The 86,448-nt window shown below is 35.4% G+C and carries 84 protein-coding genes; 65 read left to right on the top strand and 19 right to left on the bottom strand.

All coding sequences use genetic code 11. The annotated features are described in order from the left end of the window. The first annotated feature begins 128 nt into the window (after nucleotides 1-128). The 20 genes from WFH39_RS19265 to WFH39_RS19170 all read left to right on the top strand — a co-directional run bounded on the left by WFH39_RS19265 (nucleotide 129) and on the right by WFH39_RS19170 (nucleotide 22,565). On the top strand, nucleotides 129-284 hold the full coding sequence (locus tag WFH39_RS19265) for a hypothetical protein (RefSeq protein WP_336691071.1): 156 nt from the start codon (nucleotides 129-131) through the stop codon (nucleotides 282-284). Nucleotides 285-551: 267 nt separating this feature from the next. Then, nucleotides 552-920, top strand: a complete 369-nt coding sequence (locus tag WFH39_RS19260; RefSeq protein ID WP_336691070.1) for a hypothetical protein — start codon at nucleotides 552-554, stop codon at nucleotides 918-920. Nucleotides 921-1,055: 135 nt separating this feature from the next. After that, a complete protein-coding gene (locus WFH39_RS19255) occupies nucleotides 1,056-1,505 on the top strand; it encodes a hypothetical protein (protein WP_336691069.1) in 450 nt (149 codons plus the stop codon). Further along, nucleotides 1,502-1,882 (top strand): hypothetical protein, encoded by a 381-nt coding sequence (locus WFH39_RS19250; RefSeq protein ID WP_336691068.1) that lies wholly within the window; start codon nucleotides 1,502-1,504, stop codon nucleotides 1,880-1,882. The genes WFH39_RS19255 and WFH39_RS19250 overlap by 4 nt, the downstream gene beginning before the upstream one ends. 512 nt (nucleotides 1,883-2,394) lie before the next feature. Further along, the gene (locus WFH39_RS19245; protein WP_336691067.1) at nucleotides 2,395-6,444 is read left to right on the top strand and encodes a phage tail protein; all 4,050 of its coding nucleotides are present in this window, start codon (nucleotides 2,395-2,397) and stop codon (nucleotides 6,442-6,444) included. After that, nucleotides 6,441-7,562: a hypothetical protein gene (locus WFH39_RS19240; RefSeq protein WP_336691066.1), complete on the top strand. Its 1,122-nt coding sequence runs from the start codon at nucleotides 6,441-6,443 to the stop codon at nucleotides 7,560-7,562. The genes WFH39_RS19245 and WFH39_RS19240 overlap by 4 nt, the downstream gene beginning before the upstream one ends. A 411-nt stretch (nucleotides 7,563-7,973) precedes the next feature. Continuing rightward, nucleotides 7,974-10,130, top strand: a complete 2,157-nt coding sequence (locus tag WFH39_RS19235; protein WP_336691065.1) for a phage tail protein — start codon at nucleotides 7,974-7,976, stop codon at nucleotides 10,128-10,130. Nucleotides 10,131-10,136: 6 nt separating this feature from the next. After that, the gene (locus WFH39_RS19230) at nucleotides 10,137-10,676 is read left to right on the top strand and encodes a hypothetical protein (protein WP_336691064.1); all 540 of its coding nucleotides are present in this window, start codon (nucleotides 10,137-10,139) and stop codon (nucleotides 10,674-10,676) included. A gap of 20 nt (nucleotides 10,677-10,696) precedes the next feature. Next, complete coding sequence (locus tag WFH39_RS19225) at nucleotides 10,697-11,008, top strand: hypothetical protein (protein WP_336691063.1); 312 nt, start codon at nucleotides 10,697-10,699, stop codon at nucleotides 11,006-11,008. Nucleotides 11,009-11,013: 5 nt separating this feature from the next. Further along, nucleotides 11,014-11,553 carry a hypothetical protein gene (locus WFH39_RS19220; RefSeq protein ID WP_336691062.1) on the top strand — a complete coding sequence of 180 codons (540 nt, stop codon included), beginning with the start codon at nucleotides 11,014-11,016 and terminating at the stop codon, nucleotides 11,551-11,553. A 345-nt stretch (nucleotides 11,554-11,898) separates the two neighbouring features. Beyond that, the gene (locus WFH39_RS19215; protein WP_336691061.1) at nucleotides 11,899-12,162 is read left to right on the top strand and encodes a hypothetical protein; all 264 of its coding nucleotides are present in this window, start codon (nucleotides 11,899-11,901) and stop codon (nucleotides 12,160-12,162) included. Between the two features lie 96 nt (nucleotides 12,163-12,258). Further along, nucleotides 12,259-12,435, top strand: coding sequence for a hypothetical protein (locus WFH39_RS19210; protein WP_336691060.1), 177 nt, complete (start codon nucleotides 12,259-12,261; stop codon nucleotides 12,433-12,435). A gap of 207 nt (nucleotides 12,436-12,642) precedes the next feature. Further along, complete coding sequence (locus tag WFH39_RS19205; RefSeq protein ID WP_336691059.1) at nucleotides 12,643-13,782, top strand: hypothetical protein; 1,140 nt, start codon at nucleotides 12,643-12,645, stop codon at nucleotides 13,780-13,782. A 317-nt stretch (nucleotides 13,783-14,099) separates the two neighbouring features. Next, nucleotides 14,100-15,959, top strand: coding sequence for a hypothetical protein (locus WFH39_RS19200; protein WP_336691058.1), 1,860 nt, complete (start codon nucleotides 14,100-14,102; stop codon nucleotides 15,957-15,959). 65 nt (nucleotides 15,960-16,024) lie between these two features. Then, nucleotides 16,025-16,930 carry a hypothetical protein gene (locus WFH39_RS19195; protein WP_336691057.1) on the top strand — a complete coding sequence of 302 codons (906 nt, stop codon included), beginning with the start codon at nucleotides 16,025-16,027 and terminating at the stop codon, nucleotides 16,928-16,930. Continuing rightward, nucleotides 16,930-17,526, top strand: a complete 597-nt coding sequence (locus WFH39_RS19190; RefSeq protein WP_336691056.1) for a hypothetical protein — start codon at nucleotides 16,930-16,932, stop codon at nucleotides 17,524-17,526. The genes WFH39_RS19195 and WFH39_RS19190 overlap by 1 nt, the downstream gene beginning before the upstream one ends. Nucleotides 17,527-17,912: 386 nt before the next feature. Beyond that, complete coding sequence (locus tag WFH39_RS19185; RefSeq protein WP_336691055.1) at nucleotides 17,913-20,168, top strand: hypothetical protein; 2,256 nt, start codon at nucleotides 17,913-17,915, stop codon at nucleotides 20,166-20,168. A 51-nt stretch (nucleotides 20,169-20,219) separates the two neighbouring features. Then, complete coding sequence (locus WFH39_RS19180; RefSeq protein WP_336691054.1) at nucleotides 20,220-21,533, top strand: ATP-binding protein; 1,314 nt, start codon at nucleotides 20,220-20,222, stop codon at nucleotides 21,531-21,533. A 25-nt stretch (nucleotides 21,534-21,558) separates the two neighbouring features. Continuing rightward, nucleotides 21,559-22,128, top strand: a complete 570-nt coding sequence (locus tag WFH39_RS19175; protein WP_336691053.1) for a hypothetical protein — start codon at nucleotides 21,559-21,561, stop codon at nucleotides 22,126-22,128. Further along, nucleotides 22,125-22,565 (top strand): lysozyme, encoded by a 441-nt coding sequence (locus WFH39_RS19170; RefSeq protein ID WP_336691052.1) that lies wholly within the window; start codon nucleotides 22,125-22,127, stop codon nucleotides 22,563-22,565. The genes WFH39_RS19175 and WFH39_RS19170 overlap by 4 nt, the downstream gene beginning before the upstream one ends. A gap of 28 nt (nucleotides 22,566-22,593) precedes the next feature. Here the strand turns inward: WFH39_RS19170 and WFH39_RS19165 are convergent, their stop codons facing one another. Continuing rightward, complete coding sequence (locus WFH39_RS19165) at nucleotides 22,594-23,406, bottom strand: TIR domain-containing protein (protein WP_235130156.1); 813 nt, start codon at nucleotides 23,404-23,406, stop codon at nucleotides 22,594-22,596. 438 nt (nucleotides 23,407-23,844) lie between these two features. On the opposite strand from WFH39_RS19165, the gene WFH39_RS19160 reads away from it, so the two are divergent. Beyond that, entirely contained in the window at nucleotides 23,845-24,222 is a 378-nt protein-coding gene (locus tag WFH39_RS19160; protein ID WP_336691051.1) for an RNA polymerase sigma factor, read from the top strand. Nucleotides 24,223-24,365: 143 nt separating this feature from the next. Then, nucleotides 24,366-24,986: a DUF4142 domain-containing protein gene (locus WFH39_RS19155; RefSeq protein WP_336691050.1), complete on the top strand. Its 621-nt coding sequence runs from the start codon at nucleotides 24,366-24,368 to the stop codon at nucleotides 24,984-24,986. A gap of 108 nt (nucleotides 24,987-25,094) precedes the next feature. Here WFH39_RS19155 and WFH39_RS19150 read toward each other — a convergent pair whose 3' ends face one another. The 3 genes from WFH39_RS19150 to WFH39_RS19140 form a co-directional block, all read right to left on the bottom strand. Further along, a complete protein-coding gene (locus tag WFH39_RS19150) occupies nucleotides 25,095-25,283 on the bottom strand; it encodes an SDR family NAD(P)-dependent oxidoreductase (RefSeq protein ID WP_336691049.1) in 189 nt (62 codons plus the stop codon). A 24-nt stretch (nucleotides 25,284-25,307) separates the two neighbouring features. After that, nucleotides 25,308-25,823 (bottom strand): CinA family protein, encoded by a 516-nt coding sequence (locus WFH39_RS19145; RefSeq protein WP_336691048.1) that lies wholly within the window; start codon nucleotides 25,821-25,823, stop codon nucleotides 25,308-25,310. Nucleotides 25,824-25,900: 77 nt separating this feature from the next. Continuing rightward, nucleotides 25,901-26,284 carry a low affinity iron permease family protein gene (locus WFH39_RS19140; protein WP_336691047.1) on the bottom strand — a complete coding sequence of 128 codons (384 nt, stop codon included), beginning with the start codon at nucleotides 26,282-26,284 and terminating at the stop codon, nucleotides 25,901-25,903. A gap of 182 nt (nucleotides 26,285-26,466) precedes the next feature. On the opposite strand from WFH39_RS19140, the gene WFH39_RS19135 reads away from it, so the two are divergent. Further along, nucleotides 26,467-27,072 (top strand): hypothetical protein, encoded by a 606-nt coding sequence (locus tag WFH39_RS19135; protein WP_336691046.1) that lies wholly within the window; start codon nucleotides 26,467-26,469, stop codon nucleotides 27,070-27,072. Nucleotides 27,073-27,305: 233 nt separating this feature from the next. Here the strand turns inward: WFH39_RS19135 and WFH39_RS19130 are convergent, their stop codons facing one another. Then, nucleotides 27,306-27,581, bottom strand: a complete 276-nt coding sequence (locus tag WFH39_RS19130) for a hypothetical protein (RefSeq protein WP_336691045.1) — start codon at nucleotides 27,579-27,581, stop codon at nucleotides 27,306-27,308. Between the two features lie 96 nt (nucleotides 27,582-27,677). Here WFH39_RS19130 and WFH39_RS19125 point away from each other — a divergent pair, with 96 nt between their 5' ends. From WFH39_RS19125 to WFH39_RS19030, 21 genes are all read left to right on the top strand, one after another. Continuing rightward, the gene (locus tag WFH39_RS19125) at nucleotides 27,678-28,349 is read left to right on the top strand and encodes a MarR family winged helix-turn-helix transcriptional regulator (RefSeq protein ID WP_214590290.1); all 672 of its coding nucleotides are present in this window, start codon (nucleotides 27,678-27,680) and stop codon (nucleotides 28,347-28,349) included. Between the two features lie 4 nt (nucleotides 28,350-28,353). Continuing rightward, entirely contained in the window at nucleotides 28,354-29,823 is a 1,470-nt protein-coding gene (locus tag WFH39_RS19120; RefSeq protein WP_336691044.1) for a phytoene desaturase family protein, read from the top strand. A gap of 2 nt (nucleotides 29,824-29,825) precedes the next feature. After that, nucleotides 29,826-30,662 (top strand): phytoene/squalene synthase family protein, encoded by an 837-nt coding sequence (locus tag WFH39_RS19115; protein WP_336691043.1) that lies wholly within the window; start codon nucleotides 29,826-29,828, stop codon nucleotides 30,660-30,662. A 25-nt stretch (nucleotides 30,663-30,687) separates the two neighbouring features. Next, the gene (locus tag WFH39_RS19110) at nucleotides 30,688-31,158 is read left to right on the top strand and encodes an SRPBCC family protein (RefSeq protein WP_235130171.1); all 471 of its coding nucleotides are present in this window, start codon (nucleotides 30,688-30,690) and stop codon (nucleotides 31,156-31,158) included. Continuing rightward, nucleotides 31,158-31,616 (top strand): sterol desaturase family protein, encoded by a 459-nt coding sequence (locus tag WFH39_RS19105; protein ID WP_087711147.1) that lies wholly within the window; start codon nucleotides 31,158-31,160, stop codon nucleotides 31,614-31,616. The genes WFH39_RS19110 and WFH39_RS19105 overlap by 1 nt, the downstream gene beginning before the upstream one ends. A 2-nt stretch (nucleotides 31,617-31,618) precedes the next feature. Beyond that, nucleotides 31,619-32,326 carry a lycopene cyclase domain-containing protein gene (locus WFH39_RS19100; protein ID WP_336691042.1) on the top strand — a complete coding sequence of 236 codons (708 nt, stop codon included), beginning with the start codon at nucleotides 31,619-31,621 and terminating at the stop codon, nucleotides 32,324-32,326. Between the two features lie 181 nt (nucleotides 32,327-32,507). Next, nucleotides 32,508-32,837, top strand: coding sequence for a rhodanese-like domain-containing protein (locus WFH39_RS19095; RefSeq protein WP_336691041.1), 330 nt, complete (start codon nucleotides 32,508-32,510; stop codon nucleotides 32,835-32,837). Nucleotides 32,838-32,881: 44 nt separating this feature from the next. Further along, entirely contained in the window at nucleotides 32,882-33,118 is a 237-nt protein-coding gene (locus tag WFH39_RS19090) for a hypothetical protein (protein WP_336691040.1), read from the top strand. 24 nt (nucleotides 33,119-33,142) lie between these two features. Beyond that, on the top strand, nucleotides 33,143-33,439 hold the full coding sequence (gene trxA / locus WFH39_RS19085) for a thioredoxin (RefSeq protein ID WP_116099601.1): 297 nt from the start codon (nucleotides 33,143-33,145) through the stop codon (nucleotides 33,437-33,439). A gap of 1 nt (nucleotide 33,440) precedes the next feature. Next, nucleotides 33,441-34,142 carry a thioredoxin domain-containing protein gene (locus WFH39_RS19080; RefSeq protein ID WP_336691039.1) on the top strand — a complete coding sequence of 234 codons (702 nt, stop codon included), beginning with the start codon at nucleotides 33,441-33,443 and terminating at the stop codon, nucleotides 34,140-34,142. A 3-nt stretch (nucleotides 34,143-34,145) separates the two neighbouring features. Further along, complete coding sequence (locus WFH39_RS19075) at nucleotides 34,146-34,730, top strand: TlpA family protein disulfide reductase (RefSeq protein WP_336691038.1); 585 nt, start codon at nucleotides 34,146-34,148, stop codon at nucleotides 34,728-34,730. Nucleotides 34,731-34,861: 131 nt separating this feature from the next. Beyond that, on the top strand, nucleotides 34,862-35,245 hold the full coding sequence (locus WFH39_RS19070) for a hypothetical protein (protein ID WP_087711133.1): 384 nt from the start codon (nucleotides 34,862-34,864) through the stop codon (nucleotides 35,243-35,245). Nucleotides 35,246-35,464: 219 nt separating this feature from the next. Then, nucleotides 35,465-38,617, top strand: a complete 3,153-nt coding sequence (locus WFH39_RS19065) for an efflux RND transporter permease subunit (protein ID WP_442891776.1) — start codon at nucleotides 35,465-35,467, stop codon at nucleotides 38,615-38,617. A gap of 48 nt (nucleotides 38,618-38,665) precedes the next feature. Then, nucleotides 38,666-39,892: a TolC family protein gene (locus tag WFH39_RS21270; protein WP_442891775.1), complete on the top strand. Its 1,227-nt coding sequence runs from the start codon at nucleotides 38,666-38,668 to the stop codon at nucleotides 39,890-39,892. 4 nt (nucleotides 39,893-39,896) lie between these two features. Then, complete coding sequence (locus tag WFH39_RS19060; protein WP_336691037.1) at nucleotides 39,897-41,036, top strand: efflux RND transporter periplasmic adaptor subunit; 1,140 nt, start codon at nucleotides 39,897-39,899, stop codon at nucleotides 41,034-41,036. A gap of 638 nt (nucleotides 41,037-41,674) precedes the next feature. Then, the gene (locus WFH39_RS19055) at nucleotides 41,675-42,061 is read left to right on the top strand and encodes a hypothetical protein (protein WP_336691036.1); all 387 of its coding nucleotides are present in this window, start codon (nucleotides 41,675-41,677) and stop codon (nucleotides 42,059-42,061) included. A 75-nt stretch (nucleotides 42,062-42,136) separates the two neighbouring features. Then, complete coding sequence (locus WFH39_RS19050; protein ID WP_271247834.1) at nucleotides 42,137-42,580, top strand: thioredoxin family protein; 444 nt, start codon at nucleotides 42,137-42,139, stop codon at nucleotides 42,578-42,580. A gap of 9 nt (nucleotides 42,581-42,589) precedes the next feature. After that, entirely contained in the window at nucleotides 42,590-43,516 is a 927-nt protein-coding gene (locus WFH39_RS19045) for an FAD:protein FMN transferase (protein WP_336691035.1), read from the top strand. Between the two features lie 84 nt (nucleotides 43,517-43,600). Next, on the top strand, nucleotides 43,601-43,957 hold the full coding sequence (locus WFH39_RS21265) for a DUF4266 domain-containing protein (protein WP_442891774.1): 357 nt from the start codon (nucleotides 43,601-43,603) through the stop codon (nucleotides 43,955-43,957). Nucleotides 43,958-43,992: 35 nt separating this feature from the next. Further along, nucleotides 43,993-45,183: a DUF3570 domain-containing protein gene (locus WFH39_RS19035; RefSeq protein ID WP_336691034.1), complete on the top strand. Its 1,191-nt coding sequence runs from the start codon at nucleotides 43,993-43,995 to the stop codon at nucleotides 45,181-45,183. 69 nt (nucleotides 45,184-45,252) lie between these two features. Beyond that, nucleotides 45,253-45,948 (top strand): VIT1/CCC1 transporter family protein, encoded by a 696-nt coding sequence (locus WFH39_RS19030; protein ID WP_288459037.1) that lies wholly within the window; start codon nucleotides 45,253-45,255, stop codon nucleotides 45,946-45,948. A gap of 68 nt (nucleotides 45,949-46,016) precedes the next feature. Here the strand turns inward: WFH39_RS19030 and WFH39_RS19025 are convergent, their stop codons facing one another. Both WFH39_RS19025 and WFH39_RS19020 read right to left on the bottom strand, forming a co-directional pair. Next, complete coding sequence (locus WFH39_RS19025) at nucleotides 46,017-46,784, bottom strand: methyltransferase domain-containing protein (RefSeq protein ID WP_336691033.1); 768 nt, start codon at nucleotides 46,782-46,784, stop codon at nucleotides 46,017-46,019. 272 nt (nucleotides 46,785-47,056) lie between these two features. Beyond that, entirely contained in the window at nucleotides 47,057-47,527 is a 471-nt protein-coding gene (locus WFH39_RS19020) for an Lrp/AsnC family transcriptional regulator (RefSeq protein WP_214590273.1), read from the bottom strand. Between the two features lie 143 nt (nucleotides 47,528-47,670). Between WFH39_RS19020 and WFH39_RS19015 the strand changes: the two genes are divergently transcribed. The 4 genes from WFH39_RS19015 (at nucleotide 47,671) to WFH39_RS19000 (ending at nucleotide 53,403) form a co-directional block, all read left to right on the top strand. After that, nucleotides 47,671-49,053, top strand: coding sequence for an MFS transporter (locus WFH39_RS19015; RefSeq protein ID WP_336691032.1), 1,383 nt, complete (start codon nucleotides 47,671-47,673; stop codon nucleotides 49,051-49,053). A gap of 127 nt (nucleotides 49,054-49,180) precedes the next feature. Continuing rightward, entirely contained in the window at nucleotides 49,181-49,927 is a 747-nt protein-coding gene (locus WFH39_RS19010; protein ID WP_336691031.1) for a metallophosphoesterase, read from the top strand. Nucleotides 49,928-50,052: 125 nt separating this feature from the next. After that, a complete protein-coding gene (locus WFH39_RS19005; RefSeq protein WP_336691030.1) occupies nucleotides 50,053-51,399 on the top strand; it encodes a DUF262 domain-containing protein in 1,347 nt (448 codons plus the stop codon). Further along, entirely contained in the window at nucleotides 51,400-53,403 is a 2,004-nt protein-coding gene (locus WFH39_RS19000; protein ID WP_336691029.1) for a DUF262 domain-containing protein, read from the top strand. Nucleotides 53,404-53,453: 50 nt separating this feature from the next. Here WFH39_RS19000 and WFH39_RS18995 read toward each other — a convergent pair whose 3' ends face one another. The 5 genes from WFH39_RS18995 to WFH39_RS18975 all read right to left on the bottom strand — a co-directional run bounded on the left by WFH39_RS18995 (nucleotide 53,454) and on the right by WFH39_RS18975 (nucleotide 59,716). Further along, nucleotides 53,454-55,715: a glycoside hydrolase family 3 C-terminal domain-containing protein gene (locus tag WFH39_RS18995; protein ID WP_336691028.1), complete on the bottom strand. Its 2,262-nt coding sequence runs from the start codon at nucleotides 55,713-55,715 to the stop codon at nucleotides 53,454-53,456. 251 nt (nucleotides 55,716-55,966) lie between these two features. Next, a complete protein-coding gene (gene metQ / locus WFH39_RS18990; RefSeq protein ID WP_336691027.1) occupies nucleotides 55,967-56,779 on the bottom strand; it encodes a methionine ABC transporter substrate-binding lipoprotein MetQ in 813 nt (270 codons plus the stop codon). Between the two features lie 243 nt (nucleotides 56,780-57,022). Beyond that, on the bottom strand, nucleotides 57,023-57,679 hold the full coding sequence (metI, locus tag WFH39_RS18985) for a methionine ABC transporter permease MetI (RefSeq protein ID WP_214590266.1): 657 nt from the start codon (nucleotides 57,677-57,679) through the stop codon (nucleotides 57,023-57,025). Next, complete coding sequence (locus tag WFH39_RS18980; RefSeq protein WP_336691026.1) at nucleotides 57,672-58,700, bottom strand: methionine ABC transporter ATP-binding protein; 1,029 nt, start codon at nucleotides 58,698-58,700, stop codon at nucleotides 57,672-57,674. Before WFH39_RS18980 ends, metI begins: the two co-directional genes overlap by 8 nt. A gap of 14 nt (nucleotides 58,701-58,714) precedes the next feature. Then, nucleotides 58,715-59,716 carry an EamA family transporter gene (locus WFH39_RS18975; RefSeq protein ID WP_336691025.1) on the bottom strand — a complete coding sequence of 334 codons (1,002 nt, stop codon included), beginning with the start codon at nucleotides 59,714-59,716 and terminating at the stop codon, nucleotides 58,715-58,717. 593 nt (nucleotides 59,717-60,309) lie between these two features. On the opposite strand from WFH39_RS18975, the gene WFH39_RS18970 reads away from it, so the two are divergent. The 8 genes from WFH39_RS18970 to WFH39_RS18935 all read left to right on the top strand — a co-directional run bounded on the left by WFH39_RS18970 (nucleotide 60,310) and on the right by WFH39_RS18935 (nucleotide 69,372). Next, a complete protein-coding gene (locus WFH39_RS18970) occupies nucleotides 60,310-60,606 on the top strand; it encodes a GNAT family N-acetyltransferase (protein ID WP_076394942.1) in 297 nt (98 codons plus the stop codon). A 41-nt stretch (nucleotides 60,607-60,647) separates the two neighbouring features. Continuing rightward, nucleotides 60,648-61,676 (top strand): pirin family protein, encoded by a 1,029-nt coding sequence (locus tag WFH39_RS18965; RefSeq protein WP_336691024.1) that lies wholly within the window; start codon nucleotides 60,648-60,650, stop codon nucleotides 61,674-61,676. Nucleotides 61,677-61,752: 76 nt separating this feature from the next. Continuing rightward, nucleotides 61,753-61,887: a hypothetical protein gene (locus WFH39_RS18960; RefSeq protein WP_336691023.1), complete on the top strand. Its 135-nt coding sequence runs from the start codon at nucleotides 61,753-61,755 to the stop codon at nucleotides 61,885-61,887. A gap of 955 nt (nucleotides 61,888-62,842) precedes the next feature. After that, nucleotides 62,843-64,969 carry a type IA DNA topoisomerase gene (locus WFH39_RS18955; protein WP_336691022.1) on the top strand — a complete coding sequence of 709 codons (2,127 nt, stop codon included), beginning with the start codon at nucleotides 62,843-62,845 and terminating at the stop codon, nucleotides 64,967-64,969. 754 nt (nucleotides 64,970-65,723) lie between these two features. Continuing rightward, nucleotides 65,724-66,146, top strand: a complete 423-nt coding sequence (locus tag WFH39_RS18950) for a PaaI family thioesterase (protein WP_336691021.1) — start codon at nucleotides 65,724-65,726, stop codon at nucleotides 66,144-66,146. A gap of 66 nt (nucleotides 66,147-66,212) precedes the next feature. Further along, entirely contained in the window at nucleotides 66,213-66,557 is a 345-nt protein-coding gene (locus WFH39_RS18945; RefSeq protein ID WP_076394950.1) for a phage holin family protein, read from the top strand. Between the two features lie 156 nt (nucleotides 66,558-66,713). Beyond that, on the top strand, nucleotides 66,714-68,708 hold the full coding sequence (locus tag WFH39_RS18940) for a S9 family peptidase (RefSeq protein ID WP_336691020.1): 1,995 nt from the start codon (nucleotides 66,714-66,716) through the stop codon (nucleotides 68,706-68,708). Nucleotides 68,709-68,880: 172 nt separating this feature from the next. Next, nucleotides 68,881-69,372, top strand: coding sequence for a DNA-deoxyinosine glycosylase (locus WFH39_RS18935; protein ID WP_336691019.1), 492 nt, complete (start codon nucleotides 68,881-68,883; stop codon nucleotides 69,370-69,372). A gap of 48 nt (nucleotides 69,373-69,420) precedes the next feature. Here WFH39_RS18935 and WFH39_RS18930 read toward each other — a convergent pair whose 3' ends face one another. After that, entirely contained in the window at nucleotides 69,421-70,113 is a 693-nt protein-coding gene (locus tag WFH39_RS18930) for an AIM24 family protein (protein WP_076394991.1), read from the bottom strand. Nucleotides 70,114-70,520: 407 nt separating this feature from the next. On the opposite strand from WFH39_RS18930, the gene queA reads away from it, so the two are divergent. The 6 genes from queA to WFH39_RS18900 all read left to right on the top strand — a co-directional run bounded on the left by queA (nucleotide 70,521) and on the right by WFH39_RS18900 (nucleotide 76,316). Next, nucleotides 70,521-71,570, top strand: coding sequence for a tRNA preQ1(34) S-adenosylmethionine ribosyltransferase-isomerase QueA (queA, locus tag WFH39_RS18925; RefSeq protein WP_214590255.1), 1,050 nt, complete (start codon nucleotides 70,521-70,523; stop codon nucleotides 71,568-71,570). Nucleotides 71,571-71,617: 47 nt separating this feature from the next. After that, the gene (locus WFH39_RS18920; RefSeq protein ID WP_336691018.1) at nucleotides 71,618-71,965 is read left to right on the top strand and encodes a four helix bundle protein; all 348 of its coding nucleotides are present in this window, start codon (nucleotides 71,618-71,620) and stop codon (nucleotides 71,963-71,965) included. Nucleotides 71,966-72,009: 44 nt separating this feature from the next. Further along, entirely contained in the window at nucleotides 72,010-73,044 is a 1,035-nt protein-coding gene (rlmN, locus tag WFH39_RS18915) for a 23S rRNA (adenine(2503)-C(2))-methyltransferase RlmN (protein ID WP_336691017.1), read from the top strand. 76 nt (nucleotides 73,045-73,120) lie between these two features. Further along, nucleotides 73,121-74,059 (top strand): sterol desaturase family protein, encoded by a 939-nt coding sequence (locus WFH39_RS18910; protein WP_336691016.1) that lies wholly within the window; start codon nucleotides 73,121-73,123, stop codon nucleotides 74,057-74,059. A 331-nt stretch (nucleotides 74,060-74,390) separates the two neighbouring features. Beyond that, nucleotides 74,391-75,269, top strand: a complete 879-nt coding sequence (locus WFH39_RS18905; protein WP_336691015.1) for a hypothetical protein — start codon at nucleotides 74,391-74,393, stop codon at nucleotides 75,267-75,269. A 69-nt stretch (nucleotides 75,270-75,338) separates the two neighbouring features. Further along, entirely contained in the window at nucleotides 75,339-76,316 is a 978-nt protein-coding gene (locus WFH39_RS18900; RefSeq protein WP_185205311.1) for a polyprenyl synthetase family protein, read from the top strand. Nucleotides 76,317-76,368: 52 nt separating this feature from the next. Here WFH39_RS18900 and WFH39_RS18895 read toward each other — a convergent pair whose 3' ends face one another. Together WFH39_RS18895 and WFH39_RS18890 are read right to left on the bottom strand one after the other, a co-directional pair. Then, nucleotides 76,369-77,166, bottom strand: a complete 798-nt coding sequence (locus WFH39_RS18895) for a hypothetical protein (RefSeq protein WP_336691014.1) — start codon at nucleotides 77,164-77,166, stop codon at nucleotides 76,369-76,371. Nucleotides 77,167-77,351: 185 nt separating this feature from the next. Continuing rightward, nucleotides 77,352-77,648: a hypothetical protein gene (locus tag WFH39_RS18890; RefSeq protein WP_228427557.1), complete on the bottom strand. Its 297-nt coding sequence runs from the start codon at nucleotides 77,646-77,648 to the stop codon at nucleotides 77,352-77,354. A 134-nt stretch (nucleotides 77,649-77,782) separates the two neighbouring features. Here WFH39_RS18890 and WFH39_RS18885 point away from each other — a divergent pair, with 134 nt between their 5' ends. Together WFH39_RS18885 and WFH39_RS18880 are read left to right on the top strand one after the other, a co-directional pair. Beyond that, a complete protein-coding gene (locus tag WFH39_RS18885; RefSeq protein ID WP_336691013.1) occupies nucleotides 77,783-80,215 on the top strand; it encodes an alpha-ketoacid dehydrogenase subunit alpha/beta in 2,433 nt (810 codons plus the stop codon). 89 nt (nucleotides 80,216-80,304) lie between these two features. Beyond that, on the top strand, nucleotides 80,305-81,039 hold the full coding sequence (locus tag WFH39_RS18880) for a class I SAM-dependent methyltransferase (RefSeq protein WP_336691012.1): 735 nt from the start codon (nucleotides 80,305-80,307) through the stop codon (nucleotides 81,037-81,039). A gap of 47 nt (nucleotides 81,040-81,086) precedes the next feature. On the opposite strand, the gene WFH39_RS18875 is transcribed toward WFH39_RS18880, so the two are convergent. Further along, the gene (locus tag WFH39_RS18875) at nucleotides 81,087-81,953 is read right to left on the bottom strand and encodes a hypothetical protein (protein WP_336691011.1); all 867 of its coding nucleotides are present in this window, start codon (nucleotides 81,951-81,953) and stop codon (nucleotides 81,087-81,089) included. A 409-nt stretch (nucleotides 81,954-82,362) separates the two neighbouring features. Further along, nucleotides 82,363-82,758, bottom strand: a complete 396-nt coding sequence (locus tag WFH39_RS18870) for a winged helix-turn-helix transcriptional regulator (protein ID WP_336691010.1) — start codon at nucleotides 82,756-82,758, stop codon at nucleotides 82,363-82,365. Between the two features lie 369 nt (nucleotides 82,759-83,127). Here WFH39_RS18870 and WFH39_RS18865 point away from each other — a divergent pair, with 369 nt between their 5' ends. After that, complete coding sequence (locus WFH39_RS18865; protein ID WP_336691009.1) at nucleotides 83,128-84,189, top strand: NADH:flavin oxidoreductase; 1,062 nt, start codon at nucleotides 83,128-83,130, stop codon at nucleotides 84,187-84,189. A gap of 205 nt (nucleotides 84,190-84,394) precedes the next feature. Here WFH39_RS18865 and WFH39_RS18860 read toward each other — a convergent pair whose 3' ends face one another. Together WFH39_RS18860 and WFH39_RS18855 are read right to left on the bottom strand one after the other, a co-directional pair. Next, nucleotides 84,395-84,556: a bacteriocin-like protein gene (locus tag WFH39_RS18860; protein WP_271247804.1), complete on the bottom strand. Its 162-nt coding sequence runs from the start codon at nucleotides 84,554-84,556 to the stop codon at nucleotides 84,395-84,397. Nucleotides 84,557-84,981: 425 nt separating this feature from the next. After that, on the bottom strand, nucleotides 84,982-86,184 hold the full coding sequence (locus tag WFH39_RS18855) for an aminopeptidase C (RefSeq protein WP_336691008.1): 1,203 nt from the start codon (nucleotides 86,182-86,184) through the stop codon (nucleotides 84,982-84,984). Nucleotides 86,185-86,448: the final 264 nt, after the last annotated feature.

Below are 86,448 nucleotides of genomic sequence, written 5' to 3'. Positions count from 1 at the left end.
ATTGATTTAAAGTTTATATTTATCATTACTTCTTACATTTTCTTCTACAAATGTAAGAAGTTAATTACACAAAACAAAATTATTATAGTGTAAAATTATATATAGTTGCCTAAAAAATTATTTACCAAATGAAAAATAAAATATTAGAAGAGTTTGATTCTATCGTTTTAGACAGTTCTCAAATTAAGTATAGTGATGATGCCATTGATGAAGCAGAATTACTAAATCAATTTCATATAAGAGCATTTATAAACGGCTTAGAAAGGGAATATCTTTTTTTATGAAGTTTTAGAAGCAACACGAAATATCATACCCAAAACAAAACCTACAAGCAACCAGTTGGTTTTAGTAGAGAATAATGATTGGATTGATTCATACATACAAAACAGAAAGGGAAAGTATTCAATAGAAATTAAAGATTTTTCAGTATTTAAACATTATATTTTCTACGTAGAAGATTATGAGTTTAATATATTAGCTGAAGGATATAATATGATAAATAGGTTTTTCGAAATATTTAGAAAATACGAATCCATGAAAAATTTAATACTATGAAAGCACAAGCAGTATTTCCATTTCTTACAGAAGGATACGAAATGTATAGAAACAAAACTATAGAATATTATCATAGCTCAAAAAAAGCATTTACAGTATTAAATGTGTATGATAAAGATCAGGAAAAATCAGTAGTTGTGGGGATTCTTTTTTATGAAGTAAAAGAATTAAGCCAAAAAGTTAAGACTGGTTTTTTGTATGATGAATTTGGAATAAGATCTGATGATGGAATGCTTGAATGTCTATATTCTATTGATAATGAGGAAGGAACTCAAACATTTTTACTGAACCTTGGAGACAATGTCGCTATAATAAAGGCAAAATCAGTAGAGTTGGTAACAGAAGATGTTTATGCGGTAGGATAAAATAATATTACAAATTTTCAAATATGTAATAAGTTTTAAAAAGCACTTTTATTTTGAATTAAAGTGCTTTCTTGCTTGTGGAAAATATTTGAACTGAAACCATAAGGAAAGCAATATCCATAGAAAAAATAAAAAATGATACCTAAGAAATATAAAATAATAGAAGAATTTAAGGGATTTGTATCACTAGACAGTATTCGAACACAGTTTATACAGATTGAGCTAGATGAAGATTTATTTAATTATGTAACATTTCGCATATTAAAAAATAATGAAGAAAGGAATTATAGTTTTAAACATGTATTAGAATATAATCAGCAAAAAACAAATATTCCTAATGGGCTGTATCTAAATACAACTAATGACTGGTATAATGAATACAAAAAAAACAATACAGAAGGAAGACAGATAACAACGATACCGAATGGAATGAGAACTAGACATCAACTTGATGCAAAACACTTTGTGTTTGTTATTGATGGTTATTGTTTCAATATATTAGCTGAGAAATATATAATAAGTGAAAACCGTTTTTTTGAAACCTACAGAGAAGATAGTGAAAAAATAAAAAAAATAGTCTCATGACAGTAACGCCATTATTTATACAACATACCCAAAAAATGCACCGAGGCAAGAATATTGAATATTATGCAAATTCTAAAACAGCTTTTTTTGATGCTGCATTATATACCCGTCAAAAAGAAGAGGGTAAATGGGAATCTGTTCAGGGAGGTTTCTTATTTAATAATGTAGAAGAAGTTGGTCAAAAAGCTATTAATGAGTTAACAGCAAAAGAGTTAGGTGTTGATTTTAATGATTACAGCAACTTGTATTACATACATGCAATTTCCGCAACATTAAACAATGATCTTGTTACTTATTTAATAGATCTAGGAGATAATGTTTTTATCATAAAAGCTAAAGAGGTAATTCTTATCGATGAGGATATATATGTTTTATGATTTCAGGCACTATCCTTCTCTCCGGCTAATTAAAATTTAGCTCCTGCCTTTATAGCAATATAGAAAATCGATTCGTAACAAATTTGAATCGGTTTTCTATTTGTACATTTTTTATTTAATTTCCGTTATCGAACTTCTTTTTTTGGTTAAACTGAAAATTATTCAAAGTAAAGTTTAAAAGTAATTTCGCTAAATTTTTCACACGATTCATCATTTTTAAATCCTTCCTGTCTTCGTTTACTGCAACTACAGAATCCTCCGCTCTAAAAAAGGCTTATTCTCCTTAAAAATTCTGAATTTTGAATCTGGAATTTCAGCCGGATCAAAAGAAAAAAAGCACAGCACTTCCGATTTCTCATCATAACGCTGTGTACACCTTACAGGCAGTAAAATCTTAAAAAATTACGTTACCGGATCTGATTTTTCAGTTCCATCAGGTACGGTAAAGCGCAGCTACATTGTTGTGCTTTACGTGCCTTTTAAACAAAATATAATTAAAAAACACCAAGTCAATGAAAGCAGCAAAACCTGTAGAAAAAGACAACAAAAACCATCATAGCCAGAGCAAAAAGCAGAAGGCTAAAAAGCCGGTGGTGGTACCTCTGCCCGTGGCGGAAGTGGCTCCTTTACAAACCCAAAAGCCTGAAGAATCTGCAGCTCTTGCAGGATTCGCAACCCCGAATATCAATAAGACAAATGCAAGCGGAATTATCGCTCCGGTTCACGGTTCACAGACCATTTACGATCAGGGTTCCGGGATCATGTTTAAAAAGCATCAGGAAAGTATGGCAGAAACCGGGGATATCAATCATCCGGATACCCAAAAAGCGGAAAAAGATTATATTTCCACGCTGAACATCAGTCAGGTTAAAGATTATCATGATCTGAAATCCGGAACTTCTGTGCCGAAGACGTTGGAGGAACAGGCAGCAGTTCATCAGCAAAATAAAAAAACTCCGGAAACAAATGCCGAAACTAAATCTCAGGAGAAAAAGCAGATATCAGATAAAGGTGATATTGTTTCGACTGAGCAGCTTCAACCTGTTAATCCAGATAAAGCACCTGTTGAAGAGATAGATCCGGCTCCTTCTGCAAATGCCCACAGTAATTCTGCGTTTACAGAGCTTAGCGGAAAAATAAGCAGTACTGCTAAATTACAGAAGCAGCATGAACCATCCCATAAAGCCACAAATGATGCACAGGCTGCAGCGCCATCTCCTGCCAACGAACGTCAGAGTATGGCACAGGCAAGCCAGATAAACGAAATGAGTGGGCAGGCAGCCGGAATGTTCAAGAAAGAAGATTTCAAAGTTTTGCTGAGTAAGAAAATACATAATATTGAGCTTCCAGCCAATGAAAAGGAAGCAGATGAGTTCGAAAAACACAACAATATAAATGAAGTCAATCAAAAAGCGGTGGGCGATGTTAAAAGAGAAAAGAATGCAGCAGCAAATGATATTGCTTCTGCAACCGCAGCAAAACCGGATATTGCAGCACAGCCTCATCGTCCGGTTGCAAAAATGCCGACACCGAATATCGGTAAAGTTCCTTCTACGCCGAATGTCGCTAAGGCAATGCCTGTGAAAAGAACTGCAGCCAGCGTAGAACAACCTATAAAGCAACAAACGGCAAGTATCGACAATGAAATGAAAGCGAATGGAGTAACCGACAAGATGTTGGCAAACTCCAATGAACCATCATTTACGGATGCTTTAGATCAGAAGAATAAAGCGAAAACCCAAAGTATTGAAGCAACTCATCAGTTTAGAGACAATGAAGCTAAGGAGTTGTCAAAAACCCGTAGTGATGCACAGGCACAGGCGGTAAATCATATAAGCGGTATGCATGGCGCAAGAAAAGGCGGGTTAGGCAATGTACACGGCGATCAACAGCAAACTTCAGCGAAAGACAGCCAGAAACGAAAAGAAATTGCCGATCATATTAATGGCATTTACGTCAGCTCCAAAGCAGATGTAGATAGTATATTAAACAATCTGGATACAACGGTAGCGAAGAAATTTGATGAGGGCAGTCAAAAAGCTAAAAAAGCATTTGAAGACCACGTTGAGAAAGAAATGAGTGCTTACAAACGCAGACGCTATGGAGAAGTATATGCAAAACATGGTGCTTTGGTTACAGCTGCAACATGGTTGGTGGATAAACTCACCAAATTACCAGATGAAGTCAACCAATATTTTGAAAGTGGTAAGAAACTATACATTAGAATCATGGACTATCACATTGACGGGATCGCATCTCATGTTACCACCCAGCTAAATGCAGCCAAAACCAGAATTGCCAAAGGTAAAAAAGATGTACAGACTTATGTCGACAGTTTATCGCCAAGCTTAAGGAAAATCGGGAAAGAAGCTATTGCAGAGATCCAAAGCAAATTCAATGCACTGGAAGAAAGTGTAAACAGTAAAAAAGATGCATTAATTGATGTATTGGCTAAAAAATACGCCGATAATATCGCAAGTATCGATACCCGGATTGCAGATCTTAAAGCGCAAAACAGCGGATTGATCAACAAAGCTCTTGATGTGCTTAAAACCAGCGTATTTGCTATTATTATTGAAATTAAAAATACACTGACCAATTTATTATCCGGTGTAATCAGTTCCATTCAGGCGATTATTATGGATCCGATAGGATTCTTTAAAAACCTTATTGCCGGTGTTTCCCAAGGATTTACCAATTTCGGAACCAATATCTGGACTCACCTTAAGACCGGTTTCTTCGGATGGTTAACCGGAGCGATGAAAGGTATTTCTTTCACCATGCCGGAAGATGTATTCTCTTTGAAAGGTATTTTCTCCATTACCACGCAGGTGCTAGGTTTAACGTGGGACGGTATCAGAAGCATTGGTGCAAGAGTGATAGGCGAACCTGTAATGAAAGTTCTGGAAACTGCTTCTGAAAAAGGTCTTGAAATAATTCCAATTGTCCGTAAAGACGGTGCTGCCGGATTATGGGGATACCTGAAAGACCAGTTTGCCGATCTTAAAGCCACCGTAATGGATGCTATGATGGACATTATTCAGACACAGGTGATCCAGGCGGGGATTAAGTGGGTGATGGGATTATTGACTCCGGTAGGAGCCTTTATAAAAGCCGCAATGGCGATTATCGATGTGGTGAAATTCTTCATCCAGCGAGCTGCCCAGATTATGGAACTTGTAAAAGCATTTACAGACAGCATCAAAGCTATTGCGAGCGGAAACGTAAGTGCCGTAGCCAAATCCATAGAAAATGCTTTGGGAAGAGCAGTTCCTGTACTCATTGGTTTCTTAGCTTCCTTATTAGGAATTGGCGGATTGGCAGATAAAATACTTGGCGTTATCAGAAAAATACGTCAGCGTATTGAGAATGCGATTGTGAAGTTCTGGAATTTTATTAAAGGGAAAGCTAAAGGATTGCTTGGGAAATTTATGGGTAAAAGTAAAAAAGATAATATTCATGAGCCTGAAAAGCAGAAGAAAATTGATGCCGGATTTATGTATTTGAAAGAAGAAGAGAAAAAAGCAGATGAAAATCATAATAATAAGCTGACTCTTGAACAAGCCAATAAAGCTGCTAAAAAAACTAAGGCAAAATATCCTGTTTTCAGTTCTTTGAAAGCTGAAAGTAAAGATGATAAAATTATTTACCGATATACAGCGAGTCCAGAGAATACACATGAGACCGGAACTGAACTTGAGAAAATTGAAGAAAAGTCTTTTGGGGAATTAGTTGTAGGGAAACATCCATTACAAGGAGAGGATAGAGAGTCGCATCATGTTCCTGAGAATAAATTTATGGATAGAATAAAAGAGTTTTATGGTCATGTTGGAAGAGAAATAAATAAAAAAGAATCATCTAACAAAATTAAACATTTTAAAGATATAGCCGATAAACTTTTGCAAAGAGAAACTGATATACAAACCAATTTCCCAGGTCATGGAAATAATTTATCTGCGATTCTATTATATATAGAAACTCATAGAAAATCTGATAAGGCTGTCCATAGTCAAGAATTGCAAAAAGATGTTACAACAAATGTAGAGAATTATGCTTTAGAAAATAGAGAACTTGTAATTATGGGCTATGATGGTACTAATAATACTAAGCGAGCTCAGATGTGGAAATTACATTGGGAAAATTTTATTAAAGAGGCTCATTTATTATTAAAACGTGGTAATATTGATATAAATAGTTTTGTAGCAAAAAATGATGGTAGTTTTGTTATAAAATCACCAGATAATAAATCTGGAGCGTTTGATATAATTTCTAATGATATAACTGAGAAAATTCAAGATTTATTTAATAATTTTGATGATGGAACAAGGGATTTTGATGAGAATTTAGAACAAGAAAAAATAAAAATCCTAAAAACAGTAAATGATATTGCTGAAAAAAGCTATGAAAGTGCTTTAACTTTAGGCCTTCAGACTGTAGCTACAGCTCTTAGCAAAAGTGATAAAGATGGAGATAAATCTGAACATCCAAGAGCATTAGATAAATTAAGAGAAATAGCCAATATAATTTGGAAAAATCACATTATTAAAAAGATTAATCTATGATACTAAACAAGATACACCAAAATTTAAAAGAATTATATAAAGGTAAAGAAAAGTTAAATACAATTTTAGGGGTTGAATTTAGCCATCAAGAAGAGGTTGGAATTTATACTAAAATATTACAACTCGGGCAATGGTATGTAGCACCTTTTTCTTTCGAAAAATATGATAGTTATGCTATCAAACTGACCCCGAATAAAATATTATTAGACTCGCCAATATATTTAAGAAGTGGAAATGATCATTTTTTATTTTCAAATAATTTAGGTTTTTTTTTACTATTTAGACAGTTGAAAATGCTAAAATCAGCAAAATTTAAAAAGTATATTTTAGACGATTGGCAATTACTTGAACAACTTTCATTACCGCTTAGACAATATACAGATAGCTTAGATTCGTTAGAATTTTTAAAAGAATACTTAAATAATGGAGATAAATTAAAATATTTGGAAAATCCCTCGGAATTTTATACCAAAATATATTTAGATTTTTGGAATCATTATTATGATACTCCGGAACAGAAAAGATATGTTGAATTAATGAATTTGATGATAAAAGATAATTCTTTTCTTCCTGAATTTGAAATAAATAATTACGGTATATGGAATACAAGAGCTTATAATGCTATCGGACAAAGGGCATATAATTTAATTGATATAGAGACCGAAAAAAAAGAAAATCAATTTTGGCAAAGTTTTATTCAATCACATGGTTTTGACCCGGTAGAATTTGATTTTGGTTTTATTCCTTATGCAACGTCATCCAGTTTTCAATTAGATACAATAATAAGTAAATTTAATCCTGAGTTAGGTTATTTTTCAAAAATGAGGAATCATCCACTGTATGAAGTAGGTCAAATTCTTAGTAAAAATAAAAGCGCCTACGATGGAGACGCTCATATTGAAGCCGCTAAAGCTATAGATGAAGATTTAAACGATCCTCTTATGGCATGGGATGCTTTAGTAAGTGCGGGATACTGGGGTGGCGTAAATTTTGGACAGCCAAATATGAATGCCTGGAAAGCTGCTATTGATTTATCTGAAAAGCATGGCTGGACAGAGGTTAATGAGGTTTTAATAGATCAATTAGAATTTTATAATTATTATAAAGATAAATTCTAACTTACAATAAATTTAGTATAAAGAGGCTGTATCACAACTCGTGAAAACAGCCTTTTTTTATATTTTTTCTCGACCTCCTTGTCTGAGAATGATTTTTGTACAGACGATTCTCAACCCACATCATTGAGTTATGAGACTTCCTCTTTTGTATTCAATAAAAATTTCCCCCACTGCCGAACGAATCCTTTCGTGTGATATTTTTATTAGCATATTCTCACCGGTCATGTTACCACCCAGCTAAATGCGGCCAAAACCAGAATTGCCAAAGGCAAAAAAGATGTACAGACTTATGTCGACAGTTTATCGCCAAGCTTAAGGAAAATCGGGAAGGAAGCCATTGCAGAGATCCAAAGCAAATTCAATGCACTGGAAGAAAGTGTAAACAGTAAAAAAGATGCATTAATTGATGTATTGGCTAAAAAATACGCCGATAATATCGCAAGTATCGATACCCGGATTGCAGATCTTAAAGCGCAAAACAGCGGATTGATCAACAAAGCTCTTGATGTGCTTAAAACCAGCGTATTTGCTATTATTATTGAAATTAAAAATACACTGACCAATTTATTATCCGGTGTAATCAGTGCCATTCAGGCGATTATTATGGATCCGATAGGATTCTTTAAAAACCTTATTGCCGGTGTTTCCCAAGGATTTACCAATTTCGGAACCAATATCTGGACTCACCTTAAGACCGGTTTCTTCGGATGGTTAACCGGAGCGATGAAAGGTATTTCTTTCACCATGCCTGAAGATGTATTCTCTTTGAAAGGTATTTTCTCCATTACCACGCAGGTACTTGGTTTAACATGGGACGGTATCAGAAACATTGGTGCAAGAGTGATAGGCGAACCTGTAATGAAAGTTCTGGAAACTGCTTCTGAAAAAGGTCTTGAAATAATTCCGATTGTCCGCAAAGACGGTGCTGCCGGACTTTGGGAATACCTGAAAGATCAGTTTGCCGATCTTAAAGCCACCGTAATGGATGCTATGATGGACATTATCCAGACGCAGGTGATTCAGGCGGGAATTAAATGGGTGATGGGATTGATGACTCCGGTAGGAGCCTTTATAAAAGCCGCAATGGCGATTATCGATATGGTTAAATTCTTCATCCAGCGAGCTGCCCAGATTATGGAACTGGTAAAAGCATTTACAGACAGTATTAAAGCTATTGCCAGCGGAAACGTAAGTGCCGTCGCAAAATCCATAGAAAATGCATTGGGAAGAGCAGTTCCTGTACTCATTGGTTTCTTAGCTTCCTTATTAGGAATTGGCGGATTGGCAGATAAAATACTTGGCGTTATCCGAAAAATACGTCAGCGTATTGAGAATGCGATTGTGAAGTTCTGGAATTTTATTAAGGGGAAAGCAGCTAAACTATTAAGTAAAGTCGGAATTGGAAAGCTTGGTAAGAAGAAAGATAAGGTTGACGAGAAGCATATCAAAAATATGGATTCTGAAATCGCTCCGGAACCATTTACGATGAATGGAGAAAGCCATACCCTAACTTTTGAAAATGGGGAGATTTATATGGCGAGTGAGAAAGCTCCACTAACATATAAACTTACCAAATTTAAAAACTATGTAAGTAGAAAACCTGATGCTGATGAATTTGGAGGAAATGGACATAAAATTTTGGAAGGTATAGAAAAATTACAGATAAGAAATGAAAGAGTAAAACAGGATTTAACGAATGCTAAAAAACGTGTAGAAAGTCCAGAAAAAAACCAGAAAATGGAAGAAGCAAAAGCTAAATTTGACAAATTAAGTGAAGATATTGAGAAATTTGGAAATGATTTTAAATTAGAAGATTTAATTGAGTCTTCTAAAAAGACAAAATACAAACCAGAAAAAATAGATTTTTATACATCAGGAGACAAGCAAATTACAATAGGATATCATTATGATGTGGAAGTTAATGGCAGAAATGCAAGAAGATTTTTTAAAAGTAGCTTTAAATTAAATAAAAATAATTTGGTAGAACAACAAACAATAGGACGTGGTGTTGTTACAAAAGAATTAGGAAGTAGAAGTTATACGGATTCAGCTAACCAGGTTGCTTCTAATAAAGCTATTGAGCATTTAAAGAAAAACCCAGAAGAGCAGATAGAATTCAATGCTTCTCATATATTAGCAGATTTATTTTTAGGTTCTGGTTATAAAAGTACATTAAATCTAGTAATAGCTTCTGGGCATTACAATAAAGAAACAATGAAAGGTGCTGAAAATAGATTAAAAGATGCTTTAATAGATTTTGAACAAACTTATAAAGATATTAATGATAAAAATTTTGTTACCTTTGACATAAGAGTTACTGCCACTTGGAAAGAATTGGTAGATGATGCAATAACTTCTGAACTAGCAAAGCTAAATCCGGAAACAGATCAAGAATTATTAAAGAGTATGCATAAGATTCTAGCTAAAAATGTTGATCCTAAACTTGTTCAAAATGTAGTGTATGAAGTTGTAAAAGCAAAACTCAATGGAATTAGAAAAGTCACACATAATAGTATTAGACCAATAGAAATTGGTGCAGACGAGACATTACAAAAAGCTCTAAAATAATTAAATATGAAAGAAATAAGAAATTTTATTGATACATTTTTAAAAACAGAAATAGAAGCCTCAGATGCTTCCATTAAACCAGATTTAGAAGATTATAACAAAAAACTAGATTTCATGAACAGTTTTTGTGTAGAAGAATTACACAATAAATTCGGAATGATTCCCCACAATGAGTTAAAAAGTGAAGAATTTTATGAAAGATGGAAAGAAGTGGATTCTGCTAATAAAAGAAATGTTTATAAATTAAGTCATTATAAGAATGATAAATACGAAGATATATATGTGGTCTATCTTTCATTAAGTAATCCAATAAATGGTATTTTTAGATATGGAGACTGTTTATTTATAACAAGGATAGATGGAAATTTAAAGATTGTGAAGCAATATCTTTTTAGCAATGATGTAGGTAAAAAGAGAAAATTTAAATATCCAGTAGGGCTTGAAGACATTTCTTTTGATATTTTAAAAAAGCCAATCCATGTTGAGCGTTATTTAGAACCAGTAAATGATAAAGAAGCGATGGAACATTATTCAAAAGATATTTAATTATATAACTGCTATTAAAAGTGAAGTTTCTATTTTTAGAAGCTTCACTTTTATTTTTTAGATATCAAAATTTTAAAATAATTGCAGTATTTTGGAAGGAATTGGTAGAACTTGGTAAAACTTCTGCACTAACAAAGTTAAATCCCAAGACAGATAAAGAACTATTAGAGAGTATGCATAAGATTTTAGCTAAAAATGTAGATCTTAAACTTGTGCAAGGTGTGATATATGAAGTTATGTTAGTAAAACTTAATGGAAATCAAAAGATTATACACAATATTAGACCAATAGAAATTGGTGCAGACGAGAGGTTGCAAAAAATACTTAAATAATAAATATGGAAGAAGTAAAAAATTTTATTAGTGCATTTTTAAAAACAGAAACAGAAGCATCTGATGCTTCTATTAAACCAAATTTAGAGGACTATAATAAGAAACTAAATTTTATGAATAGTTTTTGTGTAGAAGAATTACACAATAAATTTGGAATGATCCCTAGCAACGAATTAAAAAGTGAAGAATTCTATGAAAGGTGGAAAGATGCAGATGCATCAAACATAAGACACATTTATAAAATAAGCCATTATAAAGATGATAAATATGGCGATATTTATGTAGTTTATCTTTCAACAGGAAATCCAATAGAAGAAATTTTCACTTATGGCGCATGTCTATTTATAACAAAAATTAATAATAATTTAAAGATTGTTAAAAAATATATTTTTGGAGATGAAATGTTAATGAAAGATAAATTTGAAGGTGGGCAAGGTTTGGAAGATATTTCTTTTAAAACGGTGAAAGGACCAATATATATTGAACGTTATTTAGAACCATTAGATGATAAAGATGGTATGGAGCATTATTTAAAAGATATTTAATTCTGTAATTACTATAAAAAGCGAAGTTTTTATTTTTAGAAGCTTCGCTTTTTTTTATTTTTATAAGTGATGAAAATTTAAAGGTAACTGAAACATCTTGAAAAAAGAATTAGTAGATCATATAATAATTTCTGAATTAGGAAAGCTAAATCCTGAGACAGACAAAGAACTATTAGAGAGTATACATAAGATTTTGGCAAAAATACAGATCCTAAGTTAGTACAAGGTGTAACGTATGAAGTTGTAAAAGCCAAGCTTGATGGAACTAAAAAAGTTACACATGATATTGATAAAATGAGAATTGGACCAGATGAAACATTACAAAAAATATTAAAATAATAATACATGGAAGAAATAAAAGATTTTATTATTAATTTCACAAAACAAGAAGCAGAAACAATTTATTTAATGAGACAGCCGAATCTTGAAGCGTATAATAGCTCACTTCGAAAGATGAATGATTACTGTATTGATTCATTGCATAATACGTTTAATATGGTTCCATTACTAGAACTTGATGACCAAGAGTATTATGATGAGTGGAGCAAGAAAGAATATCCAAGTACAAGAGATATATATAAAATAAGCTGTTATGAAAATGAAAAATAAGGAGAAGTTTATATAGCTTATCTTTCATTACGTAATCCAAAGAGAATTTTAACTTATGGTGACTGTTTATTCGTAACAAAAATAGATGGGAATTTAATGATTGTGAAATCTTATCTTTTTACTAGTGATGTAGGTAAAAAGAAAAAATTTGAATTTCCAACAGGTCTTGAAGATATTTCTTTCAAAACTCTAAAAAAGCCAGTAAAAATAGAACGTTATCTTGAACCTATACATGATGAAGATGGTATGGAGCATTATTTAAAAGATATTTAATTCTATGCTTATTATAAAAAGCGAAGCTTCTATTTTTTAGAAGCTTAGTTTTTTTTATGCTTAGTATTTAAAGTTTTATATACTTTATGAAATCCAAAATTTAAATAAATTACTTTTGTATTAACATTTTTAGTCAGCTTCATTAAAACAATAAGTAAACTACTTTCAAAAGATATTATTATTAGACATATCTCAAAATAAATAATTATGGAAATAAATAAAATACATTCCGATTTAAAGATGCTCTATAAAGATAAGAACGTGAAGAAAAAGTTCAGCTTTATCTTTGAACAACAAGATGAGAAGATGTTATTAATGGAGTGTTTAAAACGGGGATTTTGGTCTATAGTACCATTTGCTTTTCAAGCAAAAAATGTTTTGGCACTTCAATTAGTTCCTGATAAAAAAATAATACAAAATCCTGTCGTATCATTGAATAATACATATCAGGAGTGCTTTATACTTGCTCCAGATGCAAAAGCAATTATATCTATGGCAAATCTGATTTATTTTAATGAGCCTTTTTTTATTAAACGATCTAAGGAGGAAATTGAAGAAACGATGGTACTTTCTCAGCCATTTTTTGATTATTTCGGAGGTGGAGATTTAGAGTTTTTAAAACAATTTTTATTATCAGAAAATAATCAGGAACGTTTTGAAAATGCTTCTGAATATAAAGAAGATTTTTATAAAGAATTTTGGAGTCATTACTACAACACACCTGAAAATAGAAAAGCCTTTGAATTATTTGATAAGCTTATTGATAAACGCAGATATTTACCGGAATACGATCAGATGGATTATGGGCTTTGGAATAATTATATAGGAAATGTACTTGCAAATAGGGCTTATTCCTTAATGAATATTGATATTAAAGAGAAATGGGAGCATTATTGGCGTTGTGTACAATTGCCGCATGGCTTTGATTGTGATGATAATAGTTTTGAAGAATATACTGTTAAGTTGGGTAATTCTAGCAGTCTACTTGATTCTATGTCGGATTCATTTGATTCAAAATGGGAAAGCAGATATGCAATTTTTCCTGAGGAAGTCCAAAAGCATCCTCTTTTTGAAGCTACAGAAGCTATTAAAAAAGTAAAAGGTTATGCAGGAGAAGCACACATTAAAGCTGCTGTAATATTAGAGGAAGAGCATAATGATCCCATAGGCTGCTGGAATGCCCTAATAAGTGCAAGTTACTGGGCGGGAAAAAGAGGTGATCTGGATGAAGTGGAAATGTGTTGGGGATTAGCGATTGATCTTTCCAGAACCCATGGCTGGACTGAGATTCATAATATTTTATCTGAACAGATGGAATTTTATTATCATTACAAAGATAAATCATAGACTGTAGTAAATGTCTATATAAAACGAAGTTTTTCTGTAAACAATTTATAATTGGAAGCCATCTCAGTTGTGAGACGGCTTCTTCTTTTTTACATTTGAGTTTCTCATTTTCCTTTTGAAAAAACAGTAAAATTTTCCATCGGTAAATAAAGACTTCTTAAGCTATACAAAATCTATGACTTACTGCAACTACAGAATGCAGGAGGCTAAAAACTTTAATAAGAAGAAAAAAATAAGGAATTTTGAACCCTCAAGTACAGATACTATTGGATCCAAATCAGCTGTATTAAAAACTTAGAAAAGTTAAAAAATTAAGTATGGAAAAAAATGAATCAACAACAAAAGAAATTCTAAAATTCTATTTTGAGACAGGAAAGAAACCTACCGAAGCCCAGTTCTCAGAATTTTTAGATTCTTACTGGCATAAAAAGGAAAGCATTCCTAAAGAAAAAATAGAAGGGTTAGAAAATCTGTCGTTAGACTTTGATCTTCTTTGGTCACCCACCAGCAAAAAACTGTCTTTGGCAGATGCTCAGGGAAACGTATTGTCGGAAATTTCTTTGCAGTCTCTGGACAATGAAGGGACAGACTTAAGGTATAATGCTGCTACAGCATCACTGGAACTTTATAATGCAGACAATGAGCTTTTAGACAGCATTCCGGTTTCTGATTTTGTAAATAATGTAGGTACGCAACTGGCTTTAAATTCCAATATTTTACAGTTAAAAGACAGCAAAGGAAACGTATTGTCTAATGTGATGTTTGCGGTTTCCAACATCTCAGGATTACAGACGGTATTGGATACTAAAGCAGAAAAAACCGTAGCTATTAATACTGTTTCTCCGTTACAGGGTGGAGGTAATTTATCGTCAGACAGAACATTAAGCATATCTCAGTCTAATACGAATACTTCGGGTTATCTGAGTAATACAGACTGGAATACATTTAATAATAAATTCGATAAACCTACCATGGGAGCCAATTATCTAGGAAGATGGAACGGCTCAACATTTATTAACGGTGTGTTGCAGGATAACGGAACCAGTTCAGGAATCGGGAGTAACAATTACAACAATATTATCTGGTCTGTCGACTCTTCTTCTAAAGCGGCACTTATCGCACCAAGAATGACTCAGGCTCAAAGGCTTGCTATTTCTTTAGGAACTATTCAGGCGGGAGCTATTGTTTATCAGACTGATGGCACAGCCGGATATTATCTCTGGAACGGAAGTTCATGGGGTACTTTGGGAAGTAATATTGCTACTGCAGATCTTACCAATACCCAGGCAAGAACATTTACTCAGAATGCAGGTTTCACATGGGATACTTTGGGGAATGCTTATTTTTTGAAGGGACTTACAGATGTAGGAAGTAATTATAAAGACCACCCCAAAGTTTTAAGAATAGACTCAAATACAAAACAGGTTGTAGAAGGTGATGCTCTGGTTGTAACCATACCGGATACTTTACCTAACCCTGTTACACCAACATCACAAACTTTAAATATAGTTCACACTTATACAAACAGTCCTACAGCATTAGATACCAATGTAAAGGATTTAAATGAATTTATTATGAATATAGGGAATTTAAAATTTACACCTTTAACGGTAGACGATTGGAATTTAATTAATGCTAATCCAAATACAGCTGCTGTTATGTCAGCTTCTAATGGAATTGCTTTAAAAACGAATAATCTGGTGGCATTTGCTCAAGGAGAAATTATGGCTTGTGCTTATCCCAATTTGGTTTTACCCGCTAATAAAAACTGGGTGTTTATAATTGGTGGTACGGTGGGAGAATATTATTCAACCAAAAATATAGGGGTTATAGGAATTTGTGAAAGCTCTGCCAAAACAAACGTAGGGGTTTTAAATAGCTATTTATCATCTCTTTCAGCTGGTTGGGGATATTACAGTATAAATCACATTACTATAAGTGCTGATACCACTCCAATTGCTCAAAGAATTGATTTAGGAAATAGCACCTGTATTTTTACCAAGGTAGGAAATATATTAAATACTACTGTGAGGTCAGGAGGTTCGGTAAAAACTTTTAATATAGATGTAACAGGCATCAATGCTTTTAAACCTTTATGTTCATTGATAAGAAGTAGTTGGAATGATAATACAGGTAATTGTATTAGCGATTTTGGGAAATACTGGATCGAATCTTAAGAATACAGAAGTAAATTTTATAAACTAAAAAGACATTTTAAAAATCCAAACAAAAAATAAAAAATATGGAAGAAAATAAAATAACACCACGGGAGGTGTTGAAATCTTATTTTGAAAAAGGGGATTATCCCACGCAAGATCAATTTGCGGAATTAATAGATTCTTTGAAGCATAAAGAGGACATTCCCACTAATAAGGAAACAGTAGTATTTGCAAACAGCTTAGCTTCTATGGATAACGGATATGTTATCTATTATATAAATTTGAATAATGGCGGACAAGAACTGAAATTTCCACTAGTTATAAGTCAGGATGGATTTGAGGATCAGGTCATAGAAATTGGGAATACTTACGGCAATGAAAAAAGACAGTACTTTTTAGACAATGGACCCTATACTATTAAAGCAAAAAAGTTTCCGAAAGAAGGATTAAATAATTACGAATATTATCGATTATATTATCAAATAGAATCTAATTACGGAATTTACAGATTTTTTGGAAATAACCTGCCAACAATTCCTGAAGGATTTGAATTCGGAACGCTTACAGATAAAAGATTTTTAGTTCAAATATATAAAGATAACTTAGGTCAGCAATTAAACATTGTAAACACTAATATTAAATTTATAAATAATACTGATCTGTCCATTCAGTATAGACCAGAATCTGGTTATTGGGGACATAGATTTATTGATAAAGATTTTGTTACCGATCATTATCATCTTTGGGACTATTTATATTTTTATTACAAAGCAGATCTTACTAAAGTAACTCAAAATATAGTATGTCAGGTCTATAACGAAGATATGGGACAGCTTTTAATGACCGGATATCTGTATGCAGGGCAAAATAATGTAAATACATGGGGCGGCGGTTCTGCAAATATGGTGAGAAACATCAGAATCGAATGTAATTATCTAAACAATCAAGTCATTCAAAATAATCAACCTACAAGTACAATTATAGACTAATGAAACTAAAAATATTTGAACAAAATCAGCATCTTAAGGATCTTACACCTTTTGAGCTAATGGCAAAAGATGTCACTATTTTAAATGGAATCGTGAAAGGCGAGCCAATCTATGAAAAAGGAAGAAAAACCAGCACTGGTTACTATTTAGACAAAGAACAGACGAATCTGGCAATTCAGAAAAGTTTTTCAGATGAACTGGATGAAAATGGATTTTTAAAAGGATTGAACATCGTTATTAAATGGTTCGATATTTACGGAAATCCTGTACTTGTTAAGTCTGTGTATGTTTCCCTGTCACTTTCAGAAAGTGCAGAGATGATTATTAAAAGACGCAAACGTATTATTGATTATCTAAAGGAATCGGGTGTAAGATTAGGTGTAAAACATCATATCGATTCCCTTTTCAGTCATTATACAAATTATCAGCAGTCCGGAGTTACGAAAAATCTTTTAAACAGCTTTATTGAAAACGGATCAGATGAATTGAAGCAGGCCGTTGCCAATGAAAATAATCAGGAAATAGCAGATATTTTAAATCATGTATTGCCTAACGGAACCACTATCAAAGACTCATTATTGGATCAGATAGCATAATAAACCTAATCTATATCAGATAAAAGTGTTTTTTTAATTCCAAACAAATAATTTTACCATTACAAATTGAATTTGGCTAAACTATAGTGCTTTAACAACTCTAAAAACTGCCAAATAGCTATAACTTCATGCCGCTCGGGTAAAGTCTTTTTTACGCTTTCAATCAATCACTTTTTTTTTTAAACGTAATCATTGCTGTATAGTAGATGAGGTCCTTTTATACTCAAAATTAAAAAATATTCATCTCAGAATAATTAAGGAATATCTTTTCCGATTTAATCAAATTTTAAATCACCTGTTATAAATAATCACTCGGTAAAGCTTTTCTAAAGTTTTACCGATGATACAATTTCTTGAACTCTAAACACAAAATAAAAATCTTTTCCATGTTAATACCAACACCATTAAACACCATATTAAGTTACTTCCAGACCGGAGATATTCCTACTCAGGAAGAATTTCAGGCATCCTGGTCATCATTTTGGCATAAAAACGATGCTATTCCGACGAGTAAAATTGAAGGACTGGATCAGCAGCTGCAAAATAAAGCAGACAAAGCAGCTTTTGATGCACATACATTAAATCAGGATTCCCATATCAATTATTTAGCCACCAAAGATGCTTCAAATTTAGACAGCAGCCATCTTCAGGCGTGGAAAACAGCACTAGGAGTAGGAAAACAACCTGAAAATACCGCTACTATTGATGACGCAAATAATACGGGAACGGTTTATACAAAAGACCAGAGCGATGCGAAATATATGCTTTTAAACGATTTTGTAGACAGCAATCAAAAGATCCTTGCCGAAAAAATCGAGGCGTTGGGCATAACCAATCTCGTTGAAGCTGCTGAAAAGGATATCTCTTTATTTGCAGAACATTCTGAATCATACGAATTTCAGGATAACGATTTTATTGCAATTCCGGATTCGGCAGGAAGCTTTTCTCTTTATCTTTTTAAAGGCGGTGTAAAAACCAATAAATATAATTATCTGCCTACAGGAATCTCGAATGTCACCATCGGAATGGTGGAAGGACTTCAGGGTGAACTGAATAAAAAAATAGAAAAGCCTCTTACGGATGGGAAGTTTTATATTAAAAGATCATCAGGAGTTACAACAACAGAAACGCTGGCAGATGAAACACTAGCTTCTGTTGTGAGCAGAGATGCATACTCCCCGAAACCGATTACTTTTCTGGATGGTTCCGAACGTACTAATGCCAATATTGGAGTGAATCCAGCAACTTATTCCTTTTTCTGGGGCAATATTAATCCTAATCATACTGGATTTTACAATCATACATTCGGATACAACTGCCTGTCAAAAGTAACCACAGGAAATAATAATGTTGCTTTTGGTGCTGCAGCGGGGCAAGAGCTTACAACAGGATCGTTTAATACGTTTGTGGGAGTTGTTGCAGGGCAGAACGCAGTTTCCGGAAACTCTAACGTAATGGTAGGAGAAGAAACAGGATTTAAAGTAACGTCCGGATTTAAGAACACCTTAGTAGGAACAGCGTCCGGATATAATATGACCACCGGAAATCTGAATACGCTTATCGGTTACAAAGCATCTAATACAGCAGGTTTAGGCGATCGTAATATCATCATCGGAGCATCTTCAGGACAGGGAATTACAGGTCAGAATAATATCCTGATCGGCGTTGGAGCAGGTCATAACGACGGTGCATTATCCAATAAACTTATTATCCACTCCAATAATACCTTAACAGGATATAATAACACTTCCGAAGGTGTGTTTGGAAGCTTTCAGCAGGGGACCCTCGGTATGGCTTTAATTACCGGAGATTTTCTTCAGAGATGGGTAAAGTTTAACGGATCGTTTTCCATCAATCCGTCATACATTCCGGCAGGAGACGCATCTTACAATAAAGTATTTGTAGGGAATTCTTCAGGACAGTTTGGTTGGATCAATAAAACAGATCCTGTTCCTTTATCGGGGACTTTACCCGGAAAACCTGTAACGGGAGAAATAGAATTTTCAACCGAAGGGGGAGGAGCCATTAAAAGTGGGGCTTCAAGTATTTCCGTTGCCGACGGATTTACAACCATATTCTCGGGTGATCTTATGGGCGACAGAACTCAGATATTATCAAGTCCCATGCAGATTTCGTTGTCTCAGGGATTAGATAAATACATCAATCTTACCCAATGGCTGGACAGAATAGATGTGGGTGCTCCAACTGATGGCCCCGGTATCGTAGGGCAGAATTATTATGGAGATAATTATACGGAAAATTCTTTTGTTCAGAAAAGATGGGTAGACGAAAAGATAAAAAGCATTACCGGAAGCAGCTATAAAATTTACAGAGCATTATTAAACAATGTCGGCGGAACTTTTAATCCAAAATTTATCGTACTGGAAAATACACTCGGAGATATTGAATGGGCGCGTACCGATTACGGACAGTTTACAGGAAAAATGGGCGATGCGTTTCCGGAAAATAAAGTATGGATTAATGCAAGAATAAATAAACCGTATAAAAAAGACCGTGCAGAATGTTACTGCTACAGAGCATCGGCAGATCATATAATTCTGAGTGTCTTTAATACTTCAGACCAATCTCCGATAGATTTTGAAGAACAGTACGGTGTTATTGAGATCTATGTTTACGACTAAGGATAACCGGAACTTAAATTTTAAATTAATAAAGAAAAAAGAATAGAATTAATGGATTCAATACAATTACAAAACTTATTCACCCATTTAGAAAGCGTTATTACATGGCGCGTCAGTCATTCTGATGAAGATTTTAATCTGGCACCCCGGTTTAATCCGAACGATTACAAAAGCTCTCATCTGGGAAATTATATTTCAGAAAAAAAACTGACTCATCAGGAAGTTGTTATTTTATTAATGGCTTTACTGCCGAGATTGGATCCATCTTTACTGAAGAGAGTTTATCTTGAATATCCATCCAGTCCGTTCTTTGATTTCTGTTCGGTTAACGATAACGGAAGACTTTTTAATCCTACTGTTCAGGCATTGCAGTACATTCTGGGCGGAGAAAGTATTTCAGAACGATTAAAAGCATTGGATTATTTCGGGCAGAATTCAGTATTGGTAAAAGAAGAACTTCTTGTTTTTTCATGTTCTGCACAGGAAAGCACATCGGTTAATAGTCTGATCAGTGTTCATCAGGATGCTTTTGATGCTTTAATGTTCGGGACAGAACAGCTTCCTAAAATGAGCAACGATTTTCCTGCGGAACAGCTTCACACAGGCAGAACATGGGCAGATTTAATCCTTCCTCAAACTACTCTGGAAGAGCTTAAAGGTATTGAAGACTGGTACAACAGCAGCCGGATTTTAATGGAAGACTGGGGAATGCAGAAGAAACTTAAACCGGGCTTCCGCGTACTTTTTTATGGAGATCCCGGAACCGGAAAAACGCTTGCGGCAAGTCTCTTGGGAAAATATACCCAGCGTCCTGTGTTCAGAGTAGATGTATCTATGCTTGTTTCAAAATATATCGGCGAAACAGAAAAACATCTGGCAAAATTATTCGATAAGGCAGAAAATAAAAACTGGATATTATTTTTTGATGAAGCGGATGCTATTTTCGGGAAAAGAACCAATGTTCGCGATGCGCATGATAAGTATGCCAATCAGGAAGTCTCCTACCTCCTGCAGAGGATAGAAACTTTTTCGGGACTAATTATTCTGGCGTCCAATTTCAAAAACAATATGGATAAAGCCTTTACGAGACGTTTCCACAGCTGTATAAAATTCAATAATCCTAAGTACGAAGAACGTCTGCGCATCTGGGAGCAGAATTTACCGCAGCAGCTGGATTTGGGAGATATTAATCTGGATCAGATTTCCAGAAGATACGAACTTACAGGATCCAATATTATGAACATCATTCAGGATGTATGCTTAAAGGCGATTGCATCGGAAGAACCTGGCTATAAAGTTAATTCGGAGATGCTGTTGGAAAGTATCAGGAAAGAATATTTAAAAGAGGATAAAGTATTCTCATAAAACTCCAATTTCAAACACCAAGATCATGAAAATAAAAACTTTACTGCTCATCACATTAATGAGTATGGCTTTTGGCTGCAGAAGTAAAAATAAAGCAGTCACTCATTATGAAGAAAACAGGAATGAATCAGAAAAAGTAAAAACAGATTCCCTGGGTTCACAAAACCGGCAGTCTGCTCAGAACACTTTCTCGCAAACGCTTTCTGATGATAGAAAAGACGAAAAATCCGGAGAAATATTTATCAAAGGAAAATCCGATGAAGCCAATCCTTTTGTTTACCACAACATTGTGGGGAAAGATACGCTTCAGAGTATTTCAATTGTTGGAAATGCAGAATATATTATCAATAATCATTATGTGAAATCAGACAGCAAAAAATCAGAGATAAAAAAAGAGCAGGCGGTAAGTCTTATCCGGAACACAGATCAGAAAATTATTTCTAAGGAAGTAAAAAAAGAATCTGATCTCAAAATTTCCGCACAGACAAAAAAGATAAAAGTAAACGGATTTCAGGCAGGCGCATGGATTGTTATCACCATCATTGCAGGAATTATAATTCTCGCATTTTTCACCTATAAATATTTTAAAAAATGACAACATCACAAAAAGGTATAAACTTCATTTTATCATTCGAAGGCTTCAGCGCAAAGCCTTATCTGGATTCTGCCGGAATTCCGACAATCGGCTACGGAAATACCTATTATCCCGGAGGCAAAAAAGTGACCATGAAAGATTTGCCGATTACAAAGGAAAAAGGAGCAGAATTGTTTGCATCGGTTTTACCGACCTATGAAAAAATAGTGTCAGCAAAAATTAAAATTCAGCTTACCCAAAACCAGTTCGATGCGCTTGTTTCGCACACGTACAACACAGGAGGATCGGATACCTTGTTCTCACTTATCAATAAAAAAGCAGAAGCAGCATCCATCAGAAGCTGGTTTACTACAAAATACACCACAGCAGGCGGAAAAGTTCTGGCAGGTTTGGTGAGAAGAAGAAAAGCAGAAGCAGATTTGTTTTTTGGGAAGTAAAATATATCTATTGACTAGTTCAAATTAATTATAACAATTTTGTAAGCTGTATGTCATTTCTTACTGCACCGATGTGTCCATTTTCAAAATTTACCCATATTGCTTGGCGATTTTGTTCATCGATTATAACCCTATCAACAATACCATAACCATACAATATGTGTGACACTTTATCACCTATATTATATATTATCTTTTCCGTATTTTGAGGGTAGTTCTTAAGTAAATCTTGTAAAGTTATAGATGATGCAGAAGTTACGTTTGTTGTCCTTATATTTTCGTGTTTTCTAACTAAATCTAAAATTTCTTCTAAAATATCTCTTTCACTTCTTTCGGGTTTTTTTATATCTGATGAATCTTCATTTAATATTTTTTCAATTTTCTTTTGAAACTCAGGAAAAAAAGCATCAAATGTCGATTTTAATACTTCTTTATCAACAGCTCGTTCGTCCATAGAGTTATTAATTGATTTTACCAAATCAAACATTTCAGAGCTATTAAAAGTGGTAAGTTGAAAATTAGATAATGGCGATGTAACTTCAGATTTTTTTAATCCAAATAAAATAGGACAAACTTTTGATTTTTCAAGTCTATTGGATAAAGCTCCAGCTTCAAAAAGTATCCATGGCTTTTCAGTATTATCTTTTGTAAGACAAATTAAACCAATTAAACATTCAGAAAGTTTTGCATTAATATCTGGGAGCCATCTGGTTCCTTTTTCAATATCATCAGGTGTATAATATGGCTTGGAAGACTGAATTATTTTTGGCAGCCAGTTTTTTAATTCCTGGGCAATTTTCATACTAGCTTCACCAGACCAACTAATAAATATATTATTCATATTTTTTTAAATTCAATATACAAAAATCTTTATTGAATTTTACTTTTATTGTTGAATTACTTATGATTTTTGGATAATTTAAAAAGTGACCATGAAAGATGTTCCGACGAGTAAAGAAAGAGGAGCAGAAATTAATGTAAAAATTCGGAATTTCATCAATACTTTATCATATTTTTAGTATGCTTTTGGTTAATGTTATTAAAGGATTTTCCAATTTTAATCTCATCATTTCCGGAAATTAAAATTTCTAGCATAGCATTTGTATAGTAGATTTTATCTGATCGTTTAGATAGAAATCGTAAAATTTTATTTATAGAGTGTAGAGATTTGTCAGTTGCGTTGATGTTCTGTTACTATCATTTTTAAATTTCTGATGACATTGGATGACGTGAAAAATAATATGATTCAGTACCATATCGCAACCACCACATGACAAAATTGAATACCGAAATCAACTCAGCAGAGGTCGCCTTGTGTATTTTGATAAAGAAAAACCGGCAGCAAGGATTTGAAAAACTCTACAAAAGCTACAGCAGTATATTGTATGGTCTTGCTTTAAAATCGGTTTCTTCTAAAGAACTTGCAGAAGAGATTGTTCAGCGTACCTTCGTTAATGTCTGTAAACAGATCGATTCTTTTACAGATCAGAAATACACCTTCCATATTTGGATGATCCGGAATCTTATTGCTACCATTAAAGATTTTCTTTCCGAAAAACAGATTGAATATAATTTTACCTTACATCAATTTCCTGAATTCAGCTTTGAACTGAAACAACAGGTTCCTTCTTCTCAGACAGAAATCAGCGGTTTCTGATAAATTTTTTTTAATATCTAATTTAAATCAATAATTGTGGTATCTGTTCTGCTGCTATCTTAAGCTTTTGGCAGACAAATTGTTACACATTAGAAATCAAACATAAAATATCCTGCAAATTAAACCACAAACATATTAATATTATGAAAAATTCAATTCTAAGTATTCTTGCTATCGCAGCGATGGTAGCCTGTAAAAAAAATGAAACGACCAATGTAGACACTTCTGCGGACAGCACTGCAATGATGGCACCCGCAGATTCGGGAATGATGAAAAATGATTCCGCAAATGCAGCAGCTACACAGCCGGATTCTGCCTCCAAAACATCTCTTAGCGATCAGGATAAATCGTTTGCCGATGCTGCTGCAAAAGGAGGTATGATGGAAGTGATGATGGGCAAACTTGCGGCAACAAATGCAGAAAATGCCACAGTGAAATCGTTGGGTGAAATGATGGTAAAAGACCACAGCAAAGCCAATGATGAGCTTAAAAAATGGGCATCCACATCAGGATATACATTGCCGACAGGTTTAGATGCAGATCACCAGAAAATGTATGATGATCTGAAGGCTAAAAGAGGAAAAGATTTCGACAAAGCCTACACCGATCTTATGGTGAGCGATCATAAAGAAGATATTGCAGCGTTTAAAAAAGAAGCTGCCTCCGGTTCGGAAGCATCGCTGAAATCCTTTGCCAGCAGTACACTTCCTACTTTAGAACACCATTTAATGGAATCTGAGAAAGCAAAATCAGCAGTTAAATAGGAAATACCTTCTTAAGTAAATTACAAAACTATTCTCAGCATTTATTTCTGGGAATAGTTTTTTTATAACCTTTTTTAAACCAATTTCAGAATTATCTCTTTACATTCATCAGGAATTTAATTTTTTTCCGAAATCTGCAATTTTTTTCTGGGTTTTTTCTGCATCTTTCCTGTCTTTATAATGGATGAAAGCAATGTTTGCTCCTTCCCTGGCAAATAGCAGTACTGTTGCTTTTCCGATTCCGCTGTCTGCTCCGGTTATAAAAACGTTTTTTCCTTTTAGCTGTAAACTTTCCATATATAATATTGTGGTGTGGTGGTGTTAATTTTTTTTCTCTTTCATTGTCAGCTGTTTTTCCATTTCAACTTTCAGGCATTCCATAATAAATTCACTGTAACATATTTGGGCATTCATCGCTTCTTTTCTGGAATTAAGATTCATTTTGTGGGAAAAGACTGTTTTATTTTTATAGACAAAACTGAAATAAGCAAAAAGCCTGTGTTCCGATTCTTCCACTGGAGTTGCATAACCTGTAATGGCAATTCCCCAATCGGTATGAAATAAGTCCGTAACATTTAAAGCCATCGTATCCGCAATATTCTGCGAAACACAATCGTTCTCTTCTGCTTCTTTTCGGTCAACTTTTAAAAATCTTACTTTTTCTTCCAGCGTATACGCCGTAATTCCGCCCTTGAAAAAAGTTGAGGCATCTTTAATCTGCGAAAATGAAAACTGTAAAAACCCAGCCGTTACACTCTCTGCGACGGCAATGGTTTCCTTGGTAGTCTGAAAATAATTTCCTGTAAATTCTAATAGATCGTTCCGGAGATTCATCATCATAAATTATTTAATAGATTTAGAATACTGATTAAGCTTAACCAGCAACAAAATATTTAGCTGCATCATCCTCGGTCTCAGGCAGGATCGTCCTCTGTTCTCTTGGGAAGCTTTCCGAATTTTTCATAAAGTTTATGAAGTTCGTCCAGTTCATCTTCTGTAAGATCTTCGATATCTACAATTCTGTTATTAGCCTTATCATGTGCTTTAATCAGTTCATTAAGTTTAATCTGGATGGCTTTTGAATCTTTATTCTGAGCTTTCTGGATAAGAAAAACCATTAAGAAGGTAACAATTGTAGTTCCTGTATTAATAACCATTTGCCAGACCTCCGAAAATTTAAAAAACGGACCCGTTGCAGCCCAGATAATTACTAAAACACTTGCTCCGATAAAGGCTTCGGGACTTCCGGCAAAACATGCAGACCGATCTGCAAACCGGTCGAAAAAATTCTTTTTCATAAAAATAACACTTCGTTTACAATTCTTTTCTGTTGATTCATTAAACCGAATTTCGTTATTCCTGAATAATAAATGTATGATTATAATCAATTGATAAATAAAATACATGATTGTGATTCTGCTCATAATCAGCTGCAGTATTGTATACTAAATTTGTAACAGATCATCACAAAGAAAGAAATATGAAGCCGAAGCAGATTCCGGGAGTTCCGATACAAAAGAAGGGAGGATTCCACGATACCGAAAGTACGAAACAGTTTAAGATTTTAGAAATCAACTCAAAATTTGCTGTTCTCAAAGAACGTTTTTTTTCTATTAACCGATGGAAAGAATACTGTGGTAATGCTTCAGCAGATTTTAAACATTTTGATGCTTCCGGAGAATTGGCAGACCGTTTTCCCAAAAAAGGAGATTTTATAAGAATTGCCATTCCCGGTCCCGGAACGGTGGAAGCTAAAGGATACGACTGGGTAGAGATCATTAATATCTCGCATCGGGATACAGACAAAAGCGAATCTTATCTGATGATGTGCAGACCGTCTAAAGAGCCTAATAAGCTGAAAGGCTATGTTGCGCATTTTTATACGCCTGCAGCCACTTCCAGTATGTTGATCTCCAAAGAAGGAAATATATTGAAAGCCGCAGTATACGGGAGAAACGAAAGACCGAATTTCAATGCATCTTTTTGGGATAAAATAAGAAATTTTTTCATCGCTCTGGGCGGAATTTTCGGGTTCGGAAAAATACAGTGGAAGATTCTCGCCGACGGCTTGCTGGATTTTGAATAAAAAGTTATTTATACACTTGTTTTTTCACACCATTTACTTTTCTATTTAACTCCTCAGGTTTTTGAGGAGTTTTTGGTTATATAAAATTGCTGACACATCTTTTCGAATATTAAACCTTGATTTCGTTTTTCTTTTTGAACGGAGAGACAAACAATAACCGAAAATTCCATCTATAAAAAAGCGCTCTGAAACTTCAGAACGCCCTTCATAAATTTATTTTATCAAATGTTGTTTTAAGAAATATGGGAAGCGAACATCTCTTTATTAAGATGTGCGATGTGTGCTTTCAAAAAAGCATGAAGCTTAGGATTTTCCACAATATAATCGGAGAACTTAGGTACAATCATAGATTTATTGGAAACAATATTCTGCATGATTTCATATTCTTCTCCAAATGAAATGTCCAGCCCGAATTCCTTCTTTACACAGGAATGCAGATAATCATTGATATATTTTTTACAGTCACCGGATGAGGTTTCTTTTATATCAGAATTAGTTTTCATATCCATAGTTAATAATTTTTAAAGATAATGAAAAAATATTTAAGTGTATAAATATTTATTATTTTAAATTAAATAGTATATTTGTATACTAATTTTTACGAAATGGAATATTCTTTGATTAAAGACATAATAGGATTATTAGAAGAATTTGAAGCTGAAAATTCGGGAAATATATATTCTAAAGATGTTGAAGGATTTAAAACCTGGATACATGATAAAGAATCTTCTAAAAATCAGGATAAGCAGAATGATCCCTACTGGGAAGGAAAAGAAAATGGAAGAAGCCCAGAAAGTGCTATTAATACACTTTTGGTACATCTTAACAGATATGCAAAAACTTATTCTAAATCTGCAATTGCGGATTCCGAATTTTCTACGCAGGAAGAATTTATTTACCTTATCAATCTGAGATCTTTCGGAAGAATGACCAAAACAGAGCTGATTAAAAAAAATATTCAGGAAAAACCTGCGGGAATGCTCATTATTGCCAGATTATTAAAACAGGGATGGATCGAACAGACCGAATCTGATGATGATAAAAGAAGTAAATACATCAGCATTTCAGAAAAAGGGCTGCTTGCTCTTGACAAACAGATGGAAAAAATCCGAAACGCAACTAATATTGTTGCCGGAAACCTAAATTATACAGAAAAAATGGAACTTATACGTATTCTTAATAAACTTGACCGTTTTCACCATCCGATATTTTCCAGAAATATCGACAGCAAAGATCTTATCAATACGGTTTATCAGGAATACGCATTTAAAAACTAAAACTATGAGCAGAAAAGTAGCAATTATCGGTTCAGGATTTTCCGGCTTGTCGGCAGCTTCCTATTTATCCAAAGACGGATATGAAGTGCATGTTTTCGAGAAAAACAGCGAAGTGGGAGGAAGAGCAAGACAGTTTACAACGGATAATGGTTACGTATTCGATATGGGGCCAAGCTGGTATTGGATGCCCGATATTATCGAAGCTTTTTTTAATGACTTCGGAAGGAAATCTTCGGATTTCTATGATCTTATTCCTCTGAATCCTCAGTTTGAAATGGTATTTTCAGACGGAGTGATGGGAATTCCTGAAAATTATGAAGAGATGAAAAACCTTTTCGAAAGCATAGAAAAAGGTGCAGGAAAACAGCTTGACGAATTCATGAACGACGCCCAGTATAAATATGAAGTCGGAATGAAAGATTTCGTAAACAAACCCTGCCATTCATGGTTTGAATTTGTCTCTCCGAAAATTGCGAAAAGTGCTTTGAAACTGGATTTGCTTACCAATTTTCAGCGGTTTGTAAGGAAATATTTCAAAAATCCTAAGCTTATCATGCTCATGGAATTTCCGGTAATCTTTTTAGGAGCAGCACCGAAAGATATTCCGGCTCTTTACAGTTTAATGAATTACGGCGGCTACAAATTAGGAACTTGGTATCCGATGGGAGGATTCGCAAAAGTTACGCAGGCAATGATGCAGATTGCTTCTGACGGCGGAGTTCATTTTCATTTAGATTCCAATGTCGAGAAAATTATTCTTGAAAACAACAAAGCGGTCGGTCTGAAAATCAATGGTGAAGAATTAAGATTCGACACGGTGATTGCTTCATCAGATTATCAGCATACGGAAACTTTACTTCCGGAATCTCACAGAAATTATGACGAAAAATATTGGGAAAAGAGAGTTTTTGCACCTTCCTGTCTTATCTATTATTTAGGATTCAACGAAAAAATTCCCAATCTTACCCATCACACTTTATTTTTTGAAAACGATCTTGAGCTTCATACAAACGAAATTTATGAAGATAAAAAGTGGCCAACAAAACCATTATTTTACGCTTGCTGTCCTTCAAAAACAGATAAAGATACCGCACCGGAAAACGGGGAAAACGTATTTCTTTTGATGCCTGTAGCGCCGGGAATAGAAGATTCTGAAGAAATGAGGGAGAAATATTTCCTTGAAATGATCTCAAGACTGGAAAAACATACCGGAACTTCAGATCTTATTTCTAAATTAGAGTACAAAAGAAGCTATTGCGTAGAAGATTTCAAAAAAGATTATAATGCATACAAAGGTAATGCTTACGGTCTTGCCAATACCTTATCACAAACTGCAGTTTTAAAACCATCTGTAAAAAACAGGAAAGTAAAAAACCTTCTTTACACAGGTCAGCTAACGGTTCCGGGACCGGGAGTTCCGCCATCCATTATATCAGGTAAAATAGTCGCCAGAGAAGCAAATAAATTGAATTAACTATGAAAAAACTTTTTGATGACCTGTCTTATAAAATCAGCAGGGAAACAACCAGACAGTACAGCACCAGCTTTTCTTTAGGAATTATGGCGCTTTCTCCGAAAATACGAAACCCGATCTACGCCATTTACGGTTATGTTCGTCTTGCCGACGAAATCGTAGACAGTTTTCACGATCATGATAAACAGAAACTTCTTTCAAAATACAAAGAAGAGACATTCTGTGCTTTGGAAGATAAAATTTCTCTGAATCCGGTGCTTCATTCTTTTCAGGAAACCGTACATCAGTATAAAATTGATTACGCCCTTATTCATCAGTTTCTGAAAAGTATGGAAATGGATCTTCAGAAAATAGATTATAATTCAGATTTATACAAAGAATATATTCTGGGTTCTGCGGAAGTGGTAGGATTAATGTGTCTTCATATTTTTACAGAAGGAAATATTGATGAATTTGAAAGACTGAAGCCTTATGCCATGACATTAGGATCAGCTTTTCAGAAAGTGAATTTTCTTCGTGACATGAAAGATGATTATCAGATTTTAGGCCGTTCTTACTTCCCGAATGTTGATATTTCATACTTTGATAATGCAGTAAAAGCCCAAATTGAAAAAGAAATTGAAGAAGAGTTCAAAATTGCGCTGGAAGGAATCAGAAAACTTCCACCATCCTCAAGATTCGGAGTTTATCTGGCATACAGATATTATATTTCGCTTTTCAGAAAAATTAAAAAAACATCCGCTGCCAAAATTGTCAACCAGAGAATAAGAATATCCAACGGAAGAAAGCTTTCTTTAATGATGAGCAGCTACGTACAATATAAAACTTCTTTTTTATAGATACATTTACTTACACCCTTGAATAATGAGACACAGACTATACAGAGAACAGCAGCTGAATTGTGATATCGAAACCGCATGGAAATTCTTTTCTTCGGCAAATAATCTTTCTAAAATTACCCCGAAAGAAATGAACTTCGTGGTATTAACCAAAATGGAAAACGATGAAATCTACGAAGGAATGAACATCGATTATTACGTTTCACCACTGTTCGGAATAAAAATGAAGTGGAGAACCAAAATTATTCAGGTAGATCATCAGAAGAGTTTCACCGATTTTCAGGAACAGGGTCCTTACAAACTCTGGCATCACCACCACGAGTTTATTCCAAATGAAAATGGTATTTTTATGAAAGATACGGTGGATTACGAACTGCCTTTGGGATTTTTGGGAGAAATTGCACACACTGTTCTGGTAAAGAAAAAAGTGGAAGATATTTTCACGTACAGATATCAGATTTTGGAAGAAATGTTTAATAAAAATACTGCGGAATAATGAATTTTCTAATTGTAGCAGCCACATTCTTCATTATGGAAGGAATGACGTGGATCATCCATAAATATGTGATGCATGGTTTTTTGTGGTCACTTCACAAAGACCATCACGATCACAGCAACGACGGACCGCTGGAAAAAAACGATTATTTCTTCGTTATTTTTGCCGTTCCCACCATTATTCTGATGTATTACGGAACCATGCAGAATTTTAACCATTGGTTTTACATCGGGGTTGGAATTGCACTGTACGGAATGGCGTACTTCTTCGTTCATGATATTTTTATTCATCAGCGCTTTAAAGTTCTCAGAAATACCCAGAATCCTTACCTTTTGGCGATCAGAAGAGCGCACAAACAGCATCATAAACACACAGGAAAAGAAAGAGGAGAATGTTTCGGATTTCTTTGGGTTCCGGTAAAGTACTTCAAAATGTATTTTAAAAAACAAACCACCTGAAAATGCTGCAATACACTTATCTGCTAATCAATTTTTTTACGGTTATCGTCTGTTTTATTTTTTCTTTCCATCATAAGATAAAATTGAACAGGCATTTTAAGGCATTTATTCTTGCTTCGTCTATTGTAGCCCTGTTTTTTATCGTTTGGGATATCTGGTTTACCAAAATAGGAGTGTGGTGGTTTAACGATAAATATCTTCTGGGACTCAGAATTGTAAACCTCCCCATTGAAGAAATTTTATTTTTTATCTGCATTCCGTTCTCTTGTATTTTTACCTATTTCTGTCTGGATAAATTTTTCAGGCTCGACTGGAAACCCGAAATGGAGAAAATATTTGTTATTTTTTCCATCGTCACTTTGGTTATTCTGGCATTGTACTGCAAAAACAGAATTTATCCTTTTGTGACGTTTTTAACGACAGCAATCAGTCTGTTTGTATTGTATTTCATCTTAAACGCAAGATGGATCGGCAAAGGTTCTTTTATTTATCTGATTCTGATGCCCGGATTTCTGGGAGTGAACGGAATTCTTACCGGAACAGGACTCGATTCTCCGATTGTAAATTACAATCCTGAACATTTTCTGGGAATCAGAATTTTGACGATTCCGATTGAAGATACGGTCTACGGTTATGAAATGATTCTATGGAATATTTTCCTGTTTCAGAAGTTTAAAAAGAAAGAACAGGCGATAGAAGAAACTGCATAATTTTATCATCATCAAAATAATTTTCCCGTTAAATCTATTTTTTCTGGTCACAGTTCTTCGGAGTCTGTGGCTTTTTTTTCGTCAATCTTTTATCAGATTAATTTAGAAAAATACTTATGTAACAAAAGTAGCAGTAAAGCCATTTTTAAATCCTGAAATTTGTTCAGAAAATATTTTAAAAATGAACTTATTATCCATATTATTTGGCAAAAAAGATAGCTCCGCACTGGAAAATGCATTGAAAAACAATCCTTTTCTGGTTGATGTGAGAACTCCTTCCGAATTCGCTTCAGGAAGTGTAAAAGGCAAACAGAATATTCCGCTGAGCGAAATTAAAAATCAGATTTCAAAGTTTAAAAACAAAAACCAGATCATTGTATTCTGCAGAAGCGGCAACAGAAGCGCCATGGCAAAAGGTATACTGGAAAAAAATGGTATTTCCAATGTGGTGAATGGCGGAAGTTTAGAAAATGTAGTAAAAACGATGCAGAAAATCAAAAATGCAGGTTGATTTTCAGCGGGAATAAAATCTTCAGTAAAATAAAAAATCAAAAAATGTTTCACAATCTATTTAAAAACTGGAACTTTGTAAGACTTCTGCGATTGGCAATGGGAATATTCCTCACCATTGAAGCCGTAAGATCAGGAATGTGGTTTCTGATCATTACAGGAGTGATTTTTACAGTGATGCCATTGCTGAATATCGGATGCTGTTCAGGAAGAAGCTGTTCGGTTTCCACCAAAAATCATAAGCAGATTAATGATGAAATTAAATATGAAGAAATCAAATAAAACCATTAATAAACAAAATAGAATATGAACAAATTTCAGGAAATCATCAGTCAGGACAAACCCGTTTTGGTAGATTTTTTTGCAGAATGGTGCGGTCCGTGCAAAATGCAGGCTCCCATTCTTCAGGATCTTAAAAAAGCAATCGGAGATTCGGCAAATATCATCAAAATAGATGTCGATAAAAATCAGGCAGTTGCCGCACAGTTCGGAATCAGAAGCGTTCCTACTTTAATGATCTTCAAAAACGGAGAAGTGAAGTGGAAACAGTCCGGAGTCTTTCAGGCAGATGAATTGGAAAGATTAATAAAACAAAACATCTAAAATGTACAGAAACATCATTGTTGCATTCTTCTTAGTAGTCATTACAGGATGCGGAAAAGCACAAAGTATAACAGATAACGTACTTCCCGCAACCGAATTTTCCCAGAAACTCGATAAAACCAAAGACGCACAGTTAGTGGACGTAAGAACATCCGGAGAATTTAAAAACGGACATCTGAAAAACGCAATGAATATCGACTGGAACGGAGGAGATTTCATAGAAAAAGCAGCCGCTTTAGATAAAAACAAACCTGTTTTCGTCTATTGTATGAGCGGACCGAGAAGTACCGCTGCAGCCGCAAAACTCAGAGAATTAGGCTATAAAAACGTCTACGAAATGCAGGGTGGAATGATGAAATGGAGAAACGCAGATCTTCCCGAGATCAAAACTTCAACCGCAAAAGGAATCACTCTTGCACAATACAATGATTTGTTGAAAAGCAAAACGCCCGTTTTGGTAGACTTCTATGCAGAATGGTGCGCTCCGTGCAAAAAAATGGAGCCTTTCCTTAAAAAAATGGCTGCCGAAATGCCGGACAAAGTAAAGATCGTAAGAATCAATGTCGATGAAAACACAGAACTCTGTAAAGAACTCAGTGTTTCTGCACTTCCGGTTCTCAAACTTTACAAAAACGATAAAATTGTTTGGGATAATCTGGGATTGGTAACCGAAGATGAGGTAAGAAAACAGATTGCCCAATAAATCATGGATAAATCTCTTCTGTGGATCAGAAAAAACTGGAGTACAGTGATTATGATTGCTGTACTCATCCTTTTATGGGTAAATCCCGACGCAAAAGCATGGGTGATGAGACAGATGATTTCCACAGGATTATTCAATTCAAAAATAGAAGAAAAAACAGAAGAATCTTCACTTGTAACGCCGAATTTCAGTGTAAAAAATGAACACGGAGAAATAATTGAAACGGCTCAGCTCAGAGGAAAAGTAGTTTTCATCAATTTCTGGGCTTCGTGGTGTCCTCCATGCCGCGCAGAATTTCCCTCCGTTCAGAAACTGTATGACCGGTACAGATCAAATGAAGATATGGTATTTCTTACGGTAAATCTTGATGATGAAATAATTTTGGGTAAAAAGTATCTTCAGAAAGAAAAATTCAGCATTCCTTTTTTAGTTCCAGACAGCAGTATTCCCAAAGAATTATACAGCGGCTCTATTCCGGCAACCACTATTCTGGATAAAACAGGGAAAATAAGAATGCATCATTCCGGAATGGCAGATTACAGCAAAGACTCTTTCTATCAGGAAATTGAACAGCTTTTGAAAGAATGATTTAAATAAAAATAACCTTAGCGATCCTTCGTTAACAATCAATGTGATTAATTTTTGTGCCTAAGGAAAAAAATTCAGGCAGACTATAATTTAAAACCATTCTTAACGAAACATTTTATAATTTTGCAGAAGTGAAAAAACTGATCTCGATACTATTGCTTAGTTTATACTTGGTTTCTACAACCGAGCTCTATCAGTTTTTGAAAATTCCGGTGCTTATAGAGCATTATCTGGAACACAAACAGGAGAATCCGAAACTCACCATTGGTTCATTCTTCAAAATCCATTATGATAATCCGGTAAAAGATTCAGATTATACCAAAGATCAGCAGTTGCCGTTTGTTTCCCACGCAGCTCATCTTATCATCGTATGTACACCTGCGACACCTTTTACTTTTCAGTTGTCTGACAAAGAATCCAACCCGATTATTAAATCCAAACAGACTTTTTACAAAAGCATCTTTTACAATAAAGATATTCTCAATTCCATCTGGCAGCCGCCGAAATCTTGTTGATTTTTTTTGAATTCTTCTCAAAATATCTTTGAGAACGTTTTGATATTAAGTTAATCAACGATAGGTTCATTAATTTTTTATCAGATCAAACTTATTTATTCATAAGCATTTGCTAGAATCGTACATTCAAATAGAGATATTTATCTGTAAACCAGTTATCTATCAGCTGTTATCAATTATCAATTATCTATCATCTGCTAATAAGCTCAACAAAACATTATGCTTACAAAAATCATTGAGTTTTCTGTAAAGAACAAACTCATCATTGCGCTGTTGATTTTGGGATTGATAGGCGTGGGTTCCTATCAGGTCACCAAACTTCCGATCGACGCCGTTCCCGACATCACCAATAATCAGGTTCAGGTCATCACCATTGCTCCTTCATTTGGAGCAACAGACATCGAAAGACTCGTGACATTTCCCATAGAACAGGCGAACAATAATATTTCAGGATTAAAAGAAATCCGCAGTTTTTCCCGTTTCGGGTTATCGCTCGTTACCATCGTCTTTGAGGATGATGTAGATATTTACTGGGCAAGACAGCAGGTAGCAGAAAGGCTGCAACAGGTTCAGAGCCAGATTCCGCAGGGAATAGGAACTCCCGAATTAGGTCCTATTTCCACAGGTTTAGGCGAAATCTTCCAGTATGTGATCCGTCCCGAAAAAGGCTACGAGAAAAAATACGACATTACAGAACTCCGCACCATTCAGGACTGGATCGTGAGAAGACAGCTTCTCGGTGTAAAAGGTGTTGCTGAAGTCAGCAGTTTCGGAGGAAAACTGAAACAGTACGAAATTGCCGTCAATCCCGACAGATTAAACGCTTACGGAATCACCATCAACGATGTTTTCGATGCTTTAAACACCAATAACCAGAACACAGGAGGAGCTTATATCGAAAAAGGTCCTACCGTTTTATACATCCGGAGCGAAGGTCTGATCGGAAACATTGAAGACATCAAAAATATAGCAATTGCTTCCAAAACCAATGAAATCCCGCTGTTTATAAGAGATGTTGCAGAGGTGAAAACCAGCTTTGCAACACGCTATGGCGCAATGACATTCAACGATCAGGGAGAAGTTTCCGGGGCAGTGGTGATGATGCTGAAAGGCGAAAACAGCAATCAGGTTATTAAAAACGTAAAAGAAAAAATCGCCCAGATTCAGAAAACCCTTCCGAAAGGAGTCGTAATAGAACCGTTCCTCGATCGTACCAAAATGGTAAACAACGCCATCGGAACCGTAGAAAAAAACCTTACGGAAGGCGCATTGATTGTTGTTTTTGTACTGGTTCTGTTCCTCGGAAATGTACGCGCAGGATTGCTTGTGGCTTCCGTAATTCCGCTCGCAATGCTTTTTGCCATCTGTATGATGAATCTTTTTGGAGTCAGCGGAAATCTGATGAGTCTCGGTGCATTGGACTTTGGATTGATTATCGACGGTGCGGTCATTATTGTAGAATCCGTCCTGCATCAGTTCAGTCATAATTCAAAATTCAAAAAAATATTCTCTGTTGGAAAAGAGGAAATGGACACCATTGTTACCGATTCTGCCGGAAAAATGATGAACAGTGCAGTCTTCGGACAGATTATCATCCTGATTGTTTATCTTCCGATACTTACCTTACAGGGAATTGAAGGGAAAATGTTCAAACCGATGGCTCAGACTGTGGCTTTCGCTTTATTAGGCGCATTTTTATTGTCGCTAACTTACATTCCGATGATGAGCTCTTTGCTGTTGAGAAAAAGAAACTCAAAGCCAACCTTATCAGACCGGATGATGAAAAAAGTAGAGAAACTCTATCTGAAAACACTGCTTAAAATTTTAAGAGTTCCGAAAATGGTATTCTCCATCGTGGCTGTACTTTTCGTATTGGCAATTTTCATTCTCAGCAGAATGGGAGGAGAATTTATTCCTTCCCTTGAAGAAGGAGATTTTGCGGTAGAAACCAGAGTTTTGCCGGGAAGCAATCTGAATACAACCATTGAAAGTACACAGAAGGCAGCTCATATCCTGAAATCAAGATTTCCGGAAGTACAAAAAGTCGTGACAAAAATAGGAAGCGGGGAAGTTCCTACAGATCCGATGCCGATGGATGCTGCCGATTTGATGGTGATTCTGAAAGATAAAAAAGAATGGACTTCTGCCTCTACATTCCCTGAATTGGCAGATAAAATGAGCAAAGAACTGCAGGATGTTCCCGGAGTAACCGTAAGTTTTCAGTTTCCGGTGCAGATGCGTTTCAATGAACTGATGACAGGAGCAAGACAGGATGTCGTGGTGAAGATTTTCGGAGATGATCTTGACGTTCTTTCCCAAAATGCTCAAAAACTCGGAAAAATTATTGAAACTGTAGACGGAGCGCAAAATCTTTACATTGAGCCGATTGCAGGAATGCCGCAGGTAACCATAGAATACAACCGTCCTGTTATTGCACAATATCATTTATCCATTTCCGATATTAACCGGATTGTGAATGCTGCATTTGCAGGACAGAGTACAGGTCTCGTTTTCGAGGGCGAAAAACGTTTTGATATGGTCGTTCGTCTTGATTCCAAAGTCCGTAAAAATGTAGATGATATTAAAAATCTGCTCGTTCCGACTCCGTTTGGTAACCAGATTCCGCTTTCCCAGCTTGCAAAAGTTGAAGTAAAAAACGGACCCAACCAAATCCAGAGAGAAAATGCACAACGCAGAATTGTCGTTGGATTTAACATCAAAGGAAGAGACGTTCAGAGCATCGTGGAAGAACTTCAGACTAAAGTTAACAAAGAGATAAAACTTCCGACAGGTTATTATATGACTTACGGAGGTTCTTTTGAAAACCTGAACAATGCAAAACAGCGTCTGATGATTGCCGTTCCGGTAGCTTTGGCGCTTATTTTTGTGATGTTATTTTTAGCATTCGGCTCGGTGAAAGAAAGTCTGCTGATTTACACCGCAATTCCACTCTCAATTATTGGCGGCGTATTTCTTCTTGCTTTGAGAGGAATGCCTTTCAGCATCAGTGCAGGAGTAGGGTTCATCGCTCTTTTCGGAGTGGCAGTTCTCAACGGGATCGTTCTCATCTCAGAATTCAACAGATTATACAAAAGCGGAATCCGGAATATCGTAAGAATTGTAATTGATGGCGGAGAATCCAGGCTTCGTCCGGTTCTGATGACGGCTTTCGTGGCATCTTTAGGATTTATTCCGATGGCATTAAGCAACGGAGCCGGAGCAGAAGTTCAGCGTCCGTTGGCAACCGTGGTGATCGGAGGTCTTCTCGTGGCAACCTTCCTTACGCTTTTTGTACTGCCGCTTCTTTATGTAACCATTGAAAAAGGATTTAAAATGAAATCGCCATCATTTGGAAAACGCAAACGCCTATGAAGAAAACGCGATTACATATGACCTTTAAAAAACAATAAATATCTACATATGAAAAATAATCACAAAAATATAACGGCTGTATTCATTTTGCTATTCAGCTTTGCAGGATTCGGACTGAAGGCACAAACGCCGATCAATCTTCAGACTGCGATCAGTACCGCACTGGAAAACAACAGAAATCTTAAAAACGAAAAACTGAAATCTGAATATTCCAAAGCTTTAATAAAATCGGCTAATGACATTCCGCAGACTGGTGTAACGTTCGATTACGGACAGATCAACAGTGCCTACAACGATATCAAATTTGGCGTTTCCCAGAATATTGCTTTTCCGACAGTGTATAAAAAACAGAAAAATGTATACACCGAAGAATGGAAAAAATCTCTGCTGAATGTTTCCCTGAAAGAATATGAACTAAAAAAAGCAGTCAGCCTTACCTTTTACAACATTCTGTACTGGAAGGAAAAAGAAAAACTGCTGAATGAAATTCTGAAACTGTACACCGATTTTTCAGACAAAGCGAACCTCAGACTGAAAGCAGGAGAGAGCAATATTCTGGAAAAAACAACCGCTTCCAGTCAGAAATCGGCGATAGAAATTCAGTTAAAACAATTGCAGCAGGAATTAGCCATTTTAAAGATCCAGTTTCAGTGGCTTTTGAATACGGAAACCGATTTCATTCCCGAAGATTCAAAATCTTTTGCCAATTCTTTAAACGAAAAACTGGCAGATCATCCTTTGCTCAAAATCTGGGAACAGCAAAAAAATATTTCCGCAGAACAGATCGCGCTGGAAAAAGCAAAAATGCTTCCCGGATTACAATTCGCATATAATCTGAACAGTTTTAAAGGATTGGGTCCGGATGATAAATTGTATAATGCAACACCTCAGTTTCATTCGGTTCAGGTCGGTGTTTCGCTTCCGATATTTTCAGGAGGTCAGAAAGCGAGAATTGAAGCCGCAAAAGTTGCGCAGTCTGTTGCAGAAAGTGAACTGAAAAACGCTGAATTCAACCTTCAGAATCAGCTTAAAAAAGCCAGAGAAATCTATCAGTCCAATCTGGAAATTGTTTCAAAATATGAAAGTTCCGACCTGAAAAATGCAGATGTGATTACCGAAACGGCAAAAAGACAGTTTATCGGCGGAGAAATCAATTACCTCGAATTTGTGATCCTCGTAAATCAGGCGGTACAGCTTAAAAACAATTACACCGATGCAGTCTGGAAACTTAACCAAAGTGCCATTGAACTGGAATACCTTACTTTAAATCCGTAAAAAAATGAAATCAATTTCAATATATACTCTATTAATCAGCTTTTTTGTATTCATTCAATGTAAAAAAGAAGAAGCTCCCAAACAGGAAAAAAGCCTCCCGAAAGACGAAAATGTAGTGACTTTAACCGATGCACAGTTAAGAAATGCACCAATAGAAACAACCACACTTTCGTTACAGAATATCGCTTCCACCCTGAAATTAAACGGAATGATCGATGTTCCGCCACAAAATCTGGTTTCTGTAAGCATTCCGCTTGGCGGTTATCTGAAATCCAGCAATCTTCTTCCGGGAATGCCGGTTTCCAGAGGTCAGGTGATTGCCGTGATTGAAAATCCGCAGTTTATTCAGCTTCAGCAGGATTATTTAATGGCAAGATCCAAAGCACATTTTGCAGAACTGGATTACAACCGTCAGAAAACTCTGAACCAAAGTCAGGCAAGCAGCGACAAAGCGATGCAGCTCGCTCAGTCTGAAATGAACAGCCAGAGAATTTTAATGAATTCATTGGCGCAGCAGCTCAGACTCATCAATATCAATCCGGAATCATTAAAATCGGGAAGCATTACGAAAAGCGTTCCCGTGTACAGCTCAATCAACGGTTTTGTAAGCAAAGTGAATGTGAACATCGGAAAATATGTAAATCCGTCGGATGTGCTTTTTGAGCTTATTAATCCCGATGACATTCACCTGAATCTTAAAGTGTACGAAAAAGATCTGGAAAACCTGAAAAAAGGACAGCGTTTTGCAGCATACACCAATGCAGATCCGGGCAAAAAATATTATGGGGAAATCCTTCTCATCAGCAAAGATATCAGTCAGGGCGGTTTGGCGGAAGTTCACTGTCATTTCGATCAGTACGATCACAGTCTTGTTCCGGGAATGTATATGAATGCCGAAATTGAAACCAGCACCTCCTTTTCCAATGCGGTTCCGGAAGAAAGTATCGTGAATTTTGAAGGCAAAGACTTTGTTTTTGTTGAGGTTAAAAAACAGACGTATCGATTGACTCCGGTTACTTTGGGAGAAACGGAAAACGGGTTTATCCAGATTCTTAATTCTGATGATTTTAAGAATAAAAAGATCGTGACCAAAAATGCCTATACGCTTTTGATGAAGCTTAAAAATACGGAAGAAGAAGAATAAATATTAAATTTAAAGTAATTTGATATTATTATTCGTCAGTTAAAAATGTAAGTCTGTTTAAATTTTTTATTTAACCGCAAAAGAAAAAAAGATGGAGTAAACTTTTGAAGTAGCTTAGAGTAAAATAGCTTTGCTCCTTTAGGTGCAGAATCTGTGTAGAAAAATAATAAGTGTATCAATCAATCCGTAGAATTAATATCTGTAATACGATAAATGTTTTAAAGATAGCGTTCCTACGGAACGCCGAACGTACTGCTAATATGATTTCCACACAGATAATACTCCATCGAGTTTTCTAACATTTTTGCTTTAAACAACTTTAATTTAAGAGCTTATTTAATATTGCTAAATAAAAATTTTATAGCTTTTCTAAATTAAATAAACTTGTTTATTCTTAAATTTAATATTAAGAATTTCAGTTAGTTAAGTTGATTGTAATGAATTAATCAATAAATTGATTTTTATTAAGCTTAAAAAACTTAATTCTCTTAATGGTAAAAATAAAATCTAAGCAGCCTCTAAACAAATTTATAATTTAAACAATAAACTAAAGCTGAACAATTTATTGAATATTTTAGCGTTATAATCCGGATTAATTTAAAATCATTCTTAACAGAAGATTTTATACCTTTGATTAGGTGAAAAAGTTGGTTTCCATATTGTTACTATGCTTATTCTTGGTTTCTACAACCGAGCTGTATCAGCTTTTGAAGATTCCTACTCTGGTAGAACATTACTGGGAACACAAACAGCTTAATCCGGAAATGCCGCTGATTGCGTTTTTCAGAGCACATTACGATCATCCTGCAAAAGACGGAGATTACGGTAAAGACAGAAAACTGCCGTTTGTAATTCATTCTGCACCGCTTACTTTGGTTTTTACCATCAATCCGGGCTTTTATTTTGAAACAAAAACGGAAAATTTCAGATCGCTGAAATCGCATAAAATTCCTTCAAAAGACGAAGATTTCTGCTACAAAGGATTCGCGGGATCTGTCTGGGAACCGCCGAAATCATTTTCTTAATCCATTTACAATCTGATTATATCATAATCAGAACACATCATTTATTCTAAAAAATCATTATAACATTTTACAGTAATGAAAACAATAGTATCAGCCATACTTATGGTTGTATTTTCCTTTGGTTTCCACGCACAAAACAGACTGGAAATCGCAAAAAAAACGGCTGCAGAAAACAAAGAACTCATTCTGCTTAACTTTTCCGGTTCAGACTGGTGTATTCCGTGCATTAAACTTCATAAAAACATCATCGAAACAGAAGATTTCAAAAAACTGGAATCCGATAAAGTGATCGTGTACATCAATGCCGATTTCCCTAGAAATAAGAAAAATCAGCTTTCTGCCGATCTTAAAAAAGAAAACGCTTCTCTTGCCGATGCATACAATAAAAAAGGCTTGTTTCCGTACACCCTTTTATTAAATTCAGAAGGGAAAATTCTGAAAAGCTGGGAAGGGCTGCCTTCAGAAAATGCACTGGCTTTCAGTAAAGAAATCAGAGAAATTAAGGAACATCAAAAATAATTGAAAAGTATGGTCAGAGAATTCAAAAGACCTCAGAAACTGATGGGGAACGCTTTTGAAATTACCGTTGTAAGTGATGATGAAAAACTTGCACAAGATCACATTGATGCAGCCATTGCTGAAATCCGCAGAATCGAAAAACTGCTGACAACCTTCAGCGATGACAGTCAAACCAATCTCATTAATCAAAATGCGGGAATAAAGCCTGTAAAAGTAGACCGCGAGATTTTTGATCTCATTGAAAGGAGTTTGAGAATCAGCAGAATTACAGACGGTTACTTCGATATTTCTTACGGCGGAATCGATAAAAGTTTCTGGAATTTCGACCGTGAAATGAAAGAGCTTCCTAATCCTGAAAAAATAAAAGATCATCTGAAACTAGTTAATTATCAGAATATTATTCTCGATGGCGACAATCAGACGGTTTTTCTCAGAGAAAAAGGAATGCGCATCGGTTTTGGCGGAATCGGGAAAGGATATGCCGCAGAAATGGCAAAAAGAATTCTCATGGAAAGAGGCGTAAAATCCGGAATTGTAAATGCTTCGGGCGATTTAACGACCTGGGGAAATCAGGCTGACGGAAAACCCTGGACCGTAGGAATCGCTGATCCCGACAATGCAAAACAGCCTTTTTCTTATATGAATATCACCGATATGGCGGTCGCAACTTCAGGAAATTATGAGAAATTCGTGGTCATCAACGGTAAAAAATATTCTCATACCATCAATCCCAAAACAGGAATGCCGGTTTCCGGTGTAAAAAGTGTTACCGTATTTTGTCCCAATGCAGAAATTGCTGACGCAATGGCGACTCCCGTCAGTATTATGGGAATTGATGCCGCACTCGGTATGATTAACCAGATCAATCATCTGGAGTGTATCATCATCGACGATGAGGACAGAATTTATTCATCTCAAAACATTAATTTAAAATAAAATGCTTTGTTTATCAGAACAAAATCCTCAGTATCTGATTCATACTAAAGCAATTAAATCAACTTTAAAAACAAATCAATACAAATGGCAGACCTTATAAAAAACAGTCAGAAGCTTTTCGGATATTTATTTGGGCAGCTTTCACCGTCTTCCCCTCCCGCTTTTTTGCTCGTTCCTCACAAAAAGAGCTCCGTTCAAGCCGGGCTGCGAAGATTCAACGCTTTAAATTACAGAACATTTGCAGTTCTTTCGATAGTAACAATTCCTTTGCTGAATTCCTGTACCACCGTAAAAGAATACGAAAAAAATAAACTCAATGATGCCGAAATGGTGCTCGGAAACAGAACCATTGAAAAGACTGAACTGAGCTTTCAGTCTTACAGAGAAGGTTCTTCAGGAGCCAATGCCGGAAAAGTGGGCGGTGGCTGCGGATGCAATTAAGAAAAGAGAATGGTAAAAATTTAATGTGATCTACAATGAAAAAAATAATCATAAGTGTTGTTGCTCTTTTCGGAATTTTTAATGCAAAAGCACAGGAAAACACAAATAACGAACAGCCCAAAAAGCTGACTTTTGATGAAGCTAATTTAGTTTCTAGTTACTACAAACAGGACGGAAACAATTCTGCCGTTACAGGCGGAATCGGCTCAGAAAAACTGACCGATGTTTCCAACACGATTGATGTAACGATGGTGAAATACGATAAAAAAGACCGTAAAAATAAATTCAATGTAAGTGTCGGGATCGATCATTATACTTCCGCATCTTCGGATATGATTGATCTGAAAGCCAATTCCTCGGCTTCGCACGCAGACAACAGAATTTATCCTGCATTAAGCTGGAGCCGTGAAAATACCGAAAAAGGAACGACTTTAATGGCAGGAGTTTCTACCTCTTTCGAATTCGATTATACCTCTTACGGGGCAAACATCGGGTTTTCACAAAAAACGAAAAACAGAATGGGAGAGTTTACGGCTAAATTTCAGACCTTTCTGGATCAGGTAAAATTGGTCACTCCAATTGAACTGAGAACAGGAAGTAATACGGGAAAAGAACATGATGATTACGGAACCAGCGGAAGAAATACCTTTGCTTTGTCTCTGGCGTATTCACAGATCATCAATCAGAACTTTCAGGTTGAATTTCTGGCGGACGGAGTTCAGCAGACCGGATATTTAAGTTTGCCTTTCCACAGGGTTTACTTTAATGATAAATCGGTTCATCAGGAAGCTTTGCCGGATAAAAGATTTAAAATTCCTTTGGGAGTACGAGCCAATTATTTCTTGGGAGACAAGGTGATTTTGAGAGCGTATTACCGTTATTACACCGACGATTGGGGCTTGAAATCCAATACTTTCAGTCTGGAAACGCCTGTAAAGATTTCTCCGTTTGTTTCAGTAAGTCCTTTCTATCGTTACTATTCTCAGACTGCAGCTAAATATTTTGCGCCTTATCAGCAGCATACCGCTTTTGACGATTTTTACACCAGTAATTACGATCTGTCAAAATTCGACAGCCATTTTTACGGAGCAGGAATCAGAATCAGTCCGAAAAACGGATTATTCGGAGTAGAACGACTGAATATGCTGGAAATACGATATGGACATTACACGAAATCGATCGGAATGAAATCTGATATTATTTCGTTAAATTTAAGGTTTAAATAAAAAATCAGTTTAATTTTGACTTGTTAACATAATTAGCAAGTCATTTTTTTAACTTAAAAACTAAAGTGTATGCATCATCAGTTGGAAAAACATTATGTGAACAGAGTAGGCTGGCTTCGTGCAGCAGTTTTGGGAGCGAATGACGGATTATTATCAACCACAAGTATCGTTATTGGTGTTGCAGCAGCCACACCCGAAAGAAATACCATCATTCTTGCCGCACTCGCCGGAATGATTGCCGGAGCGATGTCTATGGCTGCAGGAGAATATGTATCGGTAAGTTCGCAGGAAGATACCGAGAAAGCAGATCTCCTTCGCGAAAAGCGGGAACTTGAAGAAATGCCGGAAGTTGAACTTCTGGAACTGGCTAAAATTTATGAAAAAAGAGGCGTAAGCAAAGAAACAGCTTTGAAAGTAGCTACAGAACTTACGGAACACGATGCTTTGGCAGCTCACGCTCATGACGAGCTTGGAATTAACGAAATTACTCAGGCTAAACCGTTACAGGCTGCTTTGGCGTCATTCGGTTCTTTTGCTTTGGGAGCGTTACTGCCGTTTATCGTTTCACTGGTGGCTCCCTTAAAGGAAATGGTGTATTTTCAATATGGCTTTTCTATTATATTTCTGATGATTCTAGGCGCTATTTCAGCAAGAACAGGAGGCTCAAAAATAGGAATCGCCGTTCTCAGAATTTGTTTCTGGGGAACGGTTGCCATGGGAATTACGGCTTTAATCGGGCATCTTTTCGGGGTTACGGTAGCTTAATCTTAAAATATTTTTTATAAATTGAAATCGCGGAGAATGCATTTTCCGCGATTTTATTTTTACAGGAATTATAGCTTCCTTCCATACATTAAAATTCTTTTGAAAGAATAAACTGCGGGAAGCCTAGGGAAATTTTTCTGAATCCTTCGTTTAAATTCTGTCTTAAAAGTTTCCTGCTCATCCTGCGAAAGTCTTTCCAAATAAGGAATTAACGCAGATCCCGAAATGAAATTAAATAGCGTTTCATGATCTTCCGCAATAATAGGATACACCTTCTGAAATATATTTAAATTTTCAAGTCCGTTTTCAAATAGAATCTGTACGTATTCGTCAATCGTTAAAACAGAAGAAGGACGGTTCCATCTGTTTAATTGTGTTTTGAAAGGTTGCTCATCCGACATTTCAGACAAAATCTGATTGAGAATATTTCCCGGCTGATAAGGCATTTGGATTGCAAGTTGTCCGTTACAGTTTAGTTTTGAAATTAATTCTGGGAATAATTTATGATGATTATCAGACCACTGCAGAGCCGCATTGCTGAAGATCAAATCCCATTTTTCATCACTTTCCAAAATTTCTTCTGTTGTCGCCTGTCTGAAATGGAGACGTTCATTTTCAAGACTTTTTGATTGCTCAAGCATTTCGGCAGAAGAATCTATTCCGATAAATACAGCTTCGGGAAATTTTTCAGCTAATATTGCAGTCTGTTCACCTGTTCCGCAACCCAGATCAATTGCCTTCATTGGTTTTTCTTCTTTAATTAAATCTGAAAGATCAAAAAAAGGCTGATACCGTATATTTTTAAACTGATTGTAAATTTCAGGATTCCAAGGCATAATTTTGTTGATTTAATGTAACTAAATTTACGAAATTATACATTGACAGCATAGATTAACATTTTAGATTGTTATTCTGATCTAAAAGTAGCGAAAAAAAATCGAAAGATTCATGCTTAGATTCTTACAGGATGACAAATACTAAGCAAAATAATCATGGCAAAATTACTCAATTGCTGAGTGAAACGCCCTTGCGAACGAAAAATATTCACAACAATTTTAAAAATATCTTTGTGATCTTTCCGTTAAAAATAATTTACCAGAAAAAATAACTACAAAATCTGGGAACTTTCCTTAATGCTGTTCATCACAAAAATACTTTTCGTCTGTCCGATCCCTTCAATTTCAGAGAGCTTGTTCACGAAAAATTCATGAAATTCATCCATATTCGGAGCAAGAATTTTCAGCATAAAATCGAAATCTCCGCTGATGTTGTAGAACTCAACCACTTCTTTCAGTTTTCCTACTTCCTCAATAAATTTTCCTGCCGTTTTTTTGTTGTGAACATTCAGCGCGATCATACAGATCACCATCATTCCTTTATTCACTTTTTTACGGTCAACAACGGTGGTGTATTCTTTAATGATTCCCAGTTTTTCCATTCGTTTAATTCTTTCGTGAGTAGGAGTGGGACTCAGATTAATTCGTGCTGCAATATCGCGGACGCTTAATTTCGCATCTTTCTGTAAAATTCTGAGAATGGAAAGGTCTTTTTCGTCGGGTGTATAATTTTCTGTTGCCATCTGTTCTGTTTTTGAAGAATTAATTTCAAATATAAGACTATTTGTTCTTTTTTAAATTGAATTAAATTAGATATGTTCTTAATTTTAGTCTGAATTTTTATATACGTTCTATTAATTTTAATTTTGCAGCATAATTGAACTATATGGAGAGAAAGAATTTGATTTTGATTTTAGCATCGGTAGGAACATTTGTAGAGGCTTTGGATATTGCGATTATCAATCTCACAATTCCTTCTATTCAACAGCAATTCGGGATTGGTGCAGAAACCGTACAATGGCTTCAGACTTTATATGTATTATTTTTTGGCGGATTTCTGATTATCGGGGGAAAACTTTCCGATCAGCTCGGAAGAAAGAAAATTTTTCTTTTGGGATTATTCCTTTTTATGCTGACTTCTCTGGGAGCGGGTTTGTCTGAAAACTTCGGAACTTTAGCTATTTTCAGAGCATTGCAGGGATTGGGAGCGGCTTTCATCATGCCTTCGGCAATGTCGATTGTGACGAATACATTTAAAGAAGATCAGGAGAGAAACCGTGCGATCGGGATTTTCAGTTCTTTTGCTGCGATTGGTTCCGGAAGCGGACTTTCTTTAGGGGGAATCATCAGTACGTATCTGAGTTGGCATTGGGTTTTCTTGATTAATGTTCCGATTCTTTTCATCACCTTGATTTTCGCTTATCAATATCTTCCGAAAGACGAGAAAGGCTTATCCCAAAAAACAGATCTTCTATCGGGAATTTTATTGGTTTTAGGTTTATTGAGCCTAACATACGGAACGCATGAATTGGTTCACATCAAAGAGCAGACTTTATTGGTTGCAGGTTCGTTAATTTTGGCGGTTATTTTATTAACTTCTGTCGTTTTTCGTTTAAAATCTGTTGCTCAGCCTTTGATTGATTTAAAATTATTAAGACATTCATCACTGGTAGTTTCTAATCTGGCTTTTGTGGCTTTAGGAGCATTTTTCATCGGATTTTTGTTTTTAATATCGTTGATGTTACAGAAAGATATGAATCACAGTGCGGCTTCGGCGGGACTGATGTTGGTTCCTTTCAGCATTATGTCGGCTTTGGTAGCTAAATTTATCCTTCCTCATGTTGCCAAAAGATTAAATTCTTCTCAGATGGGAATTTTGGGCTGGATTTTCATGTTAAGCGGAGCTTTGGCGTTGTTGGTTTCCATTTATTTCGGGCATCCTTTGTCAATGGTTTTATTTGGTGCAGCATGCATTTCAGGAATAGGGATGACGTTTTGTTTTACCGCTTTGTCTGTCTTGGGAATTCAGGATGTAAATCCTTCCTCTTACGGAGTGGCTTCGAGTCTGAGTTCTACAAGCTATTTTTTAGGCGCAGGAATCGGGTTGTCTTTTATGACGTTGATGAGCCAGATTTTTCCTTCGGAATTGGCGGTTGGAAATTTGAGCCTGATTATTCTGATCGGCTATGCCGTTTTTGCACTGACAATGCTGTGCTATTTTATCTTTAAAAATATAAAAATAGCGAAATCTGAAATCGCTGTTTCGTAAACTGACCTACTTTAAACTAAATTATATAGAGGAATGTTTATACTTTTTGATTAACCGAAAAATTATTTTAGACATTCTTATTGAGAGAACCACAAAAAATTGTCGGTTCTTTTTTTATTTTAGCACCATGAAAATACAAATCATCAGCGATCTGCATCAGGAATTTGGAATGTCGGAATTATCTTTTGATCATGCCGATGTCGTTGTTCTGGCAGGGGATGTTAATTTGGGAACGAAAGGAATTGAATGGATTAAAACAAAAATTCCCGATAAACCTGTGATTTATGTATTGGGAAATCATGAATATTATAAAGGTTCTTATCCTAAAACGTTAAATAAAATAAAAGCTGCCGCAGAAAATTCCAATGTTTTTGTGCTGGAAGACGGTTTTGCAGATATTGATGGGATTCGTTTTCATGGCGCAACGTTGTGGACGGATTTTTCTGTTTTCGGAGATCCGAGATACTACGGATTTGTCTGTCAGCAAGGAATGAACGATTATAAGAAAATTAAAAGAGATCCTTCCTATTCCAAGATGAGGTCGATTGATATTTATAAAATTCATCAGTTTTCGAGATTATGGCTGAAAGAAAGTCTTGAAAATTCAAAGGGCATGAAGAATATTGTGGTTACTCATCATGCCCCAAGTTTACAGTCGAGCCCGGAACATTTTAAAAATGATCCGTTAACTTCCGCATACGTTTCCAATCTGGAGGATTTTATCCTGGAATATCAGCCTTTGTATTGGATTCACGGGCATATTCATACGCCGACAAGATACAAAATAGGGGAGACGGAGATTATCTGCAATCCGCATGGTTATATTTCGGAAAAGTATAATGGATTTGAGAGGGAGCTGATTGTGGAGGTGTAGAAAATCAAATTTTACCTAAGTTCATCGATTTTGCTAAAAGTATTTAATTTAAATAATAATTTGCATTCAATTAAAAACTAATAATTAAGGCTAATTGAAGTAATTTAATAAGCCGTCAAATTCTTATGTCACAAATTATAAAATCTAAAATTCAAGAAAAGAAGACTTATCTTTTTTTGGAAGACCTATTCAAGTTGAATCTAATAATTCCTGAATATCAAAGACCTTATAAATGGAAGTCAAAAAATGTTCATCAGCTAATTGATGATATTATTTATATTGTCGACAAACAAGATGAGTATTCTTTAGGAACTGTAGTTTTGTTTAATGATAATAAAAAAAGAGCCTTAAATAGCGATTTTGAAATTGTAGACGGGCAGCAAAGATTAACAACGCTTACCATTCTTTTGTATACTTTAAAAAGCAAAATTAATCTTCCTTTAATCAATAGTAATTATGAGAGTGAAATAAGCAGATACAATATTTTAGAAACAAAGAAAATTATTTCTTCAAGAAAATCTGAATTCACGGAAAACATTATCAATTTTTTAATAAATAATTGTTATTTTAACGTTTTTATTTTAAATACGAAAAAAGAAGCTTTTCAATTTTTCGACACCCAAAACTCAAGAGGCTTAGATTTAAAACCTCATGATCTGCTCAAAGCCTTTCATTTAAGAGCAATGTCATCAAACGATGATCAGGCAGCACAGGCGGCAACAGTTGAACAATGGGAAAATTATAATAAAGATGAGTTACATAATTTCCTTCATTATCGTTTGTACCGAATAAGAAAGTGGTCTAAAATGAATTCTGGATTAGACTATTCTAAAGAAACGATAGATATTTTCAAAGGAATTGATCTTAACGGAAATTCCAAAACCAGTAAAGTAAAAAAAGTACAAATGCTCGAATCTGCTTTAAAACATGACAATGATTTTGGAAATATTTATCCAATGGAATACAATCAGGTAATTCCTAATGGAAAACGCTTCTTTGAGATGGTTAGTTTTTATAAAAATAATGATCTTTATTACAAATTAAAAGCATATAATACACATACAGAAGACAATTCTTCTTTCATAAACTTAGGGTATTCTAAGGAAAACTTGCAAATTTTGACAGTTGTTAATTCTCTCAATTGGAGAAAAGGAGATTTGGCAATTCGTAATATGTTTTTTAATGCATTATGTCTTTTCAATGATAGGTTTGGAGATGAAAAAGCGAATATTGTTTTCAATAAATTATTTATTTACTGTTATAAAAAAAGATTTGAAAGCAAAAGATTAGGATATCCTGATATAGATCGTTTTGCTTTAAAATGTATTTTCAGACTTATTGAAGATGCGCTTTCTGTAAAAGAAATAATTAATTTTCGGATTGATTATTCTGACGCGGTTCAGAAAATTGCTGATAAAAAATACGTAAATGATTTAGATGAACTTATTGAAGAGTTTGAAAAACTAATTTAAATGACAGAGAATAAAATTCAGGAAATTACAGTTTTTGATTTATTTAAAGATAAAGACAAGAAATACAGTATTCCTATTTATCAAAGAGATTATGCATGGGAAAAGCATGAAATAGAGCAATTATTAAACGATATCATTTCCTATTTAGAAGACGGATCTAATGAATTTTATTACATTGGATCAATGATTGTGTTTCCAAAAGAAAATAATAATAATGAATTTGAAGTCATCGATGGACAACAAAGGCTTACCACTTTTTATCTTTTATTGAATTATCTAAATGATAATTTTGCTTTGGAAATTAATAGTGAACTGAGCTTTGAAAATAGAGCAAAATCTATTACTACGCTGGAAAAAATACGAAATAAAGAATCATGTAAAGAAGATGAAAAAAAACTCAATTTGCATATTATAAAGGGATATAATGTTATTGAAAATTATTTTAAGGAAAAGAAAGACAGGGTTTTACAATTTTTAGAATATTTAAAGAAAGTTGTTTTGATGCAGATTTCTGTTCCTAAAAAAACAGACTTAAATCATTATTTTGAAATAATGAATAACAGAGGCGAACAATTAACTGAAGTTGAGTTGATTCGTGCAAAATTTTATTCGAAAATATATGGTAACAACCAAGAACAGGCAAAAATATTTAAACAAGTTTGGGACTCTGTTGCTTCAATGGAAAATTATTTTGAAGTCGAATTTAAATATAATAATGCTGATTGGAAAGAGATTTATCCCAAGTTTGAACCAGATAAACAATCTTCTAATGCAAAAACGATTACAGATAAAAAGAATAAAAAAGATAATAATTATTCATTAAAGAATATTTTAGACTCAGAAAATAAACTTGCGTTTACTCCAATAACAGATAAAACAGTAAAGTATACAAGTATTTTGCATTTTGAAAATTTTCTTATGCTTGTTTATTCATCATTTTATCCTGAAAATTTAAGTTTGGATAAGAAAAAGTTGCTTGATACTTTATATTCTCAAGAGCTTGGATATGAATTTATACTTAATTTTACTAAACGAATGATAAAATACAGGATTATTTTTGACCGTTATATAATAAAAAGGCAGGTTGAAGATAATACTGAAAAAAATGAATGGGATATAAAAATACCGGCTTCTAATGGTTCAATTTATTATAAAAAATCATTTGGAAATTCATCTGGAATTGAATCTGATAATGATGAAATAATAATCGATTCTGATCTTCAGACTAAAATAAAACTTCTTCAGTCTATGTTTAAGGTCACTTATCCCGATCAGAATTCTAAATATTGGCTTTACGGTTTTATGAAATTTTTGGATAAAAATGTTGAAGAGTTTACCAATGAAAATGAAAAATCTTTTAAATTGAAATCACCTGATTTGTTCATGGATTATCTTACGAATGTCGCTGATTATTATGTTTTTAAAAACTATTTGAATGATAATCCGGATAATGCAATAAGTAGAAAAGATATTGCTTGTATCGAAGATTTTAACGAGTACAATTTTCAAAAGCTCAAATCTGAGGATAAATATTTTGATTTTAATAATGAAGTTTATAAAATCGGAACGGCGGTTCCAAACTTTATTTTTAATTACATTGAATATAAAATTTATGAGGATTTGTTTTTCCGAAAAAATAAAATATTGCATATTTACAAGAGTCTGGAAATAGACAAATTAAAAGATTATCATTATCAATATAATAACTCAGTTGAACATTTATATGCTCAAAATCAGAAATTAGACGCGGATAAAATTTTAAATATTGATAATTTAGGTAATCTGTGTTTATTGACTACAAGTTTAAATTCTACATTGAGTAATGCCAATCCCAAAAATAAATTTAAATATATGATTGCAAATGGTCTGAAAAACAGTCTTAAAATGCATTTAATGTATGCTTTAGCAAAATCCAGTGATGAAAACTTAGAGTGGAATGATTATTTGGTTCAATCTCATTTTAATGATATAATGGAATTGATGAAAAGTGACTGGATTAAATAAAAAAGAGCCCTTACAAAAGGACTCTCCGTTTTAGAAATATATAAGTAAGATTACTTTAACGTAAACTTCACCTTTGTTTTTATGGCATCGGAAGAATTACCGATCTGTGCTTCAAAATCTCCCGGTTCTGCAACCCAGTCGTGTTTTTGGGGATCGAAGAAACTTAAAGCAGATTTATCAATGGTGAACGTTACTTCTTTTTCTTCTCCCGGATTCAGATACACTTTTTCAAAACCTTTTAATTCTTTAGCCGGTCTTTCAACAGACGATTTAAGGTCGGAAATATACAGTTGGGCAACTTCCGCTCCGGCTCTTTTCCCTGTATTTTTTACAGAAACCGTAAACGTGATTTTATCATCCTGAGACATCGTTGTTTTGTCAGCTTTGGCTTTTCCGAATTCGAAAGTGGTGTAGCTTAAACCATGTCCGAAACTGAATAACGGCTTGATTTTTTTCGTATCATGCCATCTGTAGCCTACAAAAATTCCTTCATTGTATGCGATATTGATCGGATTTTTCTGATCTTTTCCTTTATCTGCTGCCAATTCCGCTTTATTTCCGGGATATTCTCCCAATTGATGCGCCGAATTGTCTTCCAGTTTCACAGGGAAAGTGAAAGGCAGTTTTCCTGACGGGTTTGCATCACCTGCTAAAACCGAAGCAATAGAATTTCCTGCCTCAGAACCTAAATACCAAGCCTGAACAACAGTCGGAACTTCTTTAATCCACGGCATTGCCACCGCATTTCCGGAAACCAGAACAACCGCAAGATTTTTATTCGCTTTAGCCAGTGCAGCAATTACATTGTCCTGATTGTAAGGTAATCCGTAACTTTTTCTGTCGTTTCCTTCACTGTCCTGAAAATCTGCTTTGTTTAATCCTCCGACGAAAATAACGTAATCAGATTTTTTTGCCAGTTCTACGGCTTCGTTTAATAATTCAGCTTCAGAACGGTTATCTTTTAAATCCTGACCTGATTTTACCCCATTGTATTCTCCGCCGATGTCTCCAACATAACCTCTTGCGTATTGTACATCCGACTGTTTCCCGAATCTCGCTTTAATTCCGTCTAAAGGAAGTGTTTCGTATTTCACTTTTAATGAAGAAGAACCTCCGCCAACGGTCATGATTTTAATAGCATTTTCGCCGATTACGGCAATTTTTTTAGCTTTATTAAGATCAATCGGAAGGATATTTCCCTGATTTTTCAACAATACAATTCCTTCCTCCCCGATTTCTTTTGCAATAGCTTTATGCTCTTCAGAAGCAATATTTCCGAAAGGCTTGTTTCGGTTCATTGTCGTTTTATACGCAAGATTTAAAAGCCTTGAAACCTTATCGTCCAATTCTTTCGTTCCTACTTTTCCGGATTTAATTAAATCTAAATAAGGTTTTGCCAGATAATAATTGTCGTAAGCATTTTTTGTGCCTGCCGAAAGTCCGTTTGTCCAGCTTCCGAATTCAAGATCCAGTCCGTTGTGGATAGCCTTTTCGGTATTGTTAACAGCACCCCAGTCGGAAACCACGACCCCTTTATATTTCCATTCTCCTTTTAAAATATCGTTCAGAAGATATTGGTTCTGGCTAGAATACTGACCTTTATACATATCATAAGCTCCCATGATCGTCCAAGAATCACCTTCCGTAACAGCCGCCTTAAAAGCCGGAAGATAAATTTCGTACAACGTTCTGTCGTCCACTTTTACATTGCTGGTATGACGGAACATTTCCTGATTGTTCAGGGCGAAATGCTTCACAGAAGTTGCCACACCGTTGGATTGTACTCCTTTGATGTAAGGAACCACCATTTTTGAAGTCAGATAAGGATCTTCACCCATGTATTCGAAATTTCTTCCGTTGAGTGGAGTTCTGTAAATATTAACTCCCGGTCCCAGAAGAATATCTTTTTTTCGGTAACGGGCTTCTTCACCCAGTGCTTTTCCGTAATTCCAGGACATTTTTTTGTTCCATGTTGCGGAAAGTGCCGTTAAAGCAGGGTAGGCGATAATAGAGTCGTTCGTCCAGCCCGCCTGATTCCATTCGTCCCACATCACTTCAGGGCGAACTCCGTGAGGTCCGTCCGTAGTCCAGAATTCAGGAATTCCCAATCTTGGAACACCCGGTGAACTGAATTTTGACTGGGCATGAAGCATCGCCACTTTTTCTTCCAGAGTCATTCTGGAAAGGGCATCTTTTACCCGTAATTCCACAGGTTTGGATTCGTCTAAATAAACAGGAAGCGGTGTATTTTGAGCCATATAAGAAGCAGAAATAAATGTGAATAAACTTACAATGGCGGTTTTCTTAAACATAAAAAGCCTTTTTTGATTGGAAACAAAAATAGCAAAAAATTTTATTATCTCAAATTGAGAAAATATATTTTAAATAAATAATTTTTAATAACCCGTGATTTGAAAATAAAAAAGACATCATTTCAAAAAAAATTGAAACAATGTCTGAATATATAATAATAGACTTTTTTAAATGTCAATGGTGAATTGTTGGTGGTGAATTTATAGCATAACGGAAGAATTCACTATTAACCATCCACAATCTCCCCAAATCAGTTCCAGCCTTTCACAGCACCGCCTTTGAAAATTTCTTCTGCCTTCTTCACTACTTCGTCAGACTCATAAGCTTTTACGAAATTTTTTACCTTTTCGGAGGTTTTGTTATCTTCTCTGGAAACAATTACATTTACATAAGGAGAATCTTTGTCTTCTTTGAAAATTCCCTGTTTATCAGCATCCAATCCCGCCTGCGCAGCAAAATTATTGTTGATAATCGCAATCACCACTTCTTTATCATCCAACACTCTCGGCAGTTGCGGTGCTTCAATTTCAAGGATTTTTAACTGTTTAGGATTGGCAACAATATCCGTTACTTTCGGTAAAAGTCCGATGCCGTCTTTCAGTTTCAGCAAGCCGTTTTTCTGTAAAAGAAGTAATGAACGACCGCCATTGGTAGGATCATTCGGAATTACAACTGTGCTTCCGTTCTGAAGTTCATTGATGCTTTTAATTTTCTTTGAATACGCAACGATAGGGTAGACAAAAGTATTTCCTACAACCGCTAATTTATATCCTCTCTGTTTAGATTGTTCGGTTAAATAAGGAACGTGCTGAAAAGCATTGGCGTCAATATCACCGTTATTCAGAGCTTCATTGGGGATCACATAATCATTGAAGGAAACCAGTTCTACTTCAAGGTTGTATTTTTCCTTCGCTACTTTTTTCGCCACTTCGGCAATTTCCTGTTCCGGTCCGGAAGTGATTCCTACTTTTATAAAGTTAGGATCTTCTTTTTTGGATGAATTACAGCTGGTAAATGCTAACAAACCTGCTGCTAAAAAACTTAAAATCTTTATTTTTTTCATTGTACATTATTTTCTTTTAAAAAAAGGGCGAAAAGCAAAAAGGTTAGATTTTTAAAATTCTTTAATAAATAAAATATGGCTTTTACTCCTTTTTGCTGATTTTCGCCCGATTGATGGCTGAAATTTTCAAACCACCACACTATTTCACATTCACACTTATCAATTGATTGTCAAAATACTCTCACACACTCTCACTCGCACACACTCAAACCCTCCAACTCAAAACCCTCCCACTCAAAAAACTCAACGATGATCAAACCTCTTCGCTAATCGGTCTCCCGAAAATTGAATGATGAAAACAATCGCAACCAGCAGCCCTAAAACAAGATTCATGATCACTGCATCATAACCGATGTAGCCGTACTGATAACCAATCTGTCCCAATCCGCCGGCTCCGACAGCACCTCCCATCGCAGAATAACCGACAAGCGTAATTAAGGTAATTGTTGCATTATTAATTAAGGAAGGAAGTGCTTCCGGCAACAATATTTTTCTGATGATCTGAAACGGACTTGCTCCCAAAGCTCTTGCAGTTTCAATTAATCCATGAGGAACTTCCAGCAAGCTGTTTTCTACCAGTCTTGCAATAAAAGGAGCTGCTCCGATGCTTAAAGGAACCAAAGCTGCGTTTACTCCGATTGATGTTCCCACCAGACTTCTCGTGAAAGGAATCATCCATACAATTAAAATAATAAAAGGAATAGAACGGAAAATATTTACCAGAACAGATAAAATCCTGTTGTAGATTACATTTTCCAAAAGCTGACCTTTCCGTGTTAAAAACAATAAAATTCCGACAGGCAAACCCAGAACAAATCCGAAAAACCCCGAAACAAACGTCATAAAAACCGTCTCCCAAATTCCCTTTGATAAAAGAGAAATCACCGTATCACTAAGCATATCCTCTTACCGTATTTTGAATTTTATTCTGATTGAAAAAATAAATGGCCTGCTGATTTTTCTCCTCTTCTCCCTGAAGCTGAAGCAATAGTTTTCCAAAATTGGAATCGCCTAAATATTCAACATCCGCTTTCAGCAGTTTGTATGGAATTTTATATTTATCATAAACAATGGAAAGCAGTTCTTCCACCGATATATTTTCATTAAGTTCTACTTCCACCAATGGAAATAATCCGTCTTGTGGCTCTTTCTGTAGTTTTTTATTCAATTCCTGTGGTATCGTCATAACACTAGAGTTTAAAAATTGTTTGATGATAGGATTCTCTTTGTTGGAGACAATCTCGCTTAAAGTTCCTTTAATTAATAGTTGACCTTTGTCGATTACCGCAACATGGTTGCAGACCGTTTTGATGACTTCCATTTCGTGTGTAATCAGCAAAATCGTAATTCCAAGTCTTTGGTTAATATCCCTCAACAATTGCAAAATCGATTGTGTGGTAGCAGGATCGAGCGCACTCGTCGCTTCATCACAGAGCAGGAGATAAGGATCATTTGCTAAAGCCCTTGCAATGGCAACCCTCTGTTTTTGCCCTCCCGAAAGACTTTTAGGATAATCATTTGCTTTTTCTTCCAGTCCTACGATTTTCAGCAGTTCATTCACTTTTTTATTAATTTCAGTTTTGCTGACATGATCCAGCTCTAGCGGAAGCGCAATATTTTCAAAAACGGTTCTCGAAGAAAGCAGATTAAAATGCTGAAAAATCATCCCGATCTTTTTCCTTTCCTGTGCCAATTGTCTCGAATTTAATTTTGTAAAATCCTTTCCGTTAATCACAATTTCACCGCTGTCAGGTTTTTCAAGAAGATTCACCGTTCGGATTAACGTACTTTTTCCCGCTCCCGAAAATCCGATGATGCCTACAATATCGCCTTGTTCAATCGTGAGGCTTACATCATTCAGCGCTTTAAACGACTGTTTTTTCTGATGAAATGTTTTTGAAACATTCTTTATCTCTATCATTTTTTACTTAAATTTTATATTGGCTGATAAGGTCTTGCGTTTTTGTTCACGTGTCTTATCACTCTTCTTATTTTCACTTTAGACCGCTTGGAAAGCTTAAAATATTTAGTCACGTTCGTTAAAAGAACTCCGGCAAGAATAACAATCAATCCATAAAACTGGTTGATGTTAATGGTCTGATTTGCAACGATCCAACCCGCAATTACAGTAACAATAGGATTGATGTAAGTATGCGTGCTTACCAAAGCGGCAGGTTTTACAGACAAAAGCCAGATATACGAAAGATAAGCGATAATCGATCCGAATACAATAAGGAAAAACAATCCTAACCAGGCGTTTAACGGTACTTTTACGATTGAAAAGCCAGTCCATTCATTTCTGAAAAACGCAATAATAAATGAAGCGATACCCGCTGTTATAAGCTGTTGGGCAATATTCATAAAAGTTGACTGACCGGCCGGATTTTTTTTGGAATAAAGAGATCCTAAAACCCACGCTACGGAACTTAAGCCCAGAACAACAAATGCAATTACCCTGATTGAAGCATCTGCCGTTTGTATATGCGAACCGGAACCACTTACACTTCCGTTGAGAAATAAAATAAGTCCTGCAAACCCGATCACCAAGCCCAAAGGAATAAACTTATCCGAGAAATAATAACTCCAGTTTTTCTTATCAATGGCGATAAACCAGAATGGTCCGGTTGCAATAGCGATGGCTGCTTCAGAAGCGGTTACATATTGTTCTCCCCACGCAACCAATCCCGTTCCTCCCGTAAGGATGAGAATTCCGGTGATGGCATTTTTTTTCCAGTTGATGGCAGAATTGGCTTTTTCACCTTTTACGAGCAGATATCCGATCATTGCTATTCCTGCGCCCAAAAATCTGAACCCCGAAAGAATAAAAGGCGGAAATCCGTTTAACCCGAAAGAAATGGCGAGGAAAGTAATTCCCCATATTACATAAATATTAGTGAAGGCTATAGGAATCAGCCATTTGTTTTTATTAGTATTCATGATATTTTTTAATGTTGTTTTAAAATAAAAAAGGCTCTACAACGTGGTAAAGCCTTTAGAAATATGTCATATAAAAGTAAGGTTAACCACAACAGGAATGAAGCATAGGCATGCAGCAATACATCATCATAAAATGATTGATATGTTTTCTTACGGTGCTGTTCTTGAATTCTGCTTTCATTGTATTATTATATCCTGATTACGGTTGCAAATATAAAACATATTTTTCTATTAGTCCACTAAAAAAGTAGACTTTTTAGCAAATAAATTGATCTCTTGTTTTTAATATTTTGATTTTTAATGATTTAATTTTTCGAAATACTATCAATTCACCTTTAATTTCGCTCAAAAAACCCGAATAATAGCTTTGAACTTCCTGTTGATGTTCCGAAAATCAAGCCTCCGCTGCGTGTAACCCCTTCGCGAATGGAAAATTTACAGCAATACATACAGAAAATTTATGTTCATCACCTTAAAAAAAAGAATTCCCGGCTTCTTTCAGTTTAATCAAAATAAAACGGATTTATTATCATACATCATGATCCGGCAAATTCAGGCTGCCTAATTTTACATCATCATTAAAAATCAAAATCATGGAAAGAACAGAAGTTGTTTTAGGAAATGTAAGAGGAGAGATTCAGCTCTTCTCAGACGACAAAAAAGCAGGAAAAATGGACATCTCCGTCATTAAAGATAAACTAACGGTGTATCATACAGAAGTAAACGAAGAATTTGAAGGCAGAGGATTTGCAAAGATCCTGCTGGAAAAACTGGTGTCCTACGCAAGAGAAAATCATCTCAAAATTGTTCCGCTGTGTCCTTATGTTCATGCCCAGTTCAAACGCCGTCCAGACGAATACAGCGATGTATGGTTTAAAGAAGAACTGTAAAATTTTAAAATTGTAAACCATTAACTTTTAATTGAATCAAAATGAAAGCACTGAACTTTTTGGTAATCGGAAAAAATGTCGAAATTCTTGCAACCTTACAAAGAATTATCGAAAAAAATGATGGATGGAAGGCTGAAATTCTGAGTGATGAAAGCAAGAGCGAGGATTTTATCAAAAACAATCCCGTCGATATTGTTTTGCTGAGTTCCGGTCTGGAAGAACAGTTCGAAAAACAGATCAGTGTTTTTTGCAGAAATTTTGATGAAAATATAAAAGTAATAGAACATTACGGTGGCGGAAGCGGATTGTTGTTCAACGAGGTGGAAAACAGTTTTGCAGCTGCAAAAAAGACTGAAAACAGAGTAGTGCACCGCGCAGATTCAAGAGGGGTAACCAACGAACAGTGGCTGATCAGTAAAAAGACCTTCAGCTTCGGAGAATTTTATGACCCCGAAAAAATGCAGTTCGGTGCCTTAAGAGTTCTGAATGATGATACCGTTGAAGCCGGAAAAGGTTTTGGAACACATCCTCACGACAATATGGAAATCATCAGCATTGCACTGGAAGGAACCCTGATTCATCATGACAATCTGGGAAACCATAACGAAATAAAAGGCGGCGAAATTCAGGTGATGAGCGCCGGAACAGGATTAATGCACAGTGAATTCAGTAAAGATGAAGGCGATTTGGTTAAATTTCTGCAAATCTGGGTCTATCCCAATAAAAGAAATGTAACGCCGAGATACGACCAGATGAAACTCGACAGAACGAAAAGCCAAAACAGATTTCAGCAGATCCTTTCACCCGACCCTCAAGACGACGGAATATGGATTAATCAGGAAGCATGGTTTCATCTCGGAGATTTTGAAAATACGGCTGAAACCCAATATCAGATAAAGAAAAAAGGAAACGGCGTCTACGTTTTCATCATCAAAGGAAGCGCAGAAATTGAAGGAGAGCAACTCGAAGAAAGAGACGGCTTCGGAATTTGGGATATTTCCGAATTAAAAATAAAATCCACATCGGAAAACACCGAGATTCTTCTCATGGAAGTTCCGATGGAAGTGTAGTGATAAGGTGTGAATTGTTTTGAAGCTCTCTTTTTAAGGGAGCTTTTTTTAATTTCCGGGAAAGTTTATTGCAGGGGTGCAAGAAGGTTTCCCGCCTTCCGGAAAGTTTGTCGCAGGGGTGCAGGAAGCTTTCGAGGTTCCCGGAAAGTCTCTTGCAGGGGCGAAACATACTTTCCCGGTTACCCAAAAAGCCGTTACAGGACTGTTTTGAATTTCTCCAAACAAATTTGTCTTTTAACTCTGAATTCTTTTCCCCCACATTTGTCATCCTGTAAGGATCTAAGCAAAATATTAGAAATTCTGGAAAAAATCAAATTTAAAATTCCAACCCAAAGACAATGTAAAATTGTTCTATAAAAATAAACAAAGAAAAACGGATACTAAACGCACGCTTCATCACAGATGAAATCTGCATAACTTTGTTTCCTCAAAATAATCACCATCATAAAAAAAAACTTTGCGTTTGAAAATGCCCAGCTTTCCTCCACATCTGTCATCCTGAAAGGATCTAAACAAAGTATTAGAAATTCTGGAAAAAATAAAATTTAAAATTCCAAAGCAAAGACAATGTAAAATTGTTCTATAAAAAGAACCAAAGAAAAACAGATGCTAAAACACACGCTTCATCACAGATGAAATTTGCATAACTTTGCTTCCTCAAAATAATTACCATCATAAAAAAACTTTGCGTTTGAAAATGCCCAGCGTTCCTCCACATTTGTCATCCTGAAAAGGATCTAAACAAAGTATTAGAAATTCTGAAAAAAATAAAATTTAAAATTCCAACTCAAAGACAATGTAAAATTGTTCTATAAAAAGAACCAAAGAAAAAAAGATGTTAAAACACACGCTTCATCACAGATGAAATCTGCATAACTTTGCTTCCTCAAAATAAACACCATCATAAAAAAAACTTTGCGTTTGAAAATGCCCAGATTTCCACAATATTTGTCATCCTGAAAGGATCTAAGAAATTCACACAAAAATATTCGAGTATAGATTCCTCCCGAATGACAATCATGACGTGTCTATTTTTCAAAAAAATTAATTAATACCCTTCATTTTAAAAAGTTCAGACAGGCTTATTTTCAACCAGCAATTCACAAATTAGCAAAATCCAAAAAAATTCCCGATTTTTGCCCTCTCCAAAAAATTCCGAGACATTCATGAAACTTTGTATTGCCGAAAAACCCAGTGTTGCCAGAGATATCGCCAAAGTGTTGGGCGCCACCACGCCGAAACAGGGCTATATAGAAGGAAACGGCTATTGTGTGACATGGACTTTCGGGCATCTTTGTACCCTCAAAGAACCCCACGATTACGGTCCGCAGTACAAATCATGGAATCTGTTTTTGCTGCCCATTATTCCCAATAATTTTGGGATCAAATTAATCCCAAACAAAGGCGTTGAAAATCAGTTTAAAGTTATTGAAAGACTGGTTGAAGAATGTGATGAGGTCATCAATTGCGGGGATGCCGGTCAGGAAGGAGAACTGATCCAGAGATGGGTTTTACAGAAAGCAAAATGCAACAAACCCATTCAGCGTTTGTGGATTTCATCCCTTACCGAAGAAGCCATTAAAGAAGGTTTTGCCAATCTAAAACCTGCCGAAGAGTACAAAAATCTCTATCTCGCAGGAAATGCAAGAGCGATCGGAGACTGGTTGCTGGGAATTAATGCAACGCGGCTTTTTACCAAAAAATTTGGGGGAAATAAAGCCGTTCTTTCCATCGGAAGAGTACAGACTCCCACGTTGGCGATGCTCGTTCAGCGTCAGAAAGAGATTGATGCTTTCACCACCGAAGAATATTGGGAACTGAAAACCAAATACCGCGAAGTTATTTTTAACGCTGCGATCGACCGTCTCAAAACATTGGAACGTGCAGAAAAAGGGCTGGAATATTTAAAACAGAATCCTTTCGAAATCGTATCCTTTGAAATTAAAGAAGGAAAAGAGAAAAATCCAAGACTGTTTGATTTGACGGCACTTCAGGTGGAAGCCAACAAAAAATACGGCTATTCTGCAGAGAATACTTTAAATTATATTCAGAGTCTTTACGAGAAAAAACACGTTACTTATCCGCGTGTGGATACAACGTACCTGTCTGAAAGTTTATATCCGAAAATTGAAGGAATTCTGAAGAAAATGTATTTCTATCAGGAACTTATCGCCCCTTTACTGGAAGCTCCGATTCCCAAATCGAAAGCGGTTTTTGATGATACCAAAGTAACAGATCACCACGCAATTATTCCGACAGAAGTTCCGCCTTCCCAGAATTTAAGCAGGGAAGAAAAACTGGTCTATGATCTCGTGGCAAAACGTTTCATTGCCGTATTTTATCCCGAATGTAAAATTTCCAATACTTTAGTAGAAGGAAAAGTAGGAACTATTCCTTTCAAAACCAGCGGAAGACAGGTTCTGGAACCGGGATGGAGAGCCGTTTATGCCAAAGAACCGAAAGAAGAACCCAACGATAAAGAAAAAGAAAAGGAAGAAGAACAGACCATTCCCGAATTTACCGTTGGAGAAACCGGACCGCATGATCCGATGATTCATCAGGGAAAAACGACTCCGCCAAAACCTTATACGGAAGCAACTTTGCTGAGAGCTATGGAAACCGCAGGAAAACAGGTGGAAGATGATGAACTGCGCGAACTCCTGAAAAACAACGGAATCGGAAGACCTTCAACCCGAGCCAATATTATCGAAACGCTTTTCAAGCGGAAATATATTGAGAAGAAAAGAAAAAATCTAATCGCTACCCAAACCGGAATTCAACTGATTGACACCATTGAAGATGAATTGCTGAAAAGTCCCGAATTAACCGGAGAATGGGAACTGAAGCTCCGAAAAATTGAAAAAGGCGAATATGAAGCCAATCATTTTAAGGAAGAGCTGATCCAGATGGTGACGGAGCTTACTAAAAAAGTAGTCGACGGAAAAGGGAAAGTGATTTCTTTGGAAGAAGAAAAAGTGGAGGAGGTAAAAGAAAAGAAAAAACGTGAACCTGCCGTTAAAAAAGAACTCCAACCCTGGGAAGAAACCAAATGCCCGAAATGCAAAGAACATCATTTAATGAAAGGAAAAACCGCTGTCGGATGTTCCGATTTTAAAAACTGCGGCTTTAAAGTTTCCTTTGAGATCTTCGGAAAAAAACTGTCGGATAAGCAATTAATGGATCTGGTCTTAAAAGGAAAAACCTCAAAATTAAAAGGCTTCACCACCCATCCTGAAAGTGTGGCAGAAGGTATTTTAGCGATGGATGAGCAATTTCAGATTGTTTTAAACTAAAAATTAAACACAAATACCACAAATATTTTCACGATTACCACAACGAAACATCAATAGGAGCGGACTTTAGTCCGCTTTCACATTTTACCCAAAACAACGGCTTCAGCCAAAACATAATAATTCTTAACCTCTCAAATATCCTTAATGGTTAAAATATTAGTGCAATTCGTGTTTAAATAACTTCAGCAAAAACATAATAATTCTTAACCCCCAAAATATTCTTAATGGTTAAAATATTTGCGCCATTTGTGAAATCTATTTGTGAAATTCGTGTTTAAATAACTTTAGCCAAAACTTAATAATTCTTAACTCTCAAATATCCTTAACGGTTAAAATATTTGCGTCATTTGTGAAATCTATCCGTGCCATTCGTGTTTAAATATAAACTTAAAGATGGCTTTAGTCCAACTTAATAATTCTTAAACTCTCAAATATCCTTAATGATTAAAACATTTGCGCCATTTGTGAAATCTATTCGTGCAATTCGTGTTTAAATAATAATCCTTAACTTCTCAAATATCCTTAACGGTTAAAATATTTGCGCTATTTGTGAAATCTATCCGTGCAATTCGTGTTTAAATAACTTCAGCCAAAACTCAATAATTCTTAACTTCTCAAATATCCTTCATGGTTAAAATATTTGCGCCATTTGTGAAATGTATCCGTGCAATTTGTGTTTAAATCAAAAGCAAACATAATATTTTCGCATTTGTAAAAAAATTTGTGCAACTTGTGTTCAAATTATAAACAAAAAATGACACCCCATAAAAAACAGCTCATCACCGACAGTTTCCACCGCTCCGAGACATTAAAATTCTACAAAGCCGAACTTCTGGAAGTAGAAACCGACTTCATTTCCATGAAAATCCCGAAAATGGAACTCATGACAAGAAAAGCGGGAATGTTCAACGGAGCCATGATTGCTTCTTTGGTGGATGTTTCTTCCGGTTATGCAGCAGTAAGTCATTACGAAGAAGACTGTTATGTCGTAACCGTTGAATTGAAAGTCAATTATTTAAGACCTGCTATCGGGGATGCTTTAATTTCGAAATCTTATGTGATAAAAGGAGGTTCAAAGATCAGTGTGATCCGCACCGAAATTTATGTGGTTGATAAAGACGGAGCTTCCGAAAGTCATGTTGCCACGTCTTTGGTTACGATGATGAAGATCAGATAATTTTTTATAACAAGTGGAATAGCTTTTGCACAGGAACACGCATCAACAACATTAAAAAATCATACTATGAACTTAATTATTCGACTTTTGGTAACGGCCATTGTTGCTTATCTTTTAACATGGATTTTACCGGGAGTACACTTTACAGGATTTGGCGGAGCGATCATTTTTGCCATCGTTTTAGGACTTTTAAATTTAATTGTAAAACCTGTTCTTAATATTTTGGGATTGCCTTTAACGATTATTACATTGGGGCTGTTCACTTTAGTAATCAATGCAATTATTATCCTGATCGCGGATTATTTTATAGACAGCATGATGGTAGACGGATTTTTGTGGGCACTTATTTTCAGCATCCTGCTTTCCATCGTCAGCTCACTGGCAAACTCAATGTTTTCGGACGGAGATTAATTTAAAATTTAAAATGATATAAAAATCGCCTGTTAAAACGACAGGCGATTTTTTGTGCGCGTTTGTGTTTTAAAAATAGTTAACTTTGGCAATCTTTGAATTAAATAAAGACTTTATGATCGGATTGAATGATAAAGTCATAAAAAATGAATTAATATGAAACTTAAGTACAGTCTGCTGGCTTTGGCAGCTCCGCTTTTAATGAATGCACAACAACTAATGACGCCTGAAATTTTATGGACTTTGAAAAAAGTTGGAGTACAGGCAGTTTCTCCGGATCAGTCCTCGTTAATCTACAAAATAGGACAGACCGATCTTAAAACCGAAAAAACAAAAAGCGAGAACTATTTCCTGAATGTTCTGAACAATCAGTCCGTGAAAGTTGATTTAGGCAAAAAAGCACTGATTCAGTGGGATAAAAACGGATTGTATGCGCAGGAAGGCGATAAGATTTTTCTTTCAAAAGATAACGGTAAAACATGGACGGAATTTTATACCATCGGTGAAGCAGACAACATTGTTATTTCTCCCGACGGTAAAAAAATAGCCTTCAGCAAGCAGGTCTTGGTGGAAAAAGTAATGGGAAAAGACAAATATTCCGATACTCCGAAAACCACCGCGCAGGTTTATACAGATCTGAATCACAGACACTGGGATTATTTCAATGAAGGGAAATACAATCATGTTTTCGTGGTAAATGTTTCGGAAAAAGCAGATTCTGCAAAAGATTTACTGGAAGGGAAAATGTGGGATTCGCCACAAAGACCTTTTGGCGGAGCGGAAGATTTCATCTGGAGTCCGGATTCTGCACAGCTTTTATATGTAACTAAACCGAAAAGCGGCAAAGAATACTCTACAAGCACAAACACAGATATTTTTGCCTACGATCTGGCTTCAGGAACAACAAAAAATTTAACTGAATCCAATAAAGGATACGACGTTAATCCGAAATTCAGTCCGGACGGAAAATCACTTTTGTGGCAGAGTATGGCAAGAGACGGTTATGAAGCCGATAAAAATGATGTAAAAATCATGGATTGGAAATCCGGAAAAACAACAAACCTCACCGCAGGTTGGGACGAAAGTGTTTCCGGAGATGTTTTCTGGAGCGGAGATTCAAAAATGATCTATTTCACGGCAGCTTTCAGAGGAACGAAGCAGTTATTTTCTTTAGATCCTAAAAATGCTAAAGTGCAGCAGATCACAAAAGGTGATTTTGATGTGAATGAAATTTTTGCCGATCAGAAAACTTCACTTTTGGTAGGAAGAACAGATATTAACCACGCCACAGATATTTTCTCTGTTAACCTTAAAAACGGAGAAATGAAGCAGGTTACGGAAGCCAATAAAGAAATGTATGCACAGTTGGCTCAGGGAAAATCTGAACTGAAAATGGTGAAAACTTCAGACGGAAAAGAAATGGGAGTGTGGTTCCATTATCCGCCAAACTTTGATCCGAATAAAAAATATCCAACCCTTGTTTATTGTCAGGGAGGTCCGCAATCTGCATTAACACAATTCTTCAGCACAAGATGGAATTTTGCTTTAATGGCAGCCAACGGATACATTGTTGTTGCACCAAACAGAAGAGGAATGCCGGGTTGGGGAACAAAATGGAATGAAGAAATCTCAAGAGACTGGGGAGGACAACCAATGAGAGATTATTTGGCCGCAACAGATTACGCAAAAACTTTACCTTACGTTGACGGAAGCAGAGTAGCGGCTGTCGGAGCAAGTTATGGAGGATACAGCGTATTTATGTTAGCCGGAATTCACGAAAACAGATTCAAAACGTTCATTGCTCATGATGGATTATTTGATATGAAATCTTGGTATTTAACAACAGAAGAACTTTGGTTTGCGAACTGGGATCTCGGTTCACCATGGGAAAAACCGCAACCAAAAGCTTATACGGAATTCAACCCAAGCAATTTTGTTGATAAATGGAATAAGCCGATCATGATCGTTCAGGGCGGAATCGACTTCAGAGTACCTTATGAACAGGGACAGGAAGCATTTCAGGCAGCAAAACTGAGAGGTTTAAAATCTAAACTGGTTTATTTCCCGAATGAAAATCACTGGGTGCTGCATCCACAAAACGGATTGGTTTGGCAAAGAGAATTCTTTGATTGGTTAAAAGAAACGTTATAAATGTAATCTTCCCTACTGAATTCCCCTCCTTTGGAGGGGTGGCAAAAATTCATAGAATTTTTGACGGGGTGGTTTAAACAAATATAAAAATCAACAGAAAACGGGCTTTTAGTCCGTTTTTTGTTTTGAAAATTAAGAATGACTTTAGCCAAAATGTATATATATTTGAATCATGCAAAACAGAATATCTTCCTTTCCACCCATCATCGACAAGGATTCTAAAATTATCATTCTGGGATCAATTCCCGGTGTAAAATCGTTAGAAAAACAACAGTATTACGGTCATCCCCAAAATAAATTCTGGAAAATCATCTTTGAATTGTTCAATGAAGAATTTACAGAAGATTATGCGGAAAGAATCAATATTTTAAAGAAACACAACATTGCACTTTGGGATGTTATTGATTCCTGCGAAAGAAAAGGAAGTCTGGATTCTGAAATAAAAAATGAAGAAGCCAATCAGATTGAAGAGCTCCTGGAAGATTATCCGAATATTAAGGCAATCTTTTGTAACGGCGGAAAGTCCTATAAAAATTTGCAGAAAATTTTAGGAAAGAATTATAAAATACCTGTATTTTTACTGCCTTCTACAAGCCCGCTTCATACAGTGTCTTTTGAAAAGAAACTGGAGGAATGGAAGAAGATTGTAGAATTTCTGAATTAAAATAGCAGGAATAAAAACTATCCCTGCTAAGATTTATTTGAAAAATACTTACTTCTCAATCCTATAAACCTCCTCATAAGGCTGAATCAAAACCCAGCCATTTCCTGAGAATTTCATCTGAAATTCCTCACCACTTCCTCTTCCGATCAGACTTTTAAAAGAAACATTGGTTTTCAGTTCAGGAGAAAGGTTTCCGGACCATGCAACGGTGGCATTCGGATCTGTGAAAACCGGAGCATCGGGAGTTACCAATAATGTCAACGGTTCACCGTGAGTGGTAATCGCAATATGTCCGGTTCCGGATAATTTCACCTGAAAAAGTCCGCCAGACATTACGCCTGCAATACTTTTTAGCATGGTAATGTCGCTTTTAATACTTTGTTCGTGTGCCAAAACGTCGTTTCCGTTCACGCAGACTGCTTCATTATTTAAATAAAGAATACGAACTTTTTTCCCGGAATCCGCAACGTACAATTTTCCGGTTCCTTCGGCTTTCATTAATTTTGCTCCTTCGCCGCTGATCGCTTTTTTCAATAAGTTTCCAATTCCTCCGGAAAGCATTCCCTGTCTTTCGAAATTAACGTTTCCGATGTAGCCAACCATGCTTCCTGCCTTCGTCCAGACAGACTGATTATTAAGGTTGATCTCCAGAAGAGAGGGTTTTTCCAGTTCGAAATAATCTCTTTCCATTGGATTTTCTTTCGTTTCGTTCACAAAAGATTCAATCGAATATTTGCTCATAGTGTAAATTTTTAATGTTCTCAAAAATAGCTTTTTTACGGTATAAAAAATATCGGGAAATCACGGTTTTATTTCAATTAAAATTAATTTAAATACTTTGAATCTTTGTATTTTCGAAAATAAGTCAAACGCCCTTGTTTATCTTGGTTTCAATAATTTAAACAAAATTCTTAAATAAAACTTTTTTAATTTCAAGAAATACAAAGGCATCTCATTTAAAAAATGCAAAACAGAAAATAATTATATTATTGATTATTAGTTAGTTGTGTTTATTTAAAAAATGCATAAAGAGTTACTTTAACATCTATGTAAATAATACTTGACAAAGGGGTTTCGAATATCGTATATTTGCACTCCGAAAATTACACCATGTAATTTCTATAAATTTTTAAACCGTAATTTAAAAAATGAAAACATCAGATTTTAATTTTGATCTTCCTGCGGAATTATTGGCAGAACACCCATCAGAACACAGAGACGAAGCCAGATTAATGGTTTTAGACAGAAAAACTGAAACAATTCAGCACAAACTGTTCAAAGATGTGGTAGATTATTTCGACGAAGGAGATCTTTTTATCTTCAACAATACTAAAGTTTTTCCTGCACGTTTATATGGAAATAAAGAAAAAACGGGAGCTAAAATTGAAGTTTTCTTATTAAGAGAGCTGGATAAGGAAACCCGCGTTTGGGACGTTTTGGTAGATCCTGCAAGAAAAATCAGAATAGGTAACAAATTATTCTTCACAGAAGATGAATCTTTAGTAGCAGAAGTTATAGACAACACCACTTCAAGAGGAAGAACTTTAAGATTCTTATTCGATGGTTCTTACGAAGAATTCAGAGCCAAATTAAAGGAATTGGGAGAAACTCCGCTCCCGAAATACATCAAAAGAGACGTTGAACCTGAAGATGCGGAAAGATACCAAACCATCTATGCAAAAGTAGAAGGAGCGGTTGCAGCACCAACTGCAGGACTTCACTTTTCAAAACATCTCATGAAGAGACTGGAAATTAAAGGAATCGACTTTGCTGAGGTTACACTTCACGTTGGTTTGGGAACATTTAACCCGATTGAAGTAGAAGATCTTTCTAAGCACAAAATGGAATCTGAAGAAATCTTCATCGATGAGAAAAATGCTCAGATCATCAACAATGCTGTGGAAGCAAACAGAAGAGTTTGTGCCGTTGGAACAACTACCATGAGAACTTTGGAAACTTCTGTTTCTTCAAACAAGAAGATCTCTGCTTTCCACGGATGGACCAATAAATTTATTTATCCTCCACATGATTTCGGAGTGGCAAACTGTATGATTACAAACTTCCACACGCCAAAATCTACATTAATCATGATGATCGCAGCGTTTGCAGGAAGAGATTTCGTAATGCACGCTTACGAAGAAGCCGTAAAAGAAAAATACAAATTCTACTCTTACGGAGACGCAATGTTAATTTTGTAACAAAATAAGTAAAAAGAACCAGGTTAAAAGTAAAAGGTATAAAAGCTGTGAAACAGAATGATCTACTTGAAAGGACTTTTATATTTGGAGTTAATTGTCTTAAGTTTTTAAGATCACTTCCAAATGATCCTGAAAGTAAATTAATCAGATTTCAACTGGGAAAGTCAGCGACTTCAATAGGAGCAAATTATGAAGAATCTCAGGCCGGATCTTCTAAAGCTGATTTTAAAAACAAAGTAAAAATTGCTTTAAGAGAAGCCAGAGAAAGTAGTTTTTGGCTTCGGGTTTTAGAAAAGCTGGATGGCTACGATTCTGAAGAATTTAAAACTTTATTAAATGAAAGTGCTGAATTGAAAAATATTTTAGCTGCAATAGTTAATAACACAAAGCTGTAAAAACTTTTTAATTTTTACTTTTAACCTGGCTCTTTAAATAAATTATGAAAGACATCAGAACTTTATCACTGGACCAGCTCAAAGAATATTTTGTTTCTTTGGGAGAAAAACCGTTTCGTGCGAAGCAGGTGTACGACTGGTTGTGGAGTAAAAATCTCCACTCGATTGATGAAATGACGAATCTTTCAAAGTCTCTTCGTGAAAGAATAGCGGAAGAGTATACCATCAATCCTGTTTCTGTGGATCAGCTTCAGAAAAGCACAGACGGAACCATTAAAAACGGAGTGAAATTACACGACGGCTTATTGGTGGAATCCGTTCTTATTCCTACAGAAACCAGAACGACAGCCTGCGTTTCTTCACAGGTTGGATGTTCATTAAACTGCGAATTCTGCGCAACCGCAAGACTCAAAAGAATGAGAAATCTTGAAGTTGCCGAGATCGTAGATCAGGTTGCTTTAATCGACAGCCAGAGCAAAATGTACTTCGACAGACCGCTTTCCAACATAGTTTTTATGGGAATGGGAGAGCCGATGATGAATTACAAGAATGTCGTGGAAGCAATCCGGAAAATTACCCAGCCGGAAGGTCTGGGAATGTCTCCGAGAAGAATTACGGTTTCTACTTCCGGAATTCCGAAGATGATCAAAATGCTTGCTGATGAAGAACTGAAAGTGAAATTAGCTTTATCACTCCATTCCGCAATCGAAGTAAAACGCAATGAGATCATGCCTTTTTCCGATAAGTTTCCTCTAACGGAAATCATGGAATCTCTTCAGTACTGGTATAAAAAAACAGGCTCTGTCATTACTTTCGAATATTGTGTATGGAAAGGAATTAACGACGGAGATGAAGACATCAAAGCCCTGATTAAATACTGTAAACAGGTTCCTTCGAAAGTAAATTTAATCCAGTATAATCCCATTGGAGATGGAAAATATGACCAGTGCAACAAACAGGCAGAGGAAAAGTATATCCGCCAGCTTGAAAATGCCGGAATTGTCTGTGTGGTAAGAAAAAGCCGTGGCGGAGATATAGATGCAGCCTGCGGACAGCTTGCCAATAAGTCTTCGGATTAAATTTTTATTAAAAAAAACAAATATTTTTCTTATCGTTTTTGTAAAATCCTAACTTTGTACCACAAATTTAAAAGTGATGATGGATTACTTTATGGATGAAAATGGATTGGAAAGTGTCTACTCATGGGCAATTCCTGTTCACGCTGCTGTTATTTTAGCCGAAATGATTTACAGCCATGTTTCCGAGGCTAAATTATATGATAAAAAAGACGTTGCAACAAGTGTTTATTTGGCACTGATGAACTTCGGGCTGGATCTTTTAATGAAAGGATTTGCCATGTTTGTCATGTTTTTCTTTTACAATCATAGATTTTTCACGTGGGAATTTACGATTTGGTATTGGCTGATCTGTTTTGTGGTAACGGATTTCGCGTACTACGTTCTTCATTATGTAGATCATCATTCCAGAGCATTCTGGGCGGTTCATATTACGCACCATAACTCGGAATATTTCAATTTGACCACAGGTTTCAGAAGTCCGGTTTTACAGCCTCTATACAGATATTTGTACTTTTCGCCACTGGCTTTTTTAGGATTCAATCCGTGGCACATTATGGTGGTTTATGCGATTGGTCAGGTTTACGGAACGTGGGTGCATACGCAGACTGTAAAAAGTATGGGGTTTCTGGAATATATCTTGGTAACGCCCTCTCATCACCGTGTTCATCATGCATGTAACATCAAATATCTTGACAGAAATATGGGAATGTGTCTTATTATCTGGGATAAAATTTTCGGAACTTTCGAAAAAGAAGATCCTAATGTTCCTGTAAAGTACGGTATTTATCCAAAAATGCCGAATGACAGACCAGACACTGTTTTGTTATATGAATGGAGAAAAATTTGGAAAGATATTAAACAGCCGGGACTGAAATTTTCAGATCGTATTAATTATATCTTTAATTCTCCGGGATGGCGGCACGACGGAACCGGAAAAACAGTGAGACAATATCAAAAAGATTATTGGGCAAGAAAAAATAAAAATAAAGATCAGGTTCAGAAGAAATCTGCTTAGTTTTCTAAACAATGGTGACGCTATTTTGACACAGATTTCACAATATTTGAATTTAAATATAATCTTACAATAAATTAGGACGGGCTTGCTCGTCTTTTTTGTTTGCTTAAATTTAAATTCAATCTCTTCTTCGTTATCTTAGTTAAGTGAAACGGCTTTCCGAACTTAAAAACGAATAGTAATAAAAAAATCTTTGCGAGCTTTGTATTAAAAAATTACTCAACTTTATTATGTTCAAAACTACGAAAAGCATATAAAATTCTACATAAGTATTAGTGAAATTAGTATAAAAAATTAGAGCCATTTGTGTTTAAATAAATATTTTTACCGCATGAAAAAGCTTTTCCTCATACTTACCATTACCGTTTCAACAGTCTCATTTTCCCAACAGGCGGATCTGTTCAAAATCAGAAAGTACAGAGTCAATTATTTGGATGATAAAGTGAAAGAAACTTCAGGGCTGAGCTTAATCAACGGAAAACTGTATACTTTTAACGACAGCGGAAATTCTCCCGAACTTTTCGAACTGGATAAAAAAACAGGAAAAATTATCAGCATCGTACAAATCAACGCTAAAAATAAAGATTGGGAAGCACTTACAAACGACGGTAAAAACTTTTATATCGGAGATTTCGGAAACAATGGCGGAACCAGAAAAGATCTCGAAATTTATAAAGTTCCTTTTGAAAATAATACATTAAATAACGATTCTGTAAAAGTAATTTCCTTCGAATATCCCGAACAGCAGGAATTTATTCCGAAATATTCCGAAACAGATTTCGATGCGGAAGCGATGATTTATTTAAATGGCAAAATTCATCTCTTTACAAAAGAATGGGGTTCAAAATCAACAACACATTACATTATCGATCCTGAAATTTCAGAAAAGCAAAAAGCACAGAAAACAGAAACTTTTAAGACCGGTTTTATGGTAACAGATGCTTCTTATTTTAATAAAAAGCTTTATTTGATAGGCTATACCAAGAAAACAGAAGTTTTTTTAGATATATTTAATGAAACCGAATCCGGAGTTTTTTTTAAAGAAAATCCTAAACATTATTATCTCGGAAGCGCTTTATCCATTGGACAAATTGAAGGAATTGCCGTTGATGAAACAGGAATCTATATTTCGGGGGAAAAATTTCATTCTCCGATTGGCGGAGGAAAACAAAGCCTGTATTTTATTCCGATAGATAAACTCAAAGATTAATTTCTCTTAAAATTGCCCGAAAAAAATTATCTTTGTGGGAATTAATAATTTATCTCTTATTCAAAGATTGTGGCGAACACCGTTGAAGAAATCAAGCGACCGATCAATGAGGAAATGAAACTTTTCGAGCAGAAGTTTTATGAATCCATGCAGAGCAAAGTACCTTTACTAGATAAAGTCACTCGTTTTATCGTTACCACAAAAGGAAAGCAGATGCGTCCGATGTTTGTCTTTCTTTGTGCAAAATTAGTCGGCGACGTCAACGAAAAAACGTATCGTGGAGCTTCCATGATTGAGCTGATTCACACCGCAACTCTGGTGCATGATGATGTGGTGGATGAAAGTTTTAAGCGTCGTAATTTCTTTTCAATCAACGCATTGTGGAAAAATAAAATTGCTGTTTTGGTAGGAGATTATCTTTTATCCAAATCTGTTTTATTATCTACAGATCATAAAGACTACGATTTATTAGGCGTTATTTCAAGAACCATCCGCGAAATGTCTGAAGGCGAACTTCTTCAGTTGGAAAAAGCCAGAAAACTGGATATTACAGAAGAAGTATATTATGAAATTATCCGTCAGAAAACAGCGACTTTAATTGCTGCGTGCTGCGAAATCGGCGTTTTATCGAATAATGCAGATGAAGTTCTGGCTAAAAAAATGATGGATTTCGGAACTTATACCGGAATGGCTTTCCAGATCAAAGACGACCTTTTTGATTATTTAACTTCAAACGTTATCGGAAAACCGGTAGGAATTGATATCAAAGAGCAGAAAATGACGCTGCCCCTGATCCATACTTTAAAAACAGCCAGTGAAAAAGATCGTAAATATTATTTCAATACCATTAAACGTTACAATAACGATCAGAAACGCGTAAAAGAGCTGATTAATTTTGTTAAAAGTTCCGGAGGTCTGGAGTATGCGATTACCGTAATGAAAGACTTTCAGCAAAAAGCAATTGATATTCTGAACGAATTTCCCGATTCTGAAGCAAAAAAATCATTGCGAATTATGCTTGATTACGTAATTGAAAGAAAATTTTAAATAAAAATATAATAAGCCGGATTTTCCGGCTTATTTTTTATTAAGATCCTGATTAAATCTTCTGAATCGTTACACTTGTTACATTTCCGCTTCCCGTACTTCCCGTTTCTGTCGCCAAAACAGTACAGTTCTGATTCGGAGCTGCTGTAAAACGTACCTGATAACCTGCGGTTGGAATCACAAGCAACGTTGTATAATTCATAAGTTCACCCACCGAACCGGAAGTTGCTACTGCATTATAATGACTGCCTCGTCCTAAATAATCAGCATCCGGAACTGGTCTTATTCCAATCAGCAATTGAGTTCCTGCCGGAGCATTTACAAAACTTGCCTGTAAGGTAATCAGATAATTTCCTGCCTGATTGAATGTTAAAACTCCTGTAGTAGTGTTGTAAGAATAATAAGGGGAAGTTGATAAAGGAGTACCGAATAATAAAGTTGTAATAGAGGAATTGGCGTTCTGATTAGCGGTTAGCCTTGCGTGAAATAACGAGTACGCATTGAAATTTATGGTTTTTAAAACACCGTTTGCATCTGCAACAACCACCCTGTCTGTTCCTCCAATGCCAACATTTGAATTGATGTTGCGAATTCTCGCATTACCTGTTACAATATCTAATTTTTCTGTGGGAGCAACAGTTCCGATACCTAAATTTCCAGATGAAGTAACGGCTACGTCGTTAGATTGCTGTGCAGTAGTCGGTGTTCCCGTGGCTGCATTATCTCTGGCGCCGTCTACATGAAAGGTGGCTTGAGGATTACCCGTATTTATGCCTACTTGTGCGAATGTTGTTCCGGAAAGGGCACAGAATAAGAATAAGCCAACTGACTGAAATAATGATTTTTTCATGATCCTTTTAAATTTGTGAATTTTTTTCAAGATCGTCAAAATGTATGCCGTGTTATTTGTGAATTTTAAGCTGAAATATTAAATAAATTATTGATAATTTTTAATTTATATATATTATTTGACTTTATCTGTTTGTTATTGATGATAATTTAAATATAATTGAATATTAATTATTTTATTTAAAGTTAAATTATTTTCACTGTCACAATAATTACAGCCAGAACAATGCAAAATAAAGCGATTAAAAATAAATAATCCGCAATAGTTTCAAATCTGAAAGAACGTCTTTCATGTTTTGATCTTATAGCCAGAAAAGAAAAAAAGCAGCTGAAGGCAAAAAACAGACAGGCAACTCCGGCGAACTCGTCCAAATGCGTACTGTGGCTGATTTTTGATATCTTTAATGAAGTGATGATTACCAGAGAAAACCCCAGAAGATTACTCGATGCATTAAGGATATGAGACGATTTTTTCTCCATCATTTACAAATTTATTCCAATATAAACACAATTTATTTTATTATCAAATTTTTAAAAAAGATTATTAAAAATTAAAATTAATTTAAAAAGTGTATATTAGCAAAATACTTCAAAATAAAAATATTTAATATTTGGCTATGCAGACAACCTATATTGAAACACAGCAAATTTCCTTTCAAGATTTTAAAAATCAGATACTTGAAGATTATAAATTAGGAAGGATTTCTCGTGAAATGTCCTATTTGGGAAGAAGAGAAGTTCTTACGGGAAAAGCTAAGTTTGGTATTTTTGGGGACGGAAAAGAGCTTCCTCAGCTTGCAATGGCGAAAGTTTTCAGAGATGGAGACTTCCGTTCGGGATATTACAGAGATCAGACCTTTGCATTGGCTGTAAATGCGTTGACTGTTGAAAGTTTTTTTGCACAATTGTATGCAGATACTAGCGTGGAAAGAGAACCTGCTTCAGCCGGAAGACAGATGAACGGTCACTTTGCGACAAGAAGTTTAAATGAAGACGGAAGCTGGAAAGATTTAACGGCTCAGAAAAATATTTCTTCCGACATTTCTCCTACTGCGGGACAGATGCCGAGATTATTAGGATTGGCTCAGGCTTCTAAAATTTATAAAACCGTAAAATTCGAAGGTTCTGAAAAGTTTTCCAGAGAAGGAAATGAGATTGCTTTCGGAACAATCGGGGATGCTTCTACAGCGGAAGGTCATTTCTGGGAAACACTGAATGCGGCTTGTGCGCTTCAGGTTCCAATGGTAGTTTCGATCTGGGACGACGGGTACGGAATTTCTGTTCCTACGAAAAATCAGAGAGCAAAAGCCGATATCGCTGAAATGCTGAGCGGTTTCCAGAGAAAAGAAGGAGAAAATCAGGGGTGCGAAATCATTCAGGTAAAAGCTTGGGATTATCCTGCGCTTTTGGATGCTTATGCTAGAGCAGAACAGTTTGCAAGAGTAGAAAGTGTTCCGGTAGTGGTTCATGTGATTGAAGTTACGCAGCCACAAGGTCACTCCACTTCAGGATCTCATGAAAGGTATAAAAATGAAGAACGTCTGTCTTGGGAATCTCAGTTTGACGGATTGGTGAAATTCAGAGAATGGATTTTAAACTATTCCATCGAAATTGAAGGAAAAGAAGAAGTTCTGGCAACAGCAGAAGAGCTGGATGCTATTGATAATGAAGCTAAAAAAACGGTAAAAACAGGACAAAAACAGGCTTGGGAAAATTATCAGAAAACAATTACAGATTTAATCGGTTCCGTTTTACCTTTGGTAGAAAATCTTAAAGGGCAAAACGCTGAAATCGATAATTATATTACTCACTTCAATAAACTGGTTTCAAAAGCGAAGAAAGATGTTTTCCATTTGGTGAGAAAATCTTTACTGGCAACGAGAGGAACCCATTCTGCGGAAAGAAACCAACTGATGCAGAAATATAACGAGATTTTTGAAGTTGAAAAAGACAATTATTCTTCTCACTTATATTCTCAGTCTCAGTGGAAAGCAGAAAACGTAAAGGAAATTAAGCCCATTTATTCCGACGCTTCTGAAGATGTGGACGGAAGAGTAGTGGTAAGAAACAATTTCGATAAAATATTCGAAAAATATCCTGAAACTTTAGTCTTTGGTGAAGATGCCGGAAATATCGGTGACGTAAACCAAGGTCTTGAAGGAATGCAGGAAAAGTACGGTGACGTTCGTGTTGCCGATACTGGAATCCGTGAAGCAACCATTTTAGGACAAGGAATCGGAATGGCAATGAGAGGTTTAAGACCGATTGCCGAAATCCAATATCTTGATTATATTCTGTACTGTTTACAGGGAATGAGCGACGATTTGGCAACCGTTCAGTACAGAACAAAAGGAGGTCAGAAATCGCCGGTTATCATCAGAACGAGAGGTCACAGACTGGAAGGAGTTTGGCATTCAGGTTCTCCGATGGCAGGAATTCTGAATCTTTCAAAAGGAATTCTGGTATTGGTTCCGAGAAACTTAACCAAGGCTGCCGGATTCTACAACACCATGCTTCAGAGCGATGATCCGGCTGTAATCGTTGAATGTTTAAATGGGTACAGATTGAAAGAAAAGCAGCCTGATAATTTAGGTGAGTTCACTGTTCCAGTCGGAAAAATAGAGGTGACAAAAGAAGGAAAAGATGTTACGTTGGTTACTTACGGTTCTACGTGGAGAATTGTAATGGAGGCAGCAGAAGAACTTGAAAAATTAGGGATTTCTGCGGAAGTGATTGATGTTCAGTCATTAATTCCTTTCGATTTAACAAATGAAATCGCTGAATCTGTAAAGAAAACAAACCGATTGGTTGTGATTGATGAAGATGTGGAAGGCGGAACTTCAGCGTTTATCCTTCAGCAGATTCTAGAAAAACAAAAAGCGTTCAGATTCTTGGATTCTGATCCGTTGACAATTTCTGCAAACGATCACAGACCTGCGTATGCAAGTGACGGAGATTATTTCAGCAAACCTTCTGCGGATGATATGGTTGAAAAAATCTATGCAATGTTTAACGAAACAAATCCTCAGAAATATCCGGCGATATTTTAATTGGGATTTTAAATAAATTTAGAAACCGCTTTCTTTTGGAGAGCGGTTTTTTTGTTAAGAATTTGTAAATTAGATTTTAAAGCCTGTTTATGAAAATCACAAAACTTGTTGTCCTCTTTAATTATCAAAAAATAGTACTTGGGTTTATTGTTTCGCTTCTTCTTTGTGCATTATCATTTTGGATAAATTCAGTTCCGGATATTTTAATATTAAGAATTTTAAGTGCACTTATCATATTAAATATTTTTGCATCACTTATTGCTTCTTACATTTTATATGACGAATCTGATTTGTATGAATTGAGCAATTTAAAGGGAATTGTGGATTTGGAGAAAGTTGAAAATGCAATTTTAGTTCACGCAAGCTTTGATCCTTTGTCAAAACGATTGGAGGAAAAATATCCGGATTTGAATTTAACGGTTTGTGATATTTTTGGAAATCGTCACGAACAGGAAAAAGGAATAGAAACTTCAAAGAAAGTATTTCCACCCAATCCTAAAGAAATAAAGATTAAACCGGATCATCTTCCTTTTGATAATCAATCTCAGGATATAATTCTTGCTATAACTGCACTTCACGAAATTTTAGATCACGACCAAAGAGTTTTATTTTTCAAAGAAGCGAAGAGAATTTTAAAAGATGATGGCTTAATAATCATTTCCGAACAATTCAGAGATTTGACAAATTTTATTTTCTTTAACATCGGAGCTTTTCATTTTTTAAGTCAAAAGCAATGGAAGATTGCTATTTCTGAAGCTGGTTTGAAGATTATTGAAAATAAGAAAATTACGCCTTTTGCTAATATGTTGATTGTAAAAAAGTGAAATTTTAAATAAATTTTTTGAACCGCTTTCTCTTTGGAAAACTGTTTTTACATTATCTTTTTAATAAAATATAATTTATTCTCAATAAACTGTATAGAACGTTCTGTAGAATTTCCTGAAGTATCATAGATGATATGAATATAAAAAACGAGGAAGAATAGTATATTGACCAAAAATAGTGAAGTATTGAATTTTCCTTGTAAATAAACGTTTTTCTCATGATTATCAGGCAATGCACATATTATTAATATTAGAAGTAATAGCGAATAAATGTGATTCCAGCGAAACCAATCTGCGCCTAAATAATAAAGCGGGCTCACCCAAATGATGGAAATAACAATAAATATTTTCAATAGTTTAAGCTTTTCTGGTAAATATTTCTTAACAAAAAGAAATGATAAAACTGTCATAAACAGGAACTCCAGTGCAAACAAAATATATGATTTATAAGCAAGTAACATATTTTTTCTTTCCAAAGGAGCATCATAATTGAAAATATTCCATCTGTCTAATGTAATTCCGCGATGTTTTAAAATATCCAGACTTTGCCCTTGATTGATTTCTCCTCCACAAAAAAATAATATAAACATAATAGCTGTAGATAATATAAAAAGAGTTCCAAGATATTTTAAATCTAATTCTTTGGTTTTCAGAATATAGGTGGCAATTACAAAAGGTAAATAAAAATAATACAGTTCATGTATAAAAAGACCAATCAGAAAGGCAATAAATAATACTACCTTTTTTATCTTATTTGTTTTTCCGGATACAAAATATAGAATTAAGGCTAGTAAAATAATTTCTTTCCTTCCGGAATTAAAAATATTAACAGGAATAAATAAAAGGCAAAGTGGCGAACAGATTAAGATTAAAATATCCCAATTAAGTTTTTTTGATAGAGCTAAACGGATCAAAAAAAAGAAAATAGTTGTAAAGAAAAAAGACTGAATGAGAAATATTTGGGTATTAAGGGGAACTTTCAAATGATCCTGAATAAAGAACAAAAAATTTCCGGATAAACCTCTTCTTTTGAAGCCACCGTCATTATAATTGATCAGCCAGTCTGAAACGGTCCAACCAAGGATTGGAAGATTGGTCTTTACATATAGCTGTAAAATTATATAAGCCAGAAGGATAAAAAGAAAAACTAAATATGCATAAAGTCTTATGTCCTTTAATATTTTGATCATATTGTTTTTGATACGGAATTAAAATACAAAAGAATGAAAATATCCCATACTATTGAAGGAATATTCAGAAATAGTTTTTCATTACAAAAAATAAAAATCAGAGTTGATAAAGTGTTCGATTTATATTAAAAGATTAAATTTTTAAGGGATTTTTTTCCTTAATGTTTTTATTTAAAAAAATCTTACAATCCTTTTCTTTCTCAGGATCATACACATGATATTTCGTTTCCCATTCTTCCAGTTGATATAAAATAGGAAGGAGAGCCAATCCTTTTTCTGTGAGTGAATATTCAACTCTTGGAGGAATTTCTTTAAACTCCTCACGAATTACCAATCCGTCGGATTCCATTTCTCTAAGCTGATCGGTCAGAACTTTTCTGGAGATCACATTGATTCTTGCTGCCAATTCTCCGAAACGCAGTTTACGGTCTTTAATCACCAATACAATGATCGGTTTCCACTTGCTACCCAGAGCAGACATTGCTTTTCCCAAAGGACAGCTGTATTGCATCAATTCGTTCTTTTTCATAAAGGTGTATTTCTAATTTCTGTTTTTTGTTGAACACAGAGCCCACAAAATTTCTAATGATTAATTGCTTTTAAGTTTCACAATGCCGTTTCACTTATAAGAGATACAGAATTTTTAAGATTTATATTTTCTTAAGAATGACTTAAAATAAAAAATGTGCTAATCTTTTTTGTTCCTTTTTATTCTGTCGAACCTTCGGTTTATGGTTAAATAAAAATTAAAATCCAATCTGCTTGCAAAATCTCATCTGTTACTTTAAAGTTACTAATGTAAGTTACTGCAAAGTTACTACTTTTTTCAATCCGAAAGATACAAATATGAACTATTATTAGTTACTTTGTGTAACAATTATAAAATAATAAGTTAAAAATGAGCACAGAATCATTATTTAAACCTTTTAAATACAAGAATTTAGAACTTAAAAATAGAATTGTAATGGCTCCCATGACGAGAGCACAATCCGATAACGGGGTTCCTACGCAGCAAATTACAGATTATTACGCAAGAAGAGCGGCTTCCGAAGTGGGATTAATTCTTTCGGAAGGAACGGTCATCAACAGACCTGCTTCAAAAAACTTACAGAATATCCCGGATTTTTACGGAACAGAAGCATTGAACGGCTGGAAAAACGTAATCGATGCAGTTCATGAAAACGGAGGAAAAATGGGACCACAAATCTGGCACGTTGGAGACACAAGAATGTCGGAAGATTATCCTTCGGTTGAGATGGAAAATGCTTCTGCCATGACGTTGGAAGACATTCAGGATACGATTGCTCAATTTGCGGCTTCTGCAAAATCTGCGAAGGATCTGGGATTCGATGTTTTGGAAATTCACGGAGCACATGGTTATCTCATCGATCAGTTTTTCTGGGATGTAACCAATACAAGAACCGATGAATACGGAGGTAAAACCCTGAAAGAAAGAAGCAGATTTGCGGTAGATGTGGTGAAAGCAATCAGAGCTGCGGTTGGTGAAGATTTCACGATTATTATTCGTCTTTCTCAGTGGAAACAGCAGGATTATTCTGTAAAACTTGCGAATACACCGGAAGAAATGGAAGAGTGGTTATTGCCATTAAAAGAAGCGGGAGTTGATATTTTCCACTGCTCTCAAAGACGTTTCTGGGAAGCAGAATTCGAAGGTTCTGATCTTAATTTCGCAGGATGGGCAAAAAAAATCACGGGACAGCCAACCATTACCGTAGGTTCTGTAGGTCTTGAAGGAGATTTTATGGCGGCTTTCGGAGGACAGGGAACTGAAAAAGCTGATTTAACTGAACTTACGAAAAGACTGGAAAGAGGAGATTTCGATCTGGTTGCGGTTGGTCGTGCGCTTTTACAGGATCCGGAATGGGTGAAGAAAGTCAAAGAAGAAAAAACAGACGAGCTTCAGGATTTCAAAGCAGAAAGCATGGCAACACTTTATTAAAAGTCAATGGTGAATTGCTTTGCTGTCAATTTTTATTGAACCATTCATTAACCAGCAAAGCGAATTAACTATTCACTTTCTACCATAATTTTACCTATCAATTATTTTAAACGAAACCGCTTCAGGAGAGACCCTGAAGCGGTTTTTTCTTTGAAATATTCTAATGATTTAAAAGAACATTAATTTCAGACACCTGAATTTACATTTAATTAGGACATCCAAAAGTAACAGAAACACATTTCCAGTATCCCGGAATTCCATTTTTTGGCGGATAGTAACACTCTACAGTGTTTGCTGGACATTCCGGAGCATTTCCTCCGTTGATTTTTTTCAAATCAGATTTTGGTAATTTTCTTAGATTTTTCATAGGAATAATTTTGTTCGTTACCAAATATAATATTTCTCCACTAAATGAAAAAATAAAACAACCCTAAAAAAATGAATCTACTTTTTCCAATTCACCTTTAAGAAATTAAGCCTGATTAAAAGAAAATCAACGGAACCTTAAACAGCAAAGCTAATAACTCCTTACTGTAAAATCTCAATGGTTTAAATAAGAAGCTATTCTAAAAATTAAAATAACTTTTCGATATTTTTTAACATTAAGATTTCATATTTTAATTAAGAAAAATCAATATGAATTTGAAAGCTTTAATCAGCTAATTGCAATACTTTATTACTTTTTTTTAATGTAAACAATAAACAAAATAAAACCGTTCCCAAAAATGCGAACGGTTTTTAACAGATTTAAATATCTAAAATTGTCATCCATAATGACAAAAGTGATCACATTTAGAGACCAATATTTTTTGTTGGTTTCAGTTGCTTTTTAATTGACTTCGGAAGCGCATCCTTATGAACCAGAATTGCTGTCGATTTGTATTCTACATAAGGTCTTGTTACGTAAATATACCCCTCAAAATCATTCGTTACACCCCAGGAATTTTTCACCATATAATATTCTTTCCCCGACTGATCTTTTGCCAGTCCTACGATGTGCATTCCGTGGTCGTCAGTCGTAGAAAGGTTATTCAAAGCCTTCTGACGCATATCTTCAGTAATCGTTTTGTCTTTTTTCGGTTCTGTGAATAAAGTCCCTTTATTTTCTTTTGTGATTTGGTCAAGATCCATGTCCGGAACATAAGCAATCCCGTTTTTATAAGAGAAATAAGGCTCAGAAACATCCGTTGCCCAACCTACAGAATATCCTTTGTTTACAGCATTGTCGATAATTGCCGTTAAATCTTTCATCGGTACATTCCAGTCAGAATCATGGCTCCAGTTATCCGGAATCGGAACTACAAATTTCTGGTAATACGGATAATCCTTATAAGAAGAAAGTTCTACATAATCTTCCGGATTGATTCCTACAACCTCTTTCGCAAAAGTTTGCGGTGTGTAAGATTTTCCTTCATACGTAAAGTTGGCAGGAACTTTTCCAAGATATTCATCCAGAATGGCATCAACGGAAGACATCCAGTTATCCGTCAGTTTTCCTTTAGAACCAGCCTGAACCAAACTGTCAAGAACAGGCTTCAATTTTCCCTGCATTTCAGAGAAATTATTTAAACTCTGCCCCTGCTTTAAACCTGTGTAAACATCCTGTGGAACGGCTCCGTATTTTTTATACATATTGATTACGTCGTGAAGCTCTCCGCCGTCTCCCCAACTGATCGCGCCGTTATTCAGAACGTATAATTTAGCTTTATCGTGGTAAGAATTTCTTGCAGTGTATATCTCCGCCAGATCAACAGGTTTTTTGCCCATTCTCTGCATCTCAGACTCAAGGAAAGAGTTTCCCGAATAGCTCCAGCAGGTTCCCGAAGATCCCTGATTTTTTACCGAAGTTGCACCTACATCTTTCAGCGTGGTAAACTGGAAATTAGCATTCTGGGATTGGTTGTTTTTTAACTTGTTGATTAAGTCATCCTGTGCAAACATCATACTTCCTGCAGACAAAACAAAAAGTAATGACACAAATTTTGAATTTTTCATTACTAAAAAGATTATTTATAAGAATAGTCGTTCCTGTTAAAGATTTGTTACAAAGACAAAGGTTAAATTGAATATCGTGTTTTCCGACAAAAAAGTTTTTTATCAGGAGCTGTTTCGCGCTTTCGCTACTCGCTTTTTTGGGTTTTCGGGGGGGGGGGGGGGGGGGGCGCCCCCCCCCAACAACAAAGGCAAACGACCCCCCCACCCACCAAGGACCCAGGGGGGGAAAAGAAAAAAAAATTATAAAAAAAAAAAAAAAATAAA

Origin of the sequence: Chryseobacterium sp. MMO-72, assembly GCF_037146035.1 — a bacterium.
GTDB classification, from domain to species: domain Bacteria; phylum Bacteroidota; class Bacteroidia; order Flavobacteriales; family Weeksellaceae; genus Chryseobacterium; species Chryseobacterium indicum.
This window is presented reverse-complemented; position numbering and strand designations above follow the sequence as displayed.

What these genes read in the sequence shown, in the direction of transcription:
- WFH39_RS19265 (WP_336691071.1), top strand. Translation starts at nt 129, where the DNA reads ATGAAAAATAAAATATTAGAAGAGTTTGATTCTATCGTTTTAGACAGT.
- WFH39_RS19260 (WP_336691070.1), top strand. Translation starts at nt 552, where the DNA reads ATGAAAGCACAAGCAGTATTTCCATTTCTTACAGAAGGATACGAAATG.
- WFH39_RS19255 (WP_336691069.1), top strand. Translation starts at nt 1,056, where the DNA reads ATGATACCTAAGAAATATAAAATAATAGAAGAATTTAAGGGATTTGTA.
- WFH39_RS19250 (WP_336691068.1), top strand. Translation starts at nt 1,502, where the DNA reads ATGACAGTAACGCCATTATTTATACAACATACCCAAAAAATGCACCGA.
- WFH39_RS19245 (WP_336691067.1), top strand. Translation starts at nt 2,395, where the DNA reads ATGAAAGCAGCAAAACCTGTAGAAAAAGACAACAAAAACCATCATAGC.
- WFH39_RS19240 (WP_336691066.1), top strand. Translation starts at nt 6,441, where the DNA reads ATGATACTAAACAAGATACACCAAAATTTAAAAGAATTATATAAAGGT.
- WFH39_RS19230 (WP_336691064.1), top strand. Translation starts at nt 10,137, where the DNA reads ATGAAAGAAATAAGAAATTTTATTGATACATTTTTAAAAACAGAAATA.
- WFH39_RS19220 (WP_336691062.1), top strand. Translation starts at nt 11,014, where the DNA reads ATGGAAGAAGTAAAAAATTTTATTAGTGCATTTTTAAAAACAGAAACA.
- WFH39_RS19215 (WP_336691061.1), top strand. Translation starts at nt 11,899, where the DNA reads ATGGAAGAAATAAAAGATTTTATTATTAATTTCACAAAACAAGAAGCA.
- WFH39_RS19210 (WP_336691060.1), top strand. Translation starts at nt 12,259, where the DNA reads ATGATTGTGAAATCTTATCTTTTTACTAGTGATGTAGGTAAAAAGAAA.
- WFH39_RS19205 (WP_336691059.1), top strand. Translation starts at nt 12,643, where the DNA reads ATGGAAATAAATAAAATACATTCCGATTTAAAGATGCTCTATAAAGAT.
- WFH39_RS19200 (WP_336691058.1), top strand. Translation starts at nt 14,100, where the DNA reads ATGGAAAAAAATGAATCAACAACAAAAGAAATTCTAAAATTCTATTTT.
- WFH39_RS19195 (WP_336691057.1), top strand. Translation starts at nt 16,025, where the DNA reads ATGGAAGAAAATAAAATAACACCACGGGAGGTGTTGAAATCTTATTTT.
- WFH39_RS19190 (WP_336691056.1), top strand. Translation starts at nt 16,930, where the DNA reads ATGAAACTAAAAATATTTGAACAAAATCAGCATCTTAAGGATCTTACA.
- WFH39_RS19185 (WP_336691055.1), top strand. Translation starts at nt 17,913, where the DNA reads ATGTTAATACCAACACCATTAAACACCATATTAAGTTACTTCCAGACC.
- WFH39_RS19180 (WP_336691054.1), top strand. Translation starts at nt 20,220, where the DNA reads ATGGATTCAATACAATTACAAAACTTATTCACCCATTTAGAAAGCGTT.
- WFH39_RS19175 (WP_336691053.1), top strand. Translation starts at nt 21,559, where the DNA reads ATGAAAATAAAAACTTTACTGCTCATCACATTAATGAGTATGGCTTTT.
- WFH39_RS19170 (WP_336691052.1), top strand. Translation starts at nt 22,125, where the DNA reads ATGACAACATCACAAAAAGGTATAAACTTCATTTTATCATTCGAAGGC.
- WFH39_RS19165 (WP_235130156.1), bottom strand. Translation starts at nt 23,406, where the DNA reads ATGAATAATATATTTATTAGTTGGTCTGGTGAAGCTAGTATGAAAATT.
- WFH39_RS19155 (WP_336691050.1), top strand. Translation starts at nt 24,366, where the DNA reads ATGAAAAATTCAATTCTAAGTATTCTTGCTATCGCAGCGATGGTAGCC.
- WFH39_RS19150 (WP_336691049.1), bottom strand. Translation starts at nt 25,283, where the DNA reads ATGGAAAGTTTACAGCTAAAAGGAAAAAACGTTTTTATAACCGGAGCA.
- WFH39_RS19145 (WP_336691048.1), bottom strand. Translation starts at nt 25,823, where the DNA reads ATGATGAATCTCCGGAACGATCTATTAGAATTTACAGGAAATTATTTT.
- WFH39_RS19140 (WP_336691047.1), bottom strand. Translation starts at nt 26,284, where the DNA reads ATGAAAAAGAATTTTTTCGACCGGTTTGCAGATCGGTCTGCATGTTTT.
- WFH39_RS19135 (WP_336691046.1), top strand. Translation starts at nt 26,467, where the DNA reads ATGAAGCCGAAGCAGATTCCGGGAGTTCCGATACAAAAGAAGGGAGGA.
- WFH39_RS19130 (WP_336691045.1), bottom strand. Translation starts at nt 27,581, where the DNA reads ATGGATATGAAAACTAATTCTGATATAAAAGAAACCTCATCCGGTGAC.
- WFH39_RS19125 (WP_214590290.1), top strand. Translation starts at nt 27,678, where the DNA reads ATGGAATATTCTTTGATTAAAGACATAATAGGATTATTAGAAGAATTT.
- WFH39_RS19120 (WP_336691044.1), top strand. Translation starts at nt 28,354, where the DNA reads ATGAGCAGAAAAGTAGCAATTATCGGTTCAGGATTTTCCGGCTTGTCG.
- WFH39_RS19115 (WP_336691043.1), top strand. Translation starts at nt 29,826, where the DNA reads ATGAAAAAACTTTTTGATGACCTGTCTTATAAAATCAGCAGGGAAACA.
- WFH39_RS19110 (WP_235130171.1), top strand. Translation starts at nt 30,688, where the DNA reads ATGAGACACAGACTATACAGAGAACAGCAGCTGAATTGTGATATCGAA.
- WFH39_RS19105 (WP_087711147.1), top strand. Translation starts at nt 31,158, where the DNA reads ATGAATTTTCTAATTGTAGCAGCCACATTCTTCATTATGGAAGGAATG.
- WFH39_RS19100 (WP_336691042.1), top strand. Translation starts at nt 31,619, where the DNA reads ATGCTGCAATACACTTATCTGCTAATCAATTTTTTTACGGTTATCGTC.
- WFH39_RS19095 (WP_336691041.1), top strand. Translation starts at nt 32,508, where the DNA reads ATGAACTTATTATCCATATTATTTGGCAAAAAAGATAGCTCCGCACTG.
- WFH39_RS19090 (WP_336691040.1), top strand. Translation starts at nt 32,882, where the DNA reads ATGTTTCACAATCTATTTAAAAACTGGAACTTTGTAAGACTTCTGCGA.
- trxA (WP_116099601.1), top strand. Translation starts at nt 33,143, where the DNA reads ATGAACAAATTTCAGGAAATCATCAGTCAGGACAAACCCGTTTTGGTA.
- WFH39_RS19080 (WP_336691039.1), top strand. Translation starts at nt 33,441, where the DNA reads ATGTACAGAAACATCATTGTTGCATTCTTCTTAGTAGTCATTACAGGA.
- WFH39_RS19075 (WP_336691038.1), top strand. Translation starts at nt 34,146, where the DNA reads ATGGATAAATCTCTTCTGTGGATCAGAAAAAACTGGAGTACAGTGATT.
- WFH39_RS19065 (WP_442891776.1), top strand. Translation starts at nt 35,465, where the DNA reads ATGCTTACAAAAATCATTGAGTTTTCTGTAAAGAACAAACTCATCATT.
- WFH39_RS21270 (WP_442891775.1), top strand. Translation starts at nt 38,666, where the DNA reads ATGAAAAATAATCACAAAAATATAACGGCTGTATTCATTTTGCTATTC.
- WFH39_RS19060 (WP_336691037.1), top strand. Translation starts at nt 39,897, where the DNA reads ATGAAATCAATTTCAATATATACTCTATTAATCAGCTTTTTTGTATTC.
- WFH39_RS19050 (WP_271247834.1), top strand. Translation starts at nt 42,137, where the DNA reads ATGAAAACAATAGTATCAGCCATACTTATGGTTGTATTTTCCTTTGGT.
- WFH39_RS19045 (WP_336691035.1), top strand. Translation starts at nt 42,590, where the DNA reads ATGGTCAGAGAATTCAAAAGACCTCAGAAACTGATGGGGAACGCTTTT.
- WFH39_RS21265 (WP_442891774.1), top strand. Translation starts at nt 43,601, where the DNA reads ATGGCAGACCTTATAAAAAACAGTCAGAAGCTTTTCGGATATTTATTT.
- WFH39_RS19035 (WP_336691034.1), top strand. Translation starts at nt 43,993, where the DNA reads ATGAAAAAAATAATCATAAGTGTTGTTGCTCTTTTCGGAATTTTTAAT.
- WFH39_RS19030 (WP_288459037.1), top strand. Translation starts at nt 45,253, where the DNA reads ATGCATCATCAGTTGGAAAAACATTATGTGAACAGAGTAGGCTGGCTT.
- WFH39_RS19025 (WP_336691033.1), bottom strand. Translation starts at nt 46,784, where the DNA reads ATGCCTTGGAATCCTGAAATTTACAATCAGTTTAAAAATATACGGTAT.
- WFH39_RS19020 (WP_214590273.1), bottom strand. Translation starts at nt 47,527, where the DNA reads ATGGCAACAGAAAATTATACACCCGACGAAAAAGACCTTTCCATTCTC.
- WFH39_RS19015 (WP_336691032.1), top strand. Translation starts at nt 47,671, where the DNA reads ATGGAGAGAAAGAATTTGATTTTGATTTTAGCATCGGTAGGAACATTT.
- WFH39_RS19010 (WP_336691031.1), top strand. Translation starts at nt 49,181, where the DNA reads ATGAAAATACAAATCATCAGCGATCTGCATCAGGAATTTGGAATGTCG.
- WFH39_RS19005 (WP_336691030.1), top strand. Translation starts at nt 50,053, where the DNA reads ATGTCACAAATTATAAAATCTAAAATTCAAGAAAAGAAGACTTATCTT.
- WFH39_RS19000 (WP_336691029.1), top strand. Translation starts at nt 51,400, where the DNA reads ATGACAGAGAATAAAATTCAGGAAATTACAGTTTTTGATTTATTTAAA.
- WFH39_RS18995 (WP_336691028.1), bottom strand. Translation starts at nt 55,715, where the DNA reads ATGTTTAAGAAAACCGCCATTGTAAGTTTATTCACATTTATTTCTGCT.
- metQ (WP_336691027.1), bottom strand. Translation starts at nt 56,779, where the DNA reads ATGAAAAAAATAAAGATTTTAAGTTTTTTAGCAGCAGGTTTGTTAGCA.
- metI (WP_214590266.1), bottom strand. Translation starts at nt 57,679, where the DNA reads ATGCTTAGTGATACGGTGATTTCTCTTTTATCAAAGGGAATTTGGGAG.
- WFH39_RS18980 (WP_336691026.1), bottom strand. Translation starts at nt 58,700, where the DNA reads ATGATAGAGATAAAGAATGTTTCAAAAACATTTCATCAGAAAAAACAG.
- WFH39_RS18975 (WP_336691025.1), bottom strand. Translation starts at nt 59,716, where the DNA reads ATGAATACTAATAAAAACAAATGGCTGATTCCTATAGCCTTCACTAAT.
- WFH39_RS18970 (WP_076394942.1), top strand. Translation starts at nt 60,310, where the DNA reads ATGGAAAGAACAGAAGTTGTTTTAGGAAATGTAAGAGGAGAGATTCAG.
- WFH39_RS18965 (WP_336691024.1), top strand. Translation starts at nt 60,648, where the DNA reads ATGAAAGCACTGAACTTTTTGGTAATCGGAAAAAATGTCGAAATTCTT.
- WFH39_RS18955 (WP_336691022.1), top strand. Translation starts at nt 62,843, where the DNA reads ATGAAACTTTGTATTGCCGAAAAACCCAGTGTTGCCAGAGATATCGCC.
- WFH39_RS18950 (WP_336691021.1), top strand. Translation starts at nt 65,724, where the DNA reads ATGACACCCCATAAAAAACAGCTCATCACCGACAGTTTCCACCGCTCC.
- WFH39_RS18945 (WP_076394950.1), top strand. Translation starts at nt 66,213, where the DNA reads ATGAACTTAATTATTCGACTTTTGGTAACGGCCATTGTTGCTTATCTT.
- WFH39_RS18940 (WP_336691020.1), top strand. Translation starts at nt 66,714, where the DNA reads ATGAAACTTAAGTACAGTCTGCTGGCTTTGGCAGCTCCGCTTTTAATG.
- WFH39_RS18935 (WP_336691019.1), top strand. Translation starts at nt 68,881, where the DNA reads ATGCAAAACAGAATATCTTCCTTTCCACCCATCATCGACAAGGATTCT.
- WFH39_RS18930 (WP_076394991.1), bottom strand. Translation starts at nt 70,113, where the DNA reads ATGAGCAAATATTCGATTGAATCTTTTGTGAACGAAACGAAAGAAAAT.
- queA (WP_214590255.1), top strand. Translation starts at nt 70,521, where the DNA reads ATGAAAACATCAGATTTTAATTTTGATCTTCCTGCGGAATTATTGGCA.
- rlmN (WP_336691017.1), top strand. Translation starts at nt 72,010, where the DNA reads ATGAAAGACATCAGAACTTTATCACTGGACCAGCTCAAAGAATATTTT.
- WFH39_RS18910 (WP_336691016.1), top strand. Translation starts at nt 73,121, where the DNA reads ATGATGGATTACTTTATGGATGAAAATGGATTGGAAAGTGTCTACTCA.
- WFH39_RS18905 (WP_336691015.1), top strand. Translation starts at nt 74,391, where the DNA reads ATGAAAAAGCTTTTCCTCATACTTACCATTACCGTTTCAACAGTCTCA.
- WFH39_RS18895 (WP_336691014.1), bottom strand. Translation starts at nt 77,166, where the DNA reads ATGAAAAAATCATTATTTCAGTCAGTTGGCTTATTCTTATTCTGTGCC.
- WFH39_RS18890 (WP_228427557.1), bottom strand. Translation starts at nt 77,648, where the DNA reads ATGATGGAGAAAAAATCGTCTCATATCCTTAATGCATCGAGTAATCTT.
- WFH39_RS18885 (WP_336691013.1), top strand. Translation starts at nt 77,783, where the DNA reads ATGCAGACAACCTATATTGAAACACAGCAAATTTCCTTTCAAGATTTT.
- WFH39_RS18880 (WP_336691012.1), top strand. Translation starts at nt 80,305, where the DNA reads ATGAAAATCACAAAACTTGTTGTCCTCTTTAATTATCAAAAAATAGTA.
- WFH39_RS18870 (WP_336691010.1), bottom strand. Translation starts at nt 82,758, where the DNA reads ATGAAAAAGAACGAATTGATGCAATACAGCTGTCCTTTGGGAAAAGCA.
- WFH39_RS18865 (WP_336691009.1), top strand. Translation starts at nt 83,128, where the DNA reads ATGAGCACAGAATCATTATTTAAACCTTTTAAATACAAGAATTTAGAA.
- WFH39_RS18860 (WP_271247804.1), bottom strand. Translation starts at nt 84,556, where the DNA reads ATGAAAAATCTAAGAAAATTACCAAAATCTGATTTGAAAAAAATCAAC.
- WFH39_RS18855 (WP_336691008.1), bottom strand. Translation starts at nt 86,184, where the DNA reads ATGAAAAATTCAAAATTTGTGTCATTACTTTTTGTTTTGTCTGCAGGA.